The organism is Methanocella paludicola SANAE, from assembly GCF_000011005.1.
Lineage (GTDB): Archaea > Halobacteriota > Methanocellia > Methanocellales > Methanocellaceae > Methanocella > Methanocella paludicola.
Map to the genome: position 1 here is coordinate 899,855 of NC_013665.1, position 115,343 is coordinate 1,015,197.

At 49.7% G+C, this 115,343-nt stretch carries 114 protein-coding genes and 2 tRNA genes (1 of these 116 cut by a window edge); 62 read left to right on the forward strand and 54 right to left on the reverse strand.

Annotated features, from left to right (window positions below; translation table 11 throughout):
• A protein-coding gene (locus MCP_RS04615) for a metal-dependent hydrolase (protein WP_012899650.1) crosses the window boundary here: on the reverse strand, positions 1-376 show its 5' portion. The gene continues 197 nt to the left of window position 1, outside the view; the window shows 376 of its 573 coding nt (coding positions 1-376); the start codon lies at positions 374-376; the stop codon falls past the left edge of the window.
• Between the two features lie 174 nt (positions 377-550).
• On the opposite strand from MCP_RS04615, the gene MCP_RS04620 reads away from it, so the two are divergent.
• Positions 551-1,018: a hypothetical protein gene (locus MCP_RS04620; protein ID WP_012899651.1), complete on the forward strand. Its 468-nt coding sequence runs from the start codon at positions 551-553 to the stop codon at positions 1,016-1,018.
• Between the two features lie 307 nt (positions 1,019-1,325).
• Positions 1,326-2,141: an alpha/beta fold hydrolase gene (locus MCP_RS04625; protein WP_012899652.1), complete on the forward strand. Its 816-nt coding sequence runs from the start codon at positions 1,326-1,328 to the stop codon at positions 2,139-2,141.
• Here MCP_RS04625 and MCP_RS04630 read toward each other — a convergent pair.
• Positions 2,138-2,953 (reverse strand): class I SAM-dependent methyltransferase, encoded by an 816-nt coding sequence (locus tag MCP_RS04630; protein ID WP_012899653.1) that lies wholly within the window; start codon positions 2,951-2,953, stop codon positions 2,138-2,140. The two genes, MCP_RS04625 and MCP_RS04630, sit on opposite strands and share 4 nt — an antisense overlap.
• A 186-nt stretch (positions 2,954-3,139) precedes the next feature.
• Between MCP_RS04630 and MCP_RS04635 the strand changes: the two genes are divergently transcribed.
• From MCP_RS04635 to MCP_RS04645, 3 genes are read left to right on the forward strand one after another with little or no spacing between them, the layout of a single operon-like run.
• Positions 3,140-4,555 (forward strand): nitrogenase component 1, encoded by a 1,416-nt coding sequence (locus MCP_RS04635; RefSeq protein ID WP_012899654.1) that lies wholly within the window; start codon positions 3,140-3,142, stop codon positions 4,553-4,555.
• Entirely contained in the window at positions 4,542-5,876 is a 1,335-nt protein-coding gene (locus MCP_RS04640; RefSeq protein ID WP_012899655.1) for a nitrogenase component 1, read from the forward strand. The genes MCP_RS04635 and MCP_RS04640 overlap by 14 nt, the downstream gene beginning before the upstream one ends.
• A 7-nt stretch (positions 5,877-5,883) precedes the next feature.
• Positions 5,884-6,735 carry an AAA family ATPase gene (locus MCP_RS04645; protein WP_012899656.1) on the forward strand — a complete coding sequence of 284 codons (852 nt, stop codon included), beginning with the start codon at positions 5,884-5,886 and terminating at the stop codon, positions 6,733-6,735.
• 722 nt (positions 6,736-7,457) lie between these two features.
• Here the strand turns inward: MCP_RS04645 and MCP_RS04650 are convergent.
• Both MCP_RS04650 and hisA read right to left on the reverse strand, forming a co-directional pair.
• A complete protein-coding gene (locus MCP_RS04650) occupies positions 7,458-8,192 on the reverse strand; it encodes a DUF4097 family beta strand repeat-containing protein (RefSeq protein WP_012899657.1) in 735 nt (244 codons plus the stop codon).
• A 102-nt stretch (positions 8,193-8,294) separates the two neighbouring features.
• Positions 8,295-9,014, reverse strand: coding sequence for a 1-(5-phosphoribosyl)-5-[(5-phosphoribosylamino)methylideneamino]imidazole-4-carboxamide isomerase (gene hisA / locus MCP_RS04655; RefSeq protein WP_012899658.1), 720 nt, complete (start codon positions 9,012-9,014; stop codon positions 8,295-8,297).
• Positions 9,015-9,071: 57 nt separating this feature from the next.
• On the opposite strand from hisA, the gene MCP_RS04660 reads away from it, so the two are divergent.
• The 9 genes from MCP_RS04660 to MCP_RS04700 all read left to right on the forward strand — a co-directional run bounded on the left by MCP_RS04660 (position 9,072) and on the right by MCP_RS04700 (position 15,965).
• The gene (locus MCP_RS04660) at positions 9,072-9,428 is read left to right on the forward strand and encodes a DUF488 domain-containing protein (protein WP_012899659.1); all 357 of its coding nucleotides are present in this window, start codon (positions 9,072-9,074) and stop codon (positions 9,426-9,428) included.
• 806 nt (positions 9,429-10,234) lie between these two features.
• Positions 10,235-10,540: a MazG nucleotide pyrophosphohydrolase domain-containing protein gene (locus MCP_RS04665; protein WP_012899660.1), complete on the forward strand. Its 306-nt coding sequence runs from the start codon at positions 10,235-10,237 to the stop codon at positions 10,538-10,540.
• A gap of 200 nt (positions 10,541-10,740) precedes the next feature.
• Entirely contained in the window at positions 10,741-11,478 is a 738-nt protein-coding gene (locus tag MCP_RS04670; protein WP_128567037.1) for an RDD family protein, read from the forward strand.
• 108 nt (positions 11,479-11,586) lie between these two features.
• A tRNA-Gln gene (locus MCP_RS04675) sits at positions 11,587-11,659 on the forward strand.
• Positions 11,660-11,754: 95 nt separating this feature from the next.
• Positions 11,755-12,240 (forward strand): hypothetical protein, encoded by a 486-nt coding sequence (locus tag MCP_RS04680; RefSeq protein WP_012899662.1) that lies wholly within the window; start codon positions 11,755-11,757, stop codon positions 12,238-12,240.
• 49 nt (positions 12,241-12,289) lie between these two features.
• Entirely contained in the window at positions 12,290-12,760 is a 471-nt protein-coding gene (locus MCP_RS04685; RefSeq protein ID WP_012899663.1) for a flavodoxin family protein, read from the forward strand.
• A 353-nt stretch (positions 12,761-13,113) separates the two neighbouring features.
• Entirely contained in the window at positions 13,114-14,256 is a 1,143-nt protein-coding gene (locus MCP_RS04690; protein ID WP_012899664.1) for an IS256 family transposase, read from the forward strand.
• 525 nt (positions 14,257-14,781) lie between these two features.
• Complete coding sequence (locus MCP_RS04695; protein ID WP_012899665.1) at positions 14,782-15,318, forward strand: flavodoxin domain-containing protein; 537 nt, start codon at positions 14,782-14,784, stop codon at positions 15,316-15,318.
• Positions 15,315-15,965, forward strand: coding sequence for a TetR/AcrR family transcriptional regulator (locus tag MCP_RS04700; RefSeq protein ID WP_012899666.1), 651 nt, complete (start codon positions 15,315-15,317; stop codon positions 15,963-15,965). Before MCP_RS04695 ends, MCP_RS04700 begins: the two co-directional genes overlap by 4 nt.
• Positions 15,966-15,969: 4 nt before the next feature.
• On the opposite strand, the gene MCP_RS15325 is transcribed toward MCP_RS04700, so the two are convergent.
• Entirely contained in the window at positions 15,970-16,149 is a 180-nt protein-coding gene (locus MCP_RS15325) for a hypothetical protein (RefSeq protein WP_128859933.1), read from the reverse strand.
• Positions 16,150-16,383: 234 nt separating this feature from the next.
• On the opposite strand from MCP_RS15325, the gene MCP_RS16210 reads away from it, so the two are divergent.
• Positions 16,384-17,067: a mechanosensitive ion channel family protein gene (locus tag MCP_RS16210; protein ID WP_331369597.1), complete on the forward strand. Its 684-nt coding sequence runs from the start codon at positions 16,384-16,386 to the stop codon at positions 17,065-17,067.
• Positions 17,068-17,079: 12 nt separating this feature from the next.
• Positions 17,080-17,547, forward strand: a complete 468-nt coding sequence (locus tag MCP_RS16025; RefSeq protein ID WP_012899668.1) for a mechanosensitive ion channel family protein — start codon at positions 17,080-17,082, stop codon at positions 17,545-17,547.
• On the opposite strand, the gene MCP_RS04710 is transcribed toward MCP_RS16025, so the two are convergent.
• From MCP_RS04710 to MCP_RS04730, 5 genes are all read right to left on the reverse strand, one after another.
• Positions 17,525-18,094, reverse strand: a complete 570-nt coding sequence (locus tag MCP_RS04710; protein WP_128859934.1) for a uracil-DNA glycosylase — start codon at positions 18,092-18,094, stop codon at positions 17,525-17,527. The two genes, MCP_RS16025 and MCP_RS04710, sit on opposite strands and share 23 nt — an antisense overlap.
• 364 nt (positions 18,095-18,458) lie before the next feature.
• Complete coding sequence (locus tag MCP_RS04715; protein WP_128859935.1) at positions 18,459-20,297, reverse strand: DUF2070 family protein; 1,839 nt, start codon at positions 20,295-20,297, stop codon at positions 18,459-18,461.
• Positions 20,298-20,307: 10 nt separating this feature from the next.
• The gene (locus MCP_RS04720; protein ID WP_012899671.1) at positions 20,308-20,670 is read right to left on the reverse strand and encodes a DUF555 domain-containing protein; all 363 of its coding nucleotides are present in this window, start codon (positions 20,668-20,670) and stop codon (positions 20,308-20,310) included.
• A 101-nt stretch (positions 20,671-20,771) separates the two neighbouring features.
• Entirely contained in the window at positions 20,772-21,053 is a 282-nt protein-coding gene (locus MCP_RS04725) for a DUF357 domain-containing protein (protein WP_128567263.1), read from the reverse strand.
• Positions 21,054-21,055: 2 nt separating this feature from the next.
• On the reverse strand, positions 21,056-22,585 hold the full coding sequence (locus MCP_RS04730; protein WP_012899673.1) for a helicase HerA domain-containing protein: 1,530 nt from the start codon (positions 22,583-22,585) through the stop codon (positions 21,056-21,058).
• 138 nt (positions 22,586-22,723) lie between these two features.
• Between MCP_RS04730 and MCP_RS04735 the strand changes: the two genes are divergently transcribed.
• The gene (locus MCP_RS04735) at positions 22,724-23,134 is read left to right on the forward strand and encodes a hypothetical protein (protein WP_012899674.1); all 411 of its coding nucleotides are present in this window, start codon (positions 22,724-22,726) and stop codon (positions 23,132-23,134) included.
• Here MCP_RS04735 and dph5 read toward each other — a convergent pair.
• On the reverse strand, positions 23,124-23,894 hold the full coding sequence (gene dph5, locus MCP_RS04740) for a diphthine synthase (RefSeq protein WP_128567038.1): 771 nt from the start codon (positions 23,892-23,894) through the stop codon (positions 23,124-23,126). The genes MCP_RS04735 and dph5 overlap by 11 nt on opposite strands.
• A gap of 80 nt (positions 23,895-23,974) precedes the next feature.
• On the opposite strand from dph5, the gene MCP_RS04745 reads away from it, so the two are divergent.
• On the forward strand, positions 23,975-24,970 hold the full coding sequence (locus MCP_RS04745) for a class I SAM-dependent methyltransferase (RefSeq protein WP_012899676.1): 996 nt from the start codon (positions 23,975-23,977) through the stop codon (positions 24,968-24,970).
• Positions 24,971-25,059: 89 nt separating this feature from the next.
• On the forward strand, positions 25,060-25,533 hold the full coding sequence (locus MCP_RS04750; protein WP_012899677.1) for a hypothetical protein: 474 nt from the start codon (positions 25,060-25,062) through the stop codon (positions 25,531-25,533).
• 567 nt (positions 25,534-26,100) lie between these two features.
• On the opposite strand, the gene MCP_RS04755 is transcribed toward MCP_RS04750, so the two are convergent.
• A complete protein-coding gene (locus tag MCP_RS04755) occupies positions 26,101-27,441 on the reverse strand; it encodes a beta-propeller fold lactonase family protein (RefSeq protein WP_193763065.1) in 1,341 nt (446 codons plus the stop codon).
• Positions 27,442-27,872: 431 nt separating this feature from the next.
• Between MCP_RS04755 and MCP_RS04765 the strand changes: the two genes are divergently transcribed.
• From MCP_RS04765 to MCP_RS04790, 6 genes are all read left to right on the forward strand, one after another.
• Positions 27,873-27,944: transfer RNA gene (locus MCP_RS04765), tRNA-Thr, on the forward strand.
• Between the two features lie 347 nt (positions 27,945-28,291).
• Entirely contained in the window at positions 28,292-28,615 is a 324-nt protein-coding gene (locus tag MCP_RS04770; protein WP_128859936.1) for a hypothetical protein, read from the forward strand.
• A 504-nt stretch (positions 28,616-29,119) separates the two neighbouring features.
• Positions 29,120-29,608: a hypothetical protein gene (locus MCP_RS04775; protein WP_012899680.1), complete on the forward strand. Its 489-nt coding sequence runs from the start codon at positions 29,120-29,122 to the stop codon at positions 29,606-29,608.
• Positions 29,609-29,974: 366 nt separating this feature from the next.
• The gene (locus MCP_RS04780) at positions 29,975-33,115 is read left to right on the forward strand and encodes a FlgD immunoglobulin-like domain containing protein (RefSeq protein WP_012899681.1); all 3,141 of its coding nucleotides are present in this window, start codon (positions 29,975-29,977) and stop codon (positions 33,113-33,115) included.
• A gap of 13 nt (positions 33,116-33,128) precedes the next feature.
• Positions 33,129-33,977, forward strand: a complete 849-nt coding sequence (locus tag MCP_RS04785; RefSeq protein WP_012899682.1) for a hypothetical protein — start codon at positions 33,129-33,131, stop codon at positions 33,975-33,977.
• 276 nt (positions 33,978-34,253) lie between these two features.
• Positions 34,254-34,766 (forward strand): DUF7000 family protein, encoded by a 513-nt coding sequence (locus MCP_RS04790; RefSeq protein WP_012899683.1) that lies wholly within the window; start codon positions 34,254-34,256, stop codon positions 34,764-34,766.
• A 65-nt stretch (positions 34,767-34,831) separates the two neighbouring features.
• Here MCP_RS04790 and MCP_RS04795 read toward each other — a convergent pair whose 3' ends face one another.
• Positions 34,832-35,194 carry an ankyrin repeat domain-containing protein gene (locus MCP_RS04795; protein ID WP_158301442.1) on the reverse strand — a complete coding sequence of 121 codons (363 nt, stop codon included), beginning with the start codon at positions 35,192-35,194 and terminating at the stop codon, positions 34,832-34,834.
• Positions 35,195-35,398: 204 nt separating this feature from the next.
• Between MCP_RS04795 and MCP_RS04800 the strand changes: the two genes are divergently transcribed.
• Complete coding sequence (locus MCP_RS04800; RefSeq protein WP_012899685.1) at positions 35,399-36,295, forward strand: metallophosphoesterase family protein; 897 nt, start codon at positions 35,399-35,401, stop codon at positions 36,293-36,295.
• A gap of 17 nt (positions 36,296-36,312) precedes the next feature.
• Here the strand turns inward: MCP_RS04800 and MCP_RS04805 are convergent, their stop codons facing one another.
• The 3 genes from MCP_RS04805 to MCP_RS04815 form a co-directional block, all read right to left on the reverse strand.
• Entirely contained in the window at positions 36,313-37,971 is a 1,659-nt protein-coding gene (locus tag MCP_RS04805) for an AMP-binding protein (RefSeq protein WP_012899686.1), read from the reverse strand.
• 10 nt (positions 37,972-37,981) lie between these two features.
• Positions 37,982-38,536 (reverse strand): helix-turn-helix domain-containing protein, encoded by a 555-nt coding sequence (locus MCP_RS04810; protein ID WP_012899687.1) that lies wholly within the window; start codon positions 38,534-38,536, stop codon positions 37,982-37,984.
• A gap of 249 nt (positions 38,537-38,785) precedes the next feature.
• Positions 38,786-39,250, reverse strand: coding sequence for a nucleoside deaminase (locus tag MCP_RS04815; RefSeq protein WP_012899688.1), 465 nt, complete (start codon positions 39,248-39,250; stop codon positions 38,786-38,788).
• A gap of 64 nt (positions 39,251-39,314) precedes the next feature.
• Here MCP_RS04815 and MCP_RS15845 point away from each other — a divergent pair, with 64 nt between their 5' ends.
• A complete protein-coding gene (locus MCP_RS15845) occupies positions 39,315-39,467 on the forward strand; it encodes a hypothetical protein (RefSeq protein WP_012899689.1) in 153 nt (50 codons plus the stop codon).
• Here the strand turns inward: MCP_RS15845 and MCP_RS04820 are convergent.
• Complete coding sequence (locus MCP_RS04820) at positions 39,460-40,845, reverse strand: amidase (RefSeq protein WP_012899690.1); 1,386 nt, start codon at positions 40,843-40,845, stop codon at positions 39,460-39,462. The genes MCP_RS15845 and MCP_RS04820 overlap by 8 nt on opposite strands.
• Before the next feature lie 252 nt (positions 40,846-41,097).
• Here MCP_RS04820 and MCP_RS04825 point away from each other — a divergent pair, with 252 nt between their 5' ends.
• Together MCP_RS04825 and MCP_RS04830 are read left to right on the forward strand one after the other, a co-directional pair.
• Entirely contained in the window at positions 41,098-41,874 is a 777-nt protein-coding gene (locus MCP_RS04825; protein ID WP_128567040.1) for a hypothetical protein, read from the forward strand.
• A 76-nt stretch (positions 41,875-41,950) separates the two neighbouring features.
• On the forward strand, positions 41,951-42,469 hold the full coding sequence (locus MCP_RS04830) for a DUF6125 family protein (protein WP_012899692.1): 519 nt from the start codon (positions 41,951-41,953) through the stop codon (positions 42,467-42,469).
• A gap of 49 nt (positions 42,470-42,518) precedes the next feature.
• Here the strand turns inward: MCP_RS04830 and MCP_RS15625 are convergent, their stop codons facing one another.
• From MCP_RS15625 to MCP_RS04845, 4 genes are all read right to left on the reverse strand, one after another.
• Positions 42,519-42,659, reverse strand: coding sequence for a hypothetical protein (locus MCP_RS15625; protein WP_158301443.1), 141 nt, complete (start codon positions 42,657-42,659; stop codon positions 42,519-42,521).
• Positions 42,660-42,728: 69 nt separating this feature from the next.
• Positions 42,729-43,463 carry a trimeric intracellular cation channel family protein gene (locus MCP_RS04835; RefSeq protein WP_231845166.1) on the reverse strand — a complete coding sequence of 245 codons (735 nt, stop codon included), beginning with the start codon at positions 43,461-43,463 and terminating at the stop codon, positions 42,729-42,731.
• On the reverse strand, positions 43,463-44,041 hold the full coding sequence (locus MCP_RS15330) for a hypothetical protein (protein WP_128859937.1): 579 nt from the start codon (positions 44,039-44,041) through the stop codon (positions 43,463-43,465). The genes MCP_RS04835 and MCP_RS15330 overlap by 1 nt, the downstream gene beginning before the upstream one ends.
• Before the next feature lie 161 nt (positions 44,042-44,202).
• Positions 44,203-44,601: a CARDB domain-containing protein gene (locus MCP_RS04845; protein WP_128859938.1), complete on the reverse strand. Its 399-nt coding sequence runs from the start codon at positions 44,599-44,601 to the stop codon at positions 44,203-44,205.
• A gap of 240 nt (positions 44,602-44,841) precedes the next feature.
• Between MCP_RS04845 and MCP_RS04850 the strand changes: the two genes are divergently transcribed.
• Positions 44,842-45,555 carry a hypothetical protein gene (locus MCP_RS04850; protein WP_128859939.1) on the forward strand — a complete coding sequence of 238 codons (714 nt, stop codon included), beginning with the start codon at positions 44,842-44,844 and terminating at the stop codon, positions 45,553-45,555.
• Positions 45,556-45,621: 66 nt separating this feature from the next.
• Here MCP_RS04850 and rsgA read toward each other — a convergent pair whose 3' ends face one another.
• From rsgA to MCP_RS04865, 3 genes are all read right to left on the reverse strand, one after another.
• Positions 45,622-46,698, reverse strand: a complete 1,077-nt coding sequence (gene rsgA, locus MCP_RS04855; protein ID WP_012899697.1) for a ribosome small subunit-dependent GTPase A — start codon at positions 46,696-46,698, stop codon at positions 45,622-45,624.
• A 499-nt stretch (positions 46,699-47,197) separates the two neighbouring features.
• Positions 47,198-48,523, reverse strand: a complete 1,326-nt coding sequence (locus tag MCP_RS04860; RefSeq protein ID WP_012899698.1) for a PrsW family glutamic-type intramembrane protease — start codon at positions 48,521-48,523, stop codon at positions 47,198-47,200.
• 13 nt (positions 48,524-48,536) lie between these two features.
• Positions 48,537-49,283: a hypothetical protein gene (locus MCP_RS04865; RefSeq protein WP_128859940.1), complete on the reverse strand. Its 747-nt coding sequence runs from the start codon at positions 49,281-49,283 to the stop codon at positions 48,537-48,539.
• A gap of 415 nt (positions 49,284-49,698) precedes the next feature.
• Between MCP_RS04865 and MCP_RS04870 the strand changes: the two genes are divergently transcribed.
• From MCP_RS04870 to MCP_RS04890, 5 genes are read left to right on the forward strand one after another with little or no spacing between them, the layout of a single operon-like run.
• Positions 49,699-51,264, forward strand: coding sequence for a glycosyltransferase (locus MCP_RS04870; RefSeq protein ID WP_012899700.1), 1,566 nt, complete (start codon positions 49,699-49,701; stop codon positions 51,262-51,264).
• The gene (locus MCP_RS04875; protein WP_012899701.1) at positions 51,264-52,211 is read left to right on the forward strand and encodes a radical SAM protein; all 948 of its coding nucleotides are present in this window, start codon (positions 51,264-51,266) and stop codon (positions 52,209-52,211) included. The genes MCP_RS04870 and MCP_RS04875 overlap by 1 nt, the downstream gene beginning before the upstream one ends.
• A gap of 1 nt (position 52,212) precedes the next feature.
• Positions 52,213-53,013 (forward strand): glycosyltransferase family 2 protein, encoded by an 801-nt coding sequence (locus tag MCP_RS04880; protein ID WP_012899702.1) that lies wholly within the window; start codon positions 52,213-52,215, stop codon positions 53,011-53,013.
• Between the two features lie 3 nt (positions 53,014-53,016).
• A complete protein-coding gene (locus tag MCP_RS04885; protein WP_012899703.1) occupies positions 53,017-56,334 on the forward strand; it encodes a histidine phosphatase family protein in 3,318 nt (1,105 codons plus the stop codon).
• Positions 56,334-57,176, forward strand: coding sequence for a radical SAM protein (locus MCP_RS04890; protein WP_012899704.1), 843 nt, complete (start codon positions 56,334-56,336; stop codon positions 57,174-57,176). The genes MCP_RS04885 and MCP_RS04890 overlap by 1 nt, the downstream gene beginning before the upstream one ends.
• A 10-nt stretch (positions 57,177-57,186) precedes the next feature.
• Here the strand turns inward: MCP_RS04890 and MCP_RS04895 are convergent, their stop codons facing one another.
• Entirely contained in the window at positions 57,187-57,588 is a 402-nt protein-coding gene (locus tag MCP_RS04895) for a hypothetical protein (RefSeq protein WP_012899705.1), read from the reverse strand.
• A gap of 211 nt (positions 57,589-57,799) precedes the next feature.
• Here MCP_RS04895 and MCP_RS04900 point away from each other — a divergent pair, with 211 nt between their 5' ends.
• Positions 57,800-58,126, forward strand: coding sequence for a hypothetical protein (locus tag MCP_RS04900; protein WP_128567043.1), 327 nt, complete (start codon positions 57,800-57,802; stop codon positions 58,124-58,126).
• A gap of 145 nt (positions 58,127-58,271) precedes the next feature.
• Here MCP_RS04900 and MCP_RS04905 read toward each other — a convergent pair whose 3' ends face one another.
• The 3 genes from MCP_RS04905 to MCP_RS04915 form a co-directional block, all read right to left on the reverse strand.
• Complete coding sequence (locus MCP_RS04905; RefSeq protein ID WP_012899707.1) at positions 58,272-59,015, reverse strand: hypothetical protein; 744 nt, start codon at positions 59,013-59,015, stop codon at positions 58,272-58,274.
• The gene (locus MCP_RS04910; protein WP_012899708.1) at positions 59,002-60,015 is read right to left on the reverse strand and encodes a hypothetical protein; all 1,014 of its coding nucleotides are present in this window, start codon (positions 60,013-60,015) and stop codon (positions 59,002-59,004) included. Before MCP_RS04910 ends, MCP_RS04905 begins: the two co-directional genes overlap by 14 nt.
• 212 nt (positions 60,016-60,227) lie before the next feature.
• Complete coding sequence (locus tag MCP_RS04915; RefSeq protein ID WP_128859941.1) at positions 60,228-60,527, reverse strand: hypothetical protein; 300 nt, start codon at positions 60,525-60,527, stop codon at positions 60,228-60,230.
• 256 nt (positions 60,528-60,783) lie between these two features.
• On the opposite strand from MCP_RS04915, the gene MCP_RS04920 reads away from it, so the two are divergent.
• Complete coding sequence (locus MCP_RS04920) at positions 60,784-61,443, forward strand: vWA domain-containing protein (protein ID WP_012899710.1); 660 nt, start codon at positions 60,784-60,786, stop codon at positions 61,441-61,443.
• Positions 61,444-61,557: 114 nt separating this feature from the next.
• Positions 61,558-61,779 (forward strand): hypothetical protein, encoded by a 222-nt coding sequence (locus MCP_RS04925; protein ID WP_012899711.1) that lies wholly within the window; start codon positions 61,558-61,560, stop codon positions 61,777-61,779.
• 15 nt (positions 61,780-61,794) lie between these two features.
• Here MCP_RS04925 and rmuC read toward each other — a convergent pair whose 3' ends face one another.
• Positions 61,795-63,357 carry a DNA recombination protein RmuC gene (rmuC, locus tag MCP_RS04930; RefSeq protein ID WP_012899712.1) on the reverse strand — a complete coding sequence of 521 codons (1,563 nt, stop codon included), beginning with the start codon at positions 63,355-63,357 and terminating at the stop codon, positions 61,795-61,797.
• Positions 63,358-63,578: 221 nt separating this feature from the next.
• Between rmuC and MCP_RS04935 the strand changes: the two genes are divergently transcribed.
• Complete coding sequence (locus tag MCP_RS04935) at positions 63,579-66,842, forward strand: ATP-dependent helicase (RefSeq protein WP_012899713.1); 3,264 nt, start codon at positions 63,579-63,581, stop codon at positions 66,840-66,842.
• A gap of 201 nt (positions 66,843-67,043) precedes the next feature.
• Here MCP_RS04935 and MCP_RS04940 read toward each other — a convergent pair whose 3' ends face one another.
• The 7 genes from MCP_RS04940 to MCP_RS04970 all read right to left on the reverse strand — a co-directional run bounded on the left by MCP_RS04940 (position 67,044) and on the right by MCP_RS04970 (position 76,435).
• On the reverse strand, positions 67,044-68,072 hold the full coding sequence (locus MCP_RS04940; protein ID WP_012899714.1) for a hypothetical protein: 1,029 nt from the start codon (positions 68,070-68,072) through the stop codon (positions 67,044-67,046).
• 1 nt (position 68,073) lies between these two features.
• Positions 68,074-69,153: a hypothetical protein gene (locus MCP_RS04945; protein ID WP_012899715.1), complete on the reverse strand. Its 1,080-nt coding sequence runs from the start codon at positions 69,151-69,153 to the stop codon at positions 68,074-68,076.
• Positions 69,137-70,663, reverse strand: coding sequence for a DNA methyltransferase (locus tag MCP_RS04950; RefSeq protein WP_012899716.1), 1,527 nt, complete (start codon positions 70,661-70,663; stop codon positions 69,137-69,139). Before MCP_RS04950 ends, MCP_RS04945 begins: the two co-directional genes overlap by 17 nt.
• A 3-nt stretch (positions 70,664-70,666) precedes the next feature.
• Positions 70,667-71,722 carry a DNA methyltransferase gene (locus MCP_RS04955; protein ID WP_012899717.1) on the reverse strand — a complete coding sequence of 352 codons (1,056 nt, stop codon included), beginning with the start codon at positions 71,720-71,722 and terminating at the stop codon, positions 70,667-70,669.
• Between the two features lie 156 nt (positions 71,723-71,878).
• Complete coding sequence (locus MCP_RS04960) at positions 71,879-73,180, reverse strand: McrC family protein (protein ID WP_012899718.1); 1,302 nt, start codon at positions 73,178-73,180, stop codon at positions 71,879-71,881.
• A 3-nt stretch (positions 73,181-73,183) separates the two neighbouring features.
• The gene (locus tag MCP_RS04965; protein WP_012899719.1) at positions 73,184-75,433 is read right to left on the reverse strand and encodes an McrB family protein; all 2,250 of its coding nucleotides are present in this window, start codon (positions 75,431-75,433) and stop codon (positions 73,184-73,186) included.
• 111 nt (positions 75,434-75,544) lie between these two features.
• A complete protein-coding gene (locus tag MCP_RS04970) occupies positions 75,545-76,435 on the reverse strand; it encodes a hypothetical protein (protein WP_012899720.1) in 891 nt (296 codons plus the stop codon).
• Positions 76,436-76,642: 207 nt separating this feature from the next.
• On the opposite strand from MCP_RS04970, the gene MCP_RS15630 reads away from it, so the two are divergent.
• Both MCP_RS15630 and MCP_RS04975 read left to right on the forward strand, forming a co-directional pair.
• The gene (locus tag MCP_RS15630; RefSeq protein WP_158301444.1) at positions 76,643-76,798 is read left to right on the forward strand and encodes a hypothetical protein; all 156 of its coding nucleotides are present in this window, start codon (positions 76,643-76,645) and stop codon (positions 76,796-76,798) included.
• Between the two features lie 1,348 nt (positions 76,799-78,146).
• On the forward strand, positions 78,147-79,541 hold the full coding sequence (locus MCP_RS04975) for a dihydrolipoyl dehydrogenase (RefSeq protein ID WP_012899721.1): 1,395 nt from the start codon (positions 78,147-78,149) through the stop codon (positions 79,539-79,541).
• Between the two features lie 725 nt (positions 79,542-80,266).
• Here MCP_RS04975 and MCP_RS04980 read toward each other — a convergent pair.
• A complete protein-coding gene (locus tag MCP_RS04980; RefSeq protein ID WP_128567045.1) occupies positions 80,267-80,533 on the reverse strand; it encodes a hypothetical protein in 267 nt (88 codons plus the stop codon).
• Between the two features lie 306 nt (positions 80,534-80,839).
• Between MCP_RS04980 and glmS the strand changes: the two genes are divergently transcribed.
• Positions 80,840-82,666 carry a glutamine--fructose-6-phosphate transaminase (isomerizing) gene (gene glmS / locus MCP_RS04985; protein ID WP_012899723.1) on the forward strand — a complete coding sequence of 609 codons (1,827 nt, stop codon included), beginning with the start codon at positions 80,840-80,842 and terminating at the stop codon, positions 82,664-82,666.
• 630 nt (positions 82,667-83,296) lie between these two features.
• The gene (locus MCP_RS04990) at positions 83,297-83,839 is read left to right on the forward strand and encodes a GNAT family N-acetyltransferase (RefSeq protein ID WP_012899724.1); all 543 of its coding nucleotides are present in this window, start codon (positions 83,297-83,299) and stop codon (positions 83,837-83,839) included.
• Positions 83,840-83,841: 2 nt separating this feature from the next.
• Here MCP_RS04990 and MCP_RS04995 read toward each other — a convergent pair whose 3' ends face one another.
• Complete coding sequence (locus tag MCP_RS04995; protein WP_158301445.1) at positions 83,842-84,417, reverse strand: class I SAM-dependent methyltransferase; 576 nt, start codon at positions 84,415-84,417, stop codon at positions 83,842-83,844.
• Between the two features lie 82 nt (positions 84,418-84,499).
• Between MCP_RS04995 and MCP_RS05000 the strand changes: the two genes are divergently transcribed.
• The 4 genes from MCP_RS05000 to MCP_RS05015 are packed head-to-tail and all read left to right on the forward strand — an operon-like array spanning position 84,500 to position 85,825.
• Complete coding sequence (locus MCP_RS05000; RefSeq protein WP_231845167.1) at positions 84,500-84,838, forward strand: Rieske (2Fe-2S) protein; 339 nt, start codon at positions 84,500-84,502, stop codon at positions 84,836-84,838.
• The gene (locus tag MCP_RS05005) at positions 84,838-85,098 is read left to right on the forward strand and encodes a glutaredoxin family protein (protein ID WP_012899727.1); all 261 of its coding nucleotides are present in this window, start codon (positions 84,838-84,840) and stop codon (positions 85,096-85,098) included. The genes MCP_RS05000 and MCP_RS05005 overlap by 1 nt, the downstream gene beginning before the upstream one ends.
• Positions 85,095-85,442: a ferredoxin-thioredoxin reductase catalytic domain-containing protein gene (locus MCP_RS05010; protein ID WP_012899728.1), complete on the forward strand. Its 348-nt coding sequence runs from the start codon at positions 85,095-85,097 to the stop codon at positions 85,440-85,442. The genes MCP_RS05005 and MCP_RS05010 overlap by 4 nt, the downstream gene beginning before the upstream one ends.
• The gene (locus MCP_RS05015; RefSeq protein ID WP_012899729.1) at positions 85,439-85,825 is read left to right on the forward strand and encodes a Rieske (2Fe-2S) protein; all 387 of its coding nucleotides are present in this window, start codon (positions 85,439-85,441) and stop codon (positions 85,823-85,825) included. The genes MCP_RS05010 and MCP_RS05015 overlap by 4 nt, the downstream gene beginning before the upstream one ends.
• A 4-nt stretch (positions 85,826-85,829) precedes the next feature.
• On the opposite strand, the gene MCP_RS05020 is transcribed toward MCP_RS05015, so the two are convergent.
• Entirely contained in the window at positions 85,830-86,819 is a 990-nt protein-coding gene (locus MCP_RS05020; protein WP_012899730.1) for a pyridoxal-phosphate dependent enzyme, read from the reverse strand.
• A 151-nt stretch (positions 86,820-86,970) separates the two neighbouring features.
• On the opposite strand from MCP_RS05020, the gene MCP_RS05025 reads away from it, so the two are divergent.
• On the forward strand, positions 86,971-87,435 hold the full coding sequence (locus tag MCP_RS05025; protein WP_012899731.1) for a hypothetical protein: 465 nt from the start codon (positions 86,971-86,973) through the stop codon (positions 87,433-87,435).
• 1 nt (position 87,436) lies between these two features.
• On the opposite strand, the gene MCP_RS15335 is transcribed toward MCP_RS05025, so the two are convergent.
• Entirely contained in the window at positions 87,437-87,625 is a 189-nt protein-coding gene (locus tag MCP_RS15335; protein WP_128859942.1) for a hypothetical protein, read from the reverse strand.
• Between the two features lie 159 nt (positions 87,626-87,784).
• On the opposite strand from MCP_RS15335, the gene MCP_RS05030 reads away from it, so the two are divergent.
• Entirely contained in the window at positions 87,785-88,981 is a 1,197-nt protein-coding gene (locus MCP_RS05030) for a WD40 repeat domain-containing protein (protein ID WP_012899733.1), read from the forward strand.
• A 10-nt stretch (positions 88,982-88,991) separates the two neighbouring features.
• Entirely contained in the window at positions 88,992-89,531 is a 540-nt protein-coding gene (locus MCP_RS05035) for a protein-tyrosine phosphatase family protein (protein WP_012899734.1), read from the forward strand.
• 445 nt (positions 89,532-89,976) lie between these two features.
• On the opposite strand, the gene MCP_RS05040 is transcribed toward MCP_RS05035, so the two are convergent.
• The 3 genes from MCP_RS05040 to MCP_RS05050 are packed head-to-tail and all read right to left on the reverse strand — an operon-like array spanning position 89,977 to position 93,015.
• On the reverse strand, positions 89,977-90,840 hold the full coding sequence (locus MCP_RS05040; RefSeq protein WP_012899735.1) for a hypothetical protein: 864 nt from the start codon (positions 90,838-90,840) through the stop codon (positions 89,977-89,979).
• A 50-nt stretch (positions 90,841-90,890) separates the two neighbouring features.
• Positions 90,891-92,108, reverse strand: coding sequence for an ABC transporter permease (locus tag MCP_RS05045; RefSeq protein ID WP_012899736.1), 1,218 nt, complete (start codon positions 92,106-92,108; stop codon positions 90,891-90,893).
• A 1-nt stretch (position 92,109) separates the two neighbouring features.
• A complete protein-coding gene (locus tag MCP_RS05050) occupies positions 92,110-93,015 on the reverse strand; it encodes an ABC transporter ATP-binding protein (protein WP_012899737.1) in 906 nt (301 codons plus the stop codon).
• A gap of 488 nt (positions 93,016-93,503) precedes the next feature.
• On the opposite strand from MCP_RS05050, the gene MCP_RS05060 reads away from it, so the two are divergent.
• A complete protein-coding gene (locus MCP_RS05060; protein WP_012899739.1) occupies positions 93,504-94,250 on the forward strand; it encodes an SAM-dependent methyltransferase in 747 nt (248 codons plus the stop codon).
• Between the two features lie 173 nt (positions 94,251-94,423).
• Here the strand turns inward: MCP_RS05060 and gltA are convergent, their stop codons facing one another.
• Together gltA and MCP_RS05070 are read right to left on the reverse strand one after the other, a co-directional pair.
• Positions 94,424-95,788: an NADPH-dependent glutamate synthase gene (gene gltA / locus MCP_RS05065; protein WP_128567046.1), complete on the reverse strand. Its 1,365-nt coding sequence runs from the start codon at positions 95,786-95,788 to the stop codon at positions 94,424-94,426.
• Between the two features lie 14 nt (positions 95,789-95,802).
• Positions 95,803-96,669 carry a sulfide/dihydroorotate dehydrogenase-like FAD/NAD-binding protein gene (locus tag MCP_RS05070; RefSeq protein ID WP_012899741.1) on the reverse strand — a complete coding sequence of 289 codons (867 nt, stop codon included), beginning with the start codon at positions 96,667-96,669 and terminating at the stop codon, positions 95,803-95,805.
• 270 nt (positions 96,670-96,939) lie between these two features.
• On the opposite strand from MCP_RS05070, the gene MCP_RS05075 reads away from it, so the two are divergent.
• The 4 genes from MCP_RS05075 (at position 96,940) to MCP_RS05090 (ending at position 101,583) form a co-directional block, all read left to right on the forward strand.
• Positions 96,940-97,851: an ABC transporter ATP-binding protein gene (locus MCP_RS05075; RefSeq protein ID WP_012899742.1), complete on the forward strand. Its 912-nt coding sequence runs from the start codon at positions 96,940-96,942 to the stop codon at positions 97,849-97,851.
• Positions 97,852-99,006 (forward strand): ABC transporter permease, encoded by a 1,155-nt coding sequence (locus MCP_RS05080; RefSeq protein ID WP_012899743.1) that lies wholly within the window; start codon positions 97,852-97,854, stop codon positions 99,004-99,006.
• Positions 99,003-100,427 carry a COG1470 family protein gene (locus tag MCP_RS05085; protein WP_012899744.1) on the forward strand — a complete coding sequence of 475 codons (1,425 nt, stop codon included), beginning with the start codon at positions 99,003-99,005 and terminating at the stop codon, positions 100,425-100,427. Before MCP_RS05080 ends, MCP_RS05085 begins: the two co-directional genes overlap by 4 nt.
• Before the next feature lie 85 nt (positions 100,428-100,512).
• Positions 100,513-101,583: a CorA family divalent cation transporter gene (locus MCP_RS05090; protein ID WP_012899745.1), complete on the forward strand. Its 1,071-nt coding sequence runs from the start codon at positions 100,513-100,515 to the stop codon at positions 101,581-101,583.
• Positions 101,584-101,613: 30 nt separating this feature from the next.
• Here the strand turns inward: MCP_RS05090 and MCP_RS05095 are convergent, their stop codons facing one another.
• Positions 101,614-102,603, reverse strand: coding sequence for a S1C family serine protease (locus MCP_RS05095; protein ID WP_012899746.1), 990 nt, complete (start codon positions 102,601-102,603; stop codon positions 101,614-101,616).
• 283 nt (positions 102,604-102,886) lie between these two features.
• Between MCP_RS05095 and MCP_RS05100 the strand changes: the two genes are divergently transcribed.
• The gene (locus MCP_RS05100) at positions 102,887-103,750 is read left to right on the forward strand and encodes a M48 family metalloprotease (RefSeq protein WP_012899747.1); all 864 of its coding nucleotides are present in this window, start codon (positions 102,887-102,889) and stop codon (positions 103,748-103,750) included.
• 785 nt (positions 103,751-104,535) lie between these two features.
• Here the strand turns inward: MCP_RS05100 and MCP_RS05105 are convergent.
• Positions 104,536-105,468 carry a DNA polymerase subunit beta gene (locus MCP_RS05105; protein ID WP_012899748.1) on the reverse strand — a complete coding sequence of 311 codons (933 nt, stop codon included), beginning with the start codon at positions 105,466-105,468 and terminating at the stop codon, positions 104,536-104,538.
• Between the two features lie 9 nt (positions 105,469-105,477).
• Entirely contained in the window at positions 105,478-106,368 is an 891-nt protein-coding gene (gene map / locus MCP_RS05110; RefSeq protein WP_012899749.1) for a type II methionyl aminopeptidase, read from the reverse strand.
• A 245-nt stretch (positions 106,369-106,613) separates the two neighbouring features.
• On the opposite strand from map, the gene MCP_RS05115 reads away from it, so the two are divergent.
• Complete coding sequence (locus MCP_RS05115) at positions 106,614-107,168, forward strand: SagB/ThcOx family dehydrogenase (RefSeq protein ID WP_197525930.1); 555 nt, start codon at positions 106,614-106,616, stop codon at positions 107,166-107,168.
• Here MCP_RS05115 and MCP_RS05120 read toward each other — a convergent pair.
• Positions 107,165-107,758 (reverse strand): L-threonylcarbamoyladenylate synthase, encoded by a 594-nt coding sequence (locus MCP_RS05120; protein ID WP_012899751.1) that lies wholly within the window; start codon positions 107,756-107,758, stop codon positions 107,165-107,167. The two genes, MCP_RS05115 and MCP_RS05120, sit on opposite strands and share 4 nt — an antisense overlap.
• Positions 107,759-107,860: 102 nt before the next feature.
• Here MCP_RS05120 and MCP_RS05125 point away from each other — a divergent pair, with 102 nt between their 5' ends.
• A complete protein-coding gene (locus tag MCP_RS05125; protein ID WP_012899752.1) occupies positions 107,861-108,226 on the forward strand; it encodes a DUF356 domain-containing protein in 366 nt (121 codons plus the stop codon).
• A gap of 390 nt (positions 108,227-108,616) precedes the next feature.
• On the opposite strand, the gene MCP_RS05130 is transcribed toward MCP_RS05125, so the two are convergent.
• Positions 108,617-109,855, reverse strand: a complete 1,239-nt coding sequence (locus MCP_RS05130; RefSeq protein WP_012899753.1) for a proteasome-activating nucleotidase — start codon at positions 109,853-109,855, stop codon at positions 108,617-108,619.
• A 99-nt stretch (positions 109,856-109,954) separates the two neighbouring features.
• On the opposite strand from MCP_RS05130, the gene MCP_RS05135 reads away from it, so the two are divergent.
• Positions 109,955-110,458, forward strand: coding sequence for a multiprotein bridging factor aMBF1 (locus MCP_RS05135; RefSeq protein ID WP_012899754.1), 504 nt, complete (start codon positions 109,955-109,957; stop codon positions 110,456-110,458).
• A gap of 26 nt (positions 110,459-110,484) precedes the next feature.
• On the opposite strand, the gene MCP_RS05140 is transcribed toward MCP_RS05135, so the two are convergent.
• The 3 genes from MCP_RS05140 to hisC are packed head-to-tail and all read right to left on the reverse strand — an operon-like array spanning position 110,485 to position 112,714.
• Entirely contained in the window at positions 110,485-111,123 is a 639-nt protein-coding gene (locus MCP_RS05140) for a CDP-alcohol phosphatidyltransferase family protein (protein ID WP_012899755.1), read from the reverse strand.
• Entirely contained in the window at positions 111,120-111,626 is a 507-nt protein-coding gene (locus tag MCP_RS05145) for an adenylate kinase family protein (RefSeq protein WP_012899756.1), read from the reverse strand. Before MCP_RS05145 ends, MCP_RS05140 begins: the two co-directional genes overlap by 4 nt.
• The gene (hisC, locus tag MCP_RS05150; protein WP_012899757.1) at positions 111,623-112,714 is read right to left on the reverse strand and encodes a histidinol-phosphate transaminase; all 1,092 of its coding nucleotides are present in this window, start codon (positions 112,712-112,714) and stop codon (positions 111,623-111,625) included. Before hisC ends, MCP_RS05145 begins: the two co-directional genes overlap by 4 nt.
• 101 nt (positions 112,715-112,815) lie before the next feature.
• On the opposite strand from hisC, the gene MCP_RS05155 reads away from it, so the two are divergent.
• From MCP_RS05155 to albA, 3 genes are all read left to right on the forward strand, one after another.
• Positions 112,816-114,090 (forward strand): phenylacetate--CoA ligase family protein, encoded by a 1,275-nt coding sequence (locus tag MCP_RS05155; RefSeq protein ID WP_012899758.1) that lies wholly within the window; start codon positions 112,816-112,818, stop codon positions 114,088-114,090.
• A 96-nt stretch (positions 114,091-114,186) separates the two neighbouring features.
• Complete coding sequence (locus MCP_RS15850; RefSeq protein WP_173332315.1) at positions 114,187-114,339, forward strand: hypothetical protein; 153 nt, start codon at positions 114,187-114,189, stop codon at positions 114,337-114,339.
• Between the two features lie 154 nt (positions 114,340-114,493).
• On the forward strand, positions 114,494-114,772 hold the full coding sequence (gene albA, locus MCP_RS05160) for a DNA-binding protein Alba (RefSeq protein ID WP_012899760.1): 279 nt from the start codon (positions 114,494-114,496) through the stop codon (positions 114,770-114,772).
• Here the strand turns inward: albA and MCP_RS05165 are convergent, their stop codons facing one another.
• Entirely contained in the window at positions 114,773-115,195 is a 423-nt protein-coding gene (locus MCP_RS05165; RefSeq protein WP_012899761.1) for a hypothetical protein, read from the reverse strand. It abuts the gene before it with no gap.
• Positions 115,196-115,343: the final 148 nt, after the last annotated feature.

Below are 115,343 nucleotides of genomic sequence, written 5' to 3' on the forward strand. Positions count from 1 at the left end.
CGAACGTGGCATTTAACTTAAACTTAGGGTCAAACCCCATTAAAGGCCAGAATAATGACCTCGGGGCCTCCCACATCTCATCCTGGATAATATGAAGCAGGGCAGCTACGGGTAAAGCGAATAATCCCGCATATCTCCGGTCTCTATATACGACAATAGCTAAGCCTATGAGTATTAAAACGAAAAGTATCGTATGCCCTAAGAACCTGCCGCTTTCGGGCATCGTACCGTAGAGTAAAAGATAAAGCGGCTTATCGATGATATCCGGCAGAATGGAGCCGATAATAACGAGCCTGTAGTCCACATTACCCTTAACGATAAAGAATATGACCAGGAAGACTCCCAGGGTAATGCCTATGTGCCCGAAGAATAACATCGCAATAGCTTAAGGTAGGTATGTATATTACTTTTCTCGTCATATGCAAATGGCCTATATAGGCAGTTTACCACAATTACAAGAATATAATTACTTTGGCCCCCAACAAATAAATACAAATAATTGCAGCACAATGGTTTATATTAACGTAAAGGGGGCTTGAGGCTAAATTATATGACCCTTAGAGCCGCGGACAGGTACTTCGCACTAGAACGACTCCACTCCAATTACGACAAAACAGACACCTACATCGCCGAGGACCCCGTATCCGGCCAGGTCATCCGACTACGATACGACCCCTTCGACGGTTCAATCGGTAGCATCACTCTGGACGACATCACCGAGCAGGTCAACGGCGGCGAAAAGGGCCGCGGCCCCTGCGAGCATTATAAAATCGACTACGAGAACTTTGTTACTTTAAACAGTCAGGGCGTGCTGGGCGTAGAATATCCCATCATACACCTCGACACCGACCCTGCCGGCTTCTTATACGTTCGGATTTATTATGATGAGAACCGGAAGTATAAGTCCAACGACGGCGAGCGGTGGTATTATGGTACGATCGAGTTCATCGAAGAACTCTTCCCTAATAGTGATGATGAAGAAGAAGCAATAGAAGAGTTCGACGAGGCGCAGCAATAACGAGGTTTAAAGCCCGCTAAGAGGCATATAAGCTCGCGAAGACTATTCGAGCACGAAGACCGCGAAGTTTACGCGAAGACCGCAAAGACTTTTTAAAAAAATTAATATCTTCGTATCCACTCATTTAATATTATTTGTTTGATGGTAGCTTCGCGGTCTTCGCGCCAACTTCGCGGTCTTTGGGCCCGAATAGTCTTCGCGGACTTGCACCTCTTAGCGGGCTTAATACCAGAGAAACGCATGGAGTATATAATTATTCAAATAATTGATAATCATATAATCATTTATATATTGGAGGTCGAGCACCATGCCAATCATCAAAATCAGTGATATAGATATGTATTATGAGGAGCACGGCGAGGGCGAGCCTCTCATACTCATCAGCGGCTATTCGGCGGATCATACGTCCTGGGCCCATCTCATACCTGTATTCTCAAAGAAATACCGCACGATCGTATTTGATAACCGGGGCGTCGGGCAGACCGTAATACCAGATACGCCTTTTACGATTGACGATATGGCTGATGATACGGCAGCCCTCCTGGACGCCCTCAACATCGAAAAAGCGCATGTCATCGGCGTCTCCATGGGCGGCCGCATAGCGCAGGCGATAGCGCTCAGGCACCCCAAAAAGCTCAAATCCCTGGTCCTTTGTTCTACGACAGCGCGGGTGCCGCCTCGTACCAGGTTCGCGCTGGGCATGATGGCCGATGCGCTTGCTAAGGGAAACATCGGCCACGAGTTCCACGATATGATGATGCTATCCTGGACATTCTCCGACCGGGCATTCTCTAGCCCAGAATTTATGAATAGGATTCGTGCAGGCGCATCGTCGGGACGAGTTAGGCCTTTGCCGGCTAATATGGTACGGCAATTGCAGGCAGGCTACCAGTTCGATACCAGTCTACGACTTGGTGAGATTAAAACGCCGACCATGGTGATCCACGGTAACGAGGATATCTTGTTCCCGATAAGCTATGGCAGGGAGCTGGCTGCGGGTATCCCCGGGGCGAAGTTCGTCGAGCTTCAGGGCGCCGCACACTCGGCTTATTTAGAAGCAGCTGACCGGTTCGTTCCAGCTGCCATGAGTTTCCTGGCATGGGTTGATGCTTCATATCCTTAAAGACTGGGCTTAGATGCGATCACGAACATCGTCTTCGACGGGAGCTCGATGTACTTCCCCGTCCTCATCGATTCCATTGCTTTTTTCATATCTTCCCGGGCACGGGCCCGCAGCTCTTCAGGTACATCCCTTAAAAAATTCCCGAACGAGCTGGCTTCCATTAGGTTAATAAGCTCCTCTGCGGACGAATACCGCACAGTCTTATCAATATAATCCACATCGATGCGGCGGAACCGGGCATCGTATAATAGTTGCTCCAGCTGGTTACGGTCTACGAGCATGCTCATCTGGGCCATCAAGTCGACCTTACCGGCATAAGGCTCTTCGGAAAAGAGTTTTTCAAAGACCTTCCTCATGGCAAATGGGTGGCTTTTATCAACAGTAGTGATGCCAATGTTGCCACCATGCTTCAGCACCCGGTAAGCTTCTTCAGCCGCCGCCTTTTTATCGTCGACCCAGTGGAAGACCGAGCTATAGCACACACGATCAAAGCTCTCGTCAGGGAACTGGCTAAGATCCTCACCTCTCCCTACCATGAGGCACACGTTAGGATATTTCTTTTCATTAAGCTTAGCCTCGGCCACTTTGATGCGGTGTGGAGAGAGATCTATCCCGGTAACAGAGCCCAAAGGGCCGACAGTACCTACAATATAAAATGCTAAACGTCCCGTGCCACAACCCACATCAAGCACGTTATCGCCTTTTTTCACCTGCATTTTTTCTACGAGCCTGCGCCCGCTTTCATACTGTAAGTCGCTGATACGATCATATAGTTCCGCGAGCTCCTGGCCATCCCACGCTGCACTGCTCATCACACACACCCTGATACTCAAGAGAAAACGATTTTATCTCAACGTGGAATAGTGCTTTTTAATCATTTATATAAATTGTTAAAAATAATTATTGTTATGCCAGGGTAGTTAAGATGCTACTTTTATTATTGCGATTATATGAAAGTATATCATATTGTGTGCTAATTTACTTAATTAGTGTGAAATATGGACGACGATTCCATCGTTTTTCACGGCACCTTAAGCCAGCTCCTGGCTAAGGTAGAATCGGGCGAGATGATACCCAAACTACAGGCATCGCACGCCCCCATGTGCAAATTTTTCACCGCTTATTACGTCATCAACGGCATCCGCCACGTGGTACCCCTGGTCCACGGCCCCACAGGATGCCCGCTTTACATGTCAGACATTGTCAGGACACGGGAATGCTGCGAAGAGCGCGGCGTCCCCCTCGAGCCCACCGCCTGCACCACCCTCGACGAGAGCAATGTCATTTATGGTGGAGAGGGAAAGCTTCTGGAAGCGGTCAAGGAAGCCGATAAAAAGTATCATCCAGACCTCATCGTCATCCTTTCCTGCTGCTGCTCAGGCATCATCGGCGACGACGTCGAGAGCATCGCCCGGGAGGCGGAGGAGCAGGTCAACTGCCGTGTACTGGCCCTCCGTAGCGAGGGGTTCGGCGGTGACTTCCGCAGCGGCTACGAGGACGCGTTCAAACTCATCATGGAACTCATGGAGCCCCCGAAGAAGAAAGTGAAGGGTACAGTTAATATCCTCGGCGCCCGCTGGGGCCCGACGCTCACCGAATTCAACGAGGACATGGAAGAGGTAAAAAGGCTGCTCGGCGAGATGGGGGTTACGATTAACGCGGTCATTGCCGGTGGATGTACCGTAGACGAGATCAAGAGGGCTCGAGAGGTCGAACTTAATGCATCCTGGTGCTATGACTGGGGACAAAAGCTGGGCGATATCATGCAGGAACGCTTCGGCATTCCCTACAGCAAGACCGGACAGCCCTACGGGCTCAGAGCTACGAAAGAGTGGATGCTCGGAATCGCCAGGCCAATGGGCCTTGAGGACAAAGCGCTCGAGGTCATCGAGCGAGAGACAGAGCAGGTGCAGCCGTATCTCGATTACCTGCACGAAGCCCTGAATGGGAAGACGGCCATCATCGAGATCTCCGAGTTCCCCGGGCCGATACGGGCTTTGTCCCTGGCGAGGATGGTCGAAGAGTTCGGCGCCCACCCTGTTGTTATAAACGTCCATCCATACACGATAAAAGAGAGAATGCCCAGCATCAAATTCTTACTCGAAACGGGCGTAAACCCCGAGATCATTCTTACGAAAGGACTCTTCCGCCTGGGAAGCTTCCGCTCTTCCAAAGAGACCGAGGATGAGCTGGAGGCCATCGTGCGGAAGTACGAAGACCCCATTTTCTTCGGGAACTCCGCCCGGTACCCGCCCTGTCCTGTTGTAAATTTAACGCTCCTGAACCCGGCGTTCCAGCCCCAGTACGGGTTCCGTGGGATCAAGAACATAGCCGCCCTGGTTCGGCAAGCCCTGGAGTACAAAGATCTTCCGCGCTCAAAGCTTTTGAGGGGGATGCTATATGGACCAAAGTAAGCAGTCGAGAGATGATAAGTGCAACGACCCCTATCTACGCTGTGCCTTCAACGGCGCCGCCCAGACGGCGTTGGGCGTCTCCCGATCAGCCTTACTGGCCCATTCGCCACAGGGGTGCGAGTACCTCGTGAACAATGCCTTCGCCTGGCAGGAATGCGACTACATGGAGACCATGACGCTATGCACTAAGCTGTGCGTTGACGAGATCGTACACGGCGGGGAGGACCTGCTCATGCGCACTATCCGGGAGGCTAAGGATCTCAAGATCGATGCGTTATTCGTGCTCAGCGCCTGTGGGCCGGAAATCGTAGGCGATGATATCGTGGCCGTATGCGAGGATATGCAGCCTGAAGTCGATTTCAAGCTTATCCCCATTCAGAGCCCGGGATTCAAAGGGTCACAGTATGATGGCATCGACATTGCGCTAGACACGATGATCAAGAGGCTGGCGAATGATGACGGTGAAAAGATACCCAATTCCGTATGCCTTATCGCTCCCCATGCGAACGCCAATCCGACATGGATGGCTGACCTGGAATGGGTAAAACAGGTCTTATCCGAAATGGGCGTCAAGGTCGTGGCCACGCTCTCGCATAAGACGCCGCTGAGCGACATCGAGAACGTACCATCGGCCGAAGCCTCCCTCATATTGAGCCACGATGCCGGCCAGCGGGCGGCCGACTACCTTTCCGCAAAATATGGCATTGAACAGGTCTGCAAAGGTATGCCTCTACCGATAGGGATGACAAACACGCAGCGATGGCTGAATGCGCTGGGTGAGCGATTCGATGCACAAAAGAAAGCCGAAAAGATGGTGGAAGAAGGCGAGAGGATGGTGACGGCAACGTGCCGCCGCAAGTGGCCCATGGCCCGGTTCTTCTACAGGACGCCGGCGGCGATAGTCGCAGATGCCACGGTAGGCATACCGCTCGTGCGTTTTGTCACCGAGGAGATGGAGATGACGCCCGAGCTCGTTGCCCTGTACTCCTCACGTAGCTCAGTCCGGGACATGCTTGAAGGAGAGCTAAAAGAGCTCGGGCTAAAACCGAACGTTGTATACGGTACAGACGTTTACAAGACGAGACGGGGCCTCATGGATGTAAGGCCAAAGATCGTCTTCGGGAGCACGATCGAGCGGCATGCCAGCGAAGGGCTTGGAGTGCCATATACCGTCGAAGTAGTGAGGCCAATGCGCCAGTTCCGATTGATAAACAGGGCATATTTCGGCTATACCGGGATACTGAACCTTTTCGAGTGCGTCCAGAACGAGTGGGTCCTCCGATGGCGCTCAAAGGATAAAAGATACGAAGCAAAGTGGTAATGGACATATGAGACAGATAGCGATCTATGGTGAGGGAGGCATCGGGAAGAGCACGATCGCCTCGAACCTGTCCGCCGCCCTTAACGAAATGGGTTACACCGTCATGCAGGTCGGCTGCGACCCCAAGAGGGATTCCACCAGGAACCTGGCGGGCGGACGCCTGATCCCCGCTGTCCTTGAAACATACAGGGACCAGCTAAGGGTAGGCAAAGATGAATATGCGATCTCATTAGATAGCATCGTTTTCAAGTCTCCCGGCGGCATCTACTGTGTCGAGGCCGGAGGGCCTGAGCCGGGCATAGGCTGTGCCGGCAGGGGCGTATTGACAGCCCTGCAGATATTAAAGGATTTGAAAGCCTTCGAAACCTACAAGATCGACGTGGCCATCTACGATGTCCTGGGCGATGTCGTCTGCGGCGGGTTTGCCATGCCCATCAGGGAAGGTTTCGCAAAGGAGATATACCTGGTCTGTTCAGGCGGTTTCATGAGTATCTATGCGGCGAATAATATCGCCCGTGCTGTACAGCGCCTGTCACGTAGAGCTGAAGCCGGGACAGGGCTTGCCGGTATTATTTGTAACAGCAACGGCGACGAAACGCTTGAGCACTCGGTCATACCAGAATTCGCCCGGCGTCTCGGGAGCGAGTTTGTCCAGTTCGTTCCAAGGACCCCGGTGATCCAGGCCTGCGAGTTCGAGGGAAGAGCTGTCGTGGAGCATTCCCCTAACTCTAAGGAGGCGGGGATATTCAGAGATTTAGCTAAACAGATCATGGAAAATAAAAAGACGGTAGTTCCGACGCCGATTAATGATTTAACCGAGCTCGAGCAGATGTACAGGCAGCATCTCAATAAAAAGTAAATAAATATGGCTCAATTCCATATTTTGGATTTACAAATTCCATGAGTTATGCACATGTTCCCCGGGGAGTAGATTAGTTCTGTCAGTATCACTCACGTTTCTTAGGTCCTGCTTTCGCTGGTTTGTTCGGTCGGTATCACGAACCTCTCCAAAGGAATTAAATCCCTAATTCTTTTTTAAGATTTTACTCACTAAATCTCGAATGGCTCTACAACACCGTCAATGCCCGAACTCTCGAATACTCAGGGCAATGCTCGAACGCACGAACGCGCAAACTCGAAACGAAAGCACTAACGCTCGAAAACGGTTTGAAACGCTAAACTGTGGAGCACGAACACCCTAAAAAACCCGGTCGTTCCCCACCTGGTCAATTTGTAATGGCTTGGTGCCGCTCGGGTTTTAACCGGGCTTTCGAGTGTTGGTGCTATGTCGTTTAGCGTTTCAAACCTAAATTCGAGAGTTCGTGCCTTCGTTTTGGGTTTGAGCATTCGAGTTTTAGAGCATTGCCCAGTGTGTTTGAGGCGTTCGAGTGTTGACGGTGTTGTAGAGACTTAGAGGTTTAGTGAGTAAAATCTTAAAAAAAGATTCGGGCTTTAATTCCTTTAGAGATGTTCGTGATACCGACCGAACAATCCACCACCAAATGGGAACGCGATATAAGTACCGAGAAAAAGGCTTTAAATATAGGTAGGTTAGCCCGCTGAGGCTAACCCATAATATCATTAAATATAACTCAGGTCGATGTTGCCGTTCGACGTCTGCAGGACCATGTGCAGGTTCCCTCTGCCCGACGCCGTAGAGCCGATCAGGCTCGTCTGGGACTCCTTGTCAGCCTGCATCTGTATCGAGTTATGGGTGATACGCCCATTCGATGTCGAAGCATCCACGAAGAACTGCGTGTCGCTCAATAGCTTAACGTTAATATTGCCGTTCGAAGTCGCAGCATCGATGGCCGAATAGTTGCCAGCGGCGGCATCGACATTGCCGTTCGAGGTGGCGATGATCATCTTATTGCCGTTAAGCTGGGTCACCTTCACGTTACCGTTCGAGGTCATGAGGTTTAAATTATACGAGGAGTTCTTCGGCACCTTGACGAGGATGTCGCAGCCATGATTAATGGGCAGCTTTTCGTTCGGGTCCGAAAGCTTTGCCTCCGCCGTGAGCTTCAAGGTGTTACCATCCCTGCTCCCGTTAGTGCCAGTCGTGACGTGCTGGAGATGCCCCTCGGGCGCCGTAATGTTATAGGTGACCTCGACATCGTACTCAGTCGACTCCTGGATCTCGATGTTTCCGTTAAACGTGGTAACGGTCAGGTCAATATTCTCCGCTGCGCCGTGCACGGTCTTATCCTGCCGGTGCTCGACGATGGTGTTCATCGAAGTGCATCCGCTCATCAATAGTACGGCCAGGATAGCGATGGCAACTATCCCGCCGGTTATGATCTTACTGGTATTCAAGTTACTCCCCCCAGTCTCAAGAGACTGGCCAAGTTATTGTCGCTAATATAATTATGTATATAAAAGGATTGCGAGATACCTCTTAGCATGGGGTATATATGTTTAGGAAATAGTATCGATCGCTTCTTTTAGAGTAAATAAGTGCTTGTATAATGCCGAACCGATGACCACTCCGGCCGCACCAGTGTTCTTGATGGTAACTACGTCCTGTAGAGTCGTTATGCCGCCCGAGGCGATGACCGGTATGCTGACGCTGGAGACCAGTTCCTTTACCGGGCTTTCGTTCACACCTTTGAGCAGGCCCTCGACGTCAACGTTCGTGTACAGGATGCTGCCGGCGCCCATGTTCTCGAACAGCTTGCCCATCTCGATGGTGCTCTTGCCCGAGGACTCCTTCCACCCTTCGACCAGCACCTCGCCTTTCTTCGAGTCCAGCGAGACCATTACCGAAACATCATCATAGTTAGCAGCAATTTCACAGACGAGCTCGGGCTCCTTGATCGCAGCGGTGCCCAGGATGACCCGCGTAACGCCCATATCAAGCAAACGCCGGGCGGTAGGATAATCCCTTATGCCGCCCCCGACCTGGATCTTGACATTATAATGCTTGATGATGTCCTCGACGATGCGGGCATTCTTACGGTCGCCGCTCAAAGCGCCGTCCAGATCGATGATGTGGAGCCACTTCGCGCCCTGACTGACAAAATCTTCAGCAACGGACAGGTAATCGTCGATCGAGACCATCTCCGTCCCGGGCACGCCCTGGACAAGCTGGACAACTTTGCCTCCTTTGAGGTCGATGGCGGGGATGACTTCGAACATAAACACCATGGGAAACGCCCGCAATAAAAATAAAGGTTGTGCGGGCATCTCTTATTGATGATCAGGATCAAGAGGGCATATGATGAGGCGGCGCCTGAAGACGGATTCCGGGTACTGGTGGAGCGGTTATGGCCGAGGGGAGTGACAAAAGAGCGGGCTGCCTTAGACCTGTGGCTTAAGGATGTATCTCCGAGCACGGAGCTTAGAAAATGGTTTCACAGTCACCCCGATAAGTGGGATGAATTTCGGGAGCGCTACTGGCGTGAGCTGGCCGATAAAAAGGAAGATATCGACTTCTTAAAGAAAAAAGCGGAGGAAGGTACGGTCACCTTCATCTATTCAGCCCGGGAACGGGAGCATAACGCGGCGACCGAGCTGAAAGCTTATATTGAGCAGCAGGCCAGGGGCCAGTAGTTCCGTATTTGAGGTAATATCGTTTGCCGGGTATGCTTTGGTTAAAAAAAAGTTCGGCTGGTATCACGAGGAGCAGAATTGTACGGTCGGTATCACGAACCGCTCCAAAGGAATTAAACCACTAATTTTTCTTTTAATTTTTACTCACTAAAGCCCTGAACCTCTAAAACACCGCCAACGCACGAACTCCCTAATACTCGGGACACTGCACGAACGCCCGAAGCCTCAAACCCGAAAAGAAGGCTCGAAAGCTCGAATGCACGTTCGAAACGCTAAACGAGCCTGCACTAACTCTCTAAGGCTCGGCTAAATCGCCAACGGCCCGAACACCCAAAATGCTGGGGAACGACCGGGCTCTTAGAGTGTTCGTGCTCCACCGTTTAGCGTTTCAAACGTGTATTCGAGTTTTAGAGCCTTCTTTTCGGGTTAGCGCGTTAGAGGCTTAGAGCACTGCCCTGTGGATTAGAGAGTTCGGGCATTGACGGTGAGCTAGAGGCTTAGAGATTTAGTGAGAAAAATCTAAAAACGAATTCGTGGTTTAATTCCTTTGGAGCGGTTCGTGATACCGACCGAACTAATTTGCACGAAGCATGCTTGGTAAGCGATTAAACCATATATACAGAACTTTGGCCATTATGGTGAAAATAGTGGCTCGGTCGGCTTTAGGCTAATGCCTTTCGAGCAGTGCCTCAAACAAAGCAAGCACTAATGATAAAGCATGGAACTATTGGGTGTACTGAAAAAATGCAGGATGAAAGCTGCCCGTTGACCACTTGATTTTTAAATCGTGCCACCAATATCCTATCATGTCATATACCCTTGAAGCCCTCGTTGAAAAGATGATGGCCAGCCTGCCGGACGATTATATTATCCAGAACGATGACGATGCCCTCATTAAGGCCGCTTTCACGGCCGAGGAGCTGGGCGAAGTAATAAAAGCCATCGCCCATGGCACAGACCGCGAGGTCGTCAAGGAATGTGCAGACGCAATCGTGGGCCTGCTCCAGATCATGACCTTTTACAATTACCAGGGGCCCGAGGGTATCGACTCGGCACTCGACGAGACGCTCGCGAGGCTCAGCAGGCGAAAGGCGTCGAAAATCGAGGAATAAATTAAAAATAGGCCGACATAAGAGCTTTTTTACATAGGCTATTTACTAATTACTACATATACTATATACATATAATTTAAATATTTAATAAAATGTAACCTTTTATCTAGCAAGGCATTGGCTAGTAATGGTTAATGCCATACCCGTATGCCGCTTTAGTAATCAAGCGGTGATCATTGTTAAATTTGAACGTGATGTGAATGAACGAATCAGGCGCTGTACAAATGGATACATTAACACAAGAAAAGACGTGGAGCTATCGTAAAGATAACCAATCAACCGTAGAGGTTCCCGAAAGTAAGCTAAAAGAGCTGATCTCTTCCGGGCAGTTAAGCCCCGATACGCTCGTCTGGTCTTCCGGCATGACGGAATGGGTAAAAGCATCGAGTATAGGTTCGCTAGTACCCGATTATGACTTAAAGCCCCATCCCTGGCTACGATTTTTTGCCAGGCAGTTCGACCTTATGATATACAACTTCTTCTTGAGCCTGTTTATCGTCATGGTGTCGATATTCCTGCCTTCCCTGGAAATCTTATATACAGGGATTAGCGGAATGTTCCTATTACAGATAATAACCGTCTTGACCTGGATCGTCCCTGAGACTATCCTGATGGCTGCATTTGGCATGACACTTTCAAAATGGGTATTCAACATTAAAGTTAGAAACGCATCTGAAGCGATACTTAGTCTTGGCGAAAGCTTCGAGAGGAGCCTGGGAGTTGCTGTGAAAGGCCTCGCGTTGGGCATCCCGGTCTTTTACCTTGTCACGATGCTCATGTCTTATAATAAGCTTGAAAATACGGGCCGGACATCCTGGGACCGCGAGGGCAACTTTAAGGTATATCACGGCAAGATCGGACCGATCCGGATGATGGCGATATTCGGCCTGGCCTGCATTTACATATTATTCAGGATCATTACCGTGCTAACGATGTGAGCTATATCGGAGTTTTTACCAATCTCCTTTTTTACCGGTCACCGTTTTACGTTTTTACCCCAATAACTTTAAATAATCAAAGCGGCATAACTCGATTCGTTCCCGGATAGTCCCGTGGGGTAGCGGTCAATCCTGTTGGCCTTTGGAGCCGAAGACTCCGGTTCGAATCCGGACGGGACTACTATCTTACTTTTAAAATATTTATGAGATACTATTAATATCGGTTTTTCATAATATATCTAAAAAGGACTTAATGACAAAGCGGAAGTATACCCTATGAAGAGATTGATCTTATTAATTTCAATAATCGCATTATCACTTTTAGCAGCAGGTTGTACAACCACACCCACCCCTACGCCGACTCCAGCCCCGACGATTACCCCCACCCCGACGGCCACTCCGATAGTCACGGCCCCGGCAAACATCACGGTAACATTGCCGCCAGGGACGCCCAGCGCGACGGTGACAATAACCCATTACATACATGGAAAGATATCGTATACCCGGCAGCCTACCCCCTTATACACGGTCGTCGTGAACACCGATAAGGGCAACCAGTACAGCAACACGACCGACATGAGCGGCAACTTCAATGTGACGTTCCTCAGCGACGGCTCGGAAACCTACAAGCTCAAGCTGCTGGACAGCAACAATAACACCGTCTACCAGGACACTCTGCCCAGATACCTGAATGCTACAGGACCTATGAACATCAGCATCGAGGTCCCCGGGACTACCGGGACTAACGTGACCATAACGTGAAGGCCCGATACTTATATTTTTAACAGCGATTATAGTAAAAGGGATTACTATGAAAATAGGCATTATCGTGCATTCTCAGACCGGCCACAATCTTGCCGTCGCCGAGGCGCTCAAGGCGAAACTGGCGGCAGCGGGACATTCTGCTAATATCGAACGCATCAACCCCGTCGACCCGAAGCAGACCGACGCGAAGAAAATCCAGATCGAAAAGCTACCGGACCTCAGCGCCTACGATGCGCTCGTGCTCGCGGCACCTGTGCAGGCTTTTTCGTTGTCTAACGTAATGAAAGCGTATCTTCCGCATCTCCCGGCGCTGAACGGCAAGAAGGTCGCCATCTTCGTTACCAAGGGCCTGCCATTTAACTGGACGGGCGGAAATTCGTCAGTTTCAGCTATAAAAAATGCTGTCGAGTCTAAGGGTGGAGTCGTTGTCGGCTCGGAGCTGATGGCATGGGGCGGCGACGCGGACAGGGATAAGAGGATCGGCGATATGGTCGACCGGTTGAGCAAGCTCTTTTAACTATTTTGTTTTTGTGTTATCAATCATACCATCTTCCACTGGCGTTGATTTGTTCGGTCGGTATCTCGAACTTCTCCAAAGGAATTAAACCACGAATTTTTCTTTTTAGATTTTTCTCACGAAGCCTCGAATGCTCTAGAACACCGTCAATGCCCGAACTCACTAATACACAGGGCAGTGCTCTAATTCTCTAACGCGCTAACCCGAAACGAATGCTCTAAAGCCCTAAATCACGTTTGAAACGCTAAACGGTAGAGCACTAACAGGCTCTGTCCCTATTTTGCTGTAATTTGTTTTTATTTGGTTAATATTTTTAGCCCTGTATTCTCAATTTATTGTTTGGAGAACAAAATATGAGGAATACAAGGCCATACAGTGATACGAAGTACGCGTTGAAATATATTAGGGCAGACTCGGATGCTATGAAGAATCTTATCAGGGATCTTCTTAATAGTATTCTTGAGGAAGAGGCGTGTGAGCAGGCCGGGGCTATGCATTATGAGCGGGCGGAGGGAAGGAGGGCTCGTCGTAATGGGTATAAGTCTCGTGGATTGGTGACTCGTTATGGTAAGGTGGAGTTGGAGAAGCCTCAGCTTCGTGAGGTGCCTTTTGAGACCTGTCTGTTCGACCGGTACAGCAGGGCTGAAAAGGCGGTGGTGAATGTCATTAGCGAATCCTATCTTCAGGGCGTCAGCACGCGGAAAATGAGGAAGGTATTACAGACTCTTGGTGTTGAGGTGAGTAAAAGCAGTGTAAGCAGAATAAGTGAGGAATTGGATGATGATGTGAGACATTTCCTCGCGAGGCCTCTTGGAGGTACTCCGTACTTGTTCGTTGATGCCACCTACATCAAGGTGAGAGATAATGGGATGTACGTCTCGAAGCCCGTGTTCATCGCCATGGGCGTCAATCAGGATGGGTACAAGGAGATACTTGACTCGAGGATCATGGACCGGGAGGATGAGGACTGGTGGACCGTGTTCTTTGATGATCTCAAGAAACGGGGGCTCACAGGCATAAAAATGGTTATCAGCGACGGGCATAAGGGGATTAAAAAGGCTGTTGAGCAGTGTTTTCTGGGTGCCAGCTGGCAGTTGTGTCACGTACACTTCAGAAGAAGCGTGATAAAGACCGTACCAGCGAAACAGAGAGGCGAGATCAACCAATTACTGAAAGATCACATAGAATCTCCTAACCTTTTGGCCAACCTGGCCGAAGATCTCGAAGCCCGTGGTCTTGACAAGGCCAGCAGCCTGATCGATAAAAACCTGCCTTGCCTCTATAACTACCTGGCATTTCCCCCACACCAATGGATAAAACTACGAACGACCAACACCCTGGAGAACGTGAACAGTCTCATAAAACGAAGAACCAGGCCCATCGGAGCATTTCCAAGCAACCAATCCGCGTTACGAGTCATCGTAAACATCCTGATGGACGTGAACGAGGAATATGCAGTAGACAAAAAACATATAGACCTGGAACGCAATGACTAGAATAACGAATACAAGGGCTAAAACCAAAATTACAGAAAATACGGGACACTGCCCACTAACACTCTAAGAGCCCGGTCATTCCCCCGTATTTTTGGGTATTAGTGGCGTTGGCGTTTTAGCCGTGCATTAGAGAGTTGGTGCAAGGCTCGTTTAGCGTTTCGAACGTGCATTCGAGTTTTAGAGCATTCTTTTCGGGTTTGAGGCTTCGAGAGTTCGTGCAATGCCCAGAGTATTAGGGAGTTCGTGCGTTGATGGTGAGTTCGAGGCTTAGTGGTTTAGTGAGAAAAAATTATAAAAGAAAATTAGAGGTTTAATTCCTTTGGAGAGGTTCGAGATACCGACCGAACTATTCAGCGCCATAGGAAATACAGTATTGAATTAGCCTGGAACTAATGGCCATTATCTATATATCGTTTAATATTAATTAAAAACCTGTTGACGACGATGCTTTTATATACAAAGTATGTATTGTATCGCATAATAAGTAAGTTAACGTTTACTTACATAATTCATGAGGGATCAGAAATGAAAGCATTGGTGATATACGGCACAAGAGGCGGCGCGACAAAGCAGATCGCCGAAGAAATAGGAAAAATACTGGGCGAACAGGGCTTCGAGGTCTCCGTTGACGACGCTAAAAAGTCAAAGAGCTACAATGTGAACGAATACGACCTTATAGTAGTCGGCAGCTCGGTCTGGGCCACATACTGGAAGTGGCAGGCGACCCGCTTCATGCGGAGGAACGCGAAGAAGCTGATGGGCAAGAAGGTCGCACTATTCTCATCGGGGCTGGCGGGCGGGGACCCGACACAGAAGGAGTATGCCCACAAGAGCATCGAAACTACTGCCGCAAAGTTCCCGTGGGTCAAGCCTATCGCCCTGGCCTATTTCGGCGGCTATGTTGATTTCGAGCACCCGACGTTCTTCGCGAGTTTCATGGCCAACGCCATGAAGAAGGATTTTGAAAAGAAGGGCCAGGACACGAGCAAGCCCTACGATACACGGGACTTTTCGGCGATACGCCAGTGGGCGCTGGATGTGGCGGCGAAGGCTAGAGTATGAGCGTGAAACGTAAAACCGTTAAGACTGGCCGGCCCGTGAAGGTGCCGGGGGAAAAGGGCACGAAAGAGAAGATATTCGATGCTGCCGTCGACCTTTTTGCAGAAAAGGGCTATGACCGCGTGTCTATCCGGGACATCGCACGTGCGGTAGGCGTCACAGAAGGTGCCGTCTACAAGCACTATACGAGCAAAGACGAAATACTTGATTCGATCTTCAACTACGTCGAAGGCCGGATATATCCGGCGGTCCCCGAGGGCAGCACGGATGCCCTCATCGATTCCTATTCCTTGCGGGAGATACTCGAGATGACCCCCTGCTACATGCTGGCCGACCAGTCCCTGGCCAGGATCACGCGCATCATGCTCATCGAGATGTACCATAACGAGAAGATCAGGAACTACGTCCGGCGTGAGCTTTTCGAGAGGTCGGTCGACGAGACGGCGATCCTATTTAAAAAGCTCATGGAGAAGGGTAAAATAAAGCCCTGCGACCCCCGGGCGCTGTCGACCATGTTCATCTCCTATATGGTCTACTGGTACTTCGAGGTGTTCGTCTTTAGCTATGGCGTGCCGCGGGACCTCGACCGCATTGAAAAGGAAATGCGGGCGCAGATCGACCTGATCGTGGATCTGGCCGGTGCTCTATGACCGATCAAATCATTTGCGCTCCATCCCTTAAGGCGATACAGCAATTGGAGCACCCTTCCCTCTCCTGGCAGAATACATTTTTCTCATGGATGCACCAGCTGCCGAAGTTCCCTTCTTTCACGACCCCGGGAATGGCTCGCCTGACCTCAACATAAGCTACTACGGCATTATCCACTTCGAACACGACATACCTCTCCTCAATTATATAACAATTAAAATATAAATATCGATTATCTATATATTTTTCGGTATTTAATCAATTATATACTATTGTATTGAGTTAAAAGTTTAAAAACAAGAAAATACAGCCGTTTTTTGCTCAAGTACATAATCCTCAAGCATCTAATGAGCAACAATACGTCACGGGGCCCTCATTGCACCAAATTTAAATACGGTAAGGCACTAATAGTAGGACGCCATGGCCGACAACAGCACGAGCATTATCGAGAGCATCAGTCACTCCGCCTTCATCCAGGGCATCGAGGACGGCGTCATGAAGGCGACCGGTCTAAGCCAGGGATGGGTTGACTTTCTCGTCGCCATATTGATCGTCGTGCTAGCATATCTGCTGGCCAAGGCCACCAGGCGTTTTATTAATGACGTTGCCCCGCACCTGGTCTCGAAGACGCAGACCACGCTGGACGACCATCTGTTAAAGGCGGTCAATGGCCCCCTCCAGGTCTTCATACTCGCCGTCGGCATATACCTTGCCTGTGCCACGCTCAACGAGCTGCCCGGCCTGGTCTCCGATAACCTGGCCACGCTGCTGACGATCGTTTTGGTCTATATCGTCGCATACGTCGTGTCGAACATTACCGGCGCTTTGATCAACTGGTACAAGGAAGACGTCGCCCCGAAGACTGATTCCGAGCTGGACGACGTGCTCATGCCGTTCATGAGCAAGGCCGTCGGCGCGGTCGTATTTATTCTGGCCACCCTGATGGTGCTGGGCATCCTGCATATCGAGATCACGCCGCTCCTCGCCACTCTAGGCGTGGGCGGCATTGCCGTCGCCCTGGCAGCGCAGGAGCTTTTATCGAACGTGTTCGGCGCGATCGCCATCCTCTCGGACCGCCCATACAAGATCGGCGACCGCATCTAGCTTTCCAGCGGTATGGTGGGCGACGTGGTCGAGATCGGCCTCCGCAGCACCCGCATCCGGACGCTCGACAGCCGGCTCATCGTCGTGCCCAACTCGGACATCTCCAAGTCCAACATCATCAACTACTCGCTCCCCGACGCAAAAGTACGATTCACTATAAACGTGGGCATCGCCTACGACTCGAACGTAGACAAGGCCTTTGCCGTTCTCAAGGACATCGCTACCCATACCGAGGGCGTGCTCGTCGACCCGGCGCCGCAAGTTTACGTCAAAGACCTGGGCGACTTCTCCATAAATCTCATGATGCACGTCTGGGCAAAAGATTACAAATTGAGCTGGGAAGTTCCCGACCACATTTACCGGGAGATACTCAGGCGTTTCGCCGAAGAAAAGATCGATATCCCGTACCCGATACAGTCGGTCATCCTTAATCGGCCCCAGATCGCCATGGAAGCGGTCACTCCGCCAATAAAGCGCTGATCTTTTTATAATCCTCTACGAGCGTATCCTTAAGCGTTCTCTTGTAGATCATTGCTGCGGGATGGTATGTTATGAGGTACCTGTGCCCGTCTTTTTCTACGACGGTGCCGTGCTCCTTTCCCATTTCCACTTTTCTGCCGAGCATCGTCTCTGCTGCCGTTTTACCTAAAAGCACGATGCCCTTCGGCCCGATGACCTCTATCTGCTTTTGCAGGTACGGGTGGCAGGCCTCGACCTCGTAGTCGAAGGGCGGCCTGTTCTCGGGTGGGCGGCACTTCACGATGTTCGTGATGTAGACATCCTTGCGGTCGATGCCCGCTTCCTCGAGGAGCTCGTTGAGGTTTCGGCCCGCGGCCCCGACAAAAGGCTGGCCCTGCTTGTCCTCGTTCTTTCCCGGCGCTTCGCCGATGAGCATGATCTTCGCATTGATAGGTCCCGAGCCTACCACGACGTTCGTCCTCGAGAGCTTAAGGTCGCAGCGTGGGCAGTGCAGGACGTCGTCGATCTTGTTGAGGATCTGTACCATGCGTTCTGTGTCGGGGTCCATATCAAGATGATATCGTCTTTGATTGTATTTGAGGATGTACCTACACATTATGATAAACTGTCTTTTATCCTATGCCGTCTCGGCATAACTGGAAAGCATCTGGTTTTACATAGCTAACGACTAACAATGGACCAGGCAAATAGAGAAATCAGGACACTGCTACCTCTATTCCTGGTAATTCATGCTTTCCCTTGAGTTTTAATCTTTTAGGGAAGTTCGTGCCCTTCGGGAGGTTATTTCGTGTTTTAAAACCCAAAGCATGCACCTTCGTGCATTTCGTGCCCTTACGTGGGATATAAAAAATTTTCGTGTTTTCGTGTTACCAACCGGAGGGCTGTACGTGCATCGCTAACACAATAAAAAATTAAATCGACTGGATCAACACCATGATAAGCAGCGTCAGCGACAGGGCCGCAACTATAACGGCAACCGCAAAAGCCCCGCCCATGGCGACCATGGCATTAGCAGTACTCGCGAGCTTAGCTATCTTATGCGACCCGAACACGTTCACATCCGTCGCAAGCTCGCTCTCCATGCCGGCCTTCACGGGCTCCAGGTCCGAGATAGCCTTATCCACCAGCTGAGCGACCGTATCCACCAGAAGGTCACAATCCAAATGCTGCCCCACGTAATTGGCGCCAGAAAGCGTATTCACGACGTGCGTATCCGTCGTCATGACCTCGGCCTCATCCACGGGCAATCTCCGGATGATATCCTCGCGCAGGCCGTTCACCATGTTGTTCCCGTCGATGACGATGTACGCCGTGCGCTGGCCAAGCGCCTCGACGACGGCCACCTGTATGCCCAGGTCGCCCATGCCCTCGAGCCTCGTACAGATAGGCGGAGAGCTGGCGACACCAAGCCGGATGTCGCCCATGGGCATGGATAACAAAGCTTTCGACGAATTCTCGGCGGCACGGATGATATTATAGGAATCCCTGGTGCCGGGCTCGATGGCCGTGGCGAAGGGCTCGGTACAGTTATGAGCGTCGATAATAGTAGAATACCTGGCTCCGGCGACGCGGCTCTCGGCCATGGCGGTGAAGCCCACCGAGAACTCGATATCCTCCGTGGAAGTCGGCGCCTGCGTCGAGATAAGGAATACCGAGTCGTTGAACCGCTGGCCCAGGATCTTCGTGTTCCCGACGGTCACGCGGTTAGACTTCGTGGCCTGAGTACTATATTGTACGCGTCCCAGGGCAGTCTTAGCGGCTTTAATGATCTTCTCGGACTCCTCCGCGCTCACGAGGTTAAAGTCGTGATAGGCAGTGCCGTGCGGGACGATGATAAGCCCCTCATTGAAAGCGCCGGAGACGATCGTGGGCAGGTTGCCGCCGCCGATCTCGCCCATGGGGCCCGGGTGAACGTAAGGCGTAACAATGACCGCCTTAATGGAATCGTCCATACGCTTGAAGCTCAGCACATTTACGGGGGCGTCGATGGACTCGCCGATCTTCTCGAAGAACTCCTCCATGGCGGGCGAGCCCTCGGTCAGGTGGGCGATGAAGTCCTGGATGAAGTCCAGGCTGCTCACGCCGAAGGACTTCATCATCGGGTGGTCGACGTAACGCACGAACGCATAGGCCGCCATGACAAAGATAATGCTGGAAATGGCCAGGTCAATATAAAGCACCGGCAACCGTGTATAATAGAGAAGCGCGAGGGCGCTGAAGAGCGACTGGACCGATGCGGGCACGATGACCTTGGGCAGGCTGTTCACGGAAATGCCCATAAGCACCAGCATACGGAAGGCGAATATCAGCGACAGCGCCATCACGAAGCCCAGGTACGTGTACGGGATATGGGCCAGGTAAGTGACCACGTTCTCGGCTAACGTAACGACCGCCACGATGATGAGCATGAGGAGCGAGATAAGGGCCGAGCGGTCATAGTTCACATTCTCGCCGAAAACGTTCGACATGACCTTGGTCAGGAACGCCGACAGCAAAGCCGGCACGAAGAACAGGAGCAGCCCCGCTATAATATTATTGGAAAGCGTGAACGGGAACGATCCCGCGCCAATAAGTATCGATAGGGCCAGGGCTATGCCCATGGATAGCTTGATGTCCGGGGCCTCGAAAATGTAATCAGCATAGCTGGCAAGCTGCTCTTCCATGCCTCGGGGCTTCTGTTTCCCGCGCCTCGGGCGTATTCGCTTGATCCTGGCGATGGCCCGGGCCCAATAACCCTCGGACGTGTCCATCCCTGCCCTGCTAGTGAGATTTTTTCTCTTCCGAGCCCAGCTCGGATATCTCGAGCACTTTGAGCGGCACGTCCTTCAGGGCTTTGCCGATCTCCTTTTTCGAGATACGCTCGGCGTGCTCCTTGCTCTCCGCGTTGAAGACCTTCATCTCTAGTAGTAGTCCGACAATGCCAGTGTTGGCCACGACGAAGACACTATCAAAGGGCTCTCCGCAGAACGGGCAGAACGTCGACCCGACGGATACTTCGACGTAGTCCATCTTCGGGTTGAGCCTCTTGCCCGCTTCCGAGATGGCCACGCTCATCGCGTCGTCGACGGACTCGACATCCTTTACGACCCAGGCGGCTTCCAGTACCACCTTGTAATCTGACATTTTTCTCTTCCTCTTTTACCGGTCTCGCTTCTATGAAAATAGCGACAGGCATACATATTAGTCGATGATATTTAATCCTATTCTCTCGTTTTTGTAAGACCTTACGCGGCGAAAAGGTCCTTTTTCGTAACCGTGAAAATGCCCAGCCTCACGCCGGCATCGAGCCAGGCGTGCCCGTAGCTGAAGCAGACCAGCGCGTTCACCCGGTCGCCGCTGCTTAAAAAGTGCGAGCCGTCCTTATAGTAGCTCTCGGCCATGTTGTAAAAGTCATTTGCGATGTTGTCGAGCATAGGGTCCATGCCCGGCACCTTCTTCGCGTCGTCCAGCGCCTCCCTTAACAGCCTCTGGTAGCGGTCCGTCTTCTCCACGAGGTCAGCCGCCAGGCTCATCCCCTCCCGAAAATCTTCCGGAAAATGCTCCCGCCCACCGAAGGCCTCGCCGGCTCTTCGATCTCCTCTTCTTCGTCCTCGTAGTCGACCTCTTCGGGCTCGATATCCTCGGATATTTCCTTGGAGGCCCCGCCGTGCTTGCTCTTCCGCGCCCTGACCTGTACCATGACTGCCCTCGGGATGTCCGGGCTCACGAGCATGGCCACGCCCGGCGGGAGGCGCTTGATCTCCTCCTCCAGCTCGGTGCTGATGCCTTCCAGGCTCTTTGTGATGGCACGGATATCGTTCGGGTTCGTAACGCGCATGATGATCTGAGTGTTACACTGGGACAGAACGTTCTTATCCACTTTCGCAGGGCGCTGGGAAATGATCAGCAGGCCGAGGCCGAATTTTCTGCCCTCCGAAGCGATGGCCCGCAGCACGTCACTGCAGGTGGTCTTCGAAAAGCCCTTCTCAGGGCAGAAGTTGTGGGCTTCTTCGACCACGACCATGCCCGGGGGCACGAGCCCGGCCTTGCGGGCCTCGAATAAGTTGGATAAGAGCTTCGACACGATGGTCTGCTGGACTTCGGGGTGTATGCCCTTCATGTCGATAATGCTCGTGCGGCCCCTCGTGAATAATTCCACGAGCGGAGTAGGCTTATCAGATAAAAACTCCGAGTCCAGGAGCGGCTCCAGCTTATTGTAAACGCCCCATTTAGTGTTGCTATGTGAAGAGCCGATCTCTACAAGAACATCCTTAATGGTATAATTGATATTGTCATGCTTCAGGGCATTGACAGCCTCGTATATCAGGCCTATCTCCGTATTATTGAGCTCGGATGGGACGTACTCGATGATCTCTTTCGGCTTCAGGTTCAGCCCGTTTAGCCGCAGCGTCCGGTCGGCGTACTCGCAGACCTTCTTATTTCCGGGCGTATAGATATAGACGTTATCGTACCCATAAGGCTCAATATCGAACTTCTCTGAGAGAGCGTCCATATCCGGGTCATCGTTAGGCTCTTTTAAAGTAGCATATTCGCCGTGAGGGTCAATGATCAGTAAGGGCACTTCACGTTCCATCATCTCTTCCATGATGACCGCGGCAGTGTACGACTTGCCACTGCCCGTCATGGCCAGGATGCTGCAGTGCTTCTGGATGAGCTTGTTACGGTCGACGGTGACCGGTATGTCGGTCCCGTCCAGGACGCCGAGGTATGCGCCGCCCTCGGAAAGGCCGAGCGTGTCCACGATCACGTCCTCTTCCGCGATATAGACCTTATCTCCGGGGCGGAACGGTGTCTTAGGCGACCTCAGCAGGCCGCTATTATCCCTGGCGCCGATGACCGATACAGTGGCCACTAACCGGTCTTTGTTATCGTTGCCTGCGGACCTGGTCATTGTAAGTATCTGCCCCAGCACCCAGCCGTCCGTCGGGTGCCAGACCTTCACGTAATCAGTGCGCTTAACATCGGCCGGGTCCGTGACCGCGAACCTATAGGTATGCGACCCGGTCTCCCCGAAAATTACCCCTACCGAGCCTATCATTACGTGTATTTGTGTATAGTCCCTTCTATAATAACCTTGTTCTGGGTCGGCGGCTAATTAATTTTCGATTAATTTTATATATTTATTTTTTATATTTTATATTAGTGAGCTAAGATTAGCTCTATAAAGGTGGGTATTATGAGGATCAGCAGCTTATGGGCAGCGCTTGCGCTCGCCTGTATCATAATAGTCGCCGCCGCAGGGGCATCCTATGCACAAGCAGGCTTCACCGGCATGTTCACCCTGGCATTGCCTGAACATGGCCATGCTCAGGCCTCTCCCCTGAAGAGCGGCGATTTCGTGTGGAGAGCCCTCGATATAGCTTCTCAGAGTGGCGTGGCCGCGGATCCCGGGCTTAACGAGGCCCTGGCGATAAAGAAAAATTTTAGCCTCGGCTCGCAATCGGCGCCGGCCCTTTCAACAAATCCGGACTGGATGAGCGCCCCCTTATTGCCCGGCATCGCACCGAGTAATAATCTGGCCATGTCGTCATACGACGGCTTCCTGAAGCGTTATATGAACGGTACCGGGAACATCTTTACGTCTTAAGCCCGGCGAGCGCCTGCAGCGCTTCCTCCTCCAGGAAATGCAGCTCTGCCGGCACGACCATGATGTGCAGGGGCGCCCCGAAGTCGAGGGCTTTAAGCTCATCGAGCTTTGCTGCCTTAACACATGGTGCCGGTGAGCCGGCTCGCGCGATGCCTACGCCCAGCGCATCCGTGAGCACGCCCTCCTTCCGGCGCTCTTCGACCGCGAGTAATAGCTCGACGCCCCGATTGATGGTCATGTAGCCTTTTTCCCGGTCGATGTCTAAAAACAGTAAGGTGTGGAGCCCGTTGGCCTTGTTCATCTTGATGGTGTCGTAGGGCGTCTCGGAAATGATGTTCTTATAGGGGAAGGCGATGGTCGCGGATTTGCCGAAGCGGTAGTTCTGGAGGCCCGTGGCGCCGCAGACGGCGGACGATATCGAGGCGCCGTGGATGATGGCCGTATCTATGCCCATCTTCTGCGCCCTGAGCCGAAGGTCGACGTGAGTGGTGGCTACCATGGCGTCGCCGCCCGTTAAAAATACGACCTTCTTATCCAGCGCATCTTTGAGCACGTTGTCCTTCGGGTGCTGTTCGACGTCCTCCCTTACCAGCACCTTGACGGGCTTACCATAGAGCGCTTCCATCTTCTCCAGCGTCGTGCCCATCAGCCTGGACGTATAAAACTCCGCATAGACAACGTCCGCCTCCCTGATGGCCTCAAGGCCCTTCAGCGATACGTCATTCTCGTCCCACAGGCCCAGGCCGATAAAAGTTAACATGGTCACCACGCCTAATTCAGGGCGCATGGATATATTATTTACTGTTTGCCGCATATTCAATTTCAAAGGGTTACTCGAATATGCAGTCGAATTGTGTTAAGGTGCCTAAAAGAGAGGGCGAATCTACCCGTAAGATGCTGGCCGAGTCGGAGGTCATCGACTACCGGCTGAAGATCAAGTCTGACGAGCAGTTCGTGTATATTCCCCTCATTCCTGGGATATCCAAGGATATTTTGTCGAAGATCGATCCTACCCTGGCGCTTGCCGAATGCGACTTCGAGGAGAACGAGCGTACCCGCTCCGTTGAGGAGATACTGGGCTTTGCTCCTTCATTTGAGGTTATAGGTGACATTGCAGTGGTCGCGGAGGAATATGACGTTAAGGTGGGCGAAGCCATCATGGAAGTCCATAAGAACGTCAGGACTGTGCTTGTGCCTACGACCCCGGTGGTCGGCGAATTCCGGATCCGGCACTATCGGGTTCTATGCGGCGAGGACAGGACGACCACCGTGTACCGGGAACACGGCTTCATCTACGAGATGGACCTGAATAAGGTGTATTTCAGCCCCCGGCTTTCCACGGAGCGCAAGCGGATCACCGACCAGGTCACCGATATGGAGCTGGTGCTCGATATGTTCGCCGGCGTGGGGCCGTTCGCCATTCCCATCTCTAAAAGGGCCATGTATACGATAGCAGTCGATAAAAATCCGGATGCTGTCGAGTACCTGAAGAAAAATATCGCCCTGAATAAGGCTTCCCGTATCGAGGCCGTCAACATGGACGCCCGCGATATTCAGACTCCACAGCCCCCTGACCGCATCATCATGAACCTGCCGCATACCGCCCACGAATTCCTGGACGTCGCCTTCAGGCTGATAGCCACGGGCGGCATCATCCACTATTACGACATCCGGCCGGAGACCGAGATATTCGACGCAGTGATCAAGATGGTCCGGCAAAAGGCGAGCTACAGCGGGTGCCTCATCGATATCGTGAATAAGCGTATAGTAAGGTCATATTCGCCGCACGAATACAACATCGTGCTGGATATCCGCGTCGTCGGAAAACAAGACTAATCTTTTTTTCAGTTTTATTCTCTCTTGCAAAATGTTTATTAGGTATATTTGGCTAACCTATTGCTATAGAAACAGTTGGTGAACGAGGTATGTTCGAAGTAAAATCTGAAAATTTCAACAAGTACGTGTCTTTCGCTGTCATGCTCATCGTTGCGGCTATCGTAGTACTCGCCGTAGGCGAAATATGCAAGTACATCCTGCCGCACGACACGGCATTTTACTTTACGGTAAACAAGATCTACTTCCTGGCCGCCGGGGCGCTGATACTCACGGCCGGGCTGGGATTGCTGAACCTGAGCAACCTCCGGAATCTGGCCGTGTTCTTTGTCGCCCTGCTGGCGCTGCTCGTAGTCTTATACTTCGTGGACAAGTTCGCCTGCAGCGCGCTCTGGGGCGGTGTATACGCATCCGTACTAACGAGGATACCAGAGCGATACTTCGATATGTACTATAAGGCGCTGGACGGCCTGAGCGTGCTGCTCGGGGCTGTAGGCCTGCTGTTCTTGCTCGTTAAGAGCCTCGACATCCTGAAGGACACGCTGTCCGGCCCCAAGAAAGCTTAAGATAATCCCGGACGCCCGGGGAACACCTCGCCCGGGCGTCCCCATCCTTTTCTGAGTGGGCCGGCATCGCTGGAAAAAGTTAAATATAGGTTAATTTTTTACGAGTTCTTCGAAAACCACTTGTATTAGCTCCATTTTTAAGGAATTCATCCCATGTTTTACCGGTAAATAGGTCGAGCCAATATTTTCTAATCGATATCCCTTCAACACCTTATTGTCATTATCAATAGTATATTGTGCAATATAATACTTTTTAAATTACCATGGCAAATTTATGGAAAACTATCATAATCGCTAATCTAAATTTGATATTGGTGGTTAATGGAAAGTTTTGCTGTGTTGAATATAAACTAGCCTTAGTAAATAAACCGATTTGTAGAACATCGTTTAAATAGTTGAAAAATGCTAAAAAATACGTTTTTTAAATGTAAGATTGGTGATAAATCCTAAATAGCTTACTCGGTAATCGATAGCACATATTCAACAAAGTAAAAAATAATAAAAAAGATTGATGGCATGCAGATTCCACGGCAGATCTACGCATGCCAGGGCCGTGAGTCATCGACATCAAGGTTGGATCGCGATACCCTCCGGATAATCTCCTACCGTTATCGGTGAGCCTATGACCGTGTTCGTCGTCGTATCGATCACCGAGACCGTATTATCAATGCTATTGGTGACGTAGGCTCTTGTCCCATCCGTCGTTATCGCAATGCCCGTCGGCCCGTTTCCTACCGGTATTGTTCCTATGACGGTGTTCGTCGATGTATCGATCACCGAGACTGTATCACTATTGAAATTGGTGACGTAGGCTCTTGTCCCGTCCGGGGTGATTTTGATGCCATACGGGCCTTTTCCTACTGGTATCGGTGAGCCTATGACGGTGTTCGTCGCTGTATCGATCACCGAGACTGTACCGCTGTTGAAATTGGTGACGTAGGCTCTTGTCCCGTCCGGGGTGATCGCAATATTCTGCGGGCCATTCCCTACTGGTATCGGTGAGCCTATGACGGTGTTCGTCGATGTATCGATCACAGAGACTGTATTACTGTTGAAATTGGTGACGTAGGCTCTTGTCCCGTTCGGGGTGAACGCAATGCTCACAGGCGCATTTCCTACTGGTATCGGTGAGCCTATGACGGTGTTCGTCGATGTATCGATCACCGAGACCGTATTATCAATGCTATTGGTGACGTAGGCTCTTGTCCCGTTCGGGGTGATAGCAACGCCAAACGGGCCACGTCCTACCGGTATTGAGCCTATGACGGTGTTCGTCGATGTATCGATCACCGAAACCGTGCCACTACCGTAATTTGCGACGTAGGCTCTAGCCCCGTTTGGAGTGATCGCAATACCAATTGGATAATTTCCTACCGGTATCGGTGAGCCTATGACGGTGTTCGTCGATGTATCGATCACCGAGACCGTATTACTGTTGAAATTGGTGACATAGGCCCGTCTTGGCGTGGGTACGGGCGTTGGTGTCGGTAATGGTGTCGGCGTTGGTGTCGGTATTGGCGTCGGCGTTGGGGCCAGGTTCAGGAAGCTGAAGTCGAATTTCTCATTGTCAACGGCGGTCGTGGTATCCTGGTTGAACGCCGTGCTGCTCCCCGTGGATGTGATCACCGGGAAGCCGAAGGCGGTAGGCGTAAAGGATGATGGCAATAAGGAGCATGGTGCCGCGAACGTGGTACCAATATTGATATTCGGATAGGCGAAGGTGCTGAATTCGCTGGTACTTGCGAAATGCGTGGCGCTCGAATTGAGAGACTGTTCAGATGATTGAGATAGGGAGGGGTGGAATAACAGCCCGATGTCAGGAATCGCATCCTGCGCTGATACTGGTATGGATGCGCAAATTAGTATTACAGCCATTAATACGGTGATTAGACTACCCTTTAACCTCATAAATACCTACTACCCTCATGCTTAACATTAACTAATTTAGAAATTACATATATAATACCTAATAAAAAATAAACCGGATAAATGCCGATAGCCCGGTAAAATCCAGCTCTTCGCAGGGTCAAAAATTGTTGGAAGCTTTGTATGTTAGTTTTTCGACCATCCGTTAATTTTAGAACATAACAGATCTTTAATATTCAACACAACACCAAGCCCGCAAGCCCCCGGCGAGATTTGAGCTCGCGACCTACTGATTACAAGACAGAGACTATGATACAAACATTTATAATCTATGTGTGCAGTATACGTGTAAAATTGTTCGAGTCAGCATGTGGAGTCAAATAAGGATAAATTTGGCTCTTTATGTCAGCAATTGAAAATAAACCCGTTTGTCGAAAAAAGCATAAATATGGCTTAATAATCGAAAATAATGGGCCGCCGTGGCTTAGCGGCAAAGCGGCTGATTCGTAATCAGCAGATCGGGGGTTCAAATCCCTCCGGCGGCTCTTTTCCTTTTTAATACCAAATTTATGGTCTATTTAATGATTTGGCTCATTTCCAAGTGCTGACATATTAAGCCAAATTTATTGGTATTTAGCATCTCCTGCTGACTCATACGATTCTATTATCATTAACCACCAATACTCCAGTAAATGTTAGTTTTTCGGGTACTATCAAGTATGCCGTAATCCCTTTAGATGTCAAAGCTTGTTGATAAAACAGTTCTAGAGCAATGGATAAAATATATTATTAAATAATAGAGTTTATTTTAAGGCGTATTGTTATGGTCTTCAACGGTCTGGCCTTCGGTTTGCTTGAGACTATAGTTTTTGGCTGGATTTGTATCTTTTCTATGCTGGTCTGTTTATACGTCTGGAAGGGGGACTTTAAAAGTAGCTATAATTACCGGCCCTGGAAGATTGTCGACATACCCGAAGACGTGGCGACGAAGATCGATAAAGAGGCCGCCAAATTGATTGTCTTTATCGACGGCGCGTTCTTGTGTGCCATGACCATCGGATGGGTATATAGTATAGTATCAGGCGACTATAACAATCTACAGTTCATATTACTAGCCAGCCTCATTGGGTGGGTTTTAATTTTATTGGCCCTGATCGTCATCTTCCTTGTTTACGCATGGTTTGTAGACAAAAAGTATAAAACGGGCAAGACTTGAGAAAATTATCGACATATATTACAATTCGTAATCAGCAGATCGAGGTTCAAATCCATCCGTCGGCTCTTTTCATTTTTATAACAAATTTATGCTTATTTTGTATTTTGGGCTTATTTTCGCATGCTGACAGATAAAGCCAAATTTATGGGTAACCTACATCACATGCAGACTCGCACAATTCTGATGCAATATAAGCATTAAACTAAAAAATAATTATCCCTAAAAAGTTCCTTAGGGTATCGGCATTTCTGGGAGATGCCCCTCGCCTCATTATTTTTTATCTTATAGCCGCCAGGCGATTTAATATATAATACTATGCCATAACCAAGCTTGCTTTATATATGTAAGTCTTTGTTACCATTCCGCTCTTAAGATAAAAAAATACATTAGCATACAGTAACTTATATAATAAATAATAAATAAATAACATATTATTGTCATATTGTTATCATATCTAGCACTACGCCAAAGAGCACTAAACGAATAACAAAAGGAGGAACTATAATGAAAAAAATAACCATTGTTATAATAGGCTTATTTGTACTATTAGCATTTGCAGGCACGGCAATCGCGAAAAACCCAACAGAAACGAATAAGGCCACTGGTGGAGGAACGTTTTTGCTTCGTGATTTTAAAGATACGATCGGTTTTACGGCAATACAGATTGACGATCAATATGATGCTAAAGGACAGATAACCATACAATATAGAAATAATGAAGGCCCTGAAGGCCCTGGCCACAATTTAGTAAAGGTTGATGTTACGACACTTGTTGTCGAGGGTAACAAAGCCTGGATAGCCGGCGTGATAACAAAGTCCTTTGACCCGAGTTTTGTAGGCGATGGATTACTGCTAGAAGTGATCGATGACTCGCCCGATAAACTTGCTTTCGGGGGCGGCGATGTGACGCCTGAGGAAGCAAGAAATTTGGCCCTGGAGAAATTTGAATTCGAATCCCCGGCTTCAATTAGTGGTAGCATAAAAGTTAGTTAAAAACCATTTCCATTTTTATAATAGAAAATAATACAGTACTTATTTGGTTTTTAAAAAAAGCCTTCAGATATCCTATTCGTAATCCGCAGATCGGGGGTTCAAATCCCTCCATCAGCTTACCTACACAGGGTTTAAAATACCTATTTTATTTTAAACAGTTCAAATTCAAATAGACCCAAGATGTTTAAGGGTATATAGTTAGAGCCGGGATTTTGGAGTTAAAAATTCACAATTTTTCTTATAAAAAATGGTTGAATAATCATTACAGAACCTTAATATGCAAACGATTGATAATTACTTACGTTTAAATCTATGGGACTTTTAGGCTCCCGAATGATCGCTTGTCGAAAGGTCGGTGTCTTGTGAATGAGCAGTATGGCGAAAACGATGACTGCGTTGTTGATGATCGTAATGATGGCCGCATTGTTATTGCCGGCAAACGCTGACCGGCCCATCTGGAATGGCGGTAAATATCCGACTGCCATGGATGGGAAGCATGGTTCAGTGACCGGCAGAGTGACTACCTCGGTCAACGGTACCGTCGGTGTCGGCGGTGCTTACATCGCTATCGTTAACGCATCGAACACCAGTGAAGAGTACTATAACACTACGTCTGATGTGAACGGTAACTATTGGATCACTGGCATCAACGCTACCTACAGCTCTGTAAAGGGCACCGGCTCCGCCTGGTTCGGTGGCGACTACGCCAGGGGCATAAATGCCTACAAGATGTACGCCATGAAGGACCCGTACGGCGAAGGTTACTCTGGTGCGTTCGGTATTGATGAAAACCTGAGCGCCGCCACGACCACTTCGGTCGTCTTATTCACAAAACCGGCTTATATGGGTATGTCCGTTGAGCGGTACTATGTTGTCGCTAATGGTATGGACAATATCAAGATCACTGCATACATGTATGATTCCCTCAATAACCCGGTGGCTGACGGCTACAACATTAATTTCACGGTCGGGAATGCCACGAATAATAGCTTCACGCCCGGAAGTTTCCCATGGGTTCCGAGTAATGGCAGCCTTGATGGACTTGGAAATAACGTTTTGCTACAAAATCCGACCCACGATAACACCGGCAGCGCCAGTGTCCAATTCGGCTGGGTCGATAACGCCAATTCGAGCACGAGCTCGACTGTCTGGGCATATTATGAAGACGATCCGAACATCAACATACATGCAACGATTAATTTCAAATGGGATAACGAGATAAGGCCCCCGTGCATTACCAATGTTTCGGCGAACAGGACATCGATCGGTCCGAATGACGATATAAAAGTAAGCTATATGTTAAATAACGCGGACATAACCGGCAATGACGTATGCTTGTTAATTACTGACCCCAATGGGGTTTCGATCAAGAACGTTGATACGGGCATACAGTATAATGGTCTGCACGATATCTTATGGGATGGGTGCTTTGATAATGGGACACGCGTTCCAAACGGCAATTACCTTCTGAAAATCGCCGTCCATACCCCCGAAGGCATTCCCGGGCAATTAAATCTAATAAAACAGTATGAATATACATTATCGCCATACGACGTGGCCATAGACTCCATGGGTAATGTGATAGTGGCGGATAATGATGGCAGTGCAATCAAGAGGATCTATCCCAATGGGACGACACGATCTATCGGTAGCGGCTTCAACCACCCCTTTTCCGTGGCCGTTGACTCTCAGGATAATGTTTACATCGCCGATATGGACAACGTGATAAAAATCGTCTACACCAATGGCACGATCAAGACCATAGGCAGCGGATTTATTAACCCTTCAGGCATAGACGTCGACTCGAAAGGCAATGTGTACGTGGCCGATTGGGGCAATAATGCAATAAAGATGATCTATCCTAATGGAACGATCGTCACGCTTGGGAGCGGTATTGTCCATCCATATATGGTAGCGGTCGACGAGTTGGGTAACGTTTACGTGACTCAGAGTCTGGATGATATAGTCAAGGAAATTTATGTAAATAATACTGTCAGGACATTACCGTTCATATCATCCGATCCAAGGGGCGTGGCCGTTGACTCACACGGCAATGTATACGTTACGGACGATAGTGATAATTCTATCAAAATACTTTATGCCAATAACACAGTCGGGACATTCTATACCGGGCTAGCTTGGCCCGAGGGCCTGGAGGTCGACTCGCAAGATAACTTGTACGTGGCAGATACGAACCATGTCCGGGTCTTAGAGATTTATCCTAATGGCTCTACAAGAACGTTCATGAGCAAGCTATCTTACCCCCGGGCCGCGGTACGTGATGTGAACGATGACATCTACGTGACCGAATCGGTGAATAATGACGTGAAGGTCATCCATTCTAATGGTACCGTTGAGGTGATTGGCAGCGGATTCGATAATCCTCTTAGCATGGATATTGACGCATCAAGCAACATCTACGTAGCTGATTCGGGTAACAGAATGATCACGGTCATATACCCCGATCATACGATCCATACTCTCGGAAGCGGGATCCAATATCCGTGGGGAGTTGCCGTCGATAGCAATGGATATGTCTACGTGACGGATTTGTGGAACAGAACTATATTGTTAATATATCCAAATAATACCACAGTCACGTTAAAAGACAATTATTACAGTCCATCATATATCGATGTGGATCGGTCGGGTAACATTTACGTCGCTAATGTCGACAATATGACTTTTGAAGAACTATATCCCAATGGTACCATTCGAACGTTGGGTAATGGATATACTTGGAGTAGTTACTTGTTGAGCGGTATCGCTGTGGACGATTCTGGCAACGTATACGTGCCTAATGATATCAATAATACGATCGATGTGATACTGCCCGATGGGAATATCATCTGCCTGGGTTCGGAATACCTCGACAGTCCACATGGTATAAGCATCGATGCTCAAGGTAACCTACTTATCGTCGATGCGAATGCCGTCAGCGAATTCGCCTCTTCGTCAATAATTACGAGCGATCCGATCGGTTTTAACGTGACTGGTATTAGTCCTGTATCGTTCACGTATCACCTAAATAAAGGCTGGAACCTCATCTCAATACCAGTCGTGCCCAAGGATGGTAATTTAACGATGTTTTTCCAGCCGATTATGAATAACGTTTCGATTGTGTGGGAGTATAACAGCTCGAATAGGTCGAACGCTTGGGCGTATTATACGACCATGACTGACAAGTATAAACAGGGCACGTTGAGGACGGTGAACGAACGGCAGGGATACTGGGTGCGGTGTAATAACGACACGGTATTCACGGTGACCGGGTACCAGCCGAAGAATAGTAATGTGACTTTGAATAGCGGGTGGAACCTTATCGGCAACCCGACGATGGACGTTCGTCAGCCGTTGGCTGCTTATCCGAACGAGAAGATAGTGTGGATGTATAATAGCAGTAACACTGCTAGCCCGTGGGCTTATCACACGACTATGACTGACAAGTACCAGCAGGGTGGTCTGACCGAGATGAAGCCGGGCTACGGGTACTGGGTGAGAATATGATACAGGTGGTAATATGAACAACAGGACATTAACGAAGCTAATAACGACAGGAATGGCTTTACTGCTACTCACGGTAGTAGCAGCCGATGTATCCTTAAGCGATGACGATTTTAACCCGCCCAGCATACCCACCCCGGTTCCAGTGGGTGGAGGAGGCAGCAGCGGAGGCGGCGGTGGAGGCAGCGGTGGCAGCTACACGCCCCCCGCTTTCGAAGCCTATACTCTCCCCATAAAATCCAGTGATGGGACCATGATAGGCCGGCAGGAAGGCAAGAACTTTAATAGCGTTATGATTTGGGCCGAAAAGAATGGCAGTATAGGCAATACAATGTATGTCCTCACGGTGGAGGGCGAGACGAGCCAGAAGATCCCGGACGATGGATGGCTGGACATAACCTTCGAAACCCCCGATACTACTGGATTACCAGAAGGCATGGATGGACTTGCACTGGCTAAGGTTAAAATCGCTAAAAAGCCGGATGATTGGTACTACAAGTCCGGCAGTCCGAAGTATACGCTGAAGATATCCGGCCTAACCGAGGGCCTGGATGCCGGGGCCACGTACTACCTCGTAAGGTTGGATGGTGCGAACTTCCAGGGACAAAAGGTCGCCCCTGATATTGGCTCTGGGCAGGTGTCTTTAAAGTTCACCCCGTCGGGGGATATTGGGACATTTATCTTGTTAAGGGCAGCATCCCCAACGCCGACACCAACCTCAACTCTGGTGGCTACTCCAACTCCAACGCCAATGCCAGCGTCTAACAATTCAGGTATGACAAGCGTACCCATATTGATAGGCACATTCGCTGTGGGAGCGGTACTCGGTATACTAGTCATGTTTCTGATGGCTAAGAAACGATAATGGAGTATATTCTCCATTATCGTAAAATTTTTTTGTGCTTTTTTAAATACGGAATTCTTGTCTTCCCTTATTTTCCTTTTCCAATCAACCAGTGTGGACTCGGTTAGTGTCGGTTATAGGTTATGATAGGAAAAAGAGTCCTTCATATAGGTACTTTTAAATATATCAGAGATCTCCGGCGGCTCTTCTGGTTTTTATATCCAGGTTAGCCTGTACTAAATTTAATAGCAATTATTAAGAGAGCGACTGCATTATTGATATTAAGAGTTCGAGATCATGCCGGATATTGTGAAAGCAAAGCCATTCCATGAATATATGAATGAATATAGAAAACAGGTGGCGAAGGGCGACATCAAAGAGGCGTATAGGGGATTGATGGAATATATCATGGACTTGAGGTCGCATTTCCAGAATAAATATCCGGATTACTTCGTATCCGGTAACATCTATTATGGGTACATGGACATGACCTATTTTTCCTTCATCCCGGAATCACTGAAACAACAAAAGTTAAAAGTCGCTATTGTTTTTGTTCATGACACATTCAGGTTTGAAGTTTGGCTGGCAGGATATAATAAGCAGGTTCAGGCAAAATACTGGAAATTGTTTAAAGAAAGTGGCTGGAATAAGTACCGCATTCCCTCAACGACAAAAGGCGCCGATTCTATAATCGAGTGCACTTTAGTTGAAAACCCGGATTTTAGCGATCTAGATTCGTTAACCAGGCAGATCGAGGAAGGGACGCTGGAATTCATTAAGGATGTTGAGGGCTTCTTATCTAAACAATAAAACTGTTCTGATAATGCTCTCTTTTCTTAAACAAATTAAAGCTTCTATTTAAATCCGTGAGATTACTAGCCGGACCGCTTCTTCAATAGATCCTCGATGTCCTTATTCCCGGCCGCTTCGGCGATCGTCATAACGGTCCCATCGAACTTATTATATATACCGATATCCGCTCCCGCATCCAGCAGGCACTCGACTACTTCTTTGTGGCCGTTCGTTACCGCCCACATCAAGGCCGTCAGGCCGAAATAGTCCTGGCTGTCGATGTAGGCGCCGGCCTTAAGCAGCATTTCGACGAATTCCCGGTTCCCGGCTGCCGCCGAGACGGCCAGTACGCTCATGCCGTCCTTATTTTTCGAGTTTACCAGGCGCATGTTTTGGGCGATGAGCTGCTGTGCCTTTTCCATGTCGTGCGACTTTAGCGCTGCCACAAATTCATTGAAAAATTCCTGTGGCTTCAGTGTACAGTCCCTGTCTCCAGGTTTCCCAAAAATACCTGATAAAAATTTTTTCATATAGACATTTGCACAGTTTATTTTTCCTTATATAATAAGCCTTTTCAAAGGGCCGAAGTAATGAATAGATCGCCGGCCGGACCAGAGGTTTAACTATAACCAAGCGCATTCAGTCGTGGGATGAACTACTGCCTGCTTCTCTTCTCCGACGTCCACGCGGATATCGAGGCGCTTGACGCATTGCTTTCGATAGCAGGCAGCAGTGACTTTGCCGCCCATTACGGCCCGATATCGAAGACCATCAACCTGGGGGATACTTTGCAGCGAGGTTACCATCCCTGCGAGGTCGTCCGAAGGCTAAAAGATGTAAAAAACCTCGTATCGGTGCTAGGCAACCACGACGAGTCATTTCTATATCATTTATCGTTATTAGGCAACGACCGCCACAGCATTCGAGTCCACGATAGCTATTTTGCCACGGACGAATACCAGGGCTTCTTCCAGGGAATCGGCAGGACTCATGTCGATATGGAAAACAAGCTTTATGCGGTGCATGGCGGGCCCATCGACCCGGCCGCAATTCCGGCGAAAGAAAAGACCATCGACGACGAGTGGATATATTCGCAGACATGGCAGCGCATATCGGTCATCGGCGAGTCGTTCATCGACTATGCCGGCTATAACTATTTACCGTCTCAGGCCTTCGATGCCGTAAAGTCCGCTTTGGGCTCCGACGGCTTCGTCATCGCCTGCGGCCACAACCACAAGGAAGCGGCCTTCGTGCAAAAGAACGGGGAAGTCGAGGACGTGCTTAATAAGCTGGACTCAGAGGAAATATCGCTGAACGGCCATAAAATAAAAGAAAAGAGGCTCCCGATAAACGATGATACCAATTATCTCGTCAGGCTGGGCATCGCAGGGCCCGAAGGCTTCCTCCAGTACGGCTGGGACACCTGCTACTTCGGCGTCCTAGCCGAGAAAGACGGAGCAAAGACATTTTACCTCCTCAGCTTCGAGATGGGAAGAAAAAAGGAAGAAGAGATCAGGCGACCGCAGACTCAATATTATGAGTGCTAAAAAAAGAAGAAGGTAATTTACTTCTTATCGTGGTCCCGGATCTCCACGCGCCTGATCTTCCCGCTGATCGTCTTCGGCAGCGCAGGCACGAATTCCACGATCCTCGGGTACTTGTAAGGCGCCGTGACCTTCTTCACGTGGTCCTGCAGCTCCTTCTTCAGGGCGTCGCTGGGCGTATAGTCCTTCTTAAGCACCACCGTCGCCTTCACGATCTGGCCCCGGATTTCGTCGGGCACCGCCGTAATGGCGCATTCCACGACCGCGGGATGCGTGATCAGGGCGCTCTCGACCTCGAAGGGCCCGATACGGTAGCCGGAACTCTTAATGACGTCGTCGGAACGGCCCACGAACCAGAAATAGCCTTCCTCATCCATCCAGGCCATGTCACCCGTATAGTAGTAGCCGTCGTGCCAGACCGATTTAGTTCTCCTATCGTCCCGGTAATAGCCATCGAAAATGCCCGCGGGCAGGCCTTTCATGGTATTGACGACGATCTCGCCCTCCTCGCCCGCCTCGCATTTTTTACCATCCAGGCTGATAAGCTCGATGTTATAACCGGGCGAGGGCTTGCCCATGGAACCGGGCCTGGGCTCTATCCAGGGATAGGTACCGAGGGCGACCGTCATTTCTGTCTGGCCGAAGCCTTCCATGAGCTTTAGGCCCGTACGCTCGAGCCATTTATTGTATACTTCCGGGTTCAGGGGCTCGCCGGCCACGACGCAGTACTTCAAGCTGGAGAAGTCGTACTTGCTCATGTCCTCGTGGATGAGGAAACGGTATATGGTCGGCGGGGCGCAGAAGGTGGTGACCTTGTATTTCGAGGTCATCGCCAGCAGCCGGGCGGGGTTGAACTCCTCGTAATCGTAGGCGAAGACGGCGCTGCCGGAGATCCACTGGCCGTAGATCTTGCCCCAGACCGCTTTGGCCCATCCCGTGTCCGCCACCGTGTAATGCAGCCCGTCGTCCATAACGTTCTGCCAGTACTTCGCCGTGAGGATGTGGCCCAGGGGATAGACGAAGTTGTGCTGGACCATCTTGGGAAGCCCCACTGTTCCCGACGTGAAATACAAGATCAGGATATCCTCGTTCTTCGTGGCTTCCTTGCCCTTCGGCCTCTCGAAATGTTCCGGGGCTTTTTCGACCTCGGTATCGAAATCGATCCAGCCATCATATTTCCCGCCCACTACGGCCTTAAACTTCAGCGAGCATTCCTTCTGGGCCTTATCAACGTGATCGATGAGCGACTTCTCGTTCGCCGTAATGATCATCTTGATGTCGGCAAGCTGAACACGATAAGTGATGTCCTTCGTCGTGAGCATGTGCGTTGCGGGGATCGCGATGGCGCCGATCCTGTGGAGTGCGACCATGACATACCACCACTCGTACCTTCCCTTGAGTGCCAGCATCACGGCGTCGCCCTTCTTGATGCCGATGCCCTTCAGGAAGTTCGCGACCTTGTCGCTCATGCGCTTGATATCGGCGAAGGTCATGATCTGCTCGCCGCCGTTGTCGTCGCACCACACGAGGGCCAGCTTATCCGGCGTCTCGCGGGCCATGACGTCGATCACGTCATAGGCGAAGTTGAAGTTCGAGGGCACCTTGATCTTAAAATTATCTCGGAAATCCTCGTAGGAATCGAACTCCGTTTTTTCAAGGAACTTATGTAATAGTGACATGTCGTTTTCCTCACATGATGATGGCCAGGAACCGGGCCTGCTTTTCATTCAACGCCACCATGGCGTGGTCGCAGCTCGAGTCAAAGTAGATGGAATCGCCCTCGTTGAGGACGAACTCCTGGTCTCTGATGATGAACCGGAGGCTGCCGTCCAGGACGTAGTTGAACTCCTGGCCTGGATGAGAGTTCGTATGCACGGGAGTGCCCTTGGGCTTCGGCTCCACGGTCACGATGAACGGCTCGGCTTTCTTGTTAATAAAATTAAAGGCCAGGTTCTGGTACTTGTACTGCTTCCGCCTTTCGACGCTCACGCCCTTGCCCTTCCGGGTCACCGTGAAATAGTGCATCCTTGGCGTCTCGCCGGTCAGGAGAATGCTCATCTCGACGCCGAGCTTCTTCGAGATCTCGTACAGCTCGCTCGCCGGTATGTCCTCTTCGCCATTCTCATACCTCTCGTACCGGTCTTTACTGATGTTGAGATATTTCGCCATCTCGTCCGTGCCGATCTCCAGGATGCCCCTCAGTTCCTTCACCCTGGCGGCCACTTCTTTTATGCGTTCCTGCATGTGTTTATCCTCACTTGATATTCAACACTTGATGCTCGCTGCTGATACAGTCAATAATTAAGCAACCCATGAAATACTATTTAAAGGCTTCCATGCGGTATGCTGTCATATCGCAAGCTAAATGGCGTCGACGTACTAGAGTTTGCATTTTAAGGGTATTTATAATAAATAATAGTTAAGTAATAGTTAAAAAATTCTTAATTATTATGCTTTTCAAGCGAAAGTTATTTGGTGGATTGCCAGTGACATTTATTTTTTTATATTGTCCTTTTCCCATTCCCTGAAAAGTACGAGGTTCTCTTCCTTCAGTACGTTGCCGCGGGCCGATATTTTACCGTCGCCGATAATGCTGAACAGCTCCCCGGGCGTATCGAGCACCACGTAGCCGTCCATCTTTACGTCGCTTATTCTGGCGCCATATACGATTCTGTCGATGTTAGCCAGTCCCAGCGCTCCGAGGCACATGGGGCACGGCTCGCAGGTGCAATAAATCGTACACCCGGACAGGTCCAGCGAGTCAAACACGTGGCATGCCTCATGTATCGTATTTATCTCAGCGTGAGCGGTCAGGTTTTTATCCCGAAGGATCGTGTTATGTGCGCATCCCACGACTTTTCCATCCTTTACGATACAGGCGCCGAACGGCAGCTGGCCATGTCTCACGCCTTCTCGCGCTTTCTCTATTGCCAGCCGCATGTAGTCTTCATCGTTCACTGGACATCGACCTGTCAACACAATTATGTACGTACAATTTAATTATAAAACTGGTGACATTAAAATGTGCTCCGTAGGCGGCCCGCCGGACTTCGACTTTGAAATGGGCCAGGTCGAGAAATACAAATGTAAAGACTGCGGCGACGAATTCAAAGGCATCGGTAAAAACCCGAGCTGTCCGAAATGTGCATCCGAGAAGGTCGAGCCTCTCAAGTGAAGTCAGGCGGCCTGTAGGTGCCGATAATGCCCGATATCATTTCAGCTACGTCCAGAAGCTGCACGTCCCTCCAGCGTTTTCCCACGGCCTGCAGGCCCACCGGCAGGCCGTCCTTCGTAAAGCCCGCGGGGATGGTGACCACCGGGCTTCCCGTCAGGTTGAATATGCTGGTATATCCGAACGTCGCAACGTCATAGGGGGTCTTCACGCCTTCGACTTCCACGTCGGCCATCATGACTTCCATGAAATTTTTTAATTCCTCGTGCCGCGGGGCTGCTATCGATGCGACCGGGCACATCCAGGCGTCCCGGCCCGATAAAAACGATTCCACTTTCCTGATGAAAGCATCGCGCTGCCCTAGCGCCTTCGAGTATCTATACAGGTCCGAGCCGGCCCCCGCAAAGGAGCCCCGCAGGAATGGATTTTTAGCATTTTGTGCCATCACTTGCCAGACCTTTCGGGGTATGTGCCATGGCGGCGAGCGGGAGTACATGGCTGTCATCTCGACCTCCTGGTTGGATTCGACCGCTTTTTGAGAGTTGAACTTCTCCGGTATGGCGAACTCTACGGTGGCACCCTGCCCGGAAAGCAAGTCGCCTGCATGCCTGACCATGCTTTTTATCTCCTCCGTGACGGGAAGGCCCGGAAACGAATCGCTCACTACCAGCTTTAGCTCTCCGACCTCCTTGTTCTTAGGAGGGAAACGGGGCATAGGGGGCACTTCCCACAGGCGGCCGTCCTCGCCGCCGATAATGGACAGGGCAAGCCGTAAGTCCCGGGCGGAACGTGCCAGGGGGCCAATGGATATCAGGTACCTTAACAGGCCCCGGGGCGTGCCGGGGATATGCCCTGTCGAGGATACCATAAAGTCAGTTGGCTTTAGCCCGTAGACGCCGCAAAAATGAGCCGGCACACGGATCGAGCCCTTAATGTCGCTCCCGATATCGAGCGCCGACATGCCCGAGGCCACGGCCGCCGCGCTGCCGCCACTGCTGCCACCGGGCGTCCTCGAGACGTCCCATGGATTATTCGTACCCCCAAAAATTGGATTGCAGCAATGGCACCCGGACAGGAACTCCGGCAGGTTGGTCTTCCCCATGACGATGGCGCCCGCGGCCTTCAGGCGCGCCACGACCGTAGCGTCCTTCGACGGTATATAGTTAGACCGGGCAGGCAGGCCGCTCGTCGTCCGCATCCCCGCCGTCTCGAAGGAGTCCTTAATGGTAACGGGCACGCCATGCAGCGGCCCTTTCAGGGCCCCGCTCTTCAATGCTTCCTCGGCCTCCTCGGCCTCCCTGAGGGCGCTATCCTTATCGAGAGTCACCACCGCGTTGATCTTCGGGTTCATCCTCTCGATACGGTCCAAAAAGGCGGCCACTACGGATACCGGGCTGAGCTTTCCTTCCGCGATGAGCCGGGCCAGCGCGGAGGCATCCTTATATATGACATCGATGGTGAACGCCCGTTATACACGTTAGATATCGCCATTATTGAACGTTATCGATACCATCGGCGGCACGGGCCCGTCGGGCCGTCGATAAGAGTGCCGCCATTTCAAGCGGAGAATCGAATATTCTTTCAGCATGTTATATTTGTCTCAGGCCGATACAGACAATGGGGGAGCGATAAATTGGAAGTAAAAAAGGACGTTGATTATTGCTTTGTCGTACCGATCAAGCCGGATAAAGTGCTGGAGTTGAAGGATTTCTGGAGGGAGGCCGGCACAAAAAAGGCCGGCACCATGGACGTATATTTGCGTAACGTGGGACAATCCCGTGTCATGGCGTTCCTCGAGACCATGGAAGGCGAGCATTACCTGACCCAGTACATCCGGGGCTCCGAGGAGCTTCGCACGATACTCATGAAGAACCGGGGCATCGACCTTCCAGTGGCTGATTTCATTTTCCGGGAGTTCCAAAGGTTCGCCGGTTACGACATTACCGCGCCGGAAAATATACCGGACCTGGAGCTATTGTTCGACTGGACGGCGGACCGGAAGACCGGCGAAGCTATGACGGAATCCAGGGCTTATGCAGTAATGCTACTGCCCGAAAAAGCCGAAGAAGCTAAACGCTTCTATGCCCGGTTCAGGGAAGAGTGGCGGATGCGCCAGCTCGAGCAGTACATCGAAAACCGGGTAATTAAAGTATTATCGTTCCTGCAACATCGGCCCGAGGGCGACTATATCGTCGAATATGTCGAGACCGCCGGGAATATCGACGAGGTCGCAGGGAAGATAATGAGATCCGAGGAGCCGGTATTCAAGAACATGAAGGAAACGTTCGCCCGGCTTACAGGTATCGACCTTGCCGACCCCCGGAATATGCCCCGGGTGGAATTGCTGTTCGACTGGAGCGCGGACCACGGCTTCCGTATCGGCGAAGCGGCGATGGCCCGTTCGGCCTAGGCCTCGGTATAAAAGCCGGGTCACCCGGCGTATATTTTATTAGGTTCCGGGACACCATCCTTATTTAGGTGTTCATATGGACCTGGACCGCTTTGACGACATGAGTAAGGAGGAAATGAAAGACTATTTGGGGTTCCTGTTATGGCATTACCGCGTCGTCGACGCCTTCTGGTTCATCTATGTGGCAGAGCGCTATGGCCAGCCCGTCGCCGAAGAGGTCAACGAGCAGGTCTGGGGACGCGTGGCGCCAATGGCCGCTAAAGACCTGCTCGCACGGTTCAACATCACGGAAAAAGGATTAGAGGGCTTTGTCAAGGCGCTCCGGCTCTTCCCCTGGGCCATCATCGTCAATTATGACATCGAGCTCAAGGACGATGAGGTCATCATTTCCGTACCGTCGTGCCCGACCCAGGAGGCACGCCTTCGGCGTGGGCTGGGGGAGTACGTCTGCCGGGAAATGCATAGGGCTGAATTCACAGGGTTCGCGCAGGCCATTGATGACCGCATATGCGTAGAATGCCTCTTTGCCCCTCCGGGCCCACATCCGAAAGACATGTTCTGCAAGTGGCGATTTTATATGAAAAAAGAGGATTAGCCGAAGTTAATGTTCTGCATCGTCCAGAAGTGGGCACGGCCCTTAAAAATTAGATGTTCGAGTCCTGCTGCTCATAAACATCCAGCAGCTCGTTCATGAACTCGTCGATGTTCGGGCTGTCCGAATCCTCGAGAGCTTCCTTGAATCGTAAGTAAGTGTTCCGCTGTTCAACGGGTATGTAATAAGGCATGTGATCAACTCTCTACTTTCTATTGGTATCTATTGGATTATACGTATCGGTATGCCGTATATTTTCTCATCATTTCGGCCTGGGCAGCTGCCACTTGAACTGTATGGCGGAGAGCCTAAGGAGCAGCGTTACGGCGAATGTGACGGCCGAATTCGTTACAGGGTCAATCGAAAGATAGCTAAGGATGAAGAAGACGACAGCGCCGATTATCGTGGCCGTAGCATAGAAGTCCGACTTGAGGACCAGCGGGGTCTCTCCTGCCAGAAGGTCACGGATCATGCCGCCTCCGACACCGGTAAGGGCCGCCAGCATGATGATGCCGAACACATTGAGCCCCGCCTCTGCGCCCGCGCTCGCCCCTATGACCGTGAAGGCCGCCAGGCCGACGGCATCGAGCACCAGGAAGGTACGGCTTTCCGGGTCCGCCAGGCCCCAGACTTTTTTAGAAAGCCAGTGGGATACCAGCACGATCACACAGCCGGCGAGCGCATACGCGGCAGGGCCGTTGTCGATGAACGCCGTGGGCGTGCGGTGAAGCATCACGTCCCGGATGAGCCCGCCGCCGAGGGCGGTCGCGAAGCCCAGCACCAGGAGGCCGAGAACGTCGAACTCGTGGCGTATGGCCTTGAAGGCACCGGAAATGGCGAAGGCGATCGTGCCGATGGCGATGAAGAACTCGAAGAGCATCTGTTCAAGCATGGCGTCAGGCTTTTGATAGCGCTGGCCATCGATAAAATTATCGCATGATAAAAAGATGGGACAGCGTGCGCTGCCCCGGGTGTCGTATTTATCGGCCTGCTTCACTAATAGCCGGGGCTCATTCCGGCGCCGTAGCCGCCGTAGCCCATGTCGCCCATGCCGTAGCCGCCGCCATAGCCGCCTTTGCCCATGCCCATGTTGGCGTTAGCGCCCATGTTGGAGGTCTGGGGGATGCCCTTGCCCATGCCCATGTTGGAGCTGGGCATGCCTTTGCCCATGCCGCCTACGTTAGAGGTCTGGGGCATGCCTTTGCCCATGCCGCCGATGTTGGCGCCCATGTCGGTGCCTTTGCCCATGCCGCCTACGTTAGCGCCTTTGCCCATGCCTCCGACATTGGGCGTGGATAATCCCTTGCCCATTCCGCCCACATTAGAGGTCTGGGGCATGCCTTTGCCCATGCCGCCTACGTTGGCTCCCATGTTAGCGCCTTTACCCATTCCGCCCATGTTGGAGGTCTGGGGCATGCCTTTGCCCATGCCCATATTCGCATTGGCGTTCGCGCCCATATTGGACGCCTGCGGTATGCCCTTGCCTCCGTACATCTGGGCGAACGCCGGCGTCGCCACGCCGATCAGGCATAACACGACCATGGCAGTCGTCAGCAGTGTTACTATCTTGCTCAATCCAACCATCGTTTTTTCACCCGCATAATAAAATCGTATTGTCTTTGAAATATACTCGTAAAAGATGGCGCATTCAATGCACTATGCGAACCGTGATTTAATTTTTTTATAATTCCTCGCGTTTTGTTTTACACGAGGGCATACAGGGAGCATTGGCCCGCTCACCGCGTTACTTCGATCGTCTTCTGGAATTCGCCGATCTCCTGGCCATTGGCAATGACCCTGGTGCCGACGCGGTATTTGCCCGGGAAGTTCGGTATGGTGGCCGTTTGTTTGTAGGTCTCCGTCTCGCCCGGCCTGATCCGGTATATTGGCACCTGGATATGGTCGCTCATGACCTTCACGAAGTTGCCCAGGAACTCCTTCTCGATGGCGGCGCGCACTTCGACCTTCGTGATGTCCCTGTCGCCCGTGTTCTTTATCGAGATGCGTACCGTGGCCTTATCGCCTACTTTGTAAGCGTCCTTATCGGTGCCGCTGTCGACGATCTCCGCCTTTACTGCCGGGCCCGGCGGGACCGCGCTTAAAATGAGTGAAACATGGAGTAACATATTGGTCAATTTAATTGAGACGGGCATTATTATAATCGTTTTTGATGCCAAACATGGTCCCGACCGCCCGGCCCAATTAGCTATACCAGGCCGCTATTATTGGATATGAGTATCGAGAGCCTGATTCGAAATTTTTACTGCTCGCCATGCAGGACTGTAGCTATATATTCGCATATACTGCCTTTTGAAATTGATTTTTGTGTCTTTTCCTTTTACGCTCCGCGCACATCTGTTCCTGTGGAGTTTCATATGAGAATGGGTTGGAAGTGCTTAATAGTGGCCTTTGTCGTCCTGTCGACGGTGCTTGCGTTCACCGTAACGATGGCGTATGCGGCACGCGGCGGCGAACAGGGTTCAGGAGGGATGCAGGGCGGCGCTGCAGGCGGCGCGAAGACCGGCGACCAGGCCGGGGTAAAGACGGGCGGCGGCATGCAAACCGGGGGCGGAGCTAAGCCACAGGTCGGCATGGGCGCCCAGGGCGGCCAGGCCGGAGTAAGGACTGGCGGCGGCATGGCCGGCCAGGCAGGACAGCTGGCGGGCCAGGGCACGCAGCAGGGCGGCCAGTTCACCGGAACGAAGCCTCAGGGCGGATTCCAGGGTGGCGAGCGCGGTGTGGGCGAGCGCGGGATTAGCGAACGAGGCACAGGCGAGCGCGGCATCGGTGAGCGTGGAATGGGCCCGCGTGGCGGTTTCGAAGGCCGCAGCTTCGACAGGGGCCAGTTCTTCGGCGGCAAAGATTATAACTCGTGGCGCCACAGCCACCAGCACCGCTACTGGAACGGCCAGTCGTGGGTCTTCGGCGTACAGCCCGCCGGCTTCATAGCTGTGCCGGTGCCCGTGTCATCGTGTCCGTATTCGCCGGAAATGTTCTCCGGTAACCCCAACGCATGCTTCTTTACGTGCGTCGATAACGGGTATGACCCAATAAACGTTTGCAACATCTGTTGTGGGACGAACTATTAAAAACAAGGGGCCCGGGATCAGGGCTCAATTTTCTTTTTTAGGTTTATAGCTCCTGGATCAGCATGTCTACCACCGGTGTGACAAACCCCGCTCTTTATTCTCATGTATCGCCTTGCCCATTTGCCCGATCTTCTTCCACTTCTTCCTCTCCTCGGCCATTAGCCCGGGATCTTTCTTCCTTTTCAGGGCGAGTAGCTCACGCTGTAGCTTCTGGTAGCTTTCGAACCGTGCTTCCGGGAGGGTACCTTCTTTTATGGCTCTTTTTATCGCACATCCGGGCTCGGTCTCGTGCTGGCAATCAGAGAACTTGCATTGTCGTGAAAGTTCCTCGATGTCCTGGAACGTCTCCGCGATGCCGTCCGTGGCGTCCCAGAGCTGCAGCTCCCGCATGCCGGGATTATCGATGATGACCCCGCCGCTTTCCATTATGATGAGCTCTCTGGCCGTCGTAGTATGCCTTCCCCGGCTATCGTCCTCCCTGATATCGCCGATCTTTTGGCGGCCATAGCCTTCCAGAGCATTGATGATGGTGGACTTGCCAACGCCCGACGAGCCCAGGAGGACGATGGTCTTGCCCTCTTTCATATACGGCGATAATTGTTCCAGGCCGGTCTTCTGTATGGCGCTGATGGCGAAAATTGGTACGCCCGGGGCTATCGACTTAACGTCGTTCAGGCTGCCATCGATGTCCGGGCAGACATCCGATTTGTTCAGGACGATTATAGGCTCGACAGCGTTTTGTCGGGCGACCGCAAGGTATCTCTCCAGCCGCCTAAGGTTGAGGTCTTTGTTGAGGGATGTGACGATGAAAGCGGTATCCACGTTGGTCGCAATGACCTGCTCGCCAGTGACTCTTCCTGCATCTTTCCGGGAGATCTTACTTCTCCTGGGCAAGATGGCCTGCACCGTGTATGTGCCTGAATCGTCCTTCGATAAGGCGACCCAGTCGCCTACGGCGGGCAGCAGGCTGTCTTTTCGGAGTTTACCGGGTATTCGGGCGTTTATTTCCCCGGCTTTCGTGTAGACCTTGCATCCGGTCCTGGTAACTGTAGATACTCTGCCCGGCTCGTGGCTTCCCGCGTACTCACGGAATGCTGTTCCGAAAAACGCGTCCCAGCCGAGCGATCTTAACATCGGGTCCATTGTAATCGTCTCTTATATGCTCAGTATACGCTAAGATAATTGTGGTTAACTGATACAAAGTGATATTCCCGTGGTTTTGGAGATTAACATTTTCTATCCTTTCACGTTATGCCGTCATTGAGTGTCCTTAACCACAGGGGCGCAGAGCGCACGGGAGTTCACAGAGTTATTTTTTATAATTTGAGACTCAGAGCCCACAGAGCCCGGTTTATTAGTTTGCCTGGGGCACAGAGATAATTGAGGCCCGGTTGACCAATAAATAATAATGCGGGTTTATCCTCGGCAGTGCCTCGTTAAACTCTGTGCCTCAGGTAAGTTATAAACCCGTTCTCCGTGCCCTCTGAGCCTCCATCTTTAAAAAATCTCTGTGAAACTCTGAGCTCTCCGTGCCCCTGTGGTTGGACCACTCCGAGACGGCTCAGGATAAAGCAAGAAAAGTATTAGCTAAAATGATAGTAAAAATATTATAAGAACACAAAAAGAAAAAAAGAAATCCTGCTCAAGAGGCAGGATTATCTTCCGTTACTACAGGTTTAACCGGTGCTGCCGCTTTTCTGCGCATAACATACTTGGGCCTGCCAAGCGCCTGCTCACGCAGGTCCGCGAGCCAGTAGACCCATTTACGCTTGATCTGGGAAGGCTTCTGCTGCTTCAAGTAGAACCGGCCGTAGGCGACCGCGTGGCGGAACGACCAGAAGTGCCTCAGGCTCCACAGCTTCTTCGCGACGACCATCGGCTGGCCGGGGGTCGCCTTTATGAATGCCTGGAGGTCCTTTAATACGACCGCCAGAGTAGCCTCTTTGTCGTTCTTCAGGTACAGGTACTTGGTTATCATCGCGATCGCGAGCGCGCCAAGCAAGCCAAGCTCAAGCGCATATATTGCCAGGCCGCCGTTGAGGCGGAGCATTAATACGATCTTACCCCACCAGAGATCGCCTAACAGGTCGGACCCGTTGATCATGAAGTGCAGCCAGGTGACCCAGACGAACGCGATGGCCGGAATAATGGGCCAGAGCTTGAACTTCTTCCTTATGAACAGGCCGTATCCGAGGGCGAGGCCGATGAACATCGTCGCCTCCGGGTGGCCCAGCCAGATAGACGGACCACTATGGTATGCGTCCGGGAATATGTAGAACGGGTTGAATCCCGGGCCCGCCACCCAGGACGACCTGTCCGGGCCAAGGCGCTCCCAGTACCCGGATATGACCCTGGCGATGTTCTCCATGAAAAAGAACCCGGCACCTGAGGCGCCGCCGAGCAGGGCGACATCGAGCGGCCCGAGGGCACGCTTCCAGTAGCCTCTGCCGGCAATTAACAGGAAAATGATCACGGGCAGGATCTTGACCGTCTCCTCGCAGATGGGCGAGGCGACGTCCGCCATGATGTTCACGCCCGGGCCGAGCACGAAGCTTGATCGGAGGATTATGTAGAGCGGGTTAAAATCACTGAACGCCGTTATGACGGCGACCATCAGCTGCTCGCTCCAGTACGAGGCGAAGAACACGAGCCCCATTCCGATGAGGAACATCCTGCCGATCTCTTTTACTGTGATGGCGCGCCACGGCGTCGTCAGTACCGTGTACTGTACGAGGAATATGGCCGGCCACCAGAGCGCCCAGATGATGCCCTGGAATGTGATCCTGTTCGTCATGAGCAGGGCGATGTTTATGACGCTCCATATGCCGATTATGATGAATGCCACGATCTGGATCATGGCCAGCTTGCTGAGCTTGACGGGCGCCGGGGGCTTCGATACAGCCTTTGCCGGTGGCGCCACGGTCACAGCCTGTGCCTGCTGGCTTATTGATCGGTTATCTTGTGCCATGTGTCACACCCCCTCAGAGCCAGTCGGGTAACCCGAACATGTCTGTATTATTTTCATTGGTCATGCTACCCTTGCCACTCGAGCCGCTGCCCGAGCCCTTGCCAGAGCTGCCGCTGGAGCCGCTATCGGTGCTGCTGCCAGAGCTTGAGCCGCCGTCGGATTTGCTCCCGGAGCCGGAGCCTTTGTCAGTATTGGGCCCGGTTCCCCACTCGTGATCGTCGTACGACGGAGGCTTCGATGTCTCCGGATCGAGTGACGTTGACGGCGATACATCGCCCGTCGGTTCGTTACTCACCTGCTCACTGACCCAGTCTTTAGCATTACCGGCCGCTTCTTTGACCGCATCTGCCGCATTGCCGACTGTTTCCGTGAACGAGTCCCAGGCGCTTTTCCCGTCATCCGTGCTCGTACTCGTATCCTTGCCGGACCCAGCGTCGGTCCCTGTACCAGCATCGGCGCCCGAACTCGGGGTAAGAGGCGCTAGATCGTCTTCGCCACCTGAACTCGGGGTGAGCGGTGCGAGAGCGTCGTCATCTTTACCCCGGCCGTTCTCGCTGCCGGAGCCCGAGCCCGCTGCTGCCGCTCCTGCCGCTGCCGAAGCGGCAGTCGAGCCCATGGCCGCTTCCTGGCCGTCGCTCGCAGCCCGCATGTTGTCGCCCGCGCTGGCCATGTCATGGAGGCCTACCGCGTGGAATACAGGGCTGCTCACGTAGATCAGTAGTGGTATGGCAAAGATCAATGCCAGTAAAGAGAAAAACAATCTCCATCGATATCTATAGATAAAGCTATCCGTTCGATTACGTCCCCTCATAGGTTAATCACCTGCTAACCTAATCGTTATCCTTAGACTTTATTTGGTTATATAGTTATGTTTTATTAGAGAAGTGTGTTTGTATTGGGCGATTGCTTTGCGACTTTGGGGTCATTCAGAATTGAATTCTCCCAATTTTGTTAGTATAATTTATTTTAACTAAAGTAGTAATTATAAATCAATAAGCTTTTATATTAGATGTGCTTAATCAATTGCTTAATGCCCATTGTCCAATGGCCATAATTTATCCATATGACGATATTTGTTGTAAAAACTCCAGGTCGAAAATGAATATCGTCTATTAGTGGGATGGCCACAGGTCAAAGACCTGTATTATTAAGCGGATAATGGGGGGTGACGATAGATGAAAGAATTTGGAGTCATCGGCCTGGGTTCTGTTGGCTGGTCAGTCATACATGGGCTTAGTCAATACTATTCTTATGCCGGTTACGATATTTTAAATGAATATAAATGGGAACCGATCTTAGACACAAAAATCGTTTTTATTTGTGTAGGAACCCCACTGGGAAATGATGGTAGATTAGATTGTAGCAATGTCCGAGAGGTCATAAGAAAATTATTCGAGGACCACTACAAGGGCGTCGTCGTTGTTAAAAGCACGGTATCTATCGGTTTCATGGATGCTGCGACTCGTGACTTTCTAGGAATACGCCTTGTCTATATGCCAGAATTTTTACGCGAAAAGAACAGCTACTCATGGTTTATCAAGCCTGACAGAATAGTTGTTTCTGGAAAACAAAAAGACATAGAAGAAGCGCTTTCCTTTTTCACATGGATTGAGGACGCGGTGATTATTAAGACCGATTTTAGGAATGCTGAAACTGGAAAGCTGGCACATAATTCTTATATCGCGACGAAAGTCAGCTTTACGAATGAGATGGAATATATCTGTAAATCTGTTGGAGCTGATGCACATGATGTCATGAAGATCGTATCGACTGATCGTCGGGTCATGTGTAGCGAACATCTAACTCCTGGACTTGGGCCATATGGCGGTAAATGTGTGCTCAAGGATATGAGCGAGTTAACTAATTCGACAAAAAGCGATTTTTTAATATCTGTACGTAATGTCAACGATCGATGTAAAACCCCGGAAACAATAAATAAGTTCCAGCCTGTAATCGTCATTATCCCGACTAAAAATAGGCCACTGAAACTCGAAAGGGCGCTCTCATCAATTATTGAACAGACGTATCATCCCGAATTAGTAATAGTTATCAACGACCCAGTAAGTGACGCAACGGCCACTACACGAATAGTAACCTCAAAATTTACTCGAGATTTACCTGTAATACAATTAGTTAATAATCGTTCGAGAAATATTTCGGGTGCCATTAATACCGGCCTTGAATATGTCCAGTATAGGTTTGATATTAAAAATTCTTTTGTAGCATTACTGGATGATGACGATTGGTGGGACAAGAAATATCTCGAGAATTGTGTAAAATTCGCCCATGAATACGATAGCGACTGGGTGATATCGGGGCTAATTCGACACGACAACAAGTCTCCCGAAGGATGCTTCCAAGATATTCCAAATAACATTGAGGTATCCAAATTTTTGGTCACTAATCCCAACATTCAAAATTCAAACCTCTTCGTCAGGGCTAGTAAATTAATATCTATAGGAGGATACGATGAGAATCTCGTCAGTACGACAGACCGTGATATTTGCATTCGCCTTCTGCAATCCAACAGTGTCCATTATACATTTCTCCGAAACCACCTGGTCCACCATGATGCATCGGATGACCCCGGGCGACTATCTCATCCCGGGTCATTGATTAAAAAGAAGGGGCTGAACGAGTTCTATCATAAGTACTCCTGTTTAATGTCGGGTGAGCAGAAGTCACAGTTCAAGGAGAGGGCAAAGATCCTATTTAAGGTTGAGATACAGGAGACGGTATAATGGATACTTATTGCCCCGACCTCTGGACTAGCCTCACCATCGATAACCAGGGAAACGTATACAGCTGCTGCCTGATCAAACCCGCACGCCTGGGAAATATATACCGGGCGAAACTCGAGAGTCTCGTTAACTATCCGGCGATCGTGGAAGAACGGCAAAATTCGTTGAACGGAAAATTACAGTGTTATGAGAACTGTAATTGGGTTAAAAAAGACGAATTATCAGGGGAACATATCGCCAGTAGTAAAGTCGAATATGATAAGATGTCTTATCTTCATTTGAACTTTGGCGAGAGATGCAATATATCCTGTATCATGTGCAATCAAAGAAAGAGAGTATCGAAAAATCCATGGATACTGGACCCTGAAGTTCTCAAAAAAAACATTAATTTGAAGCCATTCTCGGATATTGTGATACAGGGCGGTGAACCCCTTTTTATAAAAGAATGCCTTGAGTATTTAAGCTATCTCGGGAGTATCGGTAAAAAATACACCTTATTAACAAATGGTCTTTTGATCAATGACCTGATAGCCGATCAGCTTTCTATGGATGCGAAAATCGTCTGTATTTCCTTGAATGCGGCAACAAAAAATACGCATGAGTATGTTAATCGAGGCTCAAAATGGGACATTATACTGGATAATATAAAGAGGTTAAAAGAGGCCAGATCGCGTAATAATTCCCGTGTGGAGATATGGGGGAGGATGACAATAACGGCGTCGTCGCTCCATGAGATACCTCTATATTTAAAAATCTGGAAGACTCTTGGATTTGATCATATCAATTTTGGCTATGATCGCCAAACTGTGCCCTCGTACTTAAAAAGTAACCCACATTTTTATCAACAATTGAGAAAGGAGGTCACATCCGTACTGGCCAGGGCTGACCTATCGACGATGGATATCTATCGGCTTAAATATCTAGGCCTAGCTGAAGAAGGCGTATAATATGGACTTATCCATTGTAATACGCTGTGGAGATGACCGACGTGTATTTGACTGCATAAATAGCATCGACGAACATGTTGGCATAATCGTGGCGCTAAGCGAAAATGCGATGCTACAGAAAGAGCTCGAAGAAAAAAAGATCAAGTATTGCATTACTCCCCGACATAATCTATCTCAAACATCCAATATCGGGATTGATAAAGCAATATATGAGAAAGTCATACTAACCGATTCGGATACACAATTTGAACCCGGATGTATACGGGAATTATATCATGCGCTCGACCAATATCCAATCGCACGAGCACGAATTAATTTCGAGACAGATAGCGATAAATATTCATCGAGGCTTGTTTCCGAAGCCCGAGATTATGTAAATTCACTTCCTGTCGTTTATACTCCGGGGATCGCTTTCCGTAAAAGTATTGTAAAACATATCGGCGGATTCATGTTCAACGACCTCGTGCCTTATGCCGTCGATGCCGATCTTAATTATCGTTTGGGCAAAACAGACCTTCCTGTCAAATTCATCGATAATCTCGGATTAAAACATAATGCCGAGAGCATGAGGCATGACCTGAAGGCCGCATTCAGAATTGGTCGTGGGTGCGCAATTAGTTATCTGAGCTTAAGAAGGCTCAAGCAATATTCGAGTATACGATGGTATGACCTGAAAGGCGTTAAACTTCAAAGCCTGGGAGATGTCCTCATGAAGAAGGGGCTTATTGTCGCATTGTATCAGGTTATATGGGACGCATTTTACTGGACAGGATACGCAGGTCAAAGGCTGAGGGGCGTATAATCAATGTCAGACTCAACCATAGGGCCTTCCGAAAAAGTGCGTTTCGATACGACACTATCCCTGATAAAGCAACAATACCCGGATTCTTATTTCAGGTTACTAGGCAGCGGCCATGAATCCGTTATCCTTACGGATAATAGATTCACGTATAAAATATTCGATAACCCGGATTTTAAATACAAGTCTTTACTACAGGATTTTAAAATACGCTTCGCGAACTCGAAAAGATTTCTCTGTATCCTAGATATCCTGGATATTGATGGAATTCCTATTTTAAAATACGAGTATGAAGATTCCACAGAATATACGGGCGGTCACGAAGAGGAAATCATCGATTTTTTAGTCGAATGTAAGAAATATGGGGTCGTGTGCTGGGACGTCAAACCTCGTAATTTCCGAATTTTTAAGAATGGCTTACGATTCATCGATTATGGATGGGACATCAAGCCATACAATTTTAAAGATTTTGTTTTCATGGTCCAGCGCACCTATCTAAGTCTAAGATACCCTACAGCCACAAATTTTAAAGAGCTGGCGCACGAGGCCCTGACGAACTGGGAGCTTCACGAGCTGGATGGATTTCCCAATTTTTTTAATAAAGTCTATGAGCGTGTATTAAACACACAGATTGTATGTGAATATCCAATTAAGTATGACCATAAAAAAGAGTATAGATCTATGATAGGTGATTTGCTGAATAAATTTGCGATGGGAAATGAACGTACTATCGAGCATATATCCCCAGGAACGGAGCCTTTGGATATAGTCCCAAATTCAATTAATATGACCGGTCCATTAGATAACCTATCAAACTATGCTCCAGTCAATGTTTTCATATCCAATTGTGTGATAGATTTAAAGAAGGATCAACTGGTCGATTATATCACATCAGTTAAAAAATGTTTAGTACCAAATGGCCTTTTTATCCTAATATTGCCAGATCAATTTTATTCGTATAGCATAGAAGAACTCCAGTTACATGATATTAGAACGTTGATAACGAAAGCCGGGTTTTCGATTTTAAGTGAGGACGAATCGCCCTATTATACGGAAATTTATGGAAATTTTAAAACCGACACATTAATATTAACCAACCGGTTGGCACAGACAGGAAATGAGCGAATAAGCCTGATAATTAAAGCATGCTACCAGGATGGGGCTAACCTGGAACGGCAAGTTCAGCATATAGTATCACAGTGTAAGCAACCTCGATCATTCTTGGAAACAATCATTGTTATCGATCCCAAGAAGGATCATTTCCTGCGCCAGTTCGATGAGCCCTCTATCGATAAGACATATCGAGTGCTGGAAAATCTAAAGATGAGGTCGGTGATTGATAATTATTATACTGCGCCTGATAACACAGAACAAATCCGGAAAATAAACCAGCGATGGTTTAACCTCGAATGCTCCAATTCACATAGTATTCAAAATATACCAATAACACCTCAAATATACGCTTTTGAGCTAGCCCGGGGAGATTATATCCTGCAGGCTGATTGCGACGTTATGATTGGCCGCCGGGACCGAGAGCATGACTTTATCGGCGATATGATCTCCGCATTAAAAAATAACCCCGATGCAATATCGGTCTCTTTTAATATCGCTCACGATCCTGATTCAAAAGTCAACGATTATACGTCTCCGGGTAATGGCGAGTATAAGCCCGAAGTACGATTTTGCTTATTCGACAAAGATCGTCTCTTCAAGTTAAGGCCGTTCCCGAATGAGCTTATTGATGGCCGGTTACGGTTATCTTGGTATCAATCGATTTATGAATTCCAGAAAAGGAATGGATTCGTGTCTCTACGCGGGGGAGATCCTAGATCCTTCTATGTCCATCCGCCCAATGAATATAAGCGTTATGAATTTACCTGGCTATCTATTCGGGAAAGAATTGGGTCCGGCAATATTCCGGACATCCAGTTTGAAAATTTTGACCTCGTTGGCATCTATGAGGACTGGTGTTTGCCAAAGAGGGAAGAGCCCTATATCTTCATCATCTGCGGCCGAAATATCACTCCGGCAAAATTCTATCGCTGCTGGCAATCCTTAAAAAACCAATCCCGGCCATACTGGGGTGCGATCATCATCGACGACGCGTCGACAAATGGATTACCTGATTACATAGGGCTGCTGGTAAAACCATATGCAAGCAAAGTAACTTTCATCAAGAACCCCTCTCGAAAAGGCGTTCTCCAAAATATTTATGACGCAATAAAAAATTATTGTTCGAACCCCTATTCCGTTATCATCATTCTGGATGCCGATGATATGTTGATCGGCAATAGTGCGCTTAATACGATCCATCGCCATTATATCGCCGGAGCTGATATGACCTCCGGCTCGACCATTCGAATGGATAAGGGATATTATGACTATAAACCGGATTTTGCACATCCGAGAAATCACCGAGGTGGCGATGTCTGGATGCATATCAGGACATTTAGAAAATATCTATTCGATAGGATTGCTCAGGATGATTTCATTAATAATGGCAAGTGGGTCGATAAATTCACCGAACTTACATATATGGTCCCGATCGCCGAAATGGCAAGCAATCCTCATCACATTAAAGTGCCATTGTACCTGTGGGAACCTACTCAAGCGAGAAACAAATTACATTATAAAATGAATCGGGAAACGAACGATTTTATTACGTCTAGGAAGCCCTATAATAAAGTAATAAAGCCTAGTATAACGGCCATATCTCCACCGGGGGAAATCATAAATAGCCTTCAACCGGGGCAGCTTATTTTCATCCGCCATGCAGAACGAGTGCGCTCTGATGGAAGAAAAGATATTATATCAGATGATGTCCCGCTGACAAATGACGGCGCAATTGATTGTAAAACCTTCGGAAAACATTTACCGATTAAGCTGGATCTTATAATTACGAGCCCGGCGCTCCGGGCAGTTCAAACCGCGGAAAATATACGTGCAGGGAACGGTTCGGATTGTAAAATTATCCCGCTTGAAAGCCTGAGGCGATTAAAAATATTTAATTATAAGGAATGGAGACGATTAAAAAATAAAAAGGGTTGGCATGGGACGATTCAAGAATGGGTAGCTGGTAAAATTAGTGATAAAGTGATTTATCCCTATGACTCAACTATAATTGAGATTATTAAGTCTTTAAACATCGAAATGGATAAACATCACTCGCAAAACATACTAGTAGTATCGCATAACCATGTGATTGACCTTCTTTATTATTACTATTTTAATTACTTAGCAAAGAACGTATTCCACCTGAATGGATTTGTTATTGATAGGAATGAAATTTTATCCGGCCATGATAAATTAGAGGTGGACCAATAATGAGATGTAATTCTTATACGAAATTATCAGATTCGGCGTATAAGCTTACTAACCTTATAAGAATATCCAAACCAATTACAAAGATATTTGGACCAGAATATACTACTTCCCTCGATAACATTGAAATCGACATCACGTTCAAGTGTAACCTTAAATGTTACAACTGTGACCGTTCCTGCACACAAGCGCCTAGTGAATTGACGATGTCGCTAGAACAAATAAGAAAATTCATCGATGAGAGTATTTCGAATGATAAGCATTGGTCCCGGATACGTGTTCTGGGCGGCGAACCGACATTACATCCGGATATCGACAAAATTTTAAAAATTTTACTTGACTATAAAGAGAATTATTCGCCCACGACCTGGCTTGAACTCACCACAAATAATTTTGGTCCTGAGGTCAATAGAAAATTGCTAAAGGTGCCAAGGAAAATATACGTCAATAACACCCGGAAAATGGGTCGATTCCAGAAAAAATTCGAAGCCTTTAATCTTGCGCCTTGCGACAATAGGATATATGCATTTACCGATTTTACTAATGCGTGCTGGATAACAAATGATTGTGGTATGGGATTAAACCGTTATGGCTACTATCAATGTGGTGCGGCGGGATCTATTGATCGAGTATTTGGCATGAATATTGGTTTGAAGAAATTGCCAGTGTATCAATCTGAATTTTACGATCAAAAAACGAATTTATGCTCTTTATGTGGCCATTTTGCACGACGTAGATTTGTGCCAGGAAATTTGTGTAAGCCTGTAAATGGAGAGCCAAAATCAAATAGATGGATATTAGCTTATGAGAATTATTCGAAGCAACCAACATTAAGCTTATATTAACTTTTAATTTTCATTTGGGCATATTGTTCAAGCTAAGATATGTGTTCACGCTCATCATATCCAGCCCTTTCTCCTGTAGCTCCTTATACACGCGCTGATTATATTCCCGGTTCTCCCTCTCAGCTCTCTCCTCATCGCCAGGTATCTTCGGATCAAAACCGAACATAGAGCAGATAGCATCGAGCTCCTGGTATTCCACATCCTCATATATCCTGACGTGCCGGTCATCGGTCATGAGGTGCATGGCATAGAACTCCAGGTATTCCCTGTCGCCGTCTTTCCCGAAGATATACCGGATGGACCATCCGGCCTTTGTGATGAAGCCCGGCGACCGGTTAGCAAGGTCTTCTTCGGGCAGCTCGATGTTCCAGTGCCCGAAGTACTGGCCGAATTCACGTTTCACGGCCTGCATTAATGCCCTTCTTCGTCTTCCTCATCGTCGAAGTCGTGGAGCCTAACGCTTTCCCGGACGCGCTTCTGGCCGCGGCTTTGCAATTCCTCGTCATCGTAGGTCAGTATGTTCATAGTAAAACCTCATTCGATTTTATTGTAACAAGTTTTATTAACATGTAATACATTATATAGTTATTGTATATTATTATTAGCAATTCGGGGTGTCACAGGTGGTCCGCAGATCGCTTCAAAAGTTTTACTCAAAGAAACTGAACAAGCCCAGGGTCTACGTCGGCAGGCTGGGTGACATCAGCTTTTATCGCAAGAAGGACGGGTACCGCGTGCTGGTCAGCGACGTGTCGCTGGAGACCGGGGAGCCGATCGCCGATCATCTGTGGATACGGTCCGAAGTGCTGCCGCAGACAATGGGGCTGACAATCGGGGATATAATACGCTTTACCGGCATTGTGCAAAATTATCGTAAGGAGGATGGGAGCATGGACTTTGGGGTCGACGTAGTCCAGGAGAGCTTCGCAAAAGGAGTTATGGCGATTTAACATTTATCGCTTAATCAATGATCATTTATCTGTCAATCAAATCGCTTGAAGAAAATTTCGATGATGAATCGGAGGAATAGCCAGTCATCTTAGAGCTTGATGGGTTTAAGTTCATTGGAAAAATACTATCTGCTTGCAGACTAACTTATACCTGTGATAATAAATTTCTAATAAGCATGTTCACTTCATTCCGTCCCAGCTTCCCATACCTCTCGATTGATGTCGCCTGTTCCGGGATACCGGCTAAATGCTCACGTAAAAAGCTTAGCCCGGCTAATTTCTCGCCCAGATAATACAGGTCTATGTCTCTTCCGCCATGACCGGGGTCTATTAATGCAAGGACATCGGCATAATCCTTTACTAATTTTCCTCGCCCCCAATCCATATCCCGATAGAGCCCGTTCTCGATACGATACCTTCGATCATGGGTTGCCTTAAGTTTATACAATAGTAGCAGTGTCCTTTCGGGTATACGTGCACTGACGCTCCTTACCGGTATTTCTTTGTACCTGCCGACGATCTCATCAAAACTAAGCTCTTCCGGTCTACCCAGGAAATTACATGGGTCGGATGTCGTACCAAAGTCGATAATTATCTCCCCATAGTCCGTTCTTTTAAACACGGAAGTACCGCTCTCATCGGTATACGGCTCATACTCTCTTTCCGAAGTTAAGAAATGCTTCAAGCTACTACGCGTTTCACTATTGGTGATGAGGTCGATGTCTATGGACTTGAGCGTATCGTTATAGGCATATACGGCCCATCCCCCGACCAGGAACGTATTCTGTATCCCTTTCCTGCCTTCCCGCTCTTTGATCCAGCGTAAGATCATGTCCAGCTCATCAAGGGATATGTCGAATATTCGGGGATCTACATCATAGGGCTGCATACTTATCGACCATCATTTTTGTCACGTCCTTACTGCTGTACCCCTGGCCGGCAATGTCGAGCAATGTCTGGCCGGGCGATACGACCTTTACATCCTCAAGTTCTTTTGAGTCGCTAAAGACGTCCCTGTCGGGCAGATATAGCCTGACAGTTACTCCATCATTCGTAATGTCCTCCGACAATATGTCGATAAGCCGGCCGATATCCTGATTTTTCATGTACGCATAAGCCGTATCGCCACGGACTGAATAACCGGTGTAAAGGCCAGCAGCCGTATAGCTTGTGAAGGAGCAATCGATATTTTCAATTTTTGTGACACGCGAGATGTACCGGGCGGTATCAAAAGCGCTCTTACCGCGCAACTTTATTTCCCTGATGAACAGGTTTTCAAATGGGCGCTCCCAGGCGATGCCGTTTAACAGCTTGTTCATGTCGCTGATGACGATCAAATCGTCTTTCCGCGCGGCTATGCCCTGCGATAACAAGGCCGAGATCGTCTTATGGGACCATCCATACGAGACATGCTCTTTAAGCGATATCTGCCGTATCGATGACATTTTTTCTTTTAACAGAGATGATATGACCGCCCATGACTTCTTTGACGTGAACTTGATGCCTGCAGACGGCTTCGCCGCATCCACTTCTGGCATTTTAACACCAGGCGGTAGTAAAAGAACATCGATGCCGGCAGCCTTTGCGACCGCTTCTTCCAGGGGGGCCGATACTTTGCAGATGATGATATAGCGATAGCGATACTTATCGCTGCGCTTGCTGATCAGATCTTTATATAAATTGATCACGGATATCGATACGATCGAGAGCTTTTTTTTCACCTCGATAATATACCTGTCAGTGCTGTCCTCTATGGCGAGATCCGGTTTCAGGCGGATGGTGTCGTCCTTGATGAGGAATTCGGGCTTCAGGTGGGCATTTGCGCTTAGATGGAGCTTTTGACGTAAGAATTCCTTGAGTGACTCGTAGAGTTTTTCATTTTCAGGCATGGTTAATTATCATTAAATAATGATACTATTTAAATGTATCAGTGATACGTATCACTAAAAAGTGATACGTAATAAAGATATCAGTGATAGTATTGATTTGCGATGCCCTACAGGACTGGTTTCCTTGATAATTTAATCTATCGTAACACTCTTTTTAAATCGCTATAATTTGAAAAATTAAAAAATATTAATGTTAATACAAAAGGAAGGATCTACCGGTCGAAATTATAGAGCTTCCTTTCTTTAACCTTCAAGTCATTAACAACGTCAGCCAACTCTTCGGTATCTGCCCGGATGGCCTCCAGCTGGTTGTAAACATCATTCAGCCGCCCGACGATCATGGCGAATTGTTCGTCGTCCACCGAGACCAGACTCCGGGGAGCGTTGACCTCCTGGTGGATGGCCTCGGCGATCGTCATCGCCTCTCGCTGTATGTCCACGAACGGCCCGTAGAAGACGGAGCGGGGCATGAGGTGCTCGTTGTCAGATTTTACTGTTTCGCTGTCACTCATATCAATCGACTCCTTCAATTTTATTAATTTTTTTTTAAAACAGTCAGGCTGGCTATCGCTCACTTTGCGAGGCTATGTTTGCCGATCCCAGGTTCTTTATGGAACTCGTAAGTCGATTGCTTTCCAAACGAATACAACTCACATGGTAACATAGGGCTTTATCGTATATATAAATTATCATTAATTGATGCTACATAACAAGTTTTATTAATATGAAATGCATAGTATTATTATACAATTGTTTGGAGATTAATTTATGACAAAACCGAAGCCCAAATCAACAGATAAAAAAGCCGTAAAAACAGGTGACATAACCGAGATCGTCGTCATCCTCGACCGCAGCGGCTCCATGTCGTCGGTCATCGACGATGCCATCGGCGGCTTCAACACATTCCTGGAAAAGCAGCAAGCCGATCCGGACCCAGCCTGGTTCACGCTGGTCCAGTTCAACGACCGCTCCGAGACCGTGTGTAGCGGCATCGATATCCGGGATGCTAAGCCCTATGATCGTAAGTCGTATGTACCTTCGGGCAACACGGCGCTCCTGGACGCGGTCGGGCAGGGCATCAACGACGTGCTCCAGAGGCCGGAAGATAGTAAAAGCAAGGTGCTTTTTGCCATTCTGACGGATGGGCAGGAAAACTCTTCGAGAGAGTTCACCAGGGAACAGATCCAGCGCCTGATCAAAATGCGCCAGGAGGCCGGTTGGGAGTTCGTCTATCTGGGCGTTGGGCTGGAGCAGTTCGATGCAGAGAGGGCGGGCGCCGGGATCGGTATTCATGCGGATAAGGTCGCCATCTATATGAAGAGTAAGATGGGCATTGACCTGGCTTCTGAGGAGATGCATAGGGCTGTGATGGAATATAAGAGAACGGGTAAGCTGGATAAGGATGAGTGGAAAAGAAGGCCCAGGTAAGCCGCTCATAACATAAAAGTTAGAAGATATTTTAGTTGCCCGGTAGCTAGCACATATTTATGCGAGCCGGGCTTTGATTTTTTTGTTGGTAAATTATCAGGGGGTTAAAAGCCGATGCTTGAGCCGAAGAAATCAGGTAAGGAGAAGCTGGCGGAGGGCATTATTGCGCTGGCAGTTCTCATCGTGATAGCCTCGGTCGTGTTACCGCTGATCAGCCCGGCTTTGTGCTGCACTCTGCCCGTGCTGTTGCCCTTACTATGGGCGGGGTATATTTATCAGCAATGGGAGGATAAATTAAAGAAAAAGCCTCCTATGCCGCCGGAGCAGATGCTCTAATGATCGCTGATGGGTTTAATTATTATCCCCATTTGGGCCTGATTCTTTTTCCCCATTACCTAACGCAAGATCTCTAACGCTCTGCTCTAATATCAACGGAGAATCAATATCCTTGTCAGTCGATATACCAAGCTCTTTAAATCTCCTGGCACTCACGAGCAATCTTGACTCCATCGAACCGACGGCGGAATTATATGAATTAACCGCTTTCTTGAGGCCCTTACCAACCTCGGACATGTTATCATTAAAAGTGATTATACGATTATAGAGCTCTTTACCAAGGTTCTTTATTTCTTCCGCATTCTCTGCGATCTGCTCCTGTCTCCACCCATATGCTACTGCTTTCAATAATGCGATCAGCGTTGTAGGTGTGGCTAGTATCACATTCCTTTCGACACCAAACTCGATAAGTGTAGGATCTTTTTCAAGAGCAGCACTGAAGAAGGTCTCGCCAGGCAAGAACATGACAACGAACTCAGGAGTGTCATTGAATTGTTGCCAGTATGACTTATCGCTTAGCTGTGTAATATGTTTCTTAACCTGCGAGGCATGATCGATCAGCTTTTCATTCTTTATATCGTCGTCCTTTGCTTCAATGGCATCAATATATGCGTATAAAGGCGCTTTCGAATCCACGATGATGTTCTTGCGGTTTGGAAGGTAAATGATCATGTCGGGACGTATATTGCAGCTCTCGTTCCTCAATGGTACCTGTTCTTTGAAGTCGCAATAATTCACCATCCCCGATAATTCCACGACTCTCTTTAGCTGAATCTCTCCCCATTGGCCACGTACCGAAGGCGCCCTCAGCGCTTTAACGAGGTTAGAAGTTTCCGACTGTAATAGTAATTCGGTTTGAGATAATGTTTTCACCTGTTCCTTTAATTCTGTATAGGCTGATACACGCTCTTTTTCCATTTCCTGGATCTTTACGTCCACCTTATCGAGCGATTCTTTAAGCGGTGTGACCATGTCGTTGATAGCTTTCTGTCGTACTTCGAGATCGACTTTTGCCCCGTTCTGGTAATTTTCGAGAGTTGTCTTTGCCAGATCGAGGAACGATTGATTGTTATTTTTGAGAGCCTCGGCCGATAATGCATTAAAGGCGTCGGATAGTTTCTGCTGAGCTTCATTTAGCAGTGCAAGCTTTTCTTCAGTCGACTTACGCTCCTTTTCCAGGGTCGTGTTTAAATGTTCTATCTGCTTCTGATTTTCCGTATTTTGGGCTTGTAGATCCTTTATAGTAATATCCTTTGCCCGTATGGTCGAATCCAATTCTGGTATGCGGTTATTTTTCTCTTCTGCCGCCGACCTCTTATCGGATTCTGCACGGACTTGCTCGCGGAGTTGGGCCGCCTCAGAGCGGGCCTGGCTTAACTGGTCATTCAGGTCTCTCATCTGCGAATCGAAAAATTTCATTTGTTCAGTCTGTGCTACGTGCTGTAGTTCAGACTCAGCTTTAGTTCTGGCAATTGCATCCTGCACTTTGCTCTTAGATGATATATGCGTTATAGCAAATCCAAAAATAAAACCAACAATAATTGCCCCTATCACTATCCCAATGGTGAGTAAATCCATGTCAAAAGCTTCCCCGATGTTTATTATATAGTGCTTATAAAGTTAGCTATTTTGTAATAAGCATTTATAAGTTAATGATGTAAATTATATTTTTTGTAAGTAACATTGGATTAGTTAGCGAAATTTTACTTAATAAATGATATTTTTAGTCCCATAAGCTATAATATAGCATCCGAATATACTTATTGAGTTAGCATCAGGTAAGCAACGAGGGTATATCGATGGATTTTTTCGAGTGGTTCGCCGAGCGCACGAGCGATGGTGCCAATAAAAGGTACTTGAACGATGAGCAGAAACGTGCCATAGAAGCTGCAAAGGGCGCTATCCTAGTCGTCGCCGGCGCCGGCACCGGTAAGACCACGATGATCACGGCGAAGGCCGCTTATCTCATTAAAGAGAAAAAGTTGAAGCCTGAACGGCTTATTATGCTCACCTTCTCCCGGGAAGCGGCTAAGCACATGAAAGATGAAATCGTAAGGATATTACCCGAAGCTCGAGACGTATATGCCAACACTTTTCACTCCTTTTGCTATGAGTTTCTCCGGGACCATTCGGCGAAGACCGGCATTACGGACGATTATCAGGTACTGGATGAGGCGAATGCTAAGTTCCTGATGTATAAAGAGCTTGATGTCCCGGCTTATTGGGTCTCGATCTATGTTAATACTATTCAGAGGGCAAAGGACCTGGATATTTCTCAAGAAGCTTATGAAGGGTACATTTCCCGGCTTAAGGCTCAGCTTGACGAGTATGCGCCCGGCGCTTCTGATCTGGCTGACGAAGTATCCAAGGCCACAGTGAGGATCAATACGATGCACCTGGAGCCTCCGACGAAGGCGCTCCGGGAGGAGAAAAATTTCCTGACGGCGTTCATTGAGGCGTACGAGGAGCATGAGAAATATACAGCGTTTTTAGAGGCCTGGAAAGGCTATGAGAAGCTGAAGTCAGAAAAGAAAATGCTCGACTACGCGGACATGATCAAGATGGTCATCGACTACTGCCAGGCCTGGGGTGACGATGCCCTGGCGGAACTTTATGATTATGTCATCGTGGACGAGTTCCAGGATACTAATCGGCAGCAGTTCAAGCTGTTAAAGATACTGGCCTCGAAGTGCGGCGACATAACCGCTGTGGGTGACGAGAACCAGGCTATTTATGCGTTCAGGGGCGCATATCCGGAGAATATCGGCGAATTCACAATCGATTTTAAGGCTGACGTAAAGAACCTTACTGAGAATTACCGCTCGACTAATGCGATCTTAAGGACTGCTCACAGGCTTATTGTCAATAATTACGATGACCCGGAGGAGACTAAGCTGTTGAAGTCCGCTCTTGGTGTTGAAGGCGACAAGGTGAAGCTGATAAGGACGTCAAACCCTAAAGAGCAGGCAAGAAGGGTAATCGAAGAGATTGAGCGCATCGTTGAAGATGATATCGATTTTAACCGTATCGCCGTATTATTCCGTTCACATTCCTCCGCGAATGCAGTCCAATCAGCATTTGAAAGCCGTAGCATCCCGTTTCAGCTTATTAGTAATAACGGATTTTTAAAACGGCCCGAGGTAAGGACGGCTCTCGCTTACCTGTATGTCATCGCTAACCTGGAAGATCCGCGTTATGGGGCAGACCAGATGTGGTGGAAGCTCCTGCATTACAAATACGGTCTGACGATGAAGGACTCGCACATACTGGCAAAAGCGGCAAAGCGTGATACCATCCAGAACGTGCTTCTGGGGAAGCTGCCGGATGCACTATCGTGGGATGGGAAGAAAAAGATCAACTCGCTGCTGGCTAAGATAGAGGAGTTGAGGAAGAACAAGAATAAGTCGTTGTCGAATTTATTGCTGGATGTTTACGAGGCATCCGGATTGTCCCGGGAGCTCTCACATGAGTCGACCCGGACTAGCCGCATATGGATGTTGAACCTGAGATACCTGCACGACCTGGTTGCCGGGTTCGAGGACTTTTACGGCGCTGACTTAGCCGGGTTCATCGAGTACATGCGCATGCTTGATGAGCTGGGTGAAGATCTTGATGCGCCCACTTTAAAGGAAGCTCAAGGGGTCGTGCTCATGACCTGCCATGGCGCAAAAGGCTTAGAATACGACTACGTGTTCATCGTCGACCTGGCTAAGGATAAATTCCCTATCACGGCTGGCGGCCGGGCGCCGCTATTGCCTGACGAGCTCAACGACCGCTTCAGGGATATCTTTGAGGCCGAATGGGAGAGCGATAAAGAGCTGGACGAGGCGTTGAAGGCCCGGAAGCGAGAGCTGCGGCTGAAGGAAGAGCGGCGGCTGGCATACGTGGCCTATACTCGGGCGAAGAAGGAGCTTTATCTCTGTCATCCGCAGTCGTATGGCGAGAACGAGCGCAGCCCGTCGATGTTCATCGCTGAGTCGTGCTTTGAGGATAATAGCGTCCACGACGATATCGAGCTCATCCAGGACGATGAGGTAAAAGTCGGAGAGATGGCGAAGGATGGCGCCCTGGATAAGAAAAAGGACGAGATCAAGAGGCTGGTGCTTTCGACGATCGATTCGGAGCCTCAGCTGGCGCTTTATAATTTATTGTTGTACCAGGGTCTGTGTTGTCATAATCTGCCCTCTGGCATTCCTGAAGCGGCGAGGGCGAGAGAAGATGCAGCCCTGATCATGAAAGACATCGGCGATGGGACGCCTCTCGGGTTGAAGTTCGACCCCGAGGAGGTCGTTTTATCCCATTCATCGCTGAAGATTTACCGTGACTGTCCCAAAAAGTTTGAGCTTGCGCGGCTGCTGAGGATGCCATCGAGGTACGATGACGAGGAGGAGGGCGAGGGAGCCCTGGGATTCGGCACGTTCGTTCATGAAGCCCTGGAACTTGCGGCGAAGAATAAGGTGAAGTCGAGGCAGGAGCTCGATGATATTGCCGCTGAGCTGCTAAAAGAGCCCGGTTATAAGGATATTGATGTAAAGCGGGCTAAGGTCATCTTCGATACGTTCTGGGCGCGCAACAGGACTAAGCTCGGTAATGTGGTCATGACAGAGCAGGCGTTCAGTTTCGAGCTCGGCGGGTTCAGGTTCTCCGGGAAGATCGACCGTGTGGACGAGCTGAATGGTAATGGTGAGGTAGAGATCATCGATTATAAGACTGGCCGGGAGCCGTCTAAAGAGGACCGGGAGAGCCAGTTGTTGCTTTATAAGCTGGCTTTTGAGTATGACCCTGCTTTGAAGGCGATGGGATATAAGCCGATGAACCTTACGCTGGAGTTGTTAGAGGCGGAGAAGCCGAGGATATTCCAGGTCGACGATGATGGATTCATGGTGTGCACTAATGGGCGGTGCGTTAAGGCGAATGTCGCTGAAGTTGAGGCCGGTTTACTGGAACTCGCTGAGTGTATTAAGCATGATTACGAGAACGGTTTCGGGGTGAAGGAGGATTGCGGCGGTACTATGGGTGGGGGGAGTAGTTGTGAGTACAGGATGTACTGCCCTAGGTGGTGATAATAGGATATATTCCTATAACAAATAAATGTTTTATAACGCATGTCTATTAATTTTTTTACTAATATATGGGCTAAAGAGTGCATCATAAGTCCTTTTAGCATATTAATATGATAAGCAACGTAATCGAAAAATTTAATTTATATTTTTTCATTATTTATATAATTCGATATCAATATTTTTTATTAATAGTAAATTAAATTATTTATTTATTGATATTACTCCGCTTTCTAAACCCCTCATTAATAATTCTTTATATGAATTATAAATAGTATAAGCTTCACCTTTAAGTGGATAATCTTTAACTCTTATAAACTCATCCCTTACGTGATTAGGGACACCAATCAAATCATCAATTGTAATAATCTCTATATTAGGTTCATTTCTTAAAATACGCCATTCTTTATCAGTAGACTTATTTTTATCTAAATAATTTATATCTTGTCTAGTCATTCGAGGCCATAAATAATAGGCTTTTTTATATGATTTTTGTGATAAGAAATAATACTTAGTAAGATACATTTCGCCAACTGCTATATGACCTGCTCTTTGAGAGGATTCTGTAAAGTTCCTTTTATTTCTACCAGTTAATTTTATTACGTACCCATTTTTTAATACTGTTGATCTTTCTTTGGCAAAATTTTCCCAACTATTATGATAAGTATTTTTAAATTTGATTTCAAATATCGTATACATAGATTTTAATTTGTTATTAATAAATAAATTCAATTTTTCTTTGTCATGAATTGCATATATTAAATCTTTAAGTTCAGATAAATCATCAATGATAAGGTAAGTACCGTTCTCATATAACGATGCAAAATATGCCATACCAAATAAATCTTCTTGTATTTTATTTTTACCTTTTCTTAAATAATATATTCCAATGATCCCATTTTTAACTGCACCTAATGCATGATGAAACCTCTGATATTGAGCGTTTCCAGACGACCCTCTATTTAATGCATCCGTACCTTCTAAAGCTATTATGGGCCGAGTATTTACCTTTTTACCATTATATTTACATATCCAATTTTCTTTTATAGTCCAACAAGCATCACATGAACCATAAGCAGTCCTATCTACCCCAAAGGTCAATCCGTCATCACAAAATAGTCTCATATCATCGTTGCTAGATTCCGGAAATATTCTCAAATCTAATCCATTAATTGTGTACCCTAACTTATCAATAATTTCTCTTTTAATAATTTCATCACTCGATAAAGACATGTTATAACCTTGGTATCATATCTATTATCTCTTTATACGTTAATCTATTGATAAATTGTACTATATCCCATGTTGAAGATATTTTCTTATGATTATATTCAATATAAAAATCATTGAATTCATCATTTGTTAAATTGGCTATTAAATAATATTTAAAATAATTTGATATCCAGTCATCGTATTTACGATGATATTTTTCATCGATGATAAAATTTTCAGTTGGTTCTATAGCTTTTAATTTATAGTTATTATCTATATAAATTAATCCGTAAAATTTCTTTGACAGTTTGATTTTTGAAGTATAAATTTCATAACCTTTACAAAATAGTCCAGTACTTAGGTATTTATCTAATTGTTTTGTCATTTCTTTTGTACTTGTCTTAGCTTCACCAACTATAAAATTATTATCTTCTATTATATATTCATTACATAAATTTTTAAAACCAAGTCTAATTAGTGATAGTTCTAAAATGTTAATACAATTAAGAGGAATATGATAAGTATTTATAAAGTTATTATATTTTATAGATCTATACCCTCCAAAGTCGGGGGTTCCATAAGAATGGCTTAGTGGGATCTGTGTTTCCACGATATATTTTTCCTTTTTAAAATATTCACATGTTAAATATTCTAAAAATGGTTCCATGCCATTTCCGTTTTTAGATTTTTCTATTCTTTGTATGATGTAATCAGTAGAATTAACTCCTATTTTTTCGTAAAAAGTCTTTAATTTATTCTGAAGCTCTAATTCTCTATTAAATTCTACCGGAACTATTATCTTGTCATTATTAAACAAGTATTTTCTTCCTAGGTACAAGTTATATGGGGTATTTTTTAATGTAGTATTATCAAATAATCCGGTAACAAATTTATAATCTAGAGAGTTATAAAATAGTTTAGTAAGCCCTTTAGGTGTAAATGGAAAGACTGGATTGTCTAGGTAACCAGCACCTGTTATAGATGAAAAAATAAATGCAGAAAATTTATCCATTTTAATACCGGGCCCTAATTCAGTATTAACTATTTTAAAATTAAAATTTTCTTTCATTATTTTAATAAATTTATCAGCATTGATTTCCACTTTTTATTTCACCCATAATTTTATTTAACTTCTTTATAGATAAACCATCTAAATTAATCTTATATTCATTATAGTATAACTCAATCAGTAATTTTGATACAAGCATATCATATATTTTTGGGCAGTCATCTATATTACTTTTATTAATTATGTCTTCTAATAATGATTCTAATGAATATTGCTTGTTATATGTATGCCCAAAATATTCTCCTCTTTCGAATGTTAAGTATAAATCCGATTTTGGTGAAAATTCCGACCAATTAATATTATATGAATTACTCACTGTACTTTCAATATTAATATTTATTAATTTGAATCCATTCCTTTTAAAAACACTTAATACATCTTGCCAAATATCGAATTCTTTATTATGGAAACAAATCGTAAACTTTTTTCCATTTTTTAAGATTCGCCTACCTTCTTTTAGTGACATTTCAAGAAGTTTTATAAACTCTTTTTTACCTTTATCTTGTACAGGATTTATAATAACTTCTTCCCTATTATCATAGTTTAAACCTAACCACGAATTCCATACTAGCGATAGCTCGGAATATTGGATTGCTTCACCATATGGCGGATCCGTAATGATATAATCAACTGATTCATCCTCTAGTCCAGTATTAAATGAAGATTGATTAAAAAATTTATAATCGCCAATTTTTTTCTTTATTTTAGATTTTAATAATTTTTTAGATTTTATTACTAAATTTACCCTATCCAAATATCTCATCCAAACATTCTCTTCAAAATAATCATCAGGTATCCAATAGTTATTAACACCTAATGGTCGGACGTTTTCACTTTTCAGTTTACTTGTATGAAGCAAGGTATTTGAAAATGCTAATAAAAATAACTTTTCATATTTTAGATTATTGCTCTTTATGCAATGCAATAATTCCGATAAGGCATATAGGTTTTTATTAGTAAATATATCAGTTATTTTTCGGACACCTTTATAAGAAAATCTATCTTTATAAAACTTTAACGGAAAATTATTTTCTGGAACCCATTTGTCAATCTCATACACAATATTTAATTGATCTTTCTCTTGATTTGTTAATTCTCTTTTTATTTTTGTTTTACCGCAGTTATAACAATAAAATACACCAGACTCTTTACCTTTAAACTTAGGCCCAATGTTTATGTGGTCAATTACTAGATTCTTTCCACAATAAACACATTTATCTACTACAGCATATAATTGATTAAATAAAGGCTCTAGTTCTCCTTTTATTAACCCTAATTCATCAATAAATTCATCTTCATTGAAATCGCATGTGATTGTATTTTCCGTGATAAAAATGGCTATCGGATTTAAATCATATCCAATAAAATTCCTATTTTGTGATATAGATTCTAAAGCTGTAACACCACTACCGACAAATAAGTCAACAACTATATCTCTTTCTTTAGAATTAGTTGTAATTAATTTATTAATTGGCCTCCATGGCTTTCTTGCCCAATATTTATGGATTTTATATATTTTTGAAAAATCACTTGATGTAGCCAAGCTTTATACCTCTTTCTTTAATATGATGCAGTAATGGTGCAAAATATTACTAGCCCAACTATAGGGGTATCCATATGGTGATAATTGTATTTTATCCTGTATCCAAATCTTCTCATCTTTAAGTACATATTTATTAGACAATGACTTAGCAAGGTCCCATGCAAGCGGGTATAACTTACCCCCTTTCTTAATGTTTTTAACGATAATAACAATATAAGCTCCTTTTACAAGCTTATCAAATATATCTAAATAAATTTTTGTTAATTCACCCACGAATTGGTCATAATCAGCGATATTGCCAAGATCATTGGATAAATCGGAATACTTAACATCGAGTCCGTTGCCTTCCCTTGTTTTTTTAAATCCATCTGTACTCCTGTTTAAAACATCCCAATATGGTGGGGAAGATATACAAAAATTAAATTGTTCATCATTATATAATTCTTTAATATTTCTTGCATCTGCGTTGTATATATTTTTATAGAATTCAGGTACGCGCTTTAAAATAATATCATAATATTTTTTATTTAACTCAGTACCATATCCAATTCTATTCGTTCTCTTACATGCAACTAACGTACTTCCTATACCAGCAAAAGGATCAATTACCTTCATGCCTTCCTTCGTAAAAAAAAGTATGAAGTCTTCGATCATTGTAGGGGAATACGTTGCAGGATGATCAACACAATTTTCGCAAATTTCTTGCTCTTCTTTTAAATCTTTTTGTAAAGCGTTGAAAACGAACCAACTGCATGTAAATTTTGTCCATTCTTTACCCGTCAAATAATTTAATGAATTTTTAATATCATAAGCGCCTTGGTCTATATCCAGTATAATAGCATGAGCAGAGTCTATATTTCCATTTGGATCATATAGTTTGACTTTATCCCATTGACTAATGAACCTTTTAGGGATATTATCTTTATAATTATTATATATATTATTTAGCATTAATTTAGCTTTTTCATTAGATTTGTCATCTAGACAAGGAACGATTGATTTATTATTCTTATAATAGAAATAATATTCTTGTACATCTGAAATTAATTTTTTTTGCATAAGACCCCTGCTAATCTTTAGACGTAATACCTTATCCTCTCTAATCAGATTAATAGAATTTATGTCTTTTGTATATGCGAGGTGTAACTAATATGGAACTGACTTAAAATTATCTTCTCTAATAACTGTTCTTATAGAATGGATCTAATATCAACTTCATCCAAAAACTAATTCGTAGGCAAACTCGGCTCGCTTTCTTTCACAACCGATTCCTTGCATGCAAAGTAATTTATCCATACGGTTTATGTCCACTGGTCTAAGTACTACTTGAGCCCGCACACCACCACGTATAGGATCATATAAATTAATCCGTTGTTCATTATTCTCAGAACTAACATTATCTGTCGTAGGATATAATATAGTAGAGTTCTCTCCCAGGTTACGGCTCTGGGCATATATGGAAAGTTGATATAGCATTTCCCGCGGCAATGGTAGCTTCCAAAGGTCCCTGTATTTGGTGTCCAGAATTGCTACCACCTTATTCATATTGTCCCTTACTATGAAATCCGGATATAGGTGTGGTGGTCTCCGTTTCAATGGATTATAATTATTATCATAGGCCATAAGTCCCTTTAATGGGGGCTCGTCATATACCTTGTAATCGTGGAGATAATCGTGCAGGTATCTAGATATGAGGACCTGAAAAAAATGGTTCATATCGAACAAGAAACCTGGCAGATTCATGCCATCCTTTTGTTCCAAATCTATACCCTGCGATGACATAAGCATTTTTATAATGCTTATAGATGGTTGGTAAGCCCTTGTTAAACGGCTCATATCCATATCAACTACACTCATCATCTCCCAATTTAACTTTACAGGACTGACAGTTTCTCGAAGGATAAATGACAATCGCCGTAGCCTGCCCTTTAACTTCTGGCTACTTGTCAAATTAGAGCCCATAATCAGCCCTGCAAGGAGCACCCTGTTCATAGTATTGTCATCTGATCTTGGGTAATATTTACACGGAAGGCTTTGCTTGCTTATGCCGCCTCGTCTTGCTATCCTCTGTATATTGAGAATTCCGCGAGGTATTTTGAGCTCAGAATCTGTAGGCTTGTATTTTTTATGGAGTCCTCTGGATATCAATATGTTAGCTTCTATTGAGAGTTGGTACAAGAGCAAATCGTGGAAATTCATTTTTCCAGTGCTATACTCCGTATTTTTATAAAGGTCAAGGTCTTCAAGGCTATATGCGTATCTTAGCAATCGTAAAAGGCTATCTCCTTCTATTTTTGGTTTTATGGAAATTTGAATATCTCCAAGAACAATTTTCCCCACGTATGATGTAGTACTCAGGAATAAGCCGTCTTTAAGCCCATAAACCTTTAATACTCCTGAGTCGCTCAGCCTGTTTGCTAACTTGTTGGTGCTATCGCCTTCGAGGAATATTCCTCTGGTCTTACTTACTTTATTTGGGTGTACAGTTTCCCATTCTTTTAAATGTATTTCTTGCATAGACTATCCAGTTAGTTGCTCTTCCTCACCGGTAGAATCATGCGCTTGAGGTGATTTGGTAATATCCGGATAATTGACCAATAGGGCATCCACAAGGTTATCCCATTTTGATGGATCGAACAAGCCATCATTGATTCGCTGTTGCTTGACATCGATTATGGTCGTGCCGAGAATTTTCCCCAGTTTATCATAGTCTTCATAACAATATTCCTCAAGCAATGGTATAATGTCGTCGCGAAGCACGCGACAGAATTTGGAAAAATCTTTCAACGGTTGTCCATTTTCGAGAAGGTAAGTGTGTCCAATCAAGAGGTTTCGTGCGTCAGGTCCTACATTATCAAGGATACTGCTATTTATTGCATCTAGCCATGCGCCAAGGGGTATACCATTTATTTGAGCATTGCCGAGTATATCGTAATCTGGCATTAGTTCCACGAACCCAAAGCGTCTCCGCAGGGCTGCGTCAAGCAATGAGATAGATTTGTCAGCGGTGTTCATAGTGCCAATGATAAACACGTTAGGTGGGACACGTAAGGCATTCCCACTTAATGGGAGTAATACAGGCTTATTCCTCTTGTCCTTCTCCATTATAGTCATCAATTCGCCAAAAATGCGGGGAGTATCACCCCGGTTGAATTCATCAATAATCAGGTAATAATTATGGATGCTACTGGCGGCTTCGGCACATAATTTCTTGAAGATTCCATCCTCTACATTAAAGACCATTTGGCCATTCTCTACCATGGAACGGTATCCTTCGATGAAGTCCTCATAACCAAATGATGGGTGGAATGTACACATCCTTACTAAGCCGCTTTTATTTTTGTCACCCTCGATCACCCGTTTCTCCTCTTCGGTAAGATCTTTAAAAGATTTATTGAATGCTGATCGGGATGCTAATTCCTTGGCAGCCTTCTCCGCCCAATATGTTTTTCCTGTGCCTGGAGGTCCATACAGAATGACCTGGCTTTTACGTTCTAACACAGACTGGATTCTACTTATGATACCTGTGAGTATTGGCAGAGGAGGTTGGGGTGCTACATAAGGTTTGTTAAGATATTTTTCAACAGTCATTAAAGTACCTTGACTGGTTATTTGATATACAGGCAAGTCAGTATCCTCTATACCCATCGCTTCCTCGTCGTTCAGGGAAAGCCATTCTACCGGTAGTTGATGGGATAGTTCATAGGATGGGACATAAGAATAATTCCCAATAACATTACCCGCTCCGAGAATATGATATCCAGATGTTATAAGCACTAAATCGCCCTCGTTAATCCTGTTAGCAAAGTAGAAGACCTGTTGTGCGGCTTTTGTAGATGCAGGTGGAGATAAAGAGTACTGTGACTCAATAGATTTTTTGATACTATCCAATCCTGATCGTGAATCAGGGGTTTGGGATATATCTCCAATATCAGACCAACTAATAGCTATACTGTTGTTACTCCGCATCCATTCCCATTGTTTTTTCCCCGGACCATCATCGTTGATACTTATCCTCCAGTAATTATATGGTCGCCCATATTTCAGCCTCAGGATTGTCGTTAAATAGATGATTGGCATACCTAGTTCTTTGGCCATGGCAACATATTTCCCGGCACAAATAAACCTTCCAACGCCCTCAGGCGGCATAACCAAAGCTTTTCTTAAATAAAACCTCTGATAATTAGCATTGTGGAAATCATCCAGCTTACTTGGATATAGTAGGCTAAGATATTTATGGCCCCAGGAGACCTGGCTAAAATAGGCGAAAGCAGGATCCATGCGCTTCACATTTAATAATTTTTTCTGGAGCTCCTCGTACTCCGCATCGCTAGCATTCTCTGGCAGATCGCCCATAAGTTTGGAACACTCTAAAAGCTCTTCACGCTGGCCCCTGGCGATCCTTATCGCCTCATCCTCGGTAATAATTTTTTGCTTTTGCGGCGATCCAGTAACCCAATCCCCTTTCCTGCTCTGATAAATATAGAATTTTAATGCGCTACCACCACCAATACTACCGAAAATATTTGTTTCGAACTCCTCGTCATTCTTGAATTCTAACCAGTATGCCAAGCTGTCACGGCTGTTCTTGCCATGCATGTACTCAAGGAGTGCTTTCCCATCTAAACTGGCAAGAACCTCGGGGTTGAATTTTTTACGAAAATTGCTAAGATTATTATTGATTGACGTTAGAGACTGTAAATCACCTTTTCTCACACTCTCTTCATAAAATTGTAGTAAATCAGTTTGCATTTTGCTATCTAATACCAAATACGTCACGCCCTTAACATAATAGGAATTATAGGTAGATGAATTATTCGCCAATTAATATACTCTTGCTATTGCATTATATGTAATTGAAATAAAATAAAAAAATGATGATTATCTAACATATTCTCGATATGCATCTGCAAAAACTGATTTAATCACTTCTCTATTACCCTCAAACATCCCTTCGTCGATGTTCAATCGTAGGACTGCTCTTTGTCTATCAATCCCTAATACATCTATGTTACTATTATTAAACTTACTTTTTAATACCTCTAAATCAGATGAACGGATATGGACTCTTAAGAACCTTCTCATAGGTATAAACGCTACAAAATTATTAGCCCTATTATTCTGCGTTAATCCAATGTAATAGACATTATATTTTAATGTCAAATTTTGATCAATTTCCTTTAATATTTCATAACATTGATCCACTAATTTCATTGAAGTTAACGAGCTTTTATCCTCCCAATAAGACCTATCAACAGGTTCGCCTTTTTCATTATCTTCTTCATCAGTACCTAAAGAAGCTTCATCTAATACTTTTGTAAAATTTAACGTTAATGTATTACCTATTTGAATAGCGTTTAATTGTAATGCTATAATTGGTATAGCTCCATTTAAAAGAGATATTACATTTAAAAATCTGGATGTTATATCTTCAGCCACAATTACTGCACAGTGATCGTAATCTCTGTATCTATTTTGCTCAATATCCCAATATTCAATGGCTCTAATTATGTGACTTTCATCGATTTTGCCAAGCATAAGCTCGACTTCATATCTTTTATTATTATCCGCATCTTCAAAGAGAAGGTCTAGCCTACCAGCTTTTGGTTGCATTCTCTCTTTATCTTTTAATATAAGTTCACCGAGGCCAAGGATTGATGGATCATTAGCAATAAGATCTCTTACCCAAAATTCATCAAATAATGGATTATCTTTAATTAGGATTTTCGAACCCTTTACATAAATTAAATTAGCATTTGCTAATTGAGACATAAAAAAGTTATCGATACGTAGATAATTAAAGATAATTAGATTTTATGGCAATATTTTATTTATTATCACAAATTTTAATCGATGGATAATTATATTATCATATTAAAATGCTCGAAGGAGTACTCGGACGACTCCATAACGAACATCCGAACCTACCACACAGAGATTAAGAGAGCGCAACTCGCCTATATCTCCTATTGAGATAACATGGTCGGCTACATCGAGTCCGCCGAAGCCAGGCATCCGGACAAAACTCTGCTGGATACTGCCAGCAGGAACAAGGAAGAGGCCAACGCCGATGTCGAGGGCCCCAGGAAAGTTATAAACCCGTCCTCCGTGGCCTCTGAGCCCTCCCTTTTTTAAAAAAACGCGTATGAGCCTGGGGCTCGTGCATAATAGATGAAAATTTCTCGAAATTGAAAATATCCTTTGATATCTCCTCTTTTCGAGAATCTTTCATAGGAAATCTCTGTGTAACTTAGTGAACTCCATGTCCCTGTGTGCTATGACACGCCACGAATGCATAGGGAAATGATGGAGAATATAGAAAAAAAATACAGAACATCAGAGACACTGTCATCATTTCCCTATGCATTTTTACATTAACGTCGCTCGCTATAACAATAGTTGATATATTTGTCTTATTTTTGTGGCACTTCGTGACTTACGTCATTCGTTCGTGTCTTAATAGCTGTGGACTTGGTGTTTTAATTCGCTTAATAGGGGCCTTTGAGTTTTCATGGTTTAATAGTGTTTACAGTGTCTTCACGATTTAGTGTTCGTAAAATCTAATAAAAAATTTTGGGTCTTCGTGTTACCAAACCGGGGGCTGTACGTGCATCGCAAACCATATACAGGCCAACTAGGTGCTTTAACTATAAAGCAGGAATATTATTTTCTATTTATCCAAAAAACAAAGAAACATTTTCGCATAATTGCCTATTATAAAATATATTCTCTATGATACATAGAAAAACTTATTAAGCACTTGAACAAATATATCCACTGTACCAATCACTTACTCGCTTACCCCCTCCTCAGGGTGGATGAGCCAATACTCACATAAAAAACAAACCAACTCAAAATAACCGAACGGTGCTATACCTCCTAAGAATAGAGTCGCCCGGGAACTGCCTCCGGGCGGCCTATCCCGGGGACTTTTTATTAACTTATGAAAATCCACATTACGATTTTTAAACTCCTTAATACAATATGCCAGAATAATTTGTTCTATCAGTAATCGAAAAAAAGTAAAAACTTACAATAAAAATCACAAATATAATAAATTCTATCCATTTAATCGAAAAATTTATTAAGCACTAGAACAAATATATCTTGTGTAGCAAACAATCTACACTCCATCCCCTGGCCGGGGAACTAACGGGGCATAAGCAGGCAAAACAAATCGATAGCTAATATAAAAGGTGTCATAATCGCCCACAATCGGGCAACTACTGATAAACGGCCTGTACGATCTTAATTCCTCGGCCAAACCCTTACGATCAAAATTTCACCTCAGAATTAAAAACGAAAGTGCATTATACCTCCTCTACTGTGGGCCGCTTACTGTACGTGGGTGGGCGGCCCAGAGTAGAATTTTATTTATCATATTTTACCAATTGCCAATATACTCCATGAGAACGTGCAATAGATAATATCCGGCAAATAAGTGTTAATAATTTATTTATTTGCACATAATAGACTAATTATTATGCTCTCTTTCGACGTCATCGTCATCGGCTCCGGCGCGGGATTTATCGTCGTCGATAACGCCCTGGCCAAAGGCAAGCGCGTCGCCCTCGTGGAAAAGGGCCCCCTCGGCGGCACCTGCCTCAACAACGGCTGCATCCCCTCGAAGATACTGATCACTCCCGCGGACATCATCCGCAGCTTCCAGGATGCAAAGGCAATAGGCGTCGAAGGGGAAGTTACTAAAGTAGACTTCCCGTCCATCCTCGGTCGTTTCCGGGCTCTCCAGGAGGACGAGCATAAGCACATGCTGGAAGAGATAAAAGCCTCCAAAAACCTCTCATTCTACCCGGTCGTGGGCGAATTTATCGGCGACTACACGCTCAAGGTCGGCGAAGAGACCATCATGGCCCCGAAGATCGTCATCGCCTCGGGCAGCAGGCCGGCGGTCCCTCCTATCCCGGGCCTAAAAGAAACAGGATACATCGATAACATCACCCTGCTAGATCTCAAAAAGCTCCCCGAAAGCCTTGCCATCATCGGCGCCGGCTACATCGGCTGCGAGTACGGCCACTTCTTCTCCGCCATGGGTACAAAAGTTACTCTCATCGGCCGCCCGCCGGTCGTCCTCGACAACGAGGACCCCGAGGTCAGCGCTGCGATCACGAAAGCCTTACCACGCTACATGGACCTCATGGTCGGCCACGAAGTGACGCGAGTAGAAAAAAGCGGCAACAAGAAGGCCGTCATCGCCCGCAGCATGAAAGACGGCAAAGAAGTCCGCATCGAGGCTGAGGAGGTCATGCTCGCCGGCGGCCGCCGCTCCAACTCCGACCTGCTCAAGCCCGAAAAATCCGGGGTCGCGACCGACAAAAAAGGCTTCATCATTGTCAACGAGCACCTGGAAACGAACAAGCCCGGCATTTACGCTTTCGGCGATGCCATCGGCCGCTACATGTTCCGCCACACGGCCAACTACGAGGCCGACGTCGTATCAATCAACCTGCTCTCCCTCTTAAAGACCGCCGTCGACTTTCATGCCGTGCCCAACGCGGTCTTCACGCACCCGCAGGCCGCCCACGTGGGCATGAAAGAGGCCGAAGCGGTGGCCGCAGGGAAGAAAATACTGGTCGGCCGTGCCAGATACACGGACACGGCCAAGGGCTATGCGCTCAACGCGCAGGACGGCTTTGTCAAAGTCGTTACCGAAGAGGGAACTGGGAAAATACTCGGCTGCTCCGTCGTGGGGGAGTTCGCGCCCGAGATCGTGCAGCAGGTCGTATGGCTCATGAACACCCGCGAACAGGATTACACGCCCGTTGTCCGGGGGCAGATCATCCACCCGGCGATCAGCGAGGTGCTGGGGAGGGCGTTCGGTAACCTGGAGCACCCTGAGCATCACCATAATACAAACTAATTTTATTTAAGATTGGGATTTGTAAATACAGCCATTTGGTTTCTTACCTCGAAAGCCAGTAGTACCATGCTTGCTCTTTTTAACTATTTCTCCTGTGTTCGACTCACGCCGGTCCTTCCGATTGATAACATTCGCCATGGCCTATCCGTGGTACCTGTGGGCGTTGATTTGTTCGGTCGGTATCACGAACCTCTCCAAAGGAATTAAACCACGAATCTTTTTTTAGATTTTTCTCACGAAGCCTCGAATGCTCTAGAACACCGTCAATGCCCGAACTCTCTAATCCACAGGGCAGTGCTCTAAGTCTCTAACGCGCTAACCCGAAACGAAGTCTCTAAGTCTCTAAAACACGTTTGAAACGCTAAACGTTGGAGCACGAACACTCTAAAAGCCCGGTCGTTCCCCAGTACTTTTGGGTATTAGTGGCGTTGGCGATTTAGCCGAGCCTTAGAGAGTTAGTGCTATGTCGTTTAGCGTTTCGAACGTGCATTCGAGCTTTTGAGCCTTCGTTTCGGGTTAGAGTCTTCGAGAATTCGAGCACTGCCCTGTGGATTAGAGAGTTCGTGCGTTGACGGTGAGTTCGATGCTCAGAGATTTAGTGAGTAAAAATTATAAAAGAAAATTAGTGGTTTAATTCCTTTGGAGAGGTTCGTGTTACTGACCAAACAAATCAGCGTCTAAGGGCAACATGGTAAATAATGGGCGGCAATCCTTTGAGAACAGTATTATTTGCCTAGCTTGGAGTCCTCGCTCCCCTTCTTTTTATCCTCGGGAGACTTCCTCTCCGCACTATCAAAAGACTCATCTTCCGACGTGTACGTCGACGACGACAGCACAACGGGACCCCTCAGATCACGCATCGGGGCAGTCGGCCCGCCCTCACGCTCCTCGCCCATCTCACTCTCACGATGGCTCTCGATACCCTCGTAAATATCCTTTCCAGGCTTCTTCGTCGAATAAACGTTCTTATCCACGTCCTTTTCTTCCGGCATATACACACCCCATGAACATCTCAAACGGCCCCAAAAAAATACTATGGCGGGCATAACACGGCAAAAATTACCCCACAACCACATGCTAATTAATCCGCTAAAAAATAACCTATTTTATAATAATATCATTCTTATTTATAGAATTTAATATAATCATGCGTATAAAATAGTACCCATTAGAGTTGGAACTATAGCAGGCTTACGATCTGGCGGGCAAGTCCGGGTGACTTAACCGTTACCATCAACGACGCTTACCATGCCACTCGTTCGCACGGCTACTATTGATAAACTCTTGGTCGGACAACTATGTGTGGCATCGTTGGATATGTTGGTAATGGTAACACAAGGGATATGCTCATTGATTCGCTCAGTATGCTCGAATACCGCGGCTACGATTCCGCCGGACTGGCACTGGCATGCCCGGACGCCATGAAGGTCATCAAGACCACCGAGATGATCTCAAAGCTCAAGGAGATCGTGCCCTCGTCCATTTATGCCTGTTCGGGCATCGGCCATACGAGGTGGGCGACACATGGAAAGCCCTCCGACGTGAACGCCCACCCGCACCAGGACTGTACCCATCGTATCGCCGTAGCCCATAACGGCATCATCGAGAACTACCAGGAGTTAAAGGAAAAGCTCATCCGTAACGGCCACCGCTTCGTATCCGAGACGGATACGGAGGTCATCGCCCACCTCATCGAGGAGCACTACGAGGGGGACACGATGGCCGCCATCCTTGAGACCGTGAGAAAGCTCACCGGCTCGTTCGCCCTGCTCATCGTGAACGAGGACGAGCCCGAAAAGCTCTTTGCGGTCAAGAAGGACAGCCCGCTCGTCATCGGCATCGGCGAAGGCCAGTACTTCGTCGCCTCGGACTCCACGGCCTTCGCGAAGCACACGAAACAGGTGCTCTACCTCAAGGACGGGGACATCGGCATCATCACAAAGTCAGGCGTCTATATCTCCGACTTCAACGGCATCAGGGTCGTCCGCACTCCCCAGGTCATGGAGTGGAATACGGAGGAGGCGGGCGTCTGCGGCTATGCCCACTACATGCTCAAGGAGATCCACGAGCAGCCTAAGTCGCTTAACGATGCGATGATCTCGAGAGTCGACGCCCTCAAGGGCACCATCGACCTGCCCGAGCTGGGCCTCACGAAGGAGCAGGTCAACCAGTTCAAGCGTATCATCATCGTAGCCTGCGGCACGTCATACCATGCCGGGCTCCTGGGTAAATATGCCATCGAGCGTTTGACGGACCTGCCGGTGAGCGTCGAGATCGGCTCGGAGTTCCGGTATGCGGCCCGGCGCCTGACGCAGGACGCGCTCATCATTGCCATATCCCAGTCGGGGGAGACCGCGGATACCATCGCCGCCGTTAAGGACGCGGTGCAAAAAGGCATCCATGTCATCGCCATCACCAACGTCTTCGGGAGCACCATCACGCGCGAGGCCCCCAGCACCATTTACATGCATGCCGGCCCGGAGATCGGCGTGGCGGCGACGAAGACGTTCACATCCCAGGTCATGATCCTGTACCTGCTCGCCCTCTACCTGAGCAAGCAGCGGGACACCGTGGCCCCGCAGGAGCTGAAGCAGATGATCGTCTCCCTGAAGAGCGTCCCCCAGAAAGTCCAGCAGGTCATGGAGCAGGAGTCGTACATCAAAGAGCTGTCAAAGCTGTTCTCGAATTCGGGCTCGTTCTTCTTCATCGGGCGGAACATGAACTACCCGGTAGCCCTGGAGGGCTCGCTCAAGATCAAGGAGATCGCCTACGTGTTCTCCGAAGGCTTCGCGGCGGGAGAGCTCAAGCACGGCCCCATCGCGCTAATTACGACCCAGGTCCCGGTCGTGGCCATCGCGACCCGCTCGCCGACATACGATAAGACGATCAGCAACATCAAGGAGATCATGGCCAGAGACGCCGTAGTCCTGGCCGTTGCCAGCGAGAGCGACGACAGCATCGGCCGGCTGACCAAGCTCGTGGTCCGGGTGCCGGACGCGTGCGAGTTCACTTCGCCCATACTCTCGTCGGTCGTACTACAGCTGCTCTCCTACTATACGGCATTGTACCGCGGATGCCCGATCGATAAGCCCAGGAACCTGGCGAAATCGGTCACTGTAGAATGATCTTTTCACCATATACCACATCCTATGGAGGTGATCTGTGAAGGAATTATGAGATCATTACAATGATTTACAGGCCAGAGCAGCTTTTGCTGCTCTTTTCTTTTTTTTTGACTCTTCCGCGGTTTTGGGATTAACATTTTTATCCTTTTCTCGTTATGCCTTCGTTGAGTGGTCCAACCACAGGGGCACAGAGCTCACGGAGTTTCACAGAGTTATTTTTTAATAATTTGAGGCCACGGAGAGCACAGAGCCCGGTTTATTGGCTTACCCGGGGCACAGAGTTTATTGGGGCACGGTTGACGAATAAACAATTACCACATGATTATTTGATAACAGTTTTCCACCTGGACCGGTTTATCATCAGCTATGCCTCCTTCAACTCTGTGCCCCAGGCATATTATAAACCCGTCCTCCGTGCCCTCTGAGTCTCCATCTATAAGAAATCTCTGTGAACTCTGCGCTCTCCGTGCCCCTGTGGTTGAGGACACTCAACGACCGCATAACGTAAAAGAGCATGGGGATCAGCTACAACAATTACGATCCCAAAAATGCACAAGAGCCTTTTTTTATTTACTATTTTTCTGCTGGCATAATTCATATAAGCTAACAGGTCTATTTATGTGGGAAGCTATGGCAGAGCTAAGGATACGTACCGCCCACCTGGAGCTTATTTCGGGCTCTTCTGAGATATTAAAGGCCGATATGGAAGGCAGAGAAGCCCTCTCGGCCGCGTTAGAGGCAAAGGTCATCGAGGGCTGGCCGCCGGAGATCTGGCGGGACGCTGTAGAAGAATTTTTTACCCGCGCCATGAAGCATCCCGGGCTCGCCGTGTGGCTCAACTGGTACTGGGTGCTCGTCGAGGATGGCGAGCGCACGCTTATCGGCTCGGGCGGGTTCACCGGAGCCCCCTTCAATGGCGAGGTCATGATCGGCTATTCTATGCTGGAGCCCTATCAGCGTAAGGGCTACGGCTCCGAGGCTGTCAGCGCTCTCGTAAACTGGGCCTTCGCGAATCCCGGCGTGCAGCGTATCGTGGCCGAGACGCACGGCAATAACCGGGCCTCCATACGCCTCCTGGAGAAGTGCGGCTTCGAGTATGCGGGCAGGGGCTTCGAGAACGGCACGATAAGGTACTCGATAATGAGAGAAAAATGGTTGCTGTCTAAAAAATAGTCCTACTCCTTTACATATACGCCCTGGTTTAGCGGGCCCATATAAAAAGGCTTGACCCTCTCAAAGGATACTTCTTTTAATCCCGAATTTTGCATTACCTTGTGCAGGTCAGCCCTGGTTATGCCATGCCCGCTGCGGCCGTTCAGCTCCGGGTCACGGATGAACATCCGCCCTCCCTTTTTCACTTTAGAGGCCAGCGAATCTACGACTTTCTGCCTCTCTTCCTCGTCCACGTCGTGGATGACGAAGCTTGCGACGACGACGTCGAAGGCGCCGTCCGGGATAGGCAACTCCGTGATCCTGCCCTGGTGGAAGCTCACGTTCGGGTATTTAGCCATCATCTTTTTTACCTCGCCGATCCAGACCCTGGAAAGGTCCACGATCGTAAGGCTGCCGCGGGGCAATGACCCGGCGATATATTTCGACATCTTGCCGGACCCCGGGCCGAACTCCAGCACGTTCTCCCCGCCCATCAGGCCCATGTCCGCCACGTATCTCTTATAGAAAGGGCCTTCGATGATCGTCATTATCAGCCTGGTAAGGGCGACTTCCAGGCGTGATGGCTCATGGAACGACATGATTTCCTGAATTAGCATGTCGCCTGTTAACATTTTTGGTACGGGACAACTTTTAATAAATATAAAGATTAAAATAATTACTATGGTCATTTCTCAACAGCAAGGCCCCCAATGGGTCTTCGCCATGGAAGATAAGAAGCTCAAGGAGAACTCCATGGCCGCCACTTTCCCGAAAGGGCTGCCAGTGCTCCTTATAAAAAAAGAGGGGCGGATCTACGCCCTCTCGAATAAGTGCGCACACATGGCCTGTGCGCTGTCCGGCGGCTCGCTCTTCGGCTTCATGCTCAAATGCCCGTGCCACGACTGGCTTTACGACATTAGGACGGGCCAGTTCTTTAATGCTCCTGAAATCAGGCTCCCGGTCTTTGAATCAAAAATTGAGGAAGGCAAGATCTTCATCAACGTGGGAGGCCAGCCCTGATGCCCAGAGTGTCCATGTATACCCTTAGTACCTGCCCCTGGTGCCGGAAGACCAAGCAGTTCTTCAGGGACCGGCAGATACCCTTCGACTTCGTCGACTACGACCTGGCCGACACCGACGAGCAGGACCGCATTGTGGCCGACATGCGAAAGCACACCAGCGACATATCGTTCCCGTATGTCGTCATCGGCGACAGGGTCATCCAGGGCTACGATCCCGATAAATACGAGCAGATACTGAAGGAGGCTGGAGGCAAATGACCGCGGACCTTGAAACACGAAAGAACGCACTGCGCCACTTCTTCGAGCCCATCGTGGATAAGCTGGGCTACAAGTTCACGCCCGATGAGGAGATGGTGGAGTTCCTGTTAGAGCAGGAGGTAAAGCTCGAGGACAGGTGGGGCATCCCGTACTGTCCCTGCCAGGCTCTCCTGCGCATCCGCCAGGAGGACATGAAGATCGTCTGCCCCTGCATTCCTTTTCATCGCAAGCACTTTGACGCCTTGAAGCGGTGCTGGTGCGGGCTCTACGTCCATAAGGACGTCACCGACCCGAACAGCCTGAAGCAGATACCGCTTTCCGAGCTGGAGGGGGATAAGCAATGATCGAGATCGCTAAGGTCGGGGACGTGCTGCCCGGCGGCATGATGTTCGTAAAAGCGGGGGAGAGGGAGCTTTGCCTGTGTAACGTGAACGGCGAATACTACGCCGTCTCCCGCCGGTGCGGCCACATGAACGCCCCGCTGAACATGGGCACGCTGGACGGGTACATACTGACGTGCGGCCTGCACAACATCTCCTTCGACGTGCGCACGGGGAAGTCACTGTGCCCTATGGTGCCCCACTATATGCCAGGGGCTCCAATACAGTCGTCCACCGTCGATAATTACATGGGCTGGGTCGAAGATTTAATAAAGCACACTACGATCTGTGACATAAAGACCTATAAGGCGATCGTCGAGGGCGACTCCATAAAGGTGGACATCTGACCCACTATGTCTTAAGTCCAGAGCCCGTGAGCGGCAGGACGACTTTCCGCATATTGTTGATGCCGTTCTTGAAGTGCCGCCGGGCGCCGGCGACGACGACGGCCGAAGTATCCTCAACGTAAATGCCCATGTGCCGGAGCGTTTCATTAGCAGCCCGTATCTCGTCGTCCGATACGGTCATGACGCTGCCACCGCTCTCCCTTATGGCCGAGGCCATCTCTTCAAGCCTGGGCGGATGGGCGATGGCGATCCCCTCTGCGATGGTCGGCTTTGGCTCTGCGTCAGGCAGGTCGTAGAACTTGTTGTAAAGGGGGCAGCAGTTCTCGCTTTGCACGGCGATCAGCCTCGGTAAAAATCCCAGTTCCTTAAAGCCGATGTAGGCGCCGATGAGCATGGTGCCGTTGCCCGCGGGCACGAAAACGGTATCCGGGAAGCCCATCTGCACGTAGGTCTCATAGGCCATGGACTTGGTGCCCTCGAAGAACAGGGGGTTATAAACATGAGAGGCGTAGTACGTTTTTCCCGCCGCCTCCTGCGCTGCTTTCGCAGCGTTCTCCCTGGGCCCCGGGACCTTCACGATGTCGGCGCCGTAGGCGCTGATCTGCTTCAGCTTGGCCGCGGGCGTACTTTCCGGGACATAGATATGGCACTTGATCCCGGCCGCGGCACAATAGGCCGCGATAGAGGCCCCGGCGTTACCGGAAGAATCCTCGACCACCTCGCCAATGCCCATCTCTTTCAGCTTATTGACGAGCACCACGGAGCCCCGGTCCTTGAACGAGCCCGTGGGCATCTGGTGGTCCATTTTAAAATAGACTCGGGCGCCGTAGATCTCCTTCCTCAGGAGCGGCGTGTTCGTCTCTCCCAGCGATACGGGCAGGTCGACGCTTTCTTTCCCTTCCTTCCGGAGCGTAAATAGGCCGCCGCAGCTGCATTTATAGGCGAGGCCGTCGATCGGATAGCTTTTACCGCACCGCCCGCAGGAAAAACGCATATCTCCTTCATGATACGGCAAAGGGTATAAAATTTTTTACCGGCGAGCGCCCGTGAAAAGAGCGTTCAGGAACTATGAGGAAATATATAGCGTATCGGCGGGTATATTGAGCCTGTCCCGGGGATAACGGGTTGCCTGATAAGGTGAAAAAATGTTCAAGGATTTCCTCTCAATATTCATGTCCAGATTTCCCGACCGTTTCGCGTGTCTCGTCATCATCGTCAGCATCTTCTGCACGGGTTCCCTGGCCTATGAGACCGTCGGCCTGCCCATTCAGACTGCCGACGCCACGGTCACCGGCAGCGAGGGCGCGACGTCATCCGCAATAAGCTGGGTCAACATGCAAAAGTGCTTCGGCGACCGCATCAAGCCCGAAACAATAGTCACGGACGTTCATAACACAGGGAATAACGATTACAGCATAACGATATACTTCGAGTCGCTAAAATATAAGGTCGAGCCGGGAACGGGCTGCCTGCACCATGTGCCCGTCAACCACACGGTAGATATGCTCGTATCTCAGGGCAAGGTCATAACAGCCTGCGAGAACGGCCGGGATCTGATAAATGACCAGGCCTACGGCCCCGTCTTCGACATCAGCCTCGAGTATCAGTAGCTCATTTTAACGGCGCCTGTGGCGGCACCACCGTCGCAGTCGGCCCCTGCACGACTTTCACCGGGCACGGTACATAAGCAGTATATGGCACACGATAATAATGCCGGCCGGGCATGCAGCAGCAACAGCATCCCGAGACCAGCAGCGCGGCAGCGATAACGATAACGATCAAGGCCAGCTTCAGCTTCAACACTCATCCCCGGTAAACTCTAGAACGGGCATTTACATAACCATATGTCGTGGATAATAGGGCCCTGCATGCAAACCATATTAAACACGGCCGGGAACCACTATCCTTATAATTAAGCACTTTCCTATAATTATCCACTAAAAGGTAAGGGGACCATGGATGCAGCCAGAATCAATACTCAATCCCGAGTGGAAGCGCGGGGTCAACGGTAAGGTCTCCGCACTCTATATGACGCCGGACGCGTCGTTCGTCGCGGCGGGCTCCGGGGACCACGACGTTTATCTGATGAACTTCAGCGGCAAGCTCCTGTGGGCGAGCACCACCGGGGATGACGTGCAGTCCGTGAAAGTGTCCGACGACGGGGGCTTCGTTGCCTCCTACTCGAAGGACAACACGGTCTCGTTCTTCAACAAGCGGGGCAACGAGGTGTGGGCGAGCCGATTCAGCCGGCGCGTCAACACGATCGACATGTCGCCCGACGGCTCTCTCGTCGTCGCGGGCTCCGAGGACGGGCTGGTGAAAGCGTTCGACCAGCGGGGTAACGTCCTGTGGACGAAGGAGTGCCAGCGCCCGGTCAACTCAGTCTCTATTTCGGGCAGCGGCAGCCTCGTCATGGCCGGGGCCAACACGAATAAGGCCTACATGCTCACGCGCGACGGCCGCCTTCGCTGGGAGTTCCAGGCGCAGTCGCCCGTCGTGTTCGTCTACACGTCCGTCGACGGGGAGATCAGCTATGCGCTGGAGTCTAATAATAACGAGTTCCACCAGATCAGTGACCGGGGAGGAGAGCTTTCGAGCAACACCTACTCGCAGCGGGTCCTGGACATCTCCGTCACCGACGACGGCCGCTACGTGGCTATCGCTTTCTCTAACGGCTTTGTTTATTATACGGAGAAGAACGGGCACCTGCTCTGGAGGCAGTCCGTTCCCGGCCCCATCACGAGCGTGAAGGTATCGCCAGACGGCAGCCTCGTATTCGTTACGACCGTCGAGAAGGCCGTGTATATCCTGAACAAGAAAGGCTCGACCCTGCTGAATTATCGCTTTGACGGGCCGGCCGAGTGCTCGGCGAGCAGCGCGGAGGGCGACTACCTCGCCGTGGGCGCGCTCGACACCGTGTTCATGTTCGCGCTCCCGAAGTACCTGGAGTACGTGGTCCGGGAGCAGGTGAAGATCTCTAAGATGATCAAGGCCGACGAGGACAAGCGCTACCGGCCTGAGGCCAGCCAGGCGGCCTATCCCGGCGCCCCCAACGGCGGCGTGAATACCTGCCGTAAGTGCGGCGCTCCCATACTGTCGGGCCGGACGCTGTGTAATTATTGCGAGATGATGCAGCGTCGTACTGGCTCTCCGTGATGGGGTAAATGTGGCAGGCATTCTGGAGCGGTCTCAAGAGCTTCGGATCGAGGGCCTTGAGACGCCGCGTTTATTTTATCTGGTTTTAAAAGAGCCTGCGCCCCTCGCGGGCATGTCGTACCCGGCCATGCGTATGCCGTGGCGGCGGCTGTATGACCTCGGGTTCCACCATGTGGTCTGCCTCTGCTGCGAACGTGTGGATTATAATCCTGCTCCGCTACGCATGCTCTGTAAGGTCGAGATGGAGGACCTGCACCATGGCAATGAACCGCTGTACCCGGCCATGAACGAGAGGCTTGTCCGCGATGCCGTTTCTGCGATTAATGCCTGTATGGATAAAGGCGAGGGCGTGGCCGTCCATTGTGTTGGCGGCACCGGCCGCACTGGCACCGTCATCGGCTGCGTGCTACGCTCCCGCGGGTATTCCGCTGACGAGGTTATTGCATACCTTGATTATGTCAATAAGCAGCGGGGCCGGAGAGGCTGGCCCGAGGCGCCCTGGCAGACCGAGATGGTGCGCCATTTTGATACTGTCCCCAATCGTCAATAATTTTTACGTTTTCTATATTCCCATCATTTTTCCGTATACCGTCGTTGAGTGTCCTTAACCACAGGGACACCGAGTGCATGGAGTTACACAGAGATTTTTTTATAATTTGAGGCACAGAGGACTCAGAGCCCGTTTATTGGCTTTCCCGGGGCACAGAGTTAATGGAGGCTCGGTTGACCAATAAACAATTGATGAGTGATCGCCGATCGATGAATGCGTGAATTGGTTTATCCTTAACGGTGGCTCGTTAGACTCTGTGCCTCAGGGAAGTATAAACCCGTACTCCGTGCCCTCTGAGCCTCCCTTATAAAAAATCTCCGTGAAGCTCTGCGCTCTCCGTGCCCCTGTGGTTGGACCACTCAAAGACGGCATAACTGGAAAGGAGCAAGTCAGTATAACTGCCGAAATTACGAATTAACCGAAAAACATGGTACAGACGCTAGTTCTAATCATCGAACGTCTTCTGCCGGCCCATCCTTCGCTTGTTCTCGTGGCGTGGCCTGAATAATTTTTCAAAGCCCTGCATGGGTATGACGATGCCGTTGCTGCGGAAAAAGACCGAGTTGATGAACCACGTTCTCATGAAATCGTAGAGCGTTCGGTCATCCACTTCGCCGAGGCCGCTTTCCCTGAGGACGGAGTTGCTGAGCGGGGGCGTGCGGGCCACGTATTCGCTCTCTTTTAGCTTTGTGAACCCTTCGCCGCTTTCCTGGTAGATGCCCACGTACGATGGGAGCCATTTCGGCACCTTCTGTTCACTACCTAAAACCAGCCACACGTAGTCGGCGAACATGGCGTAATGCGGGAGCTGCTCTAAAAATCGATTAACATTATCGTGATCACTTTTGAACTCGAACAGGTGGAGGCCCTGCCTGAGCCCGTAACCTGCCAGAAACCCGCTCTCCCACTTTAGCCGCTCTTCCAGGTAGGCACATTCCTCGTCGCGGCAGGCGATGACATGGCGCACGACATCCTTGCTCCCGATAAGCATGTTGAAGTCCTTTTCCGATAGCAGGATGTCCTTCTCGATATCCCGGAAGCCCTGGAGCAGGCATTGCTCGTCGTAGACGGGCTCAAAATTTCTCAGAAAAGCCCGCTTCTTCTCGGAGCAGGTGCCGTCCAGCTGGTAGCGGTTGCAGGCCCGGACGGCGCTGAGCTTCTTGCTCTCAACCAGCCCCTCGATGGCCGAGTCCTCGGGCACGTAGGCGGCGATGTCGAACATGCCGAAGCGGGCCTCCTCTAGTACGTAGGGCGTCTCCTGTAAAATGATAGCCGCGAACCGGCGCTTCAAAATGTCCTCGACGGTCATCGATATCAAATAAAAGTAGCGGAGGTAAGGTTCATAAACCTTCTCCCGCGCTATCGGATGTCCATCCTCATGAACGCCACATACGTCAGGCCGAATGCCAGGATGATCTCGACGATAAGCCCGAGCACCTTCGTCCAGACGTAGGAGAGCGACTCCCAGACGGATATCGTTTTCGTGTACGGCGACCAGTAGGATGACGTCGGGTCATAGGGCTTTTGTTTGGAAAGTATTGCCCCGGAGATGCTGTTTCCTCCAAAGCCTAAGAACCCGCTGAAGTCGTATATTGGCGAGACCGTGTTGAGCACGTCGGATATCTGGGAGGACACCAGGAACTTTTTGTTCATGTAATTGTAGTATTTCTCGGTCTCGGGACTATATGTCGGTACCGGAATGGGCACCGGCTCCATCGATCCGGCCGTATCGTTCTTATAGACGACCGTCTCGGTAGTTGATGTATTCACGATATATGGCATTTGATCTACCGGCGCATCAGGCTCCGGGCCCAGGACGAATCCCGCAACCGTCACACCTATCAGCGACGAGAGGATCGAGAATATGAGCATGAGGAACACGATCCCTATCGTGAATATGACGGCCATGGCCGAGTTCTTAGCGACCGTGGACATCAGCATGGCGATGGCGAAGAACACGGTACAGTAGAGCAGGGCGGCGATGAAGAATACGGCTAACCTTAAAAGGTCGTCCGCTACCGGCACTACCCCGTAGAGCAGCATGACTGCGATGGTCATGAGGAATGTCGCCGCGATGACGATAGCCAGCGTTACAATCGCGCCCAGAGATTTACCGTTGATGAGCGCGTCACGGTACATAGGGCTGGAGAGCACGGTCTTAAGCGTCCCCTCCTCCTTCTCCCTCGATACCTGGTCGAACCCCATAGAAACGCTCAATATCATGCCCAGGATGGAGAACAGCAGCGCAAAGCTTGAGAATACCTGCAGCACCGATGGCATGGGTGGATTCGTATAATATTCCAGGCTATCCTTCAGGCTTTGTATCTCTTGCGCCGACGCCCCTCTCGCCTCCGCATCCTGAATTTGCTTTTGCATGCTGTTAATGGTCTCCTGCCGGTACGGATTATCTGAGGCCACGTCGTTCTTGTAATACTGGAGGCTCTTATTGTAGCTTTCCATGCCCGTGACCATGGCATAAAGGGCGAGCAGCATGAATATGGCAAGGATGGCGATGAAGCGCTTGCTCGTTATCTGGTCTTTGAGCTCTTTCTCGGCCACGATAAATATGGATTCCACGTCATTCCCTCCGGTACACGGTCTCGAGGAATATGTCCTCCAGGGATTCTTCCTCGACCTTCAGCTCTCGTATGCGTACTCCGCTCTTCATGAGCTCCGAGGCGACTTCGTTAACTATGTCGGACTGGACTCGAAGGGTGGCCGAGCCATCATTATACGTGGCATCGATGATGCCAGGGTCCGTGAGCTTCGGCATCATGCCGATGACTTTGATCTTAATGGTCATGGGCTTGTCCTTGTGCATCTTATTTCTCACATCGTCCAGCGAGCCCTGTGTCACGATCTTTCCCTTTGAGATGATGCAGATCGTGTTACAGACGTGCTCCACCTCATCCAGGATATGGGAAGAGAAAAAAATCGTTTTGCCCTTTGCCGCCTGCTCTTTAATGATCTTGCGGAACTGGATGACCCCTTCGGGGTCCAGGCCGTTCGTGGGCTCGTCTAAAAAGATGACCTCCGGGTCGTTCAGCAGCGCCCGGGCCAGGCCCAGCCTCTGTCTCATGCCCCGGGAAAAAGCTCCCGCAGGCTTGTCGACGTTCTTCAGCCCGGCGTACTCCAGCAATTCCGTAATACGAGCTTCAGACTCGGCGTCCTTCAGCCCATAAAATTTCGCTAAATACCTCAAGTTCTGCCGTGCGCTCAGGTTAGAGTAAAACCCGACGCCTTCCGGCAAATACCCTATCATGCGCTTGATCTGGATAGGGTTCCTTGCGACCTCGATGTCCTTGATAAAACACTTGCCGCCGGTCGGCTCGATGAGGCCGGCGAGCATGCCGATCGTGGTCGTCTTGCCCGCCCCGTTGGGGCCCACGAAGCCGCAAACCTGGCCCTTTTCGATGTTGATGTCGATCGAATCGACGGCCTTCACTTTGTTGTAAACCTTCGTCAGGCTTTCCGTCCTTATCATATCCGACCCGCCCTGGAAGGCGACGCCCCCAGATCGCCTTCTACAATGTAATTAAAAGCGGATATATAGCCTCTCTCTAACGATCAACCAACTGACTGCCGCTCGCTTTCGATATCGTACAGCTAAATATCCGGCCATACAAAATAATGAACACAAAAATAAAAAAATTGCGGCTGTACTAGATTAGCCACTGTGCTAATCTATGAAAATGAAGCTAACAATTGTAAATTAAAGAAAAATACTCAACTTAAGCTGCTTGAATATTTCGCGCTGGAAGTTACCGCCAGATCAGCAGCTAATTTGATTGATATCCACACGGATTCTTTCCCGCTGTTTTTGAAAGAGTGGGAGTTCATCTTTAATTATGGAACACCCAGGCAACAATTCGAAACGTTGAGGCTGTGGTGTGACATCTAAAACCCTTATCTACAACAATCACAAAGGGTATATTCCAGTTATTACACAACTTAGTAAAAGGAGTTCTTGCATTGGACATCCCACGTATCTTCAACATTACCGAAAGTGCTCACCGCATCCATAACCCGTTCACACCAGAAAAGCTCGCCACTCTCGGCGCAGCGTTGCGCCTGGAATCGGGGACTCGTGTGCTCGACCTCGGCAGCGGTTCGGGCGAGATGCTGTGCACCTGGGCACGCGATTACGGAATCATCGGCGTCGGCATTGACATGAGCCAATTGTTCACCGAGCAAGCGAAACTCCGAGCTGAAGAACTCGGAATCGCCGATCGAGTCAAGTTCATCCACGGCGACGCTGTCGGCTACGTCGCCGACGAAAAGGTCGGTGTGGCAGCCTGTCTCGGTGCCACGTGGATCGGTGGGGGAGTCGCCGGCACCATCGAGCTTCTGGCGAAGAGTCTCCGCTCCGAAGGGATCATCCTCATCGGCGAGCCCTACTGGCGGCAGTTACCACCGACGGAAGACGTTGCCAAGGGATGCACTGCCAATTCTATCTCCGACTTTCTCTTGCTTCCAGACCTTCTCGCGTCTTTCGGCGACCTCGACTACGACGTTGTGGAAATGGTTCTGGCTGGCCAAGAAGGCTGGGATAGGTACGAGGCGGCCAAGTGGCTCACCATGCGCCGATGGCTCGAATCGAATCCCGACGACGACTTCGCGAAAGATGTCCGAGCCAAACTGACTTCGGAACCAAAACGCTACGCCGCGTACACGCGCGAATACCTTGGATGGGGCGTGTTCGCGCTGATGGCGCGGTGATGTGAGGCAGCTGGATATTCGGCGGATTGTCAACGGCTGGGGCGGCTGAGCTACACTCGGTGGCTCGTCGAAATCTGAGTTCATCTTTAATTACGGAACACCCAGGCAACAACTCGAAACGTTGAGGCTGTGGGGGGATATATAAAACTCTAATCTAGTACAGCCCCAAAAAATTAGTTATCTTTATTTTGAATGTATTCGTCAATAGCCCTGGCGGCTTCCTTCGCCTGTCCCATAGCGCTGATGACCGTAGCCGCCCCGGACACGATATCCCCTCCGGCGAACACGCCTTCGCGGGACGTCTTGAACGTGTAGGGCTCCACTTCGAGGACGCCGTGCTTTCCGGTCTTCAAGCCTGGCGTGGTCTTCACGATGAGCGGGTTGGGCGACGTGCCGATGGCGATGATGACCGTATCGACGTCCAGCGTCGTTTCCGAGCCCTCTTTGCAGACGGGTGAGCGTCGGCCGCTCTCGTCCGGCGGGCCCAGCTCCATACAGACGCACTCGATGGCCTTGACGTTTCGCTTATCATCGCCGATGATTTTCGTCGGGTTCATTAAGAGCTTGAATTCGATGCCCTCTTCCTTAGCGTGTTCTAACTCCTCACGCCGGGCAGGCATCTCCTCCTCGCCCCTGCGGTAAATGAGGTAGACGTGCTCTGCGCCCAGGCGCTTCGCAGTACGGGCCGCATCCATAGCAACGTTTCCTCCGCCCACCACGGCCACACTCTTGCCGCGCTTCAGGGGCGTATCATATTCGGGGAACAGGAACGCCTTCATCAAATTAACACGCGTTAAGAACTCGTTAGCCGAGTACACGCCATTCAGGTTCTCGCCCGGAATGTGCATGAACGTTGGCAGGCCGGCGCCGCTGCCGACGAACACGGCCTCATAGCCCTGAGCGAAGATCTCATCGATCGTAATAGTCTTACCAATGATACTGTTGAGGCGTATCTCGACGCCCAGGCCTTTGACGTATTCGACCTCTTTTTCCACGATGGCCTTGGGCAGCCTGAACTCGGGGATACCATATACCAGCACTCCGCCCGGCTTATGCAGCGCCTCGAAAATAGTGACAGAATAGCCCATACGGGCAAGGTCTGCTGCCGCTGTTAACCCGGCGGGTCCCGAGCCCACGACAGCAACTTTACGGCCGTTCGTGGTAATATCGACACTGGTAATCGCCTCATCGCGGTCAGCGATAAAGCGCTCAAGCCTACCAATGGCCAGGGGATTCCATTTCATACCCAGGATACATTTCTTCTCACACTGGGACTCCTGGGGGCACACCCGCCCGCAGATAGCCGGTAAATTATTCGTATCTTTAAGCGTCTTAAGGGCCTCATCAAAACGGCCCTCTGCCGTCTCGTGGACGAACTTCGGGATATCGATGCCCACGGGGCAGCCCTCTTTACACATCGGGGCGTCACACTGCAGGCAGCGCTGGGCCTCTTTCATGGCCTCTTCGCCCGTATACCCGAGTGCGACTTCGGCGAAGTTCTTCGTCCTCTCCGACGGCGCCTGCTCTTTCATGGGCATGCGCCTGCGGCGGTCTATTTTTGCGGATGGGAGCTTAGGCACGCCGGCACCCCCTCGATCTGGTGAGTATATTTTTCCAGGGCCAGTTTTTCCTGGTCCATATACATCCTTAGCCGGGCCATCAGCTCGTCGAAGTCGACCTGGTGCCCATCGAATTCAGGCCCGTCGACGCAGGCGAACTTGACCTTGCCGCCGACTGTGACGCGGCAAGAGCCGCACATGCCCGTACCGTCCACCATGATAGGGTTCAAACTCACGATAGTCTTTACTCCATGGGGCCGGGTCGCCTCCGCCGTGACCTTCATCATGATCGCGGAGCCGATGATCATAACGCGGTCGAGCTTGACCCCGGCGTTAATCAGGTCCATCAGGGGATGAACTGCAAAGCCTTTTCGCCCCGCTGTGCCATCGTCCGTGACGATGTGCAGCTCGTCGCTCACCGCGCGCATCTTTTCCTCCCAGAACAACAGCGATGCAGTTCTGGCCCCGATGATCGAAATGACTTTATTGCCCTTCGCCTTCAGCTCCCGGGCAATGGGATAAATGGGAGCTATACCTAAACCTCCGCCAATGCAAACCACGGTGCCGTTCTCGATCATCTCTGCCGGGTTCCCCAGCGGGCCGGCCAGGTCCAGTATCGAGTCGCCTTCCTCCAAACGGGAAAGCATCGTAGTCGTCTTACCGATGGAAAGGGCCACAAGCGTGACGGTACCCTTACCGCCATCATAATCGGCAATTGTTAAGGGAATGCGCTCGCCCGCATCATCGATGCGGACAATGACGAACTGGCCCGGCCTTGCCTTACGGGCCACGTCCGGCGCTTCCACTTCAAATAAAGTAGTACCGGAAGCAAGCTCAATTTTCCTGACGATCCTGTGCAACGATGTATCCTTCCTGATTATGGAATGTAAAATTTTGTTCTTGCATATTAAATTGTCCCTAGAAATAGTTTTTGAATTTTGTAAATTGATATATATGTGTTATAGAATAAGCGGTTTTTCCATAGTTCTTTCGGTTACTGTACAGGTGATTGCCATATAATTATATTTTTATGGCCGGCGGCGGTCGATGTCGACTTATTAGACTACGGGTCATTCTGTAGCTTAAATAATTCTTATATAATAACCGCTCGAATAAGGTCATGACCGATTATGGACATGATCAAAACGGAAAACCTCACGAAAACGTACGACGGGGTAAACGCCGTGGACGGCCTCGAGCTGACCGTAGGGAAGGGCGAGGTCTATGGCTTCATCGGCCCGAACGGCGCCGGCAAGACCACGACCATCGGCATGATGGTGGGCCTCATAGAGCCTTCTGCCGGCAAGTGCTTCGTCCGGGACGTAGACGTGACCCGTAACCCGCTAGAAGCCAAGCGTATCACCGGATACCTGCCCGACGGCGTCGGCTTCTACGGGAACCTGACGGCCCGCCAGAACCTCAAGTACTTTTCACGATTTTACGCCATGAAGGACGCGGACGCCGATAAGCGCATCGGCGAGCTGATCGGGTACGTCGGCCTGGGCAAGGTCGAAAAGCCCGTGGGCTCATACTCGCGGGGCATGAAGCAGCGCCTCGGGCTGGCGCAGGCTCTCCTGAACGACCCCGAAGTCGTCTTCCTCGACGAGCCCACGAACGGCCTCGACCCGCAGGGCGTCGTCCAGTTCAGGAACATCATCAAGGACATATCGAAGCAGGGCAAGACCATATTCTTCTCGTCCCACATCCTCGAGGAGGTGCGGCACGTGTGCAACACCATCGGCATCATCTCTAAAGGCAAGCTGATCGCCCACGGCACGCCCGACGAGGTCCGGAAGAAGATGAGCAAGAGCGAAGGCGTGACCATCGTCGTCAAGGTCATCGGCGACATGCCCCGCCTGACCGACCCCCGTATCCTCCAGGCCACATACAACAACGGCAGCGCCATCCTCCAGGCATCCGAGGACATACGGGACAGCATCTCGGACGAATTATACCATAAAAGCTTCCGCATCAGGGAATTGCGGGTAGAAGAGAGGTCGCTCGAGGAGATATTCCTCGAATCCGTATACAGAGGTGATTAAATGAGGCCGGAACTGATCGTCGCCGGAAAGGAGTTCAGGGACCACCTTACCAGTAAGAGATTTATCGTGATCTTCGCCGTGCTCATGCTCGTGGCCGTGATTAGCATGGCCGGCGGCATGTCCCAGTACAACGAGTCCCTGGACAATTACAAGAAGCAGACTGCGGAGAACGCGCAGCAGGACTGGTATAAAGAGCAGGTGGCCAGCCTCCAGAAGCAGATCGCGGAGGCTGAAGCGAACGGCCTGTCGCAGGAAGAGATCGACTCGCTCCGGTACCAGCTTGATATGATGATCAATCCCCCCATGCCTTCCGTGCTCTACGTGTTCATGAGCATGAACCAGTATCTCGTGCTCATCGGGCTCGTGCTCTCGGTGGCCCTCGGGTTCGACCTGATCACCAGGGAAAAGGAGGAGGGCTCGCTCAAGTCGCTGCTCTCTCATCCGGTCTACAGGGACTCGGTCATCAATGGTAAGCTGCTCGGCTCGCTGGCCGTGCTCATCGTGGTCATGTGCTCGATGTTCCTGGTCACCATCGCGATCATGCTGTTCTTCGGCATCGTGCCGGGCGGGGAAGACCTGCTCCGTGTAGGCGCCTACTTCCTGATGGCGCTGCTCTACTCGGGCGTATTCTTCGCCATCGCCACCATGACCTCTACGGTCGCGAAGAGCTCTGCGCTATCCATCCTCTACGTGCTGGGCATCGTGGTGCTGATGTTCTCTGTCACCAACTTTTCCGGCACTATCGCCGACGCTATCATGGGACCGGTGCCTGAATACACGGAGATGCCCGGCGATGACGTAAATATACTCAGGGAGGGCGTCAATGCCACTAGCGCCGTAAAAAGCTCCAAGATCATCGGATGGAACCCGGAGATCCAGGAATACTACGAGAAGAAGAACCAGATCATCGAGGCGATCAACACCATATCGCCACTTCACGACTTCGGCGACCGCATCTCGTACGCCATCCTGTATAAGACCGACATGAAGCCAATGCCCCTGATGGCGGTCGACTATGCCTATAACCCGTACAAAACTCCGACCCTGATGGACTCGCTGGCCTCGGTCTGGACGAACATCCTGGCCATGCTGGTAGAGCTTATATTGCCCCTGGCCATATCTTATGTAATATTCATGAGGTCGGATATCAGATGATCGGGAGAGTATTTTCGGCGCTGCTGGCGCTTTGCCTGGTGCTTGGCACGCTGATCGTGCCGGCGGTCGCCGACGACAGCTATACGACGGTGCTTTCGGGGCCGATGCAGAGCGGCGAGACGAGCCGCGCCGGCGATTATTACATACGGTTCGACATCGTCAACGGGAGCAACACGGTCAACGTCACGCTGAGCGGCGCCACGGTCCCCCAGCAATTCAAGACGCCGAGGAACGTGGTCGTGGGCAGCTCGCTGTATTACCCGGGGATGCTGAGAGTTTATATCGACCATATCGAGGGAAACCAGGTATACGTTGACGTGGCGAAACCCGGCGGCTCGAGTGGTGCGTCCACTTCGGGCACAAAAGTCTCCTGCGACATCCCGGGACAAACGGCTCTCGGAGGAGACGTGGTCTCCTTCCCCGTCGTGATCCAGAACAACGACGACTCCGACCACATTTACACGCTGGACTCCTTCAGCGAGATAAGCTGGAAGACCTGGTTCGAGTACGGCAATAAGGGCGTGTACAAGATCAGCGTCCCGGCGAAGCAGTCGAGGACTGTCGAGCTCATGGTGCAGACCTGGGGCAACACGCCGAAGGGCGAGCAAAAGGTCACCGCTTACGTCGACAATATCCGGCTCGAGGTGTTCGTGGACATTACGAGCGCCAACCAGTCCGCCGACGTATCGTATAAGGTGGGCTCGAAGATCGCCTCGATAGGCGATAAGATCACGTACGACCTGCACATCAAGAACGTGCAGGCGAAGGAGAACACGTACAGGCTTTCGGTGGCGGGGCTTCCCGAGAACTGGTACGCCCGGTTCAAGGAGAGCGCCGCGAGCTCCGAGGAAATATCCGAAGTGGTCATGCCGGCGTCATCCGAAAAGGACCTCGTGCTGGAGATCGTGCCCCCGTACAGCGTCAGCGCGGGCGATTTTAACTTCACGTCGGTCGTCACGACCCCCGACAACCTGACCATCGCTAAGGAACTGGCGCTGACTTTGAAGAGCGGCACCGCCATGAACGTGGTGAGCTCGAAGCTCGCCTATGATACGAAGCCCGGGGAAACGTTCGATATCGTGCTCTACGTATCCAATACCGGCCAGGGCTCGGCCCTGACGAACGTCTACCTCGACGTGCAGGCGCCGCAGGGTTGGCTCGTCCAGACCTCGCCTAACAGGACGAACAGCATCAAGGCGGGCGATACGCAGACGTTCACCATGACCGTCCAGTCTCCCGGCAACATCGTGGCGAGCGACTACGAGTTGAACGTGGTCGTAAAGAGCGACCAGGCGGAAAAGGAAAAGGACTACCGCATCACGGTCAACACCGAGTCCTACATACCCTATATAGGGACCGGTGTCCTTATCGTTGTGGCAGTGGGCCTGTTCTTCATCTACAGGAAGTACGGCAGGCGCTGATCAGCCTTTTATATACTTTTTTTCGGGCACGAATAACTATATTATGTTTAAAGTAGCCAACTGTTACTGTTCGGAGGCGTTCTTTTTGGATATTCCGGCAGCACCGCAGCCACAGGCCATCGTAAAGCCTCCCGCCAACTTCGCCGTCGCGCTGAAGCTTGACGGGCGTGTCGATAAGACGGCCGATAAGTGCCTTGACGAGTACATGGCGTTCGCAAAGGACGCGAGTGTCGTCTGGATCGACTATTCGACGAAGGACCTGGAAAAGGACCTCGATAAGATTGCCCAGTCCACGGGCTTTGTCCTGACGCCCATCTCTAAGATGCTGTCCGGCTTCTATTCCGCTTATGAGGACTCGGATACGGAACTGGGCATCATGCTCCCCGTGGTCAAGATCGACGACCTGGACATGACCGTGCACCGTCTGGTCATCCTGACCCGGGCCAATTTCATCATGACCGTGCATAACGAGAACGTTCCGGGCCTGGCCAAGTTCGCCCGCTATTCGCAGACGTTCATCAAGAAGCTCAAGCCCACGTCCACACAGGACAAGATCACGCTCATCCTCGAGCGTATCATCGACGAGAACAACGACCGCAATTTCGAATATTTGCGTGAGATCGAGAAGCACGGCGACGACATCAGCAAGCAGCTCATCGATGAGAACATCAGCAAGAAGGAGCTGGCCCGGTCCATTTACGACATGAAGCATATCCTGATCACCTATCTGAACGTTCTCTGGGCCATCAAGGACGTGGTCGATTCGCTGCAGTACGGCGACGCCGACCTTATTACGGATGATGAGAAGCTGCTCGACCGCATCGGGATATTGTCCATCAACATCGACCGGCACATCGAGCTTTCTGAGCAGATGTCGAACGTGCTCTCCTCCGGCCTCGAGGTCATGCAGAGCATCTACAATAACCAGCTCCAGACGATGAATAACCGCTTTGCGCTCGTTACCGCCTATTTGACGGTGCTGGGCACGGCAGCGCTCGTGCCGAATACGATCGCCACCATCGCCGGGAGCGGCGTGTTCATGGATGCGAATGCTCAGCCGGGCTGGTACATGCCGCTGCTGCTCGTCACGACGATCGTGGCGACGGTGGCTTCGCTGGCGTGGGTAGTCCACGTGTGGAATAAGAAGGAAAAATAAGTACAGGGGACTGTGTCCCCCAAACTATTTTTAGCGTGGCGGCATCTCGGCCGGCACGATGTCCAGCGAGAGCTTATCGAAGCGCCGCAGCACGGTCAGGCGTGCCTTCTTGTTAATATACTCCTCGGTGAGGAGCTTATGCAGGTCGTCGATGCTCTTTATCGGGTGCTCATCCATGCCCACGATGACGTCGCCCGGCGCCAGCCCGGCCCTTTCCGCGGGGCTATACCGCTCGACGGCCACTGCGAGCACGCCCTGGCTCGCCGGGAGGCCCTTGCTTTTTACGATTTCGGGCTTGAGGGCCACGTTCTGGCCGGATATGCCGATCCAGCTGCGGCGTATGCGGCCATCGTGGATGAGGGCGGCGGCGACGAATTTCGCGATGCTCGACGGTATGGCGAAGCAGATGCCCTGGGCGGGAAGCACAACGGCGCTGTTGACGCCGATGATCTCTCCCCTGGAATTTACTAACGGGCCGCCGGAGTTACCGGGGTTCAGCGCGGCGTCGGTCTGGATGACGTCGTCGATGAGCCTGCCGGAGCCGGTCCGGAGCGACCTGCCCAGCGCGCTCACGACGCCCGACGTGACGGTACAGTTAAAGCCGAACGGGTTCCCGATGGCGATGACAAGCTGGCCGACGCGAAGCGCCCCGGAATCGCCTAATTCGGCAAAGGACAGGTCCTGGGCGTCGATCTTGATGACGGCCAGGTCGGTATCCGGGTCGTCGCCGATGATGCGCGCCGGGAACTGCCGGCCGTCGTACAGCGTGACGTCGATCTTTGAGGCCTCGTGGACGACGTGGCTGTTCGTAAGAATGAATCCGTCCGGCGTGAATATGAAACCTGAGCCGCCGCCCTGCATCTCTTCCTGGCCATAAATCGGGCGCGGGGCCTTCCGGCTGATATAAACGTTCACGACCGCCGGGCTGACCCTGTCAACGACGCCGACGACCGCCCTGGAGTAAGCGTCCAGCAGCTCGTCATCCTTCTCCTGCGCCCTGAACGGGGCAGCATCAGTCACATTGCTCTCAGTGTGTGATATGGGTTGAATTATCGAGTCTGTCATTTCCATGTTCTACCTTGCTTGATCTTATGATGCGCCTGCCGCGGCATTGCTTCTCATGTCACGGCCCGGTCCGTCACTACAGGTTAATGTTGTCAGTATAAATACTTGACGATTAGCGTCTTTTATTACAATTGTCCAGGAAATCCATAATAATTAATCTACTAAGGAAAAAGCGTTGCTCTTAAATGGCAAAGTATTTATCGCCGCCCACTTGAAATATCACCGGGATGATACTAAAATGGTAATAGACTGGGGTATGACCCTTCGAAAGATCATCGTATACGGTGCTCTATTCATACTCTTCATGATCGCCATCGCCTTCCTGTGGGCGCTGGGGGTCAACGCGTACCTGATCGCGTTACTTTCAGGCGGATTCCTGTTCATACAGTACTTCTTCTCGGACAAGCTCGTGCTCTGGTCTACGGGCGCCCGTATACTGGAAGAGAATGAGGCCCCCCGGCTTCACCGCATCGTCGAGAACCTTTCGGCCGAGATGGGCATCCCGAAGCCCAGGATCGCCGTCGTACAGAATGACATGCCCAACGCCTTTGCCACGGGCCGTAACTACAAGCACTCCGTCGTGGCCGTCACGACCGGCATCCTGAACCGTCTCAACGAGAAGGAGATGGAGGGCGTTCTGGCCCATGAGCTTTCCCACGTTAAGAACCGGGACATGTTCGTGGTCACCTTCGCCAGCTTCATCGTGTCCGTCATCAGCTACATCGTGTACTTCGCTTTCACCATGCTGTTCTCCCGGGACGAGAATAACTTCGGGGCAAGCATGGCGGCGTGGTTCGTATCGATGCTCTTCTCGAATACCATCGGCCTGATCATCATTAACACCGTTTCCCGTTACAGGGAGTACGGCGCCGACAGGGGCTCCGCGCTGGCCACGAAGAACCCTGACGGTCTTATCAGCGCCCTGAAAAAGATCTCCGGCGGCGAATACCGCAAGGAGGATGCCATGGGCCTGGAGTCCGCGAAGGCGTTGTGTATCTCGCCGACCGGCGGCGCCTTTATGGAGCTGTTCTCCTCGCACCCGCCCCTCGAGAAGCGCATCGCCGCGCTCGAGAAGGTCAAGGCCGAGATGTACGGCTATTAAAGCCGGTTTTCTTCTTTTTTTACTGTGAACATATGCATGTTCAGGTATCAGTTATACCATAAAGTCCATTAGTTCCTTGCCTCTCATGTAATTGCTTATACTCACAAATTCGTGTTCGTAGCGTTCGTTTTAGCTTATGCTGAGTTTTCCTGTTGGCGTTGATTTGTTCGGTTGGTATCTCGAACCCCTCCAAAGGAATTAAACCTCGAATTCTTCTTTAGAATTTTACTCACTAAGCCTCGAATGCTCTAGCACACGGTCAATGCCCGAACTCTCTAATACACAGGGCAGTGCTCTAATTCTCTAACGCGCTAACCCGAAAAGAAAGCTCTAAGGCTCTAAATCACGTTTGAAACCCGAAACAGCCATGCACAAACACCCTAAAAGCCCGGTCGTTCCCCAGTACTTTTGGGTATTAGTGGCGTTGGCGATTTAGCCGAGCATTAGAGTGTTCGCGCTATGTCGTTTAGCGTTTCAAACGTGAATTCGAGCCTTAGAGCTTTCTTTTCGGGTTTGAGGCTTCGAGAGTTCGGGCACTGCCCTGTGGATTAGGGAGTTCGTGCGTTGACGGTGAGCTAGAGAATTAGAGATTTAGTGAGTAAAATCTAAAAAAGAATTAGTGGTTTGATTCCTTTGGAGAGGTTCGAGATACCGACCGAACTAATATACAAAATGCATGCTAGAAAAATCGATTAAATTATAAACACGGAATTATTGGACTTTGCTGTGAGAAACAAAGGGCAGTACAGGTAAATTAAAAATAATACGGGCATATAGCTCCAACCTTACTTTTTATCGGCTTTTTCGAGTAGCGTCAAAGACTTAATCCATTCGCCCTTTGGTTCTCTGGACGTGCCGATGACGAGCACCTTTTTACCGTCAGGATACTCCTCCATCCGCCCGCAGGCCTCGATGGTCTCCCCGGCCAGCGCCTGGCCGGCATAAGTATGCGTGAACGACAATACGGCCTTGATCTCCGGGTGATCGACCTGGTATATGGCCGGGCTGTCGAAGGCGAACTCCGCATCGGTGACCTTCGCAGTGATGGTCTTCACGCCGAGGCTGTGACCGATGGGCACGCGGGGCCCGATCTGGTCCCAGGAGCGCACGAAAAGCATGTCCGTCAGCACTCCATCAAGCAGGCATCGGTTACCCTTGCGGCGCTCGTGCAGGTAGAACTCCTCAAAGTTCAGCTCCGGCTTCCTCTTCTTATAGATCTTTTCCCAGCCCGCCTCGTCGATGGCGTCGATCTTTCCGGCGGCGATGGCCCGCTGTAAAGCGTCCCGGGCCTTAAACCACTCGATACCATAAACCACGAAATCGACGTCCGATGACTCGGCGCCAAGGCCCACGAGCTTCGAGCCCGTGATGCCCATACACTCGAAGTCCACGCCCTCGAGGGCATCGACCATCTTCTTCGCCCGGCGGTCCGCATCAAGGATACGAACGAGGCCGTCGTGGGGCTGGTAATGCTTCACGACGTCGGCGAACGGCACCACCATTACACCATCAATGTACTCGGGCTTATTCTCCTTAATGAAAGCGTAGGCCTCATCGAAGCCCATCTTCTTAAAACGTATACCATCCCGGACACGCTCCCCGTCGGGGCCGGGAACATAACGCAATAAACAACGGACACCGTCACCACAATAATAATCGACGACGGAGAATATCCAGTGCTCCTTCGTCTCGATGAAATCCCTCAGTCTAACCCTCATATTCTTACCTCACGTAATGATCATAGGCCCATCCTGCGCGACGATGACGGTGGCCTCAGCCTGGGCGACGGGCGCCTTATCCGCCTCGACCATCATGGGAAAGCCTTTGACGCAGGCGGACTTTAGAAGCCCGGGCAGCCCCCGGGAGTCCGGCAGCCAGCGTTCCGCGAACGGGAAACTGCCGTAGTGTTCGTTAATATACGCCAGCAGCGCCTTCTCTTCGGGCCCCTGCGCGTATATCTCGCCGTTTCTCAATAGCTGGTATATATTTCCTCCGTCCATCCGGGCGATGATGCCATTCCCCTTCGTGAGGAACGGCTCGATGGCCAGCACGTCGCCCTCGCGTATCTTGAGCTCCGAGCCGTTGTCATAAGGCGGAATGGTCAGGCCTCCGTGGAGGCAGTTCCTGGCCAGGCTGTGGCCCAGCAGGTCCTTCAGGACATTGAAACCCCGCATCGCAGCGGTATGGTGTATAGTCCCGCCGATCTTGCTTAGAGGCACCCCGGGCCTGATCACCTCGATCCCCGCGAAAAGCGTCTCTTTTACGGCCAGGATGAGCGCCTCATGCTCGCGTGTCCCTATCTCGACCGTAAAAGCCGCATCGGCAACGTACCCATCCACGCAGGCCCCGAGGTCGACCTTGACCAGGTCGCCCTTTTTTAGCACTCGCTCGTCGTCCCTGGAGGGCGTGTAATGCGATGCCACATTGTTGACGGCGACTGTGCAGGGAAATGCCGGCCGTGCGCCCGAGCTTGAGATCTCCTCCTCCACGAGCGTCGCGATGTCGAGGAGCTTAGCGCCCTCTTTGATCGAAGGCGTGACGGTCCTCCTTACCTTCTTGACGATATCGCCCGCCGTCTCGTAGCTTTGTAGAGCCTCGAGCCCCAGAAAAATGTGCATTATGGTGTTAGATATCGGGCTATGAGGCTTATATTTTTGCCGTATGTCGATGGTGGCCGGCTATACCGGTTGAAATTTATTTGACCCTGTATAAAATTTAAAACTATGGTATGAGGCGTTTGACATTTTTTATTATCTTTATCTTATTCATCGGGTGTGTTTCACCTGTTACGAACGAGGCAACAACAATGCCGGTTTCTTCTTCCAATACAATTAAGCTTCCTGCGCCGGTGAATGATGGCAATATGTCGGTCGAAAAAGCACTGGCCGGGAGAAGGTCAGTCAGGGAGTTCAAGGATGCGCCCCTGGATATCGCCGAAGTATCGCAACTGCTCTGGGCGGCACAGGGGATCACTGATCCGGATGGTTTCAGGACGGCGCCGTCGGCGGGCGCACTCTATCCACTGGAGGTATATGTGGCAGCTGGCAACGTCAAAGGGCTGACGCCGGGGATATATAAGTATAAACCAGTGGACCATGAGCTAACCCCTGTCAAGGCGGGCGATGCCCGGGCCGCCTTAAGCGATGCCGCCCTCGGGCAATCGGCCATAAAGGACGGTGCCGTCGTCATCATTATAGCAGGAGTCTTCGAGCGCACGACGGTAAAATACCCGGCAGGAGAAAAGTACGTCCACATGGAGGCCGGTCACTCGGCGCAGAACGTATATCTACAGGCCCATGCGCTCGGGCTGGGCACCGTGGCCGTAGGCGCTTTCTATGATGATGCGGTAAAGAAGGCCGCCGGTATGTCCGAAAACGAGCGGCCGTTATACCTGATGCCCGTGGGCAGGCCGGCTTAATCTTCGGTCGCGCACCCGCACCCGTACATGTACCGCCGGACTTCCTCGTACATGATGCCCTTGCGCACGACAGTATATTCGTGGAGATCCACGATCGTCGAAGGAGCGCCGTACCTGCAAGGGCCGCCGTCGAGCACGTAGTCGACGGCTATCTTTACCTCTTCCGCCCTTACCGGATCCTTTTCGCCATGCAGGTTGGCGCTGGTGGACACGATGGGCCCGGTCTGATTTATCAGGTCCAAAGCCATCTTATTGTCGGGCCAGCGGATGCCAATATACTTAGAGCGGGCGGTCAAAATATCCGGCAGGATCTTATTCTTTTTTAGAATGACGGTCACCGGCCCCGGTAAAAACTTCAATATAAAGTCCTCGCACTCGACCTTCGCCACGCTCTTGAGCATCTCCATGCTCGAGACGGCGATCGATAGGGGCTGGTTGAGCGGGCGATTCTTAATTTGATAAACCCTCTGGAGGGCGCCGACATCCGTCGCAAGGGCGCCGATGCCATAGACAGTCTCCGTAGGATAAGCGATGACGCCGCCGGTCTTCACGATCCCGGCGGCACGGGCGATGTCATTCCCGACAAGCATGATATGATATCGACGCGCGACCCTAAAAAATGTTGCATAATAGATATATTTATTACCAAGGATTGTCAAACAACATCTTACTCTTACGAGTAAGGGGTAAAAATGGAATCTTTTGCTGTAATTCGGGCCGACGACCCGGTAAAACTAAGCACAGCTATATCGGACTTGCAGAGGCATGGGGGTTTGACGTTTGCCATTAGTCCAAGAGAGCTGACGCCTAACGTCGCGGATAAGATACTTGTAGAGGTCATGAAAGTACCGCTCAAGAAGCAGTGTAAGTCAGCGGCTCTCGTGGCCCTGAGCGACGATGCTGGCGTCGCCATCGATGTGCTGGGAAGGATACATCCCCCTGCTCACGTGATCATCGTAAGCTCGAGGCACGATATTTACCCGCGTATTAATGAGTGTATCAAGCGGTTGCCCGAGATGAAGGATTACGTTACTCCGGTCATTCAGCGAAAGATGTAAAAAGGCCTTTATTTCTTCTTTTTCATTGGCCATTAGCATATGCTATATTGTATTTACTGTGCCATTTTCTATCCACACGCCTGTGCTGAAAAGCCCGCTAAGATGCATAAGTCCGCGAAGACTATTTCGAGCCCGAAGGCCGCGAAGCTTACGCGAAGACCGCGAAGACTATCTTAAAGAATTAATTATAATATAGCGCCTAATCCATTTGAATTTTAAATTATCTTTGAATGAATCTTCGCGGTCTTCGCGTAAGCTTCGCGGCCTTCGGGCTCGAAACAGTCTTCGCGGACTTAACCAGGCTTCGCGGGCTTAAAACGGAGATGCTAAAATAAATGAGGCTAATTCAACATAGCAATATCATTAAAAATAGTAAAAATGGTGTCGCCCTCAGGCGAACACCGTCATATTCATTTCGGTCAGGTTCTTGTTGCGCTCGCCCAGCACCTTCTGCATGGCCTGGGTGAAGTCGTCGTTCGTGACGATGTCCCGGTTACCGCGGATGGCGAACATGCCCGCCTCCATCACGATGGCGGAAAGGTCAGCGCCGCTCGTATCGTCGGTCATCTGGCCGATCTTCTTGAGGTTCACGTCGTCCGCCAGGTTCATCCTCCGGGCGTGTATCTTGAGGATCTCAGTCCTCGCCTCGGCGTTGGGCATCGGCACCTTGATGATGCGGTCGAACCTGCCCGGCCTCAGCAGCGCGGGGTCGAGGATGTCCGGCCTGTTCGTGGCCGCCAGGATACGCACGTTACCTCTCGGGTCAAACCCATCCATTTCGGCGAGCAATTGCACCAGGGTCCTCTGTACCTCACGGTCACCGGAAGTGATGCTATCCAGGCGCTTTGCGCCAATCGAGTCGATCTCGTCGATGAAGATGATCGAAGGCGATTTCTCCTTGGCGAGCTCGAAGAGCTCACGCACCATCCGGGCGCCTTCGCCTATGTACTTCTGGACCAGCTCCGAGCCGATAATACGGATGAACGAGGCCTTAGTGCTGTGGGCCACGGCCTTGGCCAGCAGGGTCTTGCCGGTACCCGGCGGGCCATAAAGCAATACGCCCTTAGGCGGCTGAATGCCGACCTTCTCGAACAGTTCGGGCTTCAGCAGCGGCAGCTCCACGGTTTCCTTGATCTCATTGATCTGGTCCTCAAGGCCGCCGATGTTCTGGTAATCGATGTTGGGGGCCTCGATGACCTCCATGCCCAGCACCATCGGGTCCTTCACCGGGGGCAGCACCTCGATGACCGCGAGCGACTGCTGGTTCAGGGCCACCTTCGCTCCCGGGAATATATCTTTCGAGTTAATGAATTGAGACGAATTAACGACAAATTTCGGCCCGCTGGACGATTTGATGACCAGTTTATTATTCGCCATCACGTCAACTACGGTGCCGACTAACAACGGCGGGGTCTTAAGCCGGTCCAGCTCGGCCGTCAGCTTACGGTTCTCCCGCTCATACTGGACCTTCTTGTTCTCGACGGATTTTTTTTCCAGCTCGATCTTGCGGTACTCCTCCTTCAGTCGGACATTACGCTCTTCCAGCTGTCGTACCCGGTCTAAGAGGTACTTGGAAAAATCGCTTACCGGCACGTCCTCCTGTATATCTACGCCCGATCCGTCTGCCATATGAATCATTAGGAAGTTATTTTTTCTTGTATATATGCTTATCTTACTGGATTATCGGAAAATTTATCCGTAAAACACGCCTCTAATACATGGATACATATGCAATGTGAAATATGCGGAGCAGAGATTTCCGGGAAATCGCATCATATAATCATCGATAGAGCGGAGATGAATGTTTGCGACCGCTGTAAAGGCTTCGGTAAGGAAGTAGAACGGCGTGGGCCGGTCACGAGCACGCGCCGCGGAGTGCCTGCCACCAGCGATATGAGCATGGTGCCCGTCAGAAGGGCCCGGAGAGGTGACCTTTTCGATAAGATGAGGGACCAGCTCATCGACGATTACGCTGATGTCATCAAGAAGGCAAGGGAGGCTAAGCATCTTACCGACGAGGAGCTTGCAGCGAAGATCCTGGAGAAGGTCAATATCATCCGTAAGGTGGAGCGCTCGGAGCTTGTTCCCGATGAGGCGCTCATTAAGAAGCTGGAGCGCGCGCTGGATATTAAGCTGACCGAGGGCGTTGCGGAGCCCGAGACCGGAGGCCGCCGTGGCGAGAGCAAGACGCTTACGCTTGGCGATCTGATCAAGGTGAAGAAGAATAAGTAATTCTTCACTTTCTTTTTTTAGCTATTTTACTTATTTTCGCCTTCCAGCAACATCTTCCTCGTATGCCATATACGCTGAAAGGCCGTGATGTGGCTGGCAATGCCAATAATGATCAACGCCCACCCGAGCACGCTATAATCCACGCCCCAGAGCCCAAAGGAAGGCACATAGGCAATATTAAGTGAGGTGGCCAGGGTCAGGATGATAAGCCGGTCCGCCCGTCCCATGATGCCGCCATATACTCGGCCAATGCCCACCGCCTGCGCCTGAGTGCCCAGGTAGCTGGCGAGCAACACGCCGGTTATAACGACAATGCCGATGGCAGGTTCCACGGATCCGCCAAGGCAGGCGCCTCCTATGATGAACACATCGGCATACCTGTCAATAACGTGATCCAAAAAGTCCCCGTACTTCGATGTGCTGTTCGTCTTCCGGGCCAGCAGGCCATCGGCGCCGTCGAGGAAGGCATTAAAGAATACGAAGACCAGGGCGGCGAACAGGACCCAGGGACTATTCAGGGAAAAGTAATAGCAGATGCCGGCCAGCATGGCGAAAAAGAGCGACAGGACCGTGAGCGAGTTCGCCGATACGTTGTAGGTCTCGAACACTTTAACGAACGGGTCCAGGATGAGCACGGCCGTGGATCTGAGAGAGTCCAATGTCACAGGAAGGCCTCCTCGCTAAAGTCCACGCTGCCGGGCCTATATCTGTCCGTGCCACGGATGGCCTCGAGTACCGCATCCCTCGCCTGCATTGGTGTCATATAGGTCGTGTCGATTTCATAAACCTTTTTATTGGTTTCCATTGCCTCTACGAGTATGACGTCGAGCGCCTCGGCCTCTATGTTTTCCTTAAGCTTGGCTTCACTCCATCCCCTCTTTGCCAGGCGCTCCCGTAAGGCCGTGGGCGAAGCCCGCAGCACGATGATCGTATCTACGGGGAGAAGATGTGCCGTATGGCCTTCAAGGATGACGTCTCCCTTAAGGGCTTTTACGTATCTAGAAAGCTTCGGGAGGTCGGCGATAAGGCAGCTGCGCTCCTCGTCCCTCCCCAGATTATAGCCATCCTTGATGAGATCGTTTACGTGGACGACCTTGAAGCCGGCGTCGACTAATTCGGCGATGGTGGACTTACCGGTGCCCGGAGTGCCCGTGAGCGCGACCTTCATGCGCCACCGCGAATATCCTTAAGGGCTTCCACGAGACGCTTATTCTGCGCGGGCGTGCCGACGGTCACGCGGACAAAAGTATCGCCCATGCCGCGGAACGAGGTGCAGTCCCGGAGAATAATGCCTCTCTTCATGCATTCGTCGGCCACGTACTTCGATTTGAGGGGCGAGACGTCCATGAGGATGAAATTTGCCTCAGAGGGCAGTGTCCTGAAGGGTATATTCCCCGCCAGGTACTTCCTTCCCTTCCGTACGGTCTCGACTGACTTTTCGTAATATTCCTTATCGCCGAGGGCGCCAATGGCGGCGGCGATGGAGACCCGGCTAATGCTGTGAGGGGTCGCGGCCTTCATATACTGCCCCAGGACCCATTCCGGGACGAAAGCAAAGCCGATGCGGAGGCCCGCCAGCCCCCAGGCCTTGGACATGGTGCGGCCCACGATCACGTTATCGTACTTCCTGACCAGTCCCAGCGCCGTGCGGTCGGCAAAATCGATATACGCCTCGTCCACGAAGACCAGGCAGTCGACTGCGGAAGCGATCCTTTCAATATCCTCTACGGGTGTGACATTCCCCGTGGGATTGTTCGGCGACGTAATGAATATGAATTTAGTGCGCTCGCTGACCTTGCTCAATATATCCTCGATATCGAGGCCATAGTCCGGCCTGCGGGTCGAAAAAACCGGTACTGCGCTGCTGAAGCCAGCCACGTTCTCGTAGTAGGAAAAAGTAGGCAAAGGTATGACTATCTCATCGCCCTTGTCCAGGAACACGCGCAACAGCGTCTCCATGACGCCATCCATACCCGGCCCGGTCACGATATTACCTACCGGCACATCGTAGTGCGCAGCAAGCGCTTCCCGTAGCTCAACACCATCAACGCTGGGATACAGGTGAATACTACTGGCCGCCTTTTTGATCGCCGATACGGCCAGCGGGCTGGGCCCAAGACAATTCTCATTAGAGGCCAGCTTAATGACATCCCGCTCATCGATCCCATAGGAGCGGGCGACCTCTTCGATATTCCTACCCGCTACGTACTCCTTCATCCGTTCAATCGAGGGCTTAGGTCTGATCACCGGGCTCACCTTATAAAACATTACTTCGAGAGGACGTACAAGTTTAAAGCATTTATCATGCTCCTGCTAGACCGTATCCTTTTTAATACTCTGTCACCTATGGTAATGGGATGGCGCAGTACTGGAACCCGGACATGGAAAAGCTGGACCGGAAGAGCATGGGAGACCTCCAGGCACGCAAGCTCCGCGCCATGGTCCGCGACCGCATGTTCCGCTATCATCCGTTCTATAGTCGAACTCTAAGGCAGCCCGGCATCGATCCGCAGGACATCGAGGGCATAGAAGACCTGAGGAAGCTTCCGTTCACGACGCACGAGGACCTTGTCGCCGACCCGGAGTCATTCATCCTGGCGCCCGTCGAAAGGGCGAATACCGTGCCGCGCATGCTGGCCTCACGTTTTCAGTATCTATTTTACGATGCCGTTGTCGGCAACTCCCGGATAAGGCAGATCGACGAGTACTATCCGGTCACCACCTTCGATACGGCCGAGGGCGTGCCGATATACCTCTCCAAGTTCGACATGGGCATCTTCAAGGAGCTCTGCGGCAGGGCCGCGATATGTGCCGGGCTCACGCAGATGGACCGGTACCAGAACGCTTACCCTTACGGCCAGAACGTCGACTTCTGGCATTCACATTACATGGCCCTGATGCTGCGCATTTTCGCCATGAAGACGGGACAGGCCGGGCCCCGGGAAGAGCTGGCCGCTGCGAAGCGGCTGAACCCCACGGTCATCGCCTGCGATCCTTATTATCTCTGTTTCATCGCGAAAGCTGCCGGTAAGGAACTGAGCAAGCTCCGCATCGCGCTCCTGTCGGGCTCCACGCTCGACGGGCCGCTTCGGTCAAGGCTGAAGGGCTTACTCGAAAGATCCGGGGCTTCTCCGGCCCTGGTAGACTCTTACTCCGTACCTGAGTCCAAACAGTCCATGCCCTGCTGTCCCGGCGGCCCGGGCTACCATACCTTTCCCGATGTCCACGTCTGGGAGTGCGTCGACGTAAAGACCGGGGAGCCGGTGGGCGAGGGCGAGCGGGGAGAGCTGGTGTTCACGAGCATCGACGGGAGAGGCACGACGCTGCTGCGCTACAGGACGGGCGATATCGCCGAGGGCGGCATCGTATACGGCGAGTGCGATTCATGCGGGCGGACTGTGCCCAGGATCATGGGCCCCATAGTCCGGCGTAACGGCGACCTGGCGGGCGACATCATGCGAGGTATGCTCGACATCGATGGCGTCCGTTTTGCCTCGATCGGGCGATCCCGGGATTCAAGGCTCACGATACATATCCAGGGCGAAGCGGAAGCGCGGGAACGGGCTTCGGGCATGGCAGAGCGGCTATGTAAGGGAAAGGGCGCCATACCGGCGTTTACCATGGGCCCGTAACATTGCTTCATTATCCAGACCCGATACTGCGTGGGCATCGCTCAAAAGATAGCTTCATATTAAATACCCTTATGTCATGAATTTTATGTGATCGTTATGGAAGAGAAAAACATTTCATCGTGCGCCGCCTGCACGCACTGCGGCGCGGAAATAAAACTGGGTGCGGACGAGGAGTGCCCCGGCTGCCACAGGGATGTAAAGGAGTGCATCGTCGACAAGGACGTCACGAGCTCCATATACCCGATGTAAAGGCAGCAATTCTTTTTTTATATTTTTAACTTTAGCATAGCCTTACTTTTCAGTATATTTCATATATAATCAGGCGTTATATTAACAGGCGAATGTGGAAAAAGCTATATTACTTATAAACGTTATATTTATAGGTTTACAAGGGGTCCAGCTAATGCCAGAAGACAACGTGATATACGTCGGTAACAAGCCGGTGATGAATTATGTGCTTGCCGCAGTCACACAGTTCAACGAGGGCGCCAAAGAGGTAACCATCAAGGCCAGGGGCCGCGCCATTTCCAGGGCGGTCGACACGGCCGAAGTGGTCCGTAACAGGTTTTTAATGGACGTGACGATCGATAAGATCCAGATCGGCACCGAGGAGCTTAAAAGTGAAAAGGGCGATTCGATCAAAGTTTCGTCCATCGAGATCTTCCTGAAGCGTAACGTGTAATTATCGCATCTTTTTTGATGCTTTCCTTATCTTTTCGAGAAGGGCGGCCTTACCTTCGAATGCCGACGCCTCGATGGCCTTTATTAATTCTTCGACCGTCAGCTCCTGGCCCAGGGTGCCCAGGAACTCCTTCTCTTCGTACGTCAGGTTGGCGCCCAGCGCGCCCCAGGTGGAAGCGCTCGAATATTTCTTTGGGCTCAGGCGCACCTGGAGGGATGGCTTAACGTCCACGCGCAGGAACGTATTGTTCTTGAAGCGTACCACGATAAGCGTATAGGCGCCGGGCCGCTCGAACAGCTCTTCGGAGCCCGCCCAGCGGCCGGCGGCCGCATCATAGGCCCTGACAGAAGAGATCACGCCGCGATGGCCGTCATAATATTTCCTGAATTCCTCGAGCGTCATCGCCGTATCCCTGGCCTTCATTCCAATTCCTCGTTCGCCGTATACTTTTATTCCGGCCTTAAATATTAATTGTATTTACGCAAACAATGAAATTGTAATTTTATCTTTTAATAATGTATAATACGCCTACGTACGCCAAAATAATTTTAAAACAAGCAGTTAAAAGTCA

Coding starts and splice junctions, on each gene's coding strand:
- MCP_RS04620 (WP_012899651.1), top strand. CDS start 551: ATGACCCTTAGAGCCGCGGACAGGTACTTCGCACTAGAACGACTCCAC.
- MCP_RS04625 (WP_012899652.1), top strand. CDS start 1,326: ATGCCAATCATCAAAATCAGTGATATAGATATGTATTATGAGGAGCAC.
- MCP_RS04630 (WP_012899653.1), bottom strand. CDS start 2,953: ATGAGCAGTGCAGCGTGGGATGGCCAGGAGCTCGCGGAACTATATGAT.
- MCP_RS04635 (WP_012899654.1), top strand. CDS start 3,140: ATGGACGACGATTCCATCGTTTTTCACGGCACCTTAAGCCAGCTCCTG.
- MCP_RS04640 (WP_012899655.1), top strand. CDS start 4,542: ATGGACCAAAGTAAGCAGTCGAGAGATGATAAGTGCAACGACCCCTAT.
- MCP_RS04645 (WP_012899656.1), top strand. CDS start 5,884: ATGAGACAGATAGCGATCTATGGTGAGGGAGGCATCGGGAAGAGCACG.
- hisA (WP_012899658.1), bottom strand. CDS start 9,014: ATGTTCGAAGTCATCCCCGCCATCGACCTCAAAGGAGGCAAAGTTGTC.
- MCP_RS04660 (WP_012899659.1), top strand. CDS start 9,072: ATGATCAGGATCAAGAGGGCATATGATGAGGCGGCGCCTGAAGACGGA.
- MCP_RS04665 (WP_012899660.1), top strand. CDS start 10,235: ATGTCATATACCCTTGAAGCCCTCGTTGAAAAGATGATGGCCAGCCTG.
- MCP_RS04670 (WP_128567037.1), top strand. CDS start 10,741: ATGAACGAATCAGGCGCTGTACAAATGGATACATTAACACAAGAAAAG.
- MCP_RS04680 (WP_012899662.1), top strand. CDS start 11,755: ATGAAGAGATTGATCTTATTAATTTCAATAATCGCATTATCACTTTTA.
- MCP_RS04685 (WP_012899663.1), top strand. CDS start 12,290: ATGAAAATAGGCATTATCGTGCATTCTCAGACCGGCCACAATCTTGCC.
- MCP_RS04690 (WP_012899664.1), top strand. CDS start 13,114: ATGAGGAATACAAGGCCATACAGTGATACGAAGTACGCGTTGAAATAT.
- MCP_RS04695 (WP_012899665.1), top strand. CDS start 14,782: ATGAAAGCATTGGTGATATACGGCACAAGAGGCGGCGCGACAAAGCAG.
- MCP_RS04700 (WP_012899666.1), top strand. CDS start 15,315: ATGAGCGTGAAACGTAAAACCGTTAAGACTGGCCGGCCCGTGAAGGTG.
- MCP_RS16210 (WP_331369597.1), top strand. CDS start 16,384: ATGGCCGACAACAGCACGAGCATTATCGAGAGCATCAGTCACTCCGCC.
- MCP_RS16025 (WP_012899668.1), top strand. CDS start 17,080: ATGGTGGGCGACGTGGTCGAGATCGGCCTCCGCAGCACCCGCATCCGG.
- MCP_RS04710 (WP_128859934.1), bottom strand. CDS start 18,094: ATGGACCCCGACACAGAACGCATGGTACAGATCCTCAACAAGATCGAC.
- MCP_RS04715 (WP_128859935.1), bottom strand. CDS start 20,297: ATGGACACGTCCGAGGGTTATTGGGCCCGGGCCATCGCCAGGATCAAG.
- MCP_RS04720 (WP_012899671.1), bottom strand. CDS start 20,670: ATGTCAGATTACAAGGTGGTACTGGAAGCCGCCTGGGTCGTAAAGGAT.
- MCP_RS04730 (WP_012899673.1), bottom strand. CDS start 22,585: ATGATAGGCTCGGTAGGGGTAATTTTCGGGGAGACCGGGTCGCATACC.
- MCP_RS04735 (WP_012899674.1), top strand. CDS start 22,724: ATGAGGATCAGCAGCTTATGGGCAGCGCTTGCGCTCGCCTGTATCATA.
- dph5 (WP_128567038.1), bottom strand. CDS start 23,894: ATGTTAACTTTTATCGGCCTGGGCCTGTGGGACGAGAATGACGTATCG.
- MCP_RS04745 (WP_012899676.1), top strand. CDS start 23,975: ATGCAGTCGAATTGTGTTAAGGTGCCTAAAAGAGAGGGCGAATCTACC.
- MCP_RS04750 (WP_012899677.1), top strand. CDS start 25,060: ATGTTCGAAGTAAAATCTGAAAATTTCAACAAGTACGTGTCTTTCGCT.
- MCP_RS04755 (WP_193763065.1), bottom strand. CDS start 27,441: ATGAGGTTAAAGGGTAGTCTAATCACCGTATTAATGGCTGTAATACTA.
- MCP_RS04770 (WP_128859936.1), top strand. CDS start 28,292: ATGCTGGTCTGTTTATACGTCTGGAAGGGGGACTTTAAAAGTAGCTAT.
- MCP_RS04775 (WP_012899680.1), top strand. CDS start 29,120: ATGAAAAAAATAACCATTGTTATAATAGGCTTATTTGTACTATTAGCA.
- MCP_RS04780 (WP_012899681.1), top strand. CDS start 29,975: ATGAGCAGTATGGCGAAAACGATGACTGCGTTGTTGATGATCGTAATG.
- MCP_RS04785 (WP_012899682.1), top strand. CDS start 33,129: ATGAACAACAGGACATTAACGAAGCTAATAACGACAGGAATGGCTTTA.
- MCP_RS04790 (WP_012899683.1), top strand. CDS start 34,254: ATGCCGGATATTGTGAAAGCAAAGCCATTCCATGAATATATGAATGAA.
- MCP_RS04800 (WP_012899685.1), top strand. CDS start 35,399: ATGAACTACTGCCTGCTTCTCTTCTCCGACGTCCACGCGGATATCGAG.
- MCP_RS04805 (WP_012899686.1), bottom strand. CDS start 37,971: ATGTCACTATTACATAAGTTCCTTGAAAAAACGGAGTTCGATTCCTAC.
- MCP_RS04810 (WP_012899687.1), bottom strand. CDS start 38,536: ATGCAGGAACGCATAAAAGAAGTGGCCGCCAGGGTGAAGGAACTGAGG.
- MCP_RS15845 (WP_012899689.1), top strand. CDS start 39,315: ATGTGCTCCGTAGGCGGCCCGCCGGACTTCGACTTTGAAATGGGCCAG.
- MCP_RS04830 (WP_012899692.1), top strand. CDS start 41,951: ATGGACCTGGACCGCTTTGACGACATGAGTAAGGAGGAAATGAAAGAC.
- MCP_RS15625 (WP_158301443.1), bottom strand. CDS start 42,659: ATGCCTTATTACATACCCGTTGAACAGCGGAACACTTACTTACGATTC.
- MCP_RS04850 (WP_128859939.1), top strand. CDS start 44,842: ATGAGAATGGGTTGGAAGTGCTTAATAGTGGCCTTTGTCGTCCTGTCG.
- rsgA (WP_012899697.1), bottom strand. CDS start 46,698: ATGGACCCGATGTTAAGATCGCTCGGCTGGGACGCGTTTTTCGGAACA.
- MCP_RS04860 (WP_012899698.1), bottom strand. CDS start 48,523: ATGGCACAAGATAACCGATCAATAAGCCAGCAGGCACAGGCTGTGACC.
- MCP_RS04870 (WP_012899700.1), top strand. CDS start 49,699: ATGAAAGAATTTGGAGTCATCGGCCTGGGTTCTGTTGGCTGGTCAGTC.
- MCP_RS04875 (WP_012899701.1), top strand. CDS start 51,264: ATGGATACTTATTGCCCCGACCTCTGGACTAGCCTCACCATCGATAAC.
- MCP_RS04880 (WP_012899702.1), top strand. CDS start 52,213: ATGGACTTATCCATTGTAATACGCTGTGGAGATGACCGACGTGTATTT.
- MCP_RS04885 (WP_012899703.1), top strand. CDS start 53,017: ATGTCAGACTCAACCATAGGGCCTTCCGAAAAAGTGCGTTTCGATACG.
- MCP_RS04890 (WP_012899704.1), top strand. CDS start 56,334: ATGAGATGTAATTCTTATACGAAATTATCAGATTCGGCGTATAAGCTT.
- MCP_RS04895 (WP_012899705.1), bottom strand. CDS start 57,588: ATGCAGGCCGTGAAACGTGAATTCGGCCAGTACTTCGGGCACTGGAAC.
- MCP_RS04905 (WP_012899707.1), bottom strand. CDS start 59,015: ATGCAGCCCTATGATGTAGATCCCCGAATATTCGACATATCCCTTGAT.
- MCP_RS04910 (WP_012899708.1), bottom strand. CDS start 60,015: ATGCCTGAAAATGAAAAACTCTACGAGTCACTCAAGGAATTCTTACGT.
- MCP_RS04915 (WP_128859941.1), bottom strand. CDS start 60,527: ATGAGTGACAGCGAAACAGTAAAATCTGACAACGAGCACCTCATGCCC.
- MCP_RS04920 (WP_012899710.1), top strand. CDS start 60,784: ATGACAAAACCGAAGCCCAAATCAACAGATAAAAAAGCCGTAAAAACA.
- MCP_RS04925 (WP_012899711.1), top strand. CDS start 61,558: ATGCTTGAGCCGAAGAAATCAGGTAAGGAGAAGCTGGCGGAGGGCATT.
- rmuC (WP_012899712.1), bottom strand. CDS start 63,357: ATGGATTTACTCACCATTGGGATAGTGATAGGGGCAATTATTGTTGGT.
- MCP_RS04935 (WP_012899713.1), top strand. CDS start 63,579: ATGGATTTTTTCGAGTGGTTCGCCGAGCGCACGAGCGATGGTGCCAAT.
- MCP_RS04940 (WP_012899714.1), bottom strand. CDS start 68,072: ATGTCTTTATCGAGTGATGAAATTATTAAAAGAGAAATTATTGATAAG.
- MCP_RS04955 (WP_012899717.1), bottom strand. CDS start 71,722: ATGCAAAAAAAATTAATTTCAGATGTACAAGAATATTATTTCTATTAT.
- MCP_RS04960 (WP_012899718.1), bottom strand. CDS start 73,180: ATGCAAGAAATACATTTAAAAGAATGGGAAACTGTACACCCAAATAAA.
- MCP_RS04970 (WP_012899720.1), bottom strand. CDS start 76,435: ATGTCTCAATTAGCAAATGCTAATTTAATTTATGTAAAGGGTTCGAAA.
- MCP_RS15630 (WP_158301444.1), top strand. CDS start 76,643: ATGGTCGGCTACATCGAGTCCGCCGAAGCCAGGCATCCGGACAAAACT.
- MCP_RS04975 (WP_012899721.1), top strand. CDS start 78,147: ATGCTCTCTTTCGACGTCATCGTCATCGGCTCCGGCGCGGGATTTATC.
- MCP_RS04980 (WP_128567045.1), bottom strand. CDS start 80,533: ATGCCGGAAGAAAAGGACGTGGATAAGAACGTTTATTCGACGAAGAAG.
- glmS (WP_012899723.1), top strand. CDS start 80,840: ATGTGTGGCATCGTTGGATATGTTGGTAATGGTAACACAAGGGATATG.
- MCP_RS04990 (WP_012899724.1), top strand. CDS start 83,297: ATGGCAGAGCTAAGGATACGTACCGCCCACCTGGAGCTTATTTCGGGC.
- MCP_RS04995 (WP_158301445.1), bottom strand. CDS start 84,417: ATGTCGTTCCATGAGCCATCACGCCTGGAAGTCGCCCTTACCAGGCTG.
- MCP_RS05000 (WP_231845167.1), top strand. CDS start 84,500: ATGGTCATTTCTCAACAGCAAGGCCCCCAATGGGTCTTCGCCATGGAA.
- MCP_RS05005 (WP_012899727.1), top strand. CDS start 84,838: ATGCCCAGAGTGTCCATGTATACCCTTAGTACCTGCCCCTGGTGCCGG.
- MCP_RS05010 (WP_012899728.1), top strand. CDS start 85,095: ATGACCGCGGACCTTGAAACACGAAAGAACGCACTGCGCCACTTCTTC.
- MCP_RS05015 (WP_012899729.1), top strand. CDS start 85,439: ATGATCGAGATCGCTAAGGTCGGGGACGTGCTGCCCGGCGGCATGATG.
- MCP_RS05020 (WP_012899730.1), bottom strand. CDS start 86,819: ATGCGTTTTTCCTGCGGGCGGTGCGGTAAAAGCTATCCGATCGACGGC.
- MCP_RS05025 (WP_012899731.1), top strand. CDS start 86,971: ATGTTCAAGGATTTCCTCTCAATATTCATGTCCAGATTTCCCGACCGT.
- MCP_RS05030 (WP_012899733.1), top strand. CDS start 87,785: ATGCAGCCAGAATCAATACTCAATCCCGAGTGGAAGCGCGGGGTCAAC.
- MCP_RS05040 (WP_012899735.1), bottom strand. CDS start 90,840: ATGACCGTCGAGGACATTTTGAAGCGCCGGTTCGCGGCTATCATTTTA.
- MCP_RS05050 (WP_012899737.1), bottom strand. CDS start 93,015: ATGATAAGGACGGAAAGCCTGACGAAGGTTTACAACAAAGTGAAGGCC.
- gltA (WP_128567046.1), bottom strand. CDS start 95,788: ATGCCCATGAAAGAGCAGGCGCCGTCGGAGAGGACGAAGAACTTCGCC.
- MCP_RS05075 (WP_012899742.1), top strand. CDS start 96,940: ATGGACATGATCAAAACGGAAAACCTCACGAAAACGTACGACGGGGTA.
- MCP_RS05080 (WP_012899743.1), top strand. CDS start 97,852: ATGAGGCCGGAACTGATCGTCGCCGGAAAGGAGTTCAGGGACCACCTT.
- MCP_RS05085 (WP_012899744.1), top strand. CDS start 99,003: ATGATCGGGAGAGTATTTTCGGCGCTGCTGGCGCTTTGCCTGGTGCTT.
- MCP_RS05100 (WP_012899747.1), top strand. CDS start 102,887: ATGGTAATAGACTGGGGTATGACCCTTCGAAAGATCATCGTATACGGT.
- MCP_RS05105 (WP_012899748.1), bottom strand. CDS start 105,468: ATGAGGGTTAGACTGAGGGATTTCATCGAGACGAAGGAGCACTGGATA.
- map (WP_012899749.1), bottom strand. CDS start 106,368: ATGCACATTTTTCTGGGGCTCGAGGCTCTACAAAGCTACGAGACGGCG.
- MCP_RS05115 (WP_197525930.1), top strand. CDS start 106,614: ATGTCGGTCGAAAAAGCACTGGCCGGGAGAAGGTCAGTCAGGGAGTTC.
- MCP_RS05120 (WP_012899751.1), bottom strand. CDS start 107,758: ATGCTTGTCGGGAATGACATCGCCCGTGCCGCCGGGATCGTGAAGACC.
- MCP_RS05125 (WP_012899752.1), top strand. CDS start 107,861: ATGGAATCTTTTGCTGTAATTCGGGCCGACGACCCGGTAAAACTAAGC.
- MCP_RS05130 (WP_012899753.1), bottom strand. CDS start 109,855: ATGGCAGACGGATCGGGCGTAGATATACAGGAGGACGTGCCGGTAAGC.
- MCP_RS05135 (WP_012899754.1), top strand. CDS start 109,955: ATGCAATGTGAAATATGCGGAGCAGAGATTTCCGGGAAATCGCATCAT.
- MCP_RS05145 (WP_012899756.1), bottom strand. CDS start 111,626: ATGAAGGTCGCGCTCACGGGCACTCCGGGCACCGGTAAGTCCACCATC.
- MCP_RS05155 (WP_012899758.1), top strand. CDS start 112,816: ATGGCGCAGTACTGGAACCCGGACATGGAAAAGCTGGACCGGAAGAGC.
- MCP_RS15850 (WP_173332315.1), top strand. CDS start 114,187: ATGGAAGAGAAAAACATTTCATCGTGCGCCGCCTGCACGCACTGCGGC.
- albA (WP_012899760.1), top strand. CDS start 114,494: ATGCCAGAAGACAACGTGATATACGTCGGTAACAAGCCGGTGATGAAT.
- MCP_RS05165 (WP_012899761.1), bottom strand. CDS start 115,195: ATGAAGGCCAGGGATACGGCGATGACGCTCGAGGAATTCAGGAAATAT.